The organism is Roseovarius indicus (assembly GCF_008728195.1).
In the GTDB taxonomy this organism is placed as follows: domain Bacteria; phylum Pseudomonadota; class Alphaproteobacteria; order Rhodobacterales; family Rhodobacteraceae; genus Roseovarius; species Roseovarius indicus.
Window position 1 is genome coordinate 110,899 of sequence record NZ_CP031598.1, and the last position, 111,487, is coordinate 222,385.

109 protein-coding genes, 1 tRNA gene and 1 other RNA gene (2 of these 111 running past the window's edge) are annotated in these 111,487 nt (G+C 65.0%); 65 read left to right on the forward strand and 46 right to left on the reverse strand.

Annotation, left to right across the window (positions count from 1 at the left end):
• A protein-coding gene (locus tag RIdsm_RS00540) for a trimethylamine N-oxide demethylase (RefSeq protein WP_057817384.1) crosses the window boundary here: on the forward strand, positions 1-1,103 show its end. Its footprint begins 1,270 nt before the window's first position; the window shows 1,103 of its 2,373 coding nt (coding positions 1,271-2,373); its start codon lies off the left edge, out of view; its stop codon occupies positions 1,101-1,103.
• Positions 1,104-1,247: 144 nt separating this feature from the next.
• Here RIdsm_RS00540 and RIdsm_RS00545 read toward each other — a convergent pair whose 3' ends face one another.
• The 7 genes from RIdsm_RS00545 to RIdsm_RS00575 form a co-directional block, all read right to left on the reverse strand.
• Positions 1,248-1,982, reverse strand: coding sequence for an SDR family oxidoreductase (locus tag RIdsm_RS00545; RefSeq protein ID WP_057817383.1), 735 nt, complete (start codon positions 1,980-1,982; stop codon positions 1,248-1,250).
• A complete protein-coding gene (locus RIdsm_RS00550) occupies positions 1,979-3,511 on the reverse strand; it encodes an ATP-dependent DNA helicase (RefSeq protein WP_057817381.1) in 1,533 nt (510 codons plus the stop codon). The genes RIdsm_RS00545 and RIdsm_RS00550 overlap by 4 nt, the downstream gene beginning before the upstream one ends.
• A 44-nt stretch (positions 3,512-3,555) precedes the next feature.
• Positions 3,556-4,191 carry an acyl-homoserine-lactone synthase gene (locus RIdsm_RS00555; protein WP_057817378.1) on the reverse strand — a complete coding sequence of 212 codons (636 nt, stop codon included), beginning with the start codon at positions 4,189-4,191 and terminating at the stop codon, positions 3,556-3,558.
• A gap of 87 nt (positions 4,192-4,278) precedes the next feature.
• Complete coding sequence (locus tag RIdsm_RS00560; protein ID WP_057817376.1) at positions 4,279-5,007, reverse strand: helix-turn-helix transcriptional regulator; 729 nt, start codon at positions 5,005-5,007, stop codon at positions 4,279-4,281.
• Complete coding sequence (locus tag RIdsm_RS00565) at positions 4,946-5,155, reverse strand: hypothetical protein (protein ID WP_057817374.1); 210 nt, start codon at positions 5,153-5,155, stop codon at positions 4,946-4,948. The genes RIdsm_RS00560 and RIdsm_RS00565 overlap by 62 nt, the downstream gene beginning before the upstream one ends.
• 211 nt (positions 5,156-5,366) lie before the next feature.
• Entirely contained in the window at positions 5,367-6,653 is a 1,287-nt protein-coding gene (gene ccrA, locus RIdsm_RS00570) for a crotonyl-CoA carboxylase/reductase (protein ID WP_057817373.1), read from the reverse strand.
• Between the two features lie 141 nt (positions 6,654-6,794).
• Positions 6,795-8,165, reverse strand: coding sequence for a 1-acyl-sn-glycerol-3-phosphate acyltransferase (locus RIdsm_RS00575; protein WP_057817371.1), 1,371 nt, complete (start codon positions 8,163-8,165; stop codon positions 6,795-6,797).
• 44 nt (positions 8,166-8,209) lie between these two features.
• Here RIdsm_RS00575 and RIdsm_RS00580 point away from each other — a divergent pair, with 44 nt between their 5' ends.
• Complete coding sequence (locus RIdsm_RS00580; protein ID WP_057817369.1) at positions 8,210-8,851, forward strand: GNAT family N-acetyltransferase; 642 nt, start codon at positions 8,210-8,212, stop codon at positions 8,849-8,851.
• A gap of 73 nt (positions 8,852-8,924) precedes the next feature.
• Positions 8,925-10,904 (forward strand): protein meaA, encoded by a 1,980-nt coding sequence (locus tag RIdsm_RS00585; RefSeq protein ID WP_057817366.1) that lies wholly within the window; start codon positions 8,925-8,927, stop codon positions 10,902-10,904.
• 18 nt (positions 10,905-10,922) lie between these two features.
• On the opposite strand, the gene RIdsm_RS00590 is transcribed toward RIdsm_RS00585, so the two are convergent.
• Entirely contained in the window at positions 10,923-11,390 is a 468-nt protein-coding gene (locus RIdsm_RS00590; protein ID WP_057817364.1) for a DUF4168 domain-containing protein, read from the reverse strand.
• 179 nt (positions 11,391-11,569) lie between these two features.
• On the opposite strand from RIdsm_RS00590, the gene RIdsm_RS00595 reads away from it, so the two are divergent.
• The 5 genes from RIdsm_RS00595 to RIdsm_RS00615 all read left to right on the forward strand — a co-directional run bounded on the left by RIdsm_RS00595 (position 11,570) and on the right by RIdsm_RS00615 (position 16,884).
• Complete coding sequence (locus RIdsm_RS00595; protein WP_057817362.1) at positions 11,570-12,019, forward strand: GNAT family N-acetyltransferase; 450 nt, start codon at positions 11,570-11,572, stop codon at positions 12,017-12,019.
• A gap of 11 nt (positions 12,020-12,030) precedes the next feature.
• Positions 12,031-12,738, forward strand: a complete 708-nt coding sequence (deoD, locus tag RIdsm_RS00600) for a purine-nucleoside phosphorylase (protein ID WP_057817360.1) — start codon at positions 12,031-12,033, stop codon at positions 12,736-12,738.
• A gap of 123 nt (positions 12,739-12,861) precedes the next feature.
• The gene (locus tag RIdsm_RS00605; protein ID WP_057817358.1) at positions 12,862-14,103 is read left to right on the forward strand and encodes an NAD(P)/FAD-dependent oxidoreductase; all 1,242 of its coding nucleotides are present in this window, start codon (positions 12,862-12,864) and stop codon (positions 14,101-14,103) included.
• A 113-nt stretch (positions 14,104-14,216) separates the two neighbouring features.
• Complete coding sequence (locus RIdsm_RS00610) at positions 14,217-16,028, forward strand: PHA/PHB synthase family protein (protein ID WP_074939888.1); 1,812 nt, start codon at positions 14,217-14,219, stop codon at positions 16,026-16,028.
• A gap of 292 nt (positions 16,029-16,320) precedes the next feature.
• Complete coding sequence (locus RIdsm_RS00615; protein WP_057817354.1) at positions 16,321-16,884, forward strand: hypothetical protein; 564 nt, start codon at positions 16,321-16,323, stop codon at positions 16,882-16,884.
• Positions 16,885-17,012: 128 nt separating this feature from the next.
• Here RIdsm_RS00615 and RIdsm_RS00620 read toward each other — a convergent pair whose 3' ends face one another.
• The 3 genes from RIdsm_RS00620 to acnA form a co-directional block, all read right to left on the reverse strand.
• Positions 17,013-17,717, reverse strand: a complete 705-nt coding sequence (locus tag RIdsm_RS00620) for a tetratricopeptide repeat protein (RefSeq protein ID WP_057817348.1) — start codon at positions 17,715-17,717, stop codon at positions 17,013-17,015.
• A 68-nt stretch (positions 17,718-17,785) separates the two neighbouring features.
• Positions 17,786-18,157, reverse strand: coding sequence for an Imm8 family immunity protein (locus RIdsm_RS00625; protein WP_057817346.1), 372 nt, complete (start codon positions 18,155-18,157; stop codon positions 17,786-17,788).
• Between the two features lie 209 nt (positions 18,158-18,366).
• Positions 18,367-21,144, reverse strand: coding sequence for an aconitate hydratase AcnA (acnA, locus tag RIdsm_RS00630; RefSeq protein ID WP_057817631.1), 2,778 nt, complete (start codon positions 21,142-21,144; stop codon positions 18,367-18,369).
• 220 nt (positions 21,145-21,364) lie between these two features.
• On the opposite strand from acnA, the gene RIdsm_RS00635 reads away from it, so the two are divergent.
• Positions 21,365-22,057: a DUF1223 domain-containing protein gene (locus RIdsm_RS00635; RefSeq protein ID WP_057817344.1), complete on the forward strand. Its 693-nt coding sequence runs from the start codon at positions 21,365-21,367 to the stop codon at positions 22,055-22,057.
• An 85-nt stretch (positions 22,058-22,142) separates the two neighbouring features.
• On the opposite strand, the gene RIdsm_RS00640 is transcribed toward RIdsm_RS00635, so the two are convergent.
• Entirely contained in the window at positions 22,143-22,844 is a 702-nt protein-coding gene (locus RIdsm_RS00640; RefSeq protein WP_057817342.1) for an HAD family hydrolase, read from the reverse strand.
• Between the two features lie 97 nt (positions 22,845-22,941).
• Here RIdsm_RS00640 and clpS point away from each other — a divergent pair, with 97 nt between their 5' ends.
• The 5 genes from clpS to RIdsm_RS00665 all read left to right on the forward strand — a co-directional run bounded on the left by clpS (position 22,942) and on the right by RIdsm_RS00665 (position 27,266).
• Positions 22,942-23,277 (forward strand): ATP-dependent Clp protease adapter ClpS, encoded by a 336-nt coding sequence (clpS, locus tag RIdsm_RS00645; protein WP_057817341.1) that lies wholly within the window; start codon positions 22,942-22,944, stop codon positions 23,275-23,277.
• 1 nt (position 23,278) lies between these two features.
• Positions 23,279-24,271 carry a class I SAM-dependent methyltransferase gene (locus RIdsm_RS00650; protein WP_057817339.1) on the forward strand — a complete coding sequence of 331 codons (993 nt, stop codon included), beginning with the start codon at positions 23,279-23,281 and terminating at the stop codon, positions 24,269-24,271.
• A 37-nt stretch (positions 24,272-24,308) separates the two neighbouring features.
• Positions 24,309-25,109, forward strand: a complete 801-nt coding sequence (locus RIdsm_RS00655; protein WP_057817337.1) for an SDR family NAD(P)-dependent oxidoreductase — start codon at positions 24,309-24,311, stop codon at positions 25,107-25,109.
• Between the two features lie 10 nt (positions 25,110-25,119).
• Positions 25,120-26,010: an oxygen-dependent coproporphyrinogen oxidase gene (gene hemF, locus RIdsm_RS00660; RefSeq protein ID WP_057817335.1), complete on the forward strand. Its 891-nt coding sequence runs from the start codon at positions 25,120-25,122 to the stop codon at positions 26,008-26,010.
• Between the two features lie 200 nt (positions 26,011-26,210).
• Positions 26,211-27,266, forward strand: a complete 1,056-nt coding sequence (locus RIdsm_RS00665) for a peptidoglycan-binding protein (RefSeq protein WP_057817334.1) — start codon at positions 26,211-26,213, stop codon at positions 27,264-27,266.
• Positions 27,267-27,303: 37 nt separating this feature from the next.
• Here the strand turns inward: RIdsm_RS00665 and RIdsm_RS00670 are convergent, their stop codons facing one another.
• From RIdsm_RS00670 to RIdsm_RS00695, 6 genes are all read right to left on the reverse strand, one after another.
• Complete coding sequence (locus RIdsm_RS00670) at positions 27,304-28,272, reverse strand: lysophospholipid acyltransferase family protein (protein WP_057817332.1); 969 nt, start codon at positions 28,270-28,272, stop codon at positions 27,304-27,306.
• A gap of 66 nt (positions 28,273-28,338) precedes the next feature.
• Complete coding sequence (nthA, locus tag RIdsm_RS00675; protein WP_057817330.1) at positions 28,339-28,986, reverse strand: nitrile hydratase subunit alpha; 648 nt, start codon at positions 28,984-28,986, stop codon at positions 28,339-28,341.
• A 1-nt stretch (position 28,987) separates the two neighbouring features.
• Positions 28,988-29,251 (reverse strand): SH3-like domain-containing protein, encoded by a 264-nt coding sequence (locus tag RIdsm_RS30685; protein WP_057817328.1) that lies wholly within the window; start codon positions 29,249-29,251, stop codon positions 28,988-28,990.
• Entirely contained in the window at positions 29,244-29,582 is a 339-nt protein-coding gene (locus RIdsm_RS30690; RefSeq protein WP_057817326.1) for an SH3-like domain-containing protein, read from the reverse strand. The genes RIdsm_RS30685 and RIdsm_RS30690 overlap by 8 nt, the downstream gene beginning before the upstream one ends.
• Before the next feature lie 281 nt (positions 29,583-29,863).
• Positions 29,864-30,247, reverse strand: a complete 384-nt coding sequence (locus RIdsm_RS00690; RefSeq protein WP_057817324.1) for a hypothetical protein — start codon at positions 30,245-30,247, stop codon at positions 29,864-29,866.
• A complete protein-coding gene (locus RIdsm_RS00695) occupies positions 30,223-31,998 on the reverse strand; it encodes a DNA polymerase III subunit gamma/tau (RefSeq protein WP_057817321.1) in 1,776 nt (591 codons plus the stop codon). The genes RIdsm_RS00690 and RIdsm_RS00695 overlap by 25 nt, the downstream gene beginning before the upstream one ends.
• A gap of 457 nt (positions 31,999-32,455) precedes the next feature.
• Between RIdsm_RS00695 and RIdsm_RS00700 the strand changes: the two genes are divergently transcribed.
• From RIdsm_RS00700 to RIdsm_RS00715, 4 genes are all read left to right on the forward strand, one after another.
• Positions 32,456-34,000 carry an ankyrin repeat domain-containing protein gene (locus RIdsm_RS00700; RefSeq protein WP_057817319.1) on the forward strand — a complete coding sequence of 515 codons (1,545 nt, stop codon included), beginning with the start codon at positions 32,456-32,458 and terminating at the stop codon, positions 33,998-34,000.
• A 76-nt stretch (positions 34,001-34,076) separates the two neighbouring features.
• Positions 34,077-34,913 (forward strand): KPN_02809 family neutral zinc metallopeptidase, encoded by an 837-nt coding sequence (gene ypfJ / locus RIdsm_RS00705; RefSeq protein ID WP_057817317.1) that lies wholly within the window; start codon positions 34,077-34,079, stop codon positions 34,911-34,913.
• Between the two features lie 10 nt (positions 34,914-34,923).
• The gene (locus RIdsm_RS00710; protein WP_057817629.1) at positions 34,924-35,406 is read left to right on the forward strand and encodes a protein-tyrosine phosphatase family protein; all 483 of its coding nucleotides are present in this window, start codon (positions 34,924-34,926) and stop codon (positions 35,404-35,406) included.
• Positions 35,407-35,537: 131 nt separating this feature from the next.
• The gene (locus RIdsm_RS00715; RefSeq protein ID WP_057817315.1) at positions 35,538-36,683 is read left to right on the forward strand and encodes an iron-containing alcohol dehydrogenase; all 1,146 of its coding nucleotides are present in this window, start codon (positions 35,538-35,540) and stop codon (positions 36,681-36,683) included.
• A gap of 90 nt (positions 36,684-36,773) precedes the next feature.
• On the opposite strand, the gene ffs is transcribed toward RIdsm_RS00715, so the two are convergent.
• An RNA gene (gene ffs / locus RIdsm_RS00720) (signal recognition particle sRNA small type) lies at positions 36,774-36,870 on the reverse strand.
• Positions 36,871-36,887: 17 nt separating this feature from the next.
• Positions 36,888-38,843, reverse strand: coding sequence for a bifunctional 2',3'-cyclic-nucleotide 2'-phosphodiesterase/3'-nucleotidase (locus tag RIdsm_RS00725; protein ID WP_057817313.1), 1,956 nt, complete (start codon positions 38,841-38,843; stop codon positions 36,888-36,890).
• A 285-nt stretch (positions 38,844-39,128) separates the two neighbouring features.
• Here RIdsm_RS00725 and nudC point away from each other — a divergent pair, with 285 nt between their 5' ends.
• From nudC to RIdsm_RS00740, 3 genes are all read left to right on the forward strand, one after another.
• On the forward strand, positions 39,129-40,100 hold the full coding sequence (gene nudC, locus RIdsm_RS00730) for an NAD(+) diphosphatase (RefSeq protein ID WP_057817311.1): 972 nt from the start codon (positions 39,129-39,131) through the stop codon (positions 40,098-40,100).
• An 85-nt stretch (positions 40,101-40,185) separates the two neighbouring features.
• Entirely contained in the window at positions 40,186-40,653 is a 468-nt protein-coding gene (locus RIdsm_RS00735) for an SRPBCC family protein (RefSeq protein ID WP_057817309.1), read from the forward strand.
• A 61-nt stretch (positions 40,654-40,714) separates the two neighbouring features.
• The gene (locus RIdsm_RS00740; RefSeq protein ID WP_057817306.1) at positions 40,715-41,635 is read left to right on the forward strand and encodes a PHP domain-containing protein; all 921 of its coding nucleotides are present in this window, start codon (positions 40,715-40,717) and stop codon (positions 41,633-41,635) included.
• Positions 41,636-41,689: 54 nt separating this feature from the next.
• Here the strand turns inward: RIdsm_RS00740 and RIdsm_RS00745 are convergent, their stop codons facing one another.
• Together RIdsm_RS00745 and RIdsm_RS00750 are read right to left on the reverse strand one after the other, a co-directional pair.
• Positions 41,690-42,259, reverse strand: coding sequence for a hypothetical protein (locus tag RIdsm_RS00745; protein ID WP_151175210.1), 570 nt, complete (start codon positions 42,257-42,259; stop codon positions 41,690-41,692).
• A 321-nt stretch (positions 42,260-42,580) separates the two neighbouring features.
• Positions 42,581-43,414 carry a prephenate dehydratase gene (locus RIdsm_RS00750; RefSeq protein WP_057821228.1) on the reverse strand — a complete coding sequence of 278 codons (834 nt, stop codon included), beginning with the start codon at positions 43,412-43,414 and terminating at the stop codon, positions 42,581-42,583.
• A 130-nt stretch (positions 43,415-43,544) separates the two neighbouring features.
• Between RIdsm_RS00750 and RIdsm_RS00755 the strand changes: the two genes are divergently transcribed.
• The 6 genes from RIdsm_RS00755 to RIdsm_RS00780 all read left to right on the forward strand — a co-directional run bounded on the left by RIdsm_RS00755 (position 43,545) and on the right by RIdsm_RS00780 (position 51,199).
• Positions 43,545-44,795 (forward strand): c-type cytochrome, encoded by a 1,251-nt coding sequence (locus RIdsm_RS00755; RefSeq protein WP_057821230.1) that lies wholly within the window; start codon positions 43,545-43,547, stop codon positions 44,793-44,795.
• Between the two features lie 177 nt (positions 44,796-44,972).
• Positions 44,973-46,913: an extracellular solute-binding protein gene (locus RIdsm_RS00760; protein WP_057821231.1), complete on the forward strand. Its 1,941-nt coding sequence runs from the start codon at positions 44,973-44,975 to the stop codon at positions 46,911-46,913.
• Between the two features lie 51 nt (positions 46,914-46,964).
• A complete protein-coding gene (locus RIdsm_RS00765; protein WP_057821233.1) occupies positions 46,965-48,047 on the forward strand; it encodes a microcin C ABC transporter permease YejB in 1,083 nt (360 codons plus the stop codon).
• A 118-nt stretch (positions 48,048-48,165) separates the two neighbouring features.
• Positions 48,166-49,272, forward strand: coding sequence for an ABC transporter permease (locus RIdsm_RS00770; RefSeq protein ID WP_057821234.1), 1,107 nt, complete (start codon positions 48,166-48,168; stop codon positions 49,270-49,272).
• Positions 49,269-49,595, forward strand: coding sequence for a hypothetical protein (locus RIdsm_RS00775; RefSeq protein WP_057821237.1), 327 nt, complete (start codon positions 49,269-49,271; stop codon positions 49,593-49,595). The genes RIdsm_RS00770 and RIdsm_RS00775 overlap by 4 nt, the downstream gene beginning before the upstream one ends.
• On the forward strand, positions 49,592-51,199 hold the full coding sequence (locus RIdsm_RS00780) for an ABC transporter ATP-binding protein (protein WP_057821239.1): 1,608 nt from the start codon (positions 49,592-49,594) through the stop codon (positions 51,197-51,199). Before RIdsm_RS00775 ends, RIdsm_RS00780 begins: the two co-directional genes overlap by 4 nt.
• Before the next feature lie 43 nt (positions 51,200-51,242).
• On the opposite strand, the gene hemN is transcribed toward RIdsm_RS00780, so the two are convergent.
• Positions 51,243-52,598, reverse strand: a complete 1,356-nt coding sequence (gene hemN, locus RIdsm_RS00785) for an oxygen-independent coproporphyrinogen III oxidase (protein ID WP_057821241.1) — start codon at positions 52,596-52,598, stop codon at positions 51,243-51,245.
• Between the two features lie 71 nt (positions 52,599-52,669).
• Here hemN and fnrL point away from each other — a divergent pair, with 71 nt between their 5' ends.
• Positions 52,670-53,416 carry a transcriptional regulator FnrL gene (gene fnrL, locus RIdsm_RS00790; RefSeq protein WP_057821243.1) on the forward strand — a complete coding sequence of 249 codons (747 nt, stop codon included), beginning with the start codon at positions 52,670-52,672 and terminating at the stop codon, positions 53,414-53,416.
• 94 nt (positions 53,417-53,510) lie between these two features.
• Here fnrL and RIdsm_RS00795 read toward each other — a convergent pair whose 3' ends face one another.
• Entirely contained in the window at positions 53,511-54,350 is an 840-nt protein-coding gene (locus tag RIdsm_RS00795) for a universal stress protein (protein WP_057821245.1), read from the reverse strand.
• A gap of 243 nt (positions 54,351-54,593) precedes the next feature.
• Here RIdsm_RS00795 and ccoN point away from each other — a divergent pair, with 243 nt between their 5' ends.
• From ccoN to ccoP, 4 genes are read left to right on the forward strand one after another with little or no spacing between them, the layout of a single operon-like run.
• On the forward strand, positions 54,594-56,198 hold the full coding sequence (ccoN, locus tag RIdsm_RS00800) for a cytochrome-c oxidase, cbb3-type subunit I (RefSeq protein ID WP_057821247.1): 1,605 nt from the start codon (positions 54,594-54,596) through the stop codon (positions 56,196-56,198).
• Positions 56,199-56,213: 15 nt separating this feature from the next.
• On the forward strand, positions 56,214-56,942 hold the full coding sequence (gene ccoO / locus RIdsm_RS00805; protein WP_057821249.1) for a cytochrome-c oxidase, cbb3-type subunit II: 729 nt from the start codon (positions 56,214-56,216) through the stop codon (positions 56,940-56,942).
• A gap of 12 nt (positions 56,943-56,954) precedes the next feature.
• Positions 56,955-57,149, forward strand: a complete 195-nt coding sequence (locus tag RIdsm_RS00810; RefSeq protein ID WP_057821251.1) for a CcoQ/FixQ family Cbb3-type cytochrome c oxidase assembly chaperone — start codon at positions 56,955-56,957, stop codon at positions 57,147-57,149.
• A gap of 5 nt (positions 57,150-57,154) precedes the next feature.
• Positions 57,155-58,021: a cytochrome-c oxidase, cbb3-type subunit III gene (gene ccoP / locus RIdsm_RS00815; protein ID WP_057821253.1), complete on the forward strand. Its 867-nt coding sequence runs from the start codon at positions 57,155-57,157 to the stop codon at positions 58,019-58,021.
• Positions 58,022-58,409: 388 nt separating this feature from the next.
• Here ccoP and RIdsm_RS29975 read toward each other — a convergent pair whose 3' ends face one another.
• On the reverse strand, positions 58,410-58,574 hold the full coding sequence (locus tag RIdsm_RS29975; RefSeq protein WP_160325909.1) for a hypothetical protein: 165 nt from the start codon (positions 58,572-58,574) through the stop codon (positions 58,410-58,412).
• 99 nt (positions 58,575-58,673) lie between these two features.
• On the opposite strand from RIdsm_RS29975, the gene RIdsm_RS00820 reads away from it, so the two are divergent.
• On the forward strand, positions 58,674-59,570 hold the full coding sequence (locus tag RIdsm_RS00820) for a LysR family transcriptional regulator (RefSeq protein WP_338049628.1): 897 nt from the start codon (positions 58,674-58,676) through the stop codon (positions 59,568-59,570).
• Here the strand turns inward: RIdsm_RS00820 and RIdsm_RS00825 are convergent.
• Entirely contained in the window at positions 59,567-60,244 is a 678-nt protein-coding gene (locus tag RIdsm_RS00825; RefSeq protein ID WP_057821256.1) for a DUF2270 domain-containing protein, read from the reverse strand. The genes RIdsm_RS00820 and RIdsm_RS00825 overlap by 4 nt on opposite strands.
• Positions 60,245-60,433: 189 nt before the next feature.
• Here RIdsm_RS00825 and ccoG point away from each other — a divergent pair, with 189 nt between their 5' ends.
• From ccoG to ccoS, 4 genes are read left to right on the forward strand one after another with little or no spacing between them, the layout of a single operon-like run.
• On the forward strand, positions 60,434-61,873 hold the full coding sequence (gene ccoG, locus RIdsm_RS00830; RefSeq protein ID WP_057821259.1) for a cytochrome c oxidase accessory protein CcoG: 1,440 nt from the start codon (positions 60,434-60,436) through the stop codon (positions 61,871-61,873).
• Complete coding sequence (locus RIdsm_RS00835; protein WP_057821261.1) at positions 61,870-62,328, forward strand: FixH family protein; 459 nt, start codon at positions 61,870-61,872, stop codon at positions 62,326-62,328. Before ccoG ends, RIdsm_RS00835 begins: the two co-directional genes overlap by 4 nt.
• Before the next feature lie 4 nt (positions 62,329-62,332).
• Positions 62,333-64,516 (forward strand): heavy metal translocating P-type ATPase, encoded by a 2,184-nt coding sequence (locus RIdsm_RS00840; protein WP_057821263.1) that lies wholly within the window; start codon positions 62,333-62,335, stop codon positions 64,514-64,516.
• A gap of 2 nt (positions 64,517-64,518) precedes the next feature.
• A complete protein-coding gene (ccoS, locus tag RIdsm_RS00845; protein WP_057821266.1) occupies positions 64,519-64,677 on the forward strand; it encodes a cbb3-type cytochrome oxidase assembly protein CcoS in 159 nt (52 codons plus the stop codon).
• Between the two features lie 46 nt (positions 64,678-64,723).
• Here ccoS and RIdsm_RS00850 read toward each other — a convergent pair whose 3' ends face one another.
• The 8 genes from RIdsm_RS00850 to RIdsm_RS00885 form a co-directional block, all read right to left on the reverse strand.
• Positions 64,724-65,089 (reverse strand): hypothetical protein, encoded by a 366-nt coding sequence (locus RIdsm_RS00850; protein WP_074939883.1) that lies wholly within the window; start codon positions 65,087-65,089, stop codon positions 64,724-64,726.
• A gap of 181 nt (positions 65,090-65,270) precedes the next feature.
• Complete coding sequence (locus RIdsm_RS00855) at positions 65,271-66,782, reverse strand: D-alanyl-D-alanine carboxypeptidase family protein (protein ID WP_074939881.1); 1,512 nt, start codon at positions 66,780-66,782, stop codon at positions 65,271-65,273.
• 279 nt (positions 66,783-67,061) lie between these two features.
• Positions 67,062-68,054: an ABC transporter substrate-binding protein gene (locus RIdsm_RS00860; protein WP_057821269.1), complete on the reverse strand. Its 993-nt coding sequence runs from the start codon at positions 68,052-68,054 to the stop codon at positions 67,062-67,064.
• A gap of 29 nt (positions 68,055-68,083) precedes the next feature.
• Complete coding sequence (locus RIdsm_RS00865; RefSeq protein WP_057821271.1) at positions 68,084-68,929, reverse strand: ABC transporter permease; 846 nt, start codon at positions 68,927-68,929, stop codon at positions 68,084-68,086.
• Positions 68,926-69,801, reverse strand: a complete 876-nt coding sequence (locus RIdsm_RS00870) for an ABC transporter permease (RefSeq protein WP_177228378.1) — start codon at positions 69,799-69,801, stop codon at positions 68,926-68,928. The genes RIdsm_RS00865 and RIdsm_RS00870 overlap by 4 nt, the downstream gene beginning before the upstream one ends.
• A 234-nt stretch (positions 69,802-70,035) precedes the next feature.
• The gene (locus tag RIdsm_RS00875; protein WP_057821275.1) at positions 70,036-70,821 is read right to left on the reverse strand and encodes an ABC transporter ATP-binding protein; all 786 of its coding nucleotides are present in this window, start codon (positions 70,819-70,821) and stop codon (positions 70,036-70,038) included.
• 97 nt (positions 70,822-70,918) lie between these two features.
• Positions 70,919-72,382 carry a dihydropyrimidinase gene (hydA, locus tag RIdsm_RS00880; protein ID WP_057821277.1) on the reverse strand — a complete coding sequence of 488 codons (1,464 nt, stop codon included), beginning with the start codon at positions 72,380-72,382 and terminating at the stop codon, positions 70,919-70,921.
• A gap of 83 nt (positions 72,383-72,465) precedes the next feature.
• Complete coding sequence (locus tag RIdsm_RS00885) at positions 72,466-73,716, reverse strand: Zn-dependent hydrolase (protein ID WP_057821279.1); 1,251 nt, start codon at positions 73,714-73,716, stop codon at positions 72,466-72,468.
• A gap of 221 nt (positions 73,717-73,937) precedes the next feature.
• On the opposite strand from RIdsm_RS00885, the gene RIdsm_RS00890 reads away from it, so the two are divergent.
• Together RIdsm_RS00890 and RIdsm_RS00895 are read left to right on the forward strand one after the other, a co-directional pair.
• Positions 73,938-74,564 (forward strand): TetR family transcriptional regulator C-terminal domain-containing protein, encoded by a 627-nt coding sequence (locus RIdsm_RS00890; protein ID WP_143100373.1) that lies wholly within the window; start codon positions 73,938-73,940, stop codon positions 74,562-74,564.
• Between the two features lie 63 nt (positions 74,565-74,627).
• A complete protein-coding gene (locus tag RIdsm_RS00895) occupies positions 74,628-75,086 on the forward strand; it encodes a VOC family protein (protein ID WP_143100372.1) in 459 nt (152 codons plus the stop codon).
• Between the two features lie 24 nt (positions 75,087-75,110).
• On the opposite strand, the gene RIdsm_RS00900 is transcribed toward RIdsm_RS00895, so the two are convergent.
• Positions 75,111-76,799 (reverse strand): acyl-CoA dehydrogenase family protein, encoded by a 1,689-nt coding sequence (locus tag RIdsm_RS00900; RefSeq protein ID WP_057821284.1) that lies wholly within the window; start codon positions 76,797-76,799, stop codon positions 75,111-75,113.
• A gap of 185 nt (positions 76,800-76,984) precedes the next feature.
• On the opposite strand from RIdsm_RS00900, the gene RIdsm_RS00905 reads away from it, so the two are divergent.
• The 4 genes from RIdsm_RS00905 (at position 76,985) to RIdsm_RS00920 (ending at position 81,994) form a co-directional block, all read left to right on the forward strand.
• Entirely contained in the window at positions 76,985-77,746 is a 762-nt protein-coding gene (locus tag RIdsm_RS00905) for a sulfite exporter TauE/SafE family protein (protein ID WP_057821286.1), read from the forward strand.
• A gap of 149 nt (positions 77,747-77,895) precedes the next feature.
• A complete protein-coding gene (gene pheT, locus RIdsm_RS00910) occupies positions 77,896-80,295 on the forward strand; it encodes a phenylalanine--tRNA ligase subunit beta (RefSeq protein WP_057821288.1) in 2,400 nt (799 codons plus the stop codon).
• Between the two features lie 214 nt (positions 80,296-80,509).
• Positions 80,510-81,469: a hypothetical protein gene (locus RIdsm_RS00915; RefSeq protein ID WP_057821290.1), complete on the forward strand. Its 960-nt coding sequence runs from the start codon at positions 80,510-80,512 to the stop codon at positions 81,467-81,469.
• 75 nt (positions 81,470-81,544) lie between these two features.
• Complete coding sequence (locus RIdsm_RS00920) at positions 81,545-81,994, forward strand: YtoQ family protein (RefSeq protein WP_057821292.1); 450 nt, start codon at positions 81,545-81,547, stop codon at positions 81,992-81,994.
• A 24-nt stretch (positions 81,995-82,018) separates the two neighbouring features.
• Here the strand turns inward: RIdsm_RS00920 and RIdsm_RS00925 are convergent, their stop codons facing one another.
• From RIdsm_RS00925 to RIdsm_RS00935, 3 genes are read right to left on the reverse strand one after another with little or no spacing between them, the layout of a single operon-like run.
• On the reverse strand, positions 82,019-83,011 hold the full coding sequence (locus RIdsm_RS00925; protein ID WP_057821293.1) for a GT-D fold domain-containing protein: 993 nt from the start codon (positions 83,009-83,011) through the stop codon (positions 82,019-82,021).
• A gap of 22 nt (positions 83,012-83,033) precedes the next feature.
• Positions 83,034-83,585 carry a DUF3859 domain-containing protein gene (locus RIdsm_RS00930; RefSeq protein ID WP_057821295.1) on the reverse strand — a complete coding sequence of 184 codons (552 nt, stop codon included), beginning with the start codon at positions 83,583-83,585 and terminating at the stop codon, positions 83,034-83,036.
• Between the two features lie 13 nt (positions 83,586-83,598).
• Positions 83,599-85,197, reverse strand: coding sequence for a phosphoenolpyruvate carboxykinase (locus RIdsm_RS00935; protein WP_057821296.1), 1,599 nt, complete (start codon positions 85,195-85,197; stop codon positions 83,599-83,601).
• Between the two features lie 374 nt (positions 85,198-85,571).
• Between RIdsm_RS00935 and RIdsm_RS00940 the strand changes: the two genes are divergently transcribed.
• The 7 genes from RIdsm_RS00940 to RIdsm_RS00970 are packed head-to-tail and all read left to right on the forward strand — an operon-like array spanning position 85,572 to position 91,025.
• Positions 85,572-86,273, forward strand: a complete 702-nt coding sequence (locus tag RIdsm_RS00940; RefSeq protein WP_057821298.1) for a response regulator transcription factor — start codon at positions 85,572-85,574, stop codon at positions 86,271-86,273.
• Positions 86,273-87,988, forward strand: coding sequence for a sensor histidine kinase (locus RIdsm_RS00945; protein ID WP_057821300.1), 1,716 nt, complete (start codon positions 86,273-86,275; stop codon positions 87,986-87,988). Before RIdsm_RS00940 ends, RIdsm_RS00945 begins: the two co-directional genes overlap by 1 nt.
• A gap of 3 nt (positions 87,989-87,991) precedes the next feature.
• Positions 87,992-88,453 (forward strand): HPr kinase/phosphorylase, encoded by a 462-nt coding sequence (locus RIdsm_RS00950; protein WP_057821303.1) that lies wholly within the window; start codon positions 87,992-87,994, stop codon positions 88,451-88,453.
• A gap of 13 nt (positions 88,454-88,466) precedes the next feature.
• The gene (gene rapZ, locus RIdsm_RS00955) at positions 88,467-89,402 is read left to right on the forward strand and encodes an RNase adapter RapZ (protein WP_057821305.1); all 936 of its coding nucleotides are present in this window, start codon (positions 88,467-88,469) and stop codon (positions 89,400-89,402) included.
• Complete coding sequence (locus RIdsm_RS00960; RefSeq protein WP_057821307.1) at positions 89,399-89,791, forward strand: PTS sugar transporter subunit IIA; 393 nt, start codon at positions 89,399-89,401, stop codon at positions 89,789-89,791. The genes rapZ and RIdsm_RS00960 overlap by 4 nt, the downstream gene beginning before the upstream one ends.
• A gap of 29 nt (positions 89,792-89,820) precedes the next feature.
• Positions 89,821-90,099 (forward strand): HPr family phosphocarrier protein, encoded by a 279-nt coding sequence (locus tag RIdsm_RS00965; protein ID WP_057821309.1) that lies wholly within the window; start codon positions 89,821-89,823, stop codon positions 90,097-90,099.
• 32 nt (positions 90,100-90,131) lie between these two features.
• Positions 90,132-91,025: a lysophospholipid acyltransferase family protein gene (locus RIdsm_RS00970; protein WP_057821311.1), complete on the forward strand. Its 894-nt coding sequence runs from the start codon at positions 90,132-90,134 to the stop codon at positions 91,023-91,025.
• 54 nt (positions 91,026-91,079) lie between these two features.
• Here the strand turns inward: RIdsm_RS00970 and RIdsm_RS00975 are convergent, their stop codons facing one another.
• Positions 91,080-91,955, reverse strand: coding sequence for a 3-hydroxybutyryl-CoA dehydrogenase (locus RIdsm_RS00975; RefSeq protein ID WP_057821313.1), 876 nt, complete (start codon positions 91,953-91,955; stop codon positions 91,080-91,082).
• Between the two features lie 183 nt (positions 91,956-92,138).
• Here RIdsm_RS00975 and RIdsm_RS00980 point away from each other — a divergent pair, with 183 nt between their 5' ends.
• Positions 92,139-92,969 (forward strand): DUF6473 family protein, encoded by an 831-nt coding sequence (locus RIdsm_RS00980; RefSeq protein WP_057821315.1) that lies wholly within the window; start codon positions 92,139-92,141, stop codon positions 92,967-92,969.
• A 75-nt stretch (positions 92,970-93,044) separates the two neighbouring features.
• On the opposite strand, the gene RIdsm_RS00985 is transcribed toward RIdsm_RS00980, so the two are convergent.
• The 6 genes from RIdsm_RS00985 to RIdsm_RS01010 all read right to left on the reverse strand — a co-directional run bounded on the left by RIdsm_RS00985 (position 93,045) and on the right by RIdsm_RS01010 (position 97,284).
• Positions 93,045-93,971 carry an electron transfer flavoprotein subunit alpha/FixB family protein gene (locus RIdsm_RS00985; protein WP_151175211.1) on the reverse strand — a complete coding sequence of 309 codons (927 nt, stop codon included), beginning with the start codon at positions 93,969-93,971 and terminating at the stop codon, positions 93,045-93,047.
• Positions 93,971-94,729 carry an electron transfer flavoprotein subunit beta/FixA family protein gene (locus RIdsm_RS00990; RefSeq protein WP_074940193.1) on the reverse strand — a complete coding sequence of 253 codons (759 nt, stop codon included), beginning with the start codon at positions 94,727-94,729 and terminating at the stop codon, positions 93,971-93,973. Before RIdsm_RS00990 ends, RIdsm_RS00985 begins: the two co-directional genes overlap by 1 nt.
• A 227-nt stretch (positions 94,730-94,956) precedes the next feature.
• Complete coding sequence (locus tag RIdsm_RS00995; protein ID WP_057822010.1) at positions 94,957-95,529, reverse strand: cob(I)yrinic acid a,c-diamide adenosyltransferase; 573 nt, start codon at positions 95,527-95,529, stop codon at positions 94,957-94,959.
• 1 nt (position 95,530) lies between these two features.
• Positions 95,531-95,740, reverse strand: a complete 210-nt coding sequence (locus tag RIdsm_RS01000; protein ID WP_057822008.1) for a twin transmembrane helix small protein — start codon at positions 95,738-95,740, stop codon at positions 95,531-95,533.
• A gap of 85 nt (positions 95,741-95,825) precedes the next feature.
• On the reverse strand, positions 95,826-96,653 hold the full coding sequence (locus tag RIdsm_RS01005; protein WP_057822006.1) for an SDR family NAD(P)-dependent oxidoreductase: 828 nt from the start codon (positions 96,651-96,653) through the stop codon (positions 95,826-95,828).
• Positions 96,654-96,672: 19 nt separating this feature from the next.
• On the reverse strand, positions 96,673-97,284 hold the full coding sequence (locus RIdsm_RS01010) for an SH3 domain-containing protein (RefSeq protein WP_057822004.1): 612 nt from the start codon (positions 97,282-97,284) through the stop codon (positions 96,673-96,675).
• A gap of 136 nt (positions 97,285-97,420) precedes the next feature.
• Here RIdsm_RS01010 and RIdsm_RS01015 point away from each other — a divergent pair, with 136 nt between their 5' ends.
• Positions 97,421-99,844, forward strand: a complete 2,424-nt coding sequence (locus tag RIdsm_RS01015; RefSeq protein ID WP_057822002.1) for a DNA topoisomerase IV subunit A — start codon at positions 97,421-97,423, stop codon at positions 99,842-99,844.
• A gap of 173 nt (positions 99,845-100,017) precedes the next feature.
• Here the strand turns inward: RIdsm_RS01015 and RIdsm_RS01020 are convergent, their stop codons facing one another.
• Complete coding sequence (locus RIdsm_RS01020) at positions 100,018-101,424, reverse strand: cytochrome P450 (RefSeq protein ID WP_057822000.1); 1,407 nt, start codon at positions 101,422-101,424, stop codon at positions 100,018-100,020.
• A 126-nt stretch (positions 101,425-101,550) separates the two neighbouring features.
• Between RIdsm_RS01020 and RIdsm_RS01025 the strand changes: the two genes are divergently transcribed.
• The 13 genes from RIdsm_RS01025 to rplL form a co-directional block, all read left to right on the forward strand.
• A complete protein-coding gene (locus RIdsm_RS01025) occupies positions 101,551-102,162 on the forward strand; it encodes a hypothetical protein (RefSeq protein WP_057821998.1) in 612 nt (203 codons plus the stop codon).
• 132 nt (positions 102,163-102,294) lie between these two features.
• The gene (tuf, locus tag RIdsm_RS01030) at positions 102,295-103,470 is read left to right on the forward strand and encodes an elongation factor Tu (protein ID WP_151175212.1); all 1,176 of its coding nucleotides are present in this window, start codon (positions 102,295-102,297) and stop codon (positions 103,468-103,470) included.
• Between the two features lie 191 nt (positions 103,471-103,661).
• Positions 103,662-104,321 (forward strand): CatB-related O-acetyltransferase, encoded by a 660-nt coding sequence (locus RIdsm_RS01035; RefSeq protein ID WP_057816448.1) that lies wholly within the window; start codon positions 103,662-103,664, stop codon positions 104,319-104,321.
• Positions 104,322-104,585: 264 nt separating this feature from the next.
• Positions 104,586-105,446 (forward strand): HTD2 family dehydratase, encoded by an 861-nt coding sequence (locus RIdsm_RS01040; protein ID WP_074940352.1) that lies wholly within the window; start codon positions 104,586-104,588, stop codon positions 105,444-105,446.
• On the forward strand, positions 105,443-106,681 hold the full coding sequence (locus RIdsm_RS01045; protein ID WP_057816447.1) for a CoA transferase: 1,239 nt from the start codon (positions 105,443-105,445) through the stop codon (positions 106,679-106,681). The genes RIdsm_RS01040 and RIdsm_RS01045 overlap by 4 nt, the downstream gene beginning before the upstream one ends.
• A gap of 87 nt (positions 106,682-106,768) precedes the next feature.
• Positions 106,769-106,844 (forward strand) — tRNA-Trp (locus tag RIdsm_RS01050).
• Positions 106,845-107,223: 379 nt separating this feature from the next.
• Positions 107,224-107,970, forward strand: coding sequence for a hypothetical protein (locus tag RIdsm_RS01055; protein ID WP_057816446.1), 747 nt, complete (start codon positions 107,224-107,226; stop codon positions 107,968-107,970).
• A 136-nt stretch (positions 107,971-108,106) separates the two neighbouring features.
• Entirely contained in the window at positions 108,107-108,304 is a 198-nt protein-coding gene (secE, locus tag RIdsm_RS01060; protein ID WP_057816445.1) for a preprotein translocase subunit SecE, read from the forward strand.
• Between the two features lie 189 nt (positions 108,305-108,493).
• Entirely contained in the window at positions 108,494-109,027 is a 534-nt protein-coding gene (gene nusG, locus RIdsm_RS01065) for a transcription termination/antitermination protein NusG (RefSeq protein ID WP_057816444.1), read from the forward strand.
• Positions 109,028-109,160: 133 nt separating this feature from the next.
• Positions 109,161-109,589 carry a 50S ribosomal protein L11 gene (gene rplK, locus RIdsm_RS01070; RefSeq protein WP_057816443.1) on the forward strand — a complete coding sequence of 143 codons (429 nt, stop codon included), beginning with the start codon at positions 109,161-109,163 and terminating at the stop codon, positions 109,587-109,589.
• 1 nt (position 109,590) lies between these two features.
• Positions 109,591-110,298 carry a 50S ribosomal protein L1 gene (rplA, locus tag RIdsm_RS01075; protein WP_057816442.1) on the forward strand — a complete coding sequence of 236 codons (708 nt, stop codon included), beginning with the start codon at positions 109,591-109,593 and terminating at the stop codon, positions 110,296-110,298.
• 248 nt (positions 110,299-110,546) lie between these two features.
• Entirely contained in the window at positions 110,547-111,065 is a 519-nt protein-coding gene (gene rplJ / locus RIdsm_RS01080; protein WP_057816441.1) for a 50S ribosomal protein L10, read from the forward strand.
• 78 nt (positions 111,066-111,143) lie between these two features.
• Positions 111,144-111,487 carry the 5' portion of a 50S ribosomal protein L7/L12 gene (rplL, locus tag RIdsm_RS01085; RefSeq protein WP_057816440.1) on the forward strand. It continues 37 nt past the right edge of the window, so only the first 344 of its 381 coding nucleotides appear in the window; it begins with the start codon at positions 111,144-111,146; its stop codon lies beyond the right edge, outside the window.

Below are 111,487 nucleotides of genomic sequence, written 5' to 3' on the forward strand. Positions count from 1 at the left end.
TCGTCGAATATAACGGCTACTGGTTGCCCAACAGCTTTACCAACCACGGGCCGGTTGCCGAATACTGGGCCTGCCGCGAGAAGGCCGCGATCATGGACCTCTCGCCGCTGCGCAAGTACGAGGTCACGGGGCCCGACGCCGAAGAGCTGATGCAGTATTGCGTGACCCGCAACGTCAAGAAGCTGGCGGTGGGGCAGCTGGTCTATACCGCCATCTGCTATGACCACGGCGGGATGATCGACGACGGCACGTTGTTCCGGCTGGGCGAGAACAATTTCCGCTGGGTCGGCGGGAATGACACGTCCGGTTTGTGGATTCGCGAACAGGCGGTGAAGCTGGGGCTGAACGCGTGGGTGCGCAGTTCCACCGACCAGTTGCACAACGTGGCGGTGCAGGGGCCGAAATCGCGCGATATCCTGAAAGACATTCTCTGGACTGCGCCAGACAAGCCGACGGTGGAGGAGCTGGGCATGTTCCGCTTCACCCCGGCGCGCCTGCATGATTTCGACGGCACGTCGATCGTGTTGGGGCGGGCTGGCTATTCCGGCGAACTGGGTTACGAGATCTTCTGCCACCCGAAGGATGCCGAGGAGGTGTTCGACACGATCTGGAAGGCGGGAGAGCCGCATGGGCTGACGCCCCTCGGCCTTGCCGCGCTCGACATGGTGCGGATCGAGGCGGGGCTGATCTTTGCCGGGTCCGAGTTCGACGACCAGACTGACCCGTTCGAGGCCGGGATCGGTTTCACCGTACCGCTCAAGTCGAAGAACGACGATTTCATCGGCCGCGCCGCGCTGGAGGAACGCAAGGCGCACCCGCAGCGCAAGATGGTGGGGCTGGAAATCGAGGCGGGGCTGGTGCCCTCGCCCGGCGACTGCCTGCGCATCGGCAAGGCGCAGGTGGGCGAGGTGACGAGCGCGCTGAAATCGCCGATCCTCGGCAAGGTGATCGCGCTGGCTCGGGTCGATGTGACCCATGCCGAACACGGCACCGAGATCGAGGTGGGCCAGCTTGACGGCCAGCAGAAGCGCCTGAAGGCGAAGGTCGTGCCTTATCCCCACTTCGATCCGACCAAGGAGCGGGTCAAGGGCAACTACGCCTGAATGGCGCCGCTCGCCGGCCCTTGCGGGCCGTCTCGCAGGGGGCGGGGCGGACCCGCCGATGGCGGCGCCTGTCGATGGGGCGGGACGCCTCCGGCGGGAGTATTTGGGGAACGGTGAAACTCCGGGGTCTTTCGCGTAGTTCCCTCAGCCGCGGCCGATATAGGGCATCTTCGTCGCCATCACCGTCATGAACTGCACGTTCGCCTCGGGCGGCATTTCCGCCATGTGCAGCACCGAGCGGGCGGCTTCCTCGACTTCCATCATGGGCTGCAGGTCGGCGCCGGGGTTGGCCTCCAGCGCCCGGGCGTTCAGCTCTTCCACCAGTTCCGACCGGGCATTGCCGATATCGATCTGTCCGCAGGCGATGTCGAACGGCCGCCCGTCGAGCGACAGGCTTCGCGTCAGGCCGGTGATCGCGTGTTTCGACGTGGTGTAGCAGACCGACCCCGGCCGCGGATTATGCGCCGAAAGCGAGCCGTTGTTGATGATGCGCCCGCCCTGGGGATCTTGCCGGCGCATCTGGCCGAAGGCGAGTTGCGCGGCAATGAACATGCCGCGGATGTTGACGTTCAAGACCTGCTCGAACCCGTCGAGCGGAATTTCGTCGATCGGACCCGCCGGCCCGAACATCCCGGCATTGTTGAAGAGCACGTCAAGCCGTCCGGCCTGTTTCACGAAGGTGGCCACCGCCGCTTGCATTGCGTCGGCATCGGTCACGTCGGCGGGCAGGGCGACGGCGTTGTCGTGCCAGTTCGCCATCGCTTCCAGCCGGTCGGCGCGGCGCGCGATCAGCCCCACTTTCCAGCCCGCATCCAGGAACACCTCTGCCGTGGCCTTGCCGATGCCCGAGCTGGCCCCGGTGATCACGATCGTCCTCATCCCTCCGTCTCCCCCTCCAGTGTCAGCGGTACCGGTGCGGTGCGCAGGTCGTCCACCCGGAGCGGCCCGGTCGGTTTCGACAGGCGGTTGCGCACGACCCAGTGCAGACGCTCCTCTGCCCGGGTGATGGCGACATAGGCCAGCCGCTTCCACAGCGGTTGGCCGGCCTCGTTTCGGCCCATGCGCGCAGCCGCATAGATATCGGGAGCGAACACCTGCACATCGGGCCATTGCGAGCCTTGTGCCTTGTGGATCGTGACCGCTGCCCCGTGCAGGAAGGTTGCGCCGAGGTTGGCGGCGAAGGGGATGAAGGGCTCCTCCTCGTCCGGCTTCTCGACCTTGATGATCGAGGCGGCGCTGAGCTGCGGATCTTCCGCGCCGATCACGTGCAGGCGCGAAAAGCCGGGCTTGCGGCCGAGCCCGAGATAGATCACCTGTGCGCCCTTGATCAGGCCGCGGGCCTCGAGATCCAGCCGTTTCTTGCGGTGCTTGAGCGGCAGTTCGATCCCGTCGCAGATCAACGGCTCGCCTTCCAGGAGTTCGGTCTCGGGGGCGCCATGTACCGCCCGGAAGGCGTTGATCAGGCGGATGCGGGTGGCGTTACGCCAGACCAGCACGGGCGAGCGCGCCATAAGGTCGACCTCGACCCGCTGCGCCCATTTTACCCGCTCGTCCCGTTGTGCCGTCTGCTCCACCAGCCTCTCGAAATCCTCGAACCCCACTTCGGGGTCGCCGAGGGTATGGGCAAGGTCGAGAATCGGGTTGTCGGCATCCTGCCGGTGGATGCGGTGCAGTTCGAGCTTCGACGGCGCGGCAAGGGTGTCGAAGACCATGCCGCCGCCTTCGCCCTTCACCGGCGGCAACTGTGCCGGATCGCCGAAGAGCAGGAGCGTCGGGAAGATCTCCTGCAGATCCTCGAACTGCTTGGCATCGAGCATCGAGGCCTCGTCGATGAAGCCGATATCCAGCGGCTCTTCCCGCCGTTTCCAGCCGGTGATGAAATCCGAGCCCCTCAGCCCCGCCGCGGCCAGGGCACCGGGGATCGACTTGTTGGTCTGGAAGAAGGCATGCGCCCGGTCGAGCGCTTGTTCGGTCAGCCCCTCGATCTCGGGCTTGTCGCCGTTGCCGGCCAGCCATTCGGCGATCTTCTCGTATTCCGGGTCATAGACGGGGGTGTAAAGGATGCGGTGAATGGTCGTCGCCGGCACGCCGCGCATCCGCAGCACGCTGGCGGCCTTGTTGGTGGGGGCGAGGATGGCCAGCGTGCGGCGGTCGCGCCGCCGGCGGCCTTCGTAATCGCCGGAGACGACCTCGACGCCCGCATCCTCCAGCGCGCGGTAGAGCGCGGCCAAGAGGAGCGTCTTGCCCGAGCCGGCCTTGCCGACCACCGCCATGACGCTTTGCTTGCCCTCGCGCGGCGGGGTCAGCAGCCCCTCGTCGAGGTCAACGCCGGCACTACGCAGCATGGCTGTGATGCGGTCATGGGCCTCGGCCTGATCTTCGGAATATGTCAGTGCGGTCGCGGTCATGGCGCGACCCTAACGGCGTGGCCCGGGCCATGCCAGCGAAAGCGTCAGGCGCTGCGGGCCAGGGCCGTTTCGTCGGCGCCGAAACTCTGCCGGACCCACAGGTCGGACAGGGCCGGGGGCACGCCCGCACGTTCGGCCACCCGGGCCCGGGCCGTTGCCGAGAACGTCCACAGGCCCACGCTGATCCGCTCACGGCCTTCGCCCTTGCCGCCCAGAACCTGTGGCGAGGCGCCGATCGCCCGGTAGATTCGGATCATGCGCGCATCGAACACGCCGGCGAAATGATCGACCCCCAGCCGCGTCATCACCTCGCCGCCGCCCAGCATCAGCGCGGCCGCCACCCGCGAGGCCGCGCCGCGGGACAGGCAGAACCGCGTGCATTCCCAAACGCGTGGGTCGTTCATGCGACGCCCGCCCAGCAAATGTTGGAAGTGATCGTCGATCATCGTGGGCCCCGTGGTTGGCAGAAGCCGGAGCGAGCCCTGGTGCTGCCCATCCTCGCCCTCCCAGATGACGTAGAGGGGGTTCAGATCGTCATAGGCGTCCCGCTCGTGCCCTCGGGCATCGACCGATACCTCCCAGCCCAGCCGGGTGGCGAACTGATCGGCGCGGTCGCGGAACATGGTGTCGGCGAGCCTGGGAAAGCGGCCGAGATCGTGAGCGTGAACGTAGCGCAGCATTATCCATCCTCTCTGCAAATCTTGCAGCGAGACGTGGAAAAAACCGGTTAAGGAAGGCCTGTCGGGGCGTACGTTGCGTGAAACGGACTAGACGAAGATCAGCCCACGGCTGAGCGCGCGGGCCACCGCGTGAACCGTGTTGATCGCGCCCAGTTTGAACCGGGCGCTTTCAATATAGACCCGCAGCGTATGCTCGGAAATCGACAGGGTTTCAGCGACCTGCGCCCGGCCATAGCCCAAAGCCAGGAGGGTCAGGGCATCGACCTCCCGCGGGCTGAGCGACAGGGTGTTGCCCGCCTCTGCCCGTTTGGGCTCGAATTCGAGCGCCTTGCGGTTGAAGTCGTGCGCGATCAGGATCAGTTCACGGCAATGGCTTTGGGTGAAATCGCGCCACGTATCGTCATCGCAATCGTGGTTGGCGGTGAAGAGCGCGAACTGTCCGTTCGGCCCCCGAAGCGGCACGGAAAAGCCCTGGGCCCCGATACCATGGGCGCGTGCATCCTCGGCAAAGGCACGCACCGCCTTGCCGGACCAATCGAGCCGTTTCCATTCGACCGGGTGAAACCGCTGGTAACAGCCAAGGACCACCGGGTCGATGCGCAGATAGTCCTTCTGCAGATAGCGGCTTACCCATTCCGGTGGATAGGTGCCGCATCCGTATTGGTCGCCATCGGCGCTGACCCAGTGATAGACGAGATGATCGATGCGGAAATGGCCGCGCAGTTCGACGATGACAGACTGCAGGTCGCCGGGGTCAGACGCCCGCTCCAAGCAGTTCAAGATCCTTTCCAGTCTCGTCGGCGGTGCCACGTTCATGACCGGGCGGTCCTTCCGCAGTCGATGCAATCTCGACCGCCGCCAGCAGGCATGTTTCGTCAATCTGCTCCGCCAGGGCCGGAAGGCCGTTCTGGTGGGCGAAAGTCCTGAGGTCGGCGAGTACGTCGAGTATCCATTCGGTTTCCATGCCGAGCCTCCACGATGAGCCTTAAAGAACGATTAACCATACCGTAGCAGCAGGAAGCTTCTGGTCATACTCACCGCTTCATACTCCCCCGAAATAGCGAGGCAGGCTCTGGCAACTCCTTGATTCCGGGAGGGGGGCTCGTTTCGAACGCAAGACGCCCGCGAACCGGTTCACCGATTCGCGGGCGTCTGCCTTTACGGGAACGGGCCGCTTACTTGCCCGCTTCCAGCACGTCCTCGACCGTGCGCAGGCCGGTCTTCGGCGCCTGCACCAGCACGGCCATGTTGCCCGGTTTGTGCTCGTTGCGCTTCATCTTCATGTGCGCCTGGGGGATTTCATCCCACGGGAACACTTCGGACATGCACGGATCAAGCCGGCGCTCGATCATCAGACGGTTGGCCGAGGCGGCCTGTTTCAGGTGGGCGAAGTGGCTGCCCTGCAGGCGCTTCTGGTGCATCCACATGTAGCGCACGTCGAACGTGGTGTTGAAGCCGCTGGTCCCGGCACAGATCACCACCATGCCGCCCTTCTTCACCACCAGCGTCGACACCGGGAAGGTCGCCTCGCCGGGGTGTTCGAAGACCATGTCGACGTTCACGCCTTTGCCGGTAATGTCCCAGATCGCCTTGCCGAACTTGCGCGCCTCTTTCAGCCAAGCGCCGTATTCCGGGCTGTTGACGATGGGAAGCTGACCCCAGCAATCGAAATCCTTGCGGTTGATGACGCCCTTGGCGCCCATCGACATGACAAACTCGCGCTTGTCCTCGTCGGAGATCACGCCGATCGCGTTGGCGCCTGCCGTGTTGGCCAGCTGGATCGCGTAGGAGCCGAGGCCCCCCGAGGCGCCCCAGACCAGCACGTTCTGACCCGGCTTCAGCTCATGCGGGTGGTGGCCGAAGAGCATCCGGTAGGCGGTGGCCAGCGTCAGCGTGTAGCAGGCGCTTTCCTCCCATGTCAGGTGCTTTGGCCGCGGCATAAGCTGCTGCGCCTGCACCTTGGTGAACTGCGCGAAAGAGCCGTCACCGGTCTCGTAGCCCCAGATTCGCTGGGTGGGCGAGAGCATCGGGTCGCCGCCGTTGCAATCCTCGTCGTCGCCGTCGTCCTGGTTGCAGTGGATCACGACCTCGTCGCCCACTTTCCAGTTCTTCACCTTGTCGCCGACCTTCCAGACGATGCCAGAGGCGTCGGAGCCGGCGATGTGGTAGTCTTGGCCGTGCACGTCGAACGGGCTGATCGGCTGGCCGAGACCCGCCCAGACCCCGTTGTAGTTGACGCCAGCGGCCATCACCAGAACCAGCACCTCGTGGCTGTCGATTTCCCAGGTATCGACGACTTCAACCTGGAACGACTTGTCCGGCTCGCCGTGGCGCTCGCGCCGGATGGCCCATGCGTACATCTGCTTGGGCACGTAACCCAGCGGGGGCATTTCGCCCACTTCATAGAGATCCTTCTCGGGCGCGTCGTAGGGCGCGATGCCGGTCTCGGTGTCCAGAGCCATCCTCAGCCTCCTTGAGTCAAGAATTCGCCGCGATGCAGAATCACGGCCTTTGAGGGTGGATATAATCCTCCGCGCAACAATGCAATGCCTGGAACGTGTTTCCGGTAATTTTATAACCTCGCAACCGCAGAAAGTTGCGCGTCAGTCGCTGCGGGTGCAAAGAAGATGCGCGATAGACTTCGCGTAATAGGCCACAACGGGGCGGTCATCCTCGTTCACCGTAATGCCCTGGTCGTCTTCCACCAGCATGCCCCGCTTTCGCAGGTTGCGCAGGCCCACCTCGACCGCGTAGGCGGTATCGTCTCGGGGCAATTGCATCCGTGTTCCGGGCAAGACCTCGACCATCGCGGCAATCTGCCGTTCGATCTCGTGCCGCGTCACTGGCCCGTCGGCCGCTATCAGAACATGCGCGACCGCCGGCACGGGCAGAACCGGAACCTCCTCCCCGATCCGCTTCATCAGGCGGCGGCCGAGGTCTTCCACCGTCGCACCGGGCGTCTCGGCCTCGAACTGCTCCAGCGACAGCGGGGCGCCGAAGCTGGCGGCGGCATAGCCATGACGGTGATATCGGCCGGTCAGCCGAAGCCAGAACTGCTTGACGATGAATTTCGCCACCACGCTGATCCGGGCCTGAAAGCGCCGTTCGCCCTTCTGTCCGGCGGCCACGAGGATCCGGTCTTCGAAGACCCGGTCGTAATTCACCGCCACGGGAACGAAGACGACGTCGCGCCCGCCGCTTTCGTGTTCTTCGACGATGTATTTCAGCAAGCCCAGCCGCGGGCGGGCCAGAGCCCCATCAAGCGACAGGCCGCCTTCGGGAAAGATCGCCTGGGTCACGCCGCCTTCGGTCGCCATGCCGACGTAACGGGCCAGAACCCTGCGGTAGAGGTCGTTGCGCGGGCGTCGGCGGATGAAATAGGCCCCCATCGCCTTGATCAGCCGGCTCAGCGGCCAGACCCGCGCCCATTCGCCCACCGCGTAGGTCAGCGCCGTGCGCTCGGCGGCCAGCCAGGTGACCAGCACGTAATCCATGTTCGAGCGGTGGTTCATCACGAAGACCACCGTCGCCTCGCGGTCGACATGGCGGAACTCTTCCTCGTCGTAATGGCCCAGCCGCACGCGATAGAGCGACTGGCTCAGCCATCGCGCCGCCTTGATGGCTATGCCGAAATAGGCCGTGGCGGAAAAGCTCGGCACGATCTCGCGCGCGTAGCGGCGGGCCTGTTCGAAAGCGACGTTCTCGGGGATGCCCTCTTCCCTGGCATGATCGGCCACGGCACGGGCTACCTCGGGGTCATAGATCAGCCGTTGGATCATGTCGTAGCGCCGGGCCAGCTTGAACGGCTCGATCGGCCGCGCCAGCCGTTCGTTCAGCCGCGCCACCACACGCTCCATCCGCCGGCGGAAGAACCAGCGCACCGAGGGAAACAGGAAATGCGAGGCGAAGGTGACCGCGGCAAACAGCACGATCAGGACAAACAGCCAGAGGGGCAGCTCGACGGTCGATGTCATGCCTGATCCTTGCACATCACTTGGGAATTAGCTTTATCAGGGCCATGTCAAATGGGCCAGACACCGTGACGCCGATCCTGTCCCCCGGTTTCGACCGGGGGGAGCGCGACCACGCCGCGCGGCTGTTCTGGCAGGCGTTCCGCGACAAGCTCGGCCCGGTGCTGGCGCCCGAGGAGAAGGCGCTCAGTTTTCTTTCCGGCGCGCTGCACCCAGACTTCGCCATTTCCGCCCGCGATTCCGAAGGCCGCCTGCTCGGCCTCGCAGGTCTCAAGACGGCACGCGGCGGGCTGGTGGGCGGCGGCTGGCGCGATCTGGCCCGCGTCTATGGCTGGCCCGGAGCGCTTTGGCGCGGCGGGGCGTTGTCGTTACTCGAGCGGCGGGTCGCGCCCGGCACGCTGCTTATGGACGGGATTTTCGTGGACGAGGCAGCCCGCAGCCGCGGTATCGGCTCGGCCCTGCTGCACGCCGTCAAGGCCCGCGCGGCGGCCGACGGCATGTCGTCCATCCGCCTCGACGTGGTCGACAGCAACGCCCGCGCCCGCGCGCTTTACGAACGGCACGGCTTCGTTGCGGGGGAGGTCACCCATATCGGCCCGCTGCATCATCTGTTCGGTTTCCGCAGCAGTACCGAAATGCGCTGCGCTGTCGGCGCCCCGGTCGCCGATTGCCGCAACGCAGCGAATTGACACGCTCATAATATTCCATGTATCTAGTGCCGAACGTAACAAAATTACGTATTCCGATTCACGAGGCCGCCACATGTCGCAGACGCAGCAAGCCCCCGAAAGAGACCGCCCCTGGCTGATTCGCACCTATGCCGGGCACTCCACCGCCGAGGCCTCGAACGCGCTCTATCGATCCAACCTCGCGCGCGGGCAGACTGGCCTTTCCGTGGCCTTCGACCTGCCCACCCAAACGGGCTATGACAGCGATCACGTGCTGGCCAAGGGCGAGGTCGGCAAGGTCGGCGTGCCGGTCTGCCACCTGGGCGACATGCGCACGCTGTTCGACCAGATCCCGCTCGAGGAGATGAACACCTCGATGACGATCAACGCCACCGCGCCGTGGCTTCTGTCGCTCTATATCGCGGTGGCCGAGGAGCAGGGGGCGGATATCTCGAAGCTTACCGGCACGGTGCAGAACGACCTGATCAAGGAATACCTCTCGCGCGGCACCTATATCTGCCCGCCGAAACCGTCGCTGAAGATGATCGGCGACGTGGCCGAGTATTGCTACAAGGCCGTCCCCAAGTGGAACCCGATGAACGTCTGCTCCTACCACCTGCAGGAGGCCGGCGCGACGCCGGAGCAGGAGCTTGCCTACGCACTGGGCACCGCCATTGCCGTGCTCGACGAGCTGAAGCCGCGCGTCCCGGCCGAGGACTTCCCGGTGCTCGCCGGTCGCATCTCGTTCTTCGTGAACGCGGGCATCCGCTTCGTCACCGAAATGTGCAAGATGCGCGCCTTCGTCGACCTCTGGGACGAGATCCTCGAAACCCGCTACGGCGTCGACAACCCCAAGTTCCGCCGGTTCCGCTACGGCGTGCAGGTCAACTCCCTCGGCCTCACAGAGCAGCAGCCGGAAAACAACGTCTACCGCATCCTTATCGAGATGCTGGCGGTTACGCTGTCGAAGAAAGCCCGCGCCCGCGCCGTGCAACTTCCGGCATGGAACGAGGCGCTGGGCCTGCCCCGCCCGTGGGATCAGCAATGGTCGATGCGGATGCAGCAGATCCTCGCCTACGAGACCGACCTTCTGGAATTCGACGATCTCTTCGAGAACAACCCGGCGGTCGACGCCAAGGTCGAGGCGCTGAAGGATGGCGCCCGCCACGAGCTGGCCAATCTCGACAGCATGGGCGGTGCGATCAACTCGATCGAGTACATGAAATCCCGCCTCGTGGACAGCAACGCCGAACGTCTCAACAAGATCGAGCGGAACGAGACCGTGGTCGTCGGCGTCAACAAGTGGACCGAGGGCGAACCATCGCCTCTGCAATCGGAGGATGGCGGCATTCTCGTGGTCGATCCGGGCGTCGAGGCCGACCAGATCGAACGTCTGAACGCGTGGCGTGCCGAGCGAGATGACGCAGCGGTGAAAGCCGCCCTGACCGCCCTGCGCGAGGCCGCGGCGATGGGGCAGAACATCATGCCCGCCTCCATCGAGGCGGCGAAGGCCGGGGTTACGACTGGCGAATGGGCTGAACAGATGCGCGCCGTGCATGGCGAATACCGAGGGCCGACCGGCGTGTCGGGCAGCCCGTCGAACAAGACCGAAGGCCTGGAAGAACTGCGCGACGCGGTCGACGCTGTGTCAGACCGGCTTGGTCGCCGCCTCTCTTTCCTGGTCGGCAAGCCAGGCCTCGACGGGCATTCCAACGGCGCCGAACAGATCGCCTTCCGCGCCCGCGATTGCGGGATGGCCATCAACTACGAGGGCATTCGCCTGACGCCCGAGGAAATCGTCAAGGCCGCGCAGGAGCAGGAGGCCCATGTCGTCGGCCTCTCGATCCTGTCGGGCTCGCATATTCCGCTGGTGGAAGACCTGATGACCCGGATGAAAGAGGCAGGCCTTGGTGACATTCCCGTCATCGTCGGCGGCATCATTCCCGAGGAAGATGCCAGGCGCCTTCGGGAAATGGGCGTCGCGCGGGTCTACACGCCCAAGGATTTCGAGCTGAACACCATCATGATGGATATTGTCACGCTCGCCGACCCGCAGGCGGTGGCGGCGGAATAATCCGCCGCCGGCCGTAAATCATTCGGTGGCCGTTTCACCGTCAGTGGTGCTCTCGCCGTCCTCCTGAACGCCGGGCTGCTGAAGCGTCTGCCGCTTCTGCTGCTTCTGGCGCAACTCGACGATCCGCGTGGTGATCTTGTCGGCCAGTTCCTTGTTCTCGTTCGCCGCACGGCCGATCGCGATGTATTCCTCGGGCGAGATGCCCTTGGTTTCGGTCACGGCAGCCTTGGCGGCTTCGTCGGCCTCGGCGGCGAGCTTCTGGCGCTCTTCCGTGTCCTCGGTGGCCTGAATCTGCGGCTGGTATTCCGCCCGGATGCGCTCGAGCGCGATCATGGCGTTGACAAAGCTCGCGATCTGACCCGAGGTCACGTCCTCGGCTGCGATCTCCGGCACTTCCATGCTGGCCTGTTGCTGCGCCAGCGCCGGCCCGGTCAGGGCGATGCTCGCGGTGGCGATCACCATTGTCAGCGTCGATCGGAATTTCATGGGTGTCTCCCTTTCTGCCTCGTGGGTCAGGGCCTCTCCCCGAACCGCTCAGGAGCACATGGCGATGATACATCCCGCACGCAAACCCCTCGGCGAAAAAATGCCTTCTGACGGGCCTATTCGGTGTGGCCGACTTCGTCTACAACCGGTCCGACACCATTTCGTGAAGGCCGTGCTCCATGTCCCAGACCGTCACCATTCGCCCCGTCGAACCCGCCGACAAGGCCCATTGGGCCACGCTCTGGAAAGCTTATCTCGATTTCTACGAAACGTCGGTGGCTCAGGAGGTCTATGACACAACCTTCGAGCGGCTCTGTTCCTCCGATCATCCCGATCAGAACGGGCTGATCGCGCTGGTCGACGGGACACCGGTCGGCCTTGTCCACTACATCTACCATCCCCACAACTGGCGCATCGAGGAGGTCTGCTACCTGCAGGATCTCTACGCCGACCCGGCGGTGCGCGGCACCGGTGTCGGCCGCAAGCTGATCGAAGCCGTCTATGCCGCCGCCGACGCGGCCGGGCGCCCGGCGGTGTACTGGCTGACGCAGGATTTCAACGCCACCGCCCGCCAGCTTTACGATCGGATCGGCGTTCTGACGCCCTTCATCAAGTACAATCGCAAGTAAGGGGCGGGGCCATGTCCATCCATATCGGCGCCTCCGAAGGCGATATCGCCGAATGCGTCCTGATGCCGGGCGACCCGTTGCGTGCAAAATGGGCGGCCGAAACCTTCCTGTCTGACCTGCGGCAGGTCAACTCCACCCGCGGCATGCTGGGCTTCACCGGCACGTGGAACGGTCACCCCGTCACCATCCAGGGCTCGGGCATGGGCATGCCGAGCCTGTCGATCTATGCCAACGAGCTGATCCGTGATTACGGCGCCAAGCGGCTGATCCGCATCGGCTCCTGCGGGGCCATGCAGGCGCATGTGACCCTCAACGACGTCATCATTGCCATGACCGCCACAAGCACCACGACGCCGTCGTCGACCATGATGCGCGAAGTCAACTTCGCCCCATGCGCCGATTTTGCCCTCCTCCGCGCAGCCGTGGCTGCCGCAGAGGCGAAGGGCACGAGAACCCATGTCGGTAACATATATTCCTCCGACACCTTCTACGACGAACGTCCCGACCTGACCGAGCAGATGACCCGACATGGCATCCTCGCGGTCGAGATGGAGGCAGCCGAGCTCTACAGCGTCGCCGCCCGCCACGGCGCCGCCGCGCTGGCCGTCTGCACCGTCTCCGACCACCTCCAGACGGGTGAGGCGCTTTCGGCCGAGGCGCGCGAGCAAAGCTTCTCCGACATGGTCGAGATCGCCCTCACCGCCGCCTTTCCGGGCTGACGCCCCGCTTTCATCTTTCCAGAAATACTCAAATCGCCACAGCAGCCACAGTCGTATTGTCTGAGGCCCTTGCCCCCACCGAGCCCTTGCGCTTAGCTGCGGCAACTCAAGGGAATACGGGACATGTCCAAACCGCTCGACATCATCGTTATCGGCGCCGGCATCTGCGGCCTCAGCACCGCGATCTGGCTGCGCCGTGCCGGTCATGGCGTTACGCTGATCGACAAGGATTACCCGGGTGCGGGCGCTTCCTACGGCAATGCCGGGTTGCTTGCGCAATGGGCCATCGTGCCGATGAACACGCCGGACCTGCGGAAAACCGCGTTCAACTACCTCACCAGTGCCGACTCGCCGCTTTTCATGCAGTGGAGCGCGCTGCCCACGCTCATGCCGTGGCTCTGGCAGTTCTTCCGCAACGCCACGCCCGCGGGCAACGCCCATATGACCGGGGCGCTCACCCATATCCTGACCGACAGCGTGGCGCAGCATCGCGCGCTGACCAAGGGCACGCGGGCGGAAGACTGGATTGCCGACAGCGCCTTTTCCTATGCCTATGCCGACCGAAAGGCGTTCGAGGCCGACGCCGCCGGGTGGGAGGTCAAGCGTCGCGCCGGGTTCGTCCCCGAGATCGTCGAGGGCCCAGCCGTGCAGGAAATTGAGCCGATCCTGGGGCCGGAGACCAAATGCCTCGCAGTTTTGAAAGATCACGGCCATATCCTCAATCCCGGCGCCTACATGGAGGCGCTGGCCCGGGTGCTGGAGGACGAGGGCGGAATCTATCGCCAGGCCGAGGCGCAGGATATCGAGCTGACTGGCGGCAAGGTTACGGCCGTCCTTACCGATCAGGGCCGCCTAACCTGCGATCGCGCGGTGCTGGCCGCCGGGATCTGGTCGAAACCCCTCATGCGCAAGCTGGGTCTGAAGGTGCCGCTGGTGGCCGAGCGCGGCTATCACCTGCATTTCACCGGCCCTTCGCAGATGCCCAACAACCCGATGATGATGACGCAGGGCAAGTTCGCGGTGAACCCCATGGCCTCGGGCCTGCGCTGTGCCGGCACGGTCGAGCTGGGCGATACCACCAAGGGCCCCTCGCGCGGGCCGCGCGACCTGATCGCGCGCAATGTCAAACGCCTCTTCCCGGCGTTGGAGTATGAGGATGTCGAGGAATGGATGGGCTTCCGTCCCTCCACGCCCGACAGCCTGCCGCTGATCGGCGAGATCAATGGCACCGGCGTGCACGCCGCCTTCGGGCATCAGCATATCGGCCTCACCGCCGGGCCCAAGACCGGTCGGATCGTTGCCGCGCTGATCGGCGGCCAGCCGCCCAATATCGACCTCGCGCCTTACGACGCCAACCGCTTCTGACCAGAGTCCCGGCCGGGCAGTTGTCATCAAACTGTCACCGGCAGTTTGCGCTATGTCAGTGCGGGCCACACCCGAGTCGCGCGATGGTTCCGCCACAGCACGAGGAGGTCCCCATGCCCGCAGACCCTGTACGCCTTCACGCACCCGAACCCGAAGACCGGGTAGAAGCCCCGCCTTGCCCGGCCCCGGCACCGGCCGAGGACCACCCCCACCGCAACATCGACCGGGCGATGCGCGCAGGCATGGCACGTGCTACCAGCGGCGCCTCGCCCTTCGCGGTGGCGCAGGCCGTCACCGATTGGGCCATGCATCTCTCCCGAGCGCCGGGGCGGCAATTGGAGCTGGCCGAACGCGCCGCGCGCAATGCCACACGGCTCGGGGCCTATGCCTTCGAGCATTTCAAGCAGGATGGCACCGCCCCCACGCCACCTTTCTCTCCCGACCAGAACGATCACCGCTTCGCCCATGCCGGCTGGGCCACGCTGCCCTTTGCCATGTGGCAGCAGGGCTACCTTGCCACCCGCGACTGGTGGGATGCCGCGACCTCCGGCATGCCCGGTGTGCAGTCGCGCAATGCCGACCGGGTCAATTTCATGACCCGGCTGTTGCTCGACGCCGTCTCGCCCTCGAACTTTCCGCTGACGAACCCGGAAGTGATCGAGGCCACGCGCGACACGGGGGGCGCCAACCTTGCCCGCGGCCTGCAGTATTTCGTCGAAGACCTGATCGAACACGCCGCCGACATGCCGCCTGCGCCGCATAATGGTTTCAGGATCGGCGAAACGCTAGCCTGCACGCCGGGCAAGGTGGTCTATCGCAACGATATCTTCGAGCTGATCCAGTATAGCCCGCAGACCGAGACCGTCCGCCCCGAGCCGGTTCTGATCGTCCCGGCCTGGATCATGAAGTACTACATCCTCGACCTCAGCCCGCAGAACTCGCTCATCAACTGGCTGGTGGGGCAGGGGCATACCGTCTTCGCGATCTCGTGGTGCAACCCGACCGCCGCCCAGGCCGATCTCTCGCTTGAGGACTACCGCCAGCGCGGTGTGATGGCCGCGCTCGATGCCGTCACCACCATCGTGCCTGACCAAAAGGTGCATGCCTGCGGATACTGCCTCGGCGGTACCATCCTGTCGATCGCGGCGGCCACCATGGCCCGCGATGGCGATGATCGGTTTGCCTCGATCACGCTGCTTGCGGCCCAGACCGATTTCGTCGAGGCGGGCGAGCTGCTGCTTTTCCTGGATGAAAGCCAGGTCGCCTTTCTCGAAGACATGATGTGGGATCAGGGCTTTCTCGACCGCGACCAGATGGCGAGTGCCTTCCGGCTTCTGCGCGACGAAGACCTCGTGTGGGGCCGCGCCACCCGCCGCTACCTGATGGGGCAGGAAGACAAGCAGACCGATATGGGCACGTGGAACGCCGATTCCACGCGCATGCCGGCCCGGATGCATAGCGAATACCTGCGCGGGCTGTTCCTTGAAAACCGGCTGACGGCGGGGCGCTTCGCGGTCGATGGCCGGGTCATCGCGCTCAAGGATATCAAGGCGCCGCTTTTCGTCGTCGGCACAGAGAAAGATCACATTGCGCCATGGCGCTCGGTCTACAAGACCAAGCTCTTCACGGATTGCGATCTCGATTTCCTATTGACCAGCAGCGGCCATAATGGCGGCATCGTCTCTGAACCGGGCCACCCCCACCGGCATTACCGCACCGGTCACCGCAAGGCCGGGGCGCTCTACATGGATCCGGACACGTGGCTCGCCAACCACGAGGTGCAGGACGGGTCGTGGTGGCCCGTCTGGGGCGACTGGCTTGCCAGCCATTCAGGAGCGCCGGTGGCGCCGCCGAGGATGGGCGCGCCCGCAAAGGGCTTCCCAACGCTGTGCGCGGCACCGGGAACCTACGTGCAACAAACCTGAAGGAAGCCCCTGCGGGCAGACCATCGATGCGCCCGCAGCGCCGCCAGGATGACCCGGTTGATTTGCCGAAACCTGCGCGGCGCTGCTGTGCTCAAGATGGCCGGCAGGTTCAACGCCGGTCTGCTCGCCGCATCGGCGTATCTCATTCTTCGGAGCGGATACCCGCTCTTCCGGGTGTTCGCCTGTTGACAGCCGGTCCCGCCGGCCCACCATTGCGCAAGGCGTCACGCACCCCCCGGGGACGTGACTGTGATGACCGCCCTTGTAGCCGCCCAGCCCGGAGACCGCCCGCATGTATCAGATCAGACGGAGCCGGGCGCGCGCCCCATGGCTTGCCCTTGTCGCGAGCCTCGGGGCAGGCTCTCTGGCCGCCCCTGCACTGGCCGAGTGTGACGAGGTCGCGACGACGCTGACCGGTTCGGCATCGCTCGACGAGGTGAAAGACTGGGTCCGTGCGGAAGGGGCCGACCGCATTGAGGGCACGCCGACAGGTACCTACGAGTATTTCGACGAGGGGGTCGCGCTCTGGCTCGCCCTGAGCGAAGCACCGGACGGACGTATCTGCGGACGGTATGGCGGGCGGTACTTCGACCCGGAGCGCACGTTCCAGTCGCATGTCGTACTGGGCGGGCAATTGTCGAACGGGGCTTGGGAGGTCACGCTTGCCGACAGGACCGGTACCGTGAAGACAGGCTACGGCGCGATGCTGCTGTTCGATAGCGAGGACCTTGTGCTGGCGGACGGGGCGGTGATCTACGCGGATGGCCAACGTTTTGCTCTGATGCGGCCGGTTTCGGCGCTGGAGGCATCGGAGGGCAGCGACTCGCAGAGTGCCGGATCGGGCGCGACCGAATAGCAAATCTTGCCACGTGGTGTGTGATAGCTGCCTTCGATACGCATCTGGCGTAAAAAGGGTTGCGATTACTAAACATACGAGGCCGTATGTCAGTTGAGCTATGTCCTGTGAGGTGACACGGCCTAGGGTCAGTCGGTCTGGCGCAGGTAGTCGAGGAGCTCGGGGTCGCCGGGGGTTTCGGCAAGCCGGTCCCTGACCAGTTCGCGCCCGCCCGACGTGTCGCCGGTGAGGTGCATCGCCCAGGCAAGTTCGACCAAGTGGCGGGTTTTCTCCGGGTCAAGGGAGGTGGCCTTGCGGGCCAGCGGCAGGGCGCGGTGGCCCTGGCCCAGTATGTTGTGGGCGCGGGCGGCGAAGTAGAGCGCATCGGTATTGTCAGGGTCACGCAGCACGGCCTGTTCGCAATCGCCGACCGCCTGTTCGAACTTCTCGAGATCCTGCCGGACGACGCAGCGGGAGAGCCAGCTCTGCCAGTGGTCGTCGGTTTCGAGGATTTGCGTATAGATGGCTTCGGCCTCTTCTTGGCGGCGCATGGTGCGGTAGGTCCAGGCGAGCATCCGCATGTGGGGCGCGGCCGGGTCGATGCGGATGGCGGTCTCTAGGTCGTCCGCGCTTTGTGCGAATTGGTCGAGTTCGCGGTGGGCGACGCCGCGGTTGGCATAGGCCCCGGCCAGCCACGCGCCTTCGAGCGTGCCCGAGGCGATGGCCGCGGTACAGGCCGGAATGGCAATGTCGGGATCGGTATTCGGGTCGGATTCGAAACAGGTGAGGGGGCCTTGGGCCAGGGCGGCCAGCGGGAGCAATGCGAGGAGGAGCAGGAGGAGGGGGCGCGGCATTGAAGGGGGCACTTCGGGTTTGAGGGCAAGATGGGCGAACACGGGTGGGTTCGCCCAAATGCTAAGGATCACGGGACGACGGGTTCTCCCATGTATACGTTATAGTCTTCGTATTCCCAGAGAAGGTAGCGGCTCAGACGCTCGGTGAAGTCGGTCCAGCTGTGTGAGCGCCGGAACTGGTAGACGAGTGCCTCAAGCGTTTTCTGGATGTGGCCTGGAGTTATGGTCTCGACGATCAGCATGCCGCGCTGCCAGAGGCCCGAGCCGTTGGGCACCTGGGAGGCGATCCAGGCGGAGTTGCAGACGATGAGTTGGAAATTGTCCGCAGCGTCATTACCACGCTCCCCTATGGACGCGGTCACGGGCAGGACCGCGGGACTGCCATCGTTGGGCGGGAACGCATCAACCCAGTCGATTGACTTCACTTCCGGGTCGAGCATGGGGTGACGTTCCTCTTCCGTGGGTTGGGCGACGGTACCACGGGAGGGGAGAGAGGCAATGGTTGGTTTGCCTTCGTTCGGATGGCGCGTACGGTGGGTTTCACCCACCCTACGGACTCGTATGGATTTGGGTTCTTGCGCGGAGACCGGGGTCCAAAAGAAAAGGGCGGGGAAACCCCCGCCCTTCGCATGTCTGTATACCGCCTGTCTTACGCCGACTTGGCGAGGTTGCGGAGCACGTAGTGCAGCACGCCGCCGTGTTCGACATATTCGATCTCGATCGCCGTATCGATCCGGCTTTTCAGCGTGATCTCTTTCGTCGAGCCGTCGGCATAGGTGATGGTGCAGGGCACCTCGGCCTGGGGTTTGATGTCGCCTTCGAGACCGGTGATGTCGAAGGTTTCCTCGCCCGTCAGCTTGAGCGAGGAGCGGGTGTCGCCGCCGGTGAACTCGAATGGGATGACGCCCATGCCAACGAGGTTCGAGCGGTGGATGCGCTCGAAGCTTTCGGCGATCACGGCCTTGACGCCCAAGAGGTTGGTGCCCTTGGCCGCCCAGTCGCGCGAGGAGCCGGCGCCGTATTGCTCGCCGCCCACGACGACAAGGGGCGTGCCTTGGTCCTGGTAGGCCATCGCTGCCTCGAAGATCGAGGTCTGTTCGCCGTCGGGGCCCTTGGTGTAGCCGCCCTCGACGCCATCGAGCATCTCGTTCTTGATGCGGATGTTGGCGAAGGTGCCGCGCATCATCACCTCGTGGTTGCCGCGGCGCGAGCCGTAGGAGTTGAACTCGCGCACGGGCACCTGGCGTTCGACGAGGTACTGACCGGCGGGCGTGCTTTCCTTGAAGGAGCCGGCGGGCGAGATGTGGTCGGTGGTGACCATGTCGCCCAGCAGCGCCAGCATCCGCGCGCCCTTGATGTCGGAGATGGTGCCGGGGTCCTTGGACATGCCCTGGAAGTAGGGCGGGTTCTGAACATAGGTCGATTGCGGCGGCCAGTCATAGGTTTCGCCTTCGGAGGTCTCGACCTCCTGCCACTTCTCGTCGCCCTCGAAGACCTCGCCGTATTTCTCGATGAACGACTCGCGCTTCACGGTCTTCTGCACGAGATCGGCGATTTCCTTCTGCGACGGCCAGATGTCTTTCAGGTAGACGTCGTTGCCGTCCTTGTCCTTGCCCAGGGGCTCGGTGGTGATGTCGACATTCATGTCGCCCACCAGCGAATAGGCCACCACCAGGGGCGGCGAGGCCAGGTAGTTGGCGCGGACGTCGGGGCTGATGCGGCCCTCGAAATTGCGGTTGCCCGAGAGGACCGACACGCCGATCAGGTCGTTGTCGTTGATGCATTTCGAGATTTCCGGCGCCAGCGGGCCGGAGTTGCCGATGCAGGTGGTGCAGCCATAGCCGACGAGGTTAAAGCCGATGGCATCGAGATCGTCCTGCAGCTCGGCCGCCTCGAGATACTCGGTCACGACCTTTGAGCCGGGCGCGAGCGAGGTCTTGACCCAGGGCTTGCGGTTCAGGCCCAGTTCGCGCGCCTTGCGGGCGACGAGGCCGGCGCCGATCATCACGTAGGGGTTCGAGGTGTTGGTGCAGGAGGTGATCGAGGCGATCACGATCGAGCCGTCGTGCATCTGGTACTTGCTGTCCTCGGTCGAGACGAAGCCGCGGGCGTGGTGGCCCTGGTCGCCGGGGATGTCGACGGGCTCGGGGGCGCCGCCTTCGGCTTCCCAGCGGGCTTCCGACTTGCCGTTGATGTCGCGGCCCTCGCGGAAGTTCTTGACGTAGGCGTGGAATTCCTTGGCCGCGGCGTCGAGGTTGATGTGGTCCTGCGGGCGTTTGGGGCCCGAGATGGCCGGCACGACGGTGCCCATGTCGAGCTTGAGCGTGTCGGTATAGACTGGGTCGTAATCGGGCCCGCGCCAGAAGCCGTTCTCCTTGGCGTAGGCTTCGACCAGCGCGATGCGGTCCTTGTCGCGGCCGGTGAGTTCGAGATAGCGCAGGGTCTCGTCGTCGATCGGGAAGAAACCGCAGGTGGCGCCGTATTCGGGGGCCATGTTGGCGATGGTCGCCCGGTCGGCCAGCGGCAGGTGGTCGAGGCCGGAGCCGTAGAATTCGACGAACTTGCCCACCACGCCCTTCTCGCGCAGCATCTCGACCACTTTCAGCACGAGGTCGGTGCCGGTGGTGCCCTCGACCATCTTGCCGGTCAGCTCGAAGCCGACGACCTCGGGGATGAGCATCGAGATCGGCTGGCCGAGCATGGCGGCTTCGGCCTCGATCCCGCCGACGCCCCAGCCGAGGACGGCCACGCCGTTGATCATGGTGGTGTGGCTGTCGGTGCCGACCAGCGTGTCGGGATAGGCGACCATCTCGCCGTTCTGGTCTTCATCGGTCCAGACGGTCTGGGCCAGGTATTCGAGGTTCACCTGGTGGCAGATGCCGGTGCCCGGGGGCACGACGCGGAAGTTGTTGAAGGCGCCCTGGCCCCATTTGAGGAACTGGTAGCGTTCCATGTTCCGCTCGTATTCGCGGTCGACGTTCATCTGGAAGGCGCGGGGGTTGCCGAATTCGTCGATCATGACCGAGTGGTCGATGACGAGGTCGACGGGGTTCAGCGGGTTGATCTGCTGGGCGTCGCCGCCGAGCGCGACGATGCCGTCACGCATGGCCGCGAGGTCGACCACGGCGGGCACGCCGGTGAAATCCTGCATAAGCACGCGGGCCGGGCGGTAGGCCAGTTCGCGGTTGGCCTTGCCGCCATTGTCGGCCCATTCCGAGAAGGCCTTGATGTCGTCGGTGGTGACGGTTTTGCCGTCCTCGAACCGCAGCATGTTCTCGAGCACCACCTTCAGCGCGGCGGGGAGGCGCGAGAAATCGCCAAGGCCGGCTTTCTCGGCGGCAGCGATGGAGTAGTAGGAAACGGTTTGTCCGGCGACGGTAAGGGATTTCCGTGTCTTGGCGGTATCCTGGCCAACGGTAATGGGCATGCGGGCATCCTTTCGCATTGGGGGGCTGGCAATTCCGGCCTGCTTCTGACCCATTTGAGCGTGGCAATCAAGGGGGCAGGGCGGTTTTGTATACTATTGCACACAATTGAGCGAGTCGCAAGTCTCACCGCGCTCTCGCGAAACCTTGATTGGTCATGTTAGAAGGGGGCGGATAAATCTCGTCAGACCACGAACACGCACAGCTCTCGGACCTTACCCCATGCTCAGACTCGGCGCCCTGCTGACCGCTTTCCTGATCACGCTTGCCGCGCCACTGAGAGCGCAGGACCGGCCCGTTCTGGTCGAATTGTTCACGTCGCAGGGGTGCTCGTCGTGCCCGCCGGCGGATGCGTTCCTGCACGAGCTGGCCAAGCGCGACGATGTGATCGCGCTGGCGCTGCACGTGGATTACTGGGATTACATCGGCTGGAAGGACAGCTTCGCCAAACCGGAATACACCGCCCGTCAGCGGGCTTATGCCAAGGTGTCGAACCGGCGCATGGTCTATACGCCGCAGATGATCATCAACGGCACCGATCATGTGGTCGGTACCCGGCCGATGGACGTGAAAGACCTCATCAAGAAGCACCGGGGCGACGTCGCGCAGGTAACCCTGACGGCGCAGGAGCATCAGGGCAAGCTGAAGATCAGCGCCTCTGCCGCCGCCGGTGGCAAGGCCACCGTCCGGCTGTTCCGCTACCGGCCTGAGGAGACGGTCGCCATCAAGCGGGGCGAGAATGCGGGCCGCTCGATCAGCTATTCCCACATCGTGACAAGCGTGACCGTGGTTGCCGACTGGGATATGCGCCAGCCGCTCGACATCGAGGTCCCGCTGAATGGTGATCTGCCCGCCGTGGTCGTGATCCAGCGCAACAGCTTCGGCCCTGTCGAGGCGGTGGCCCGGGTCGACTGATCCCCTGCTTCTTCTGGCCCGAAATATCCTGGGGGAATCGCCGGGCCTAAAGGGAACAGCGGCGGTGGCAACGCCCCCTGTCCCCCTAGCCGATTTCGTTCACAAGTGAGGCCAGTGCGCCGAGGTCGTCGATCGCCCGGTAACGGGGGGCGTTCTCGGGCGGCTCGTCATGCTCGACTTCCCATGTCAGGTGGTGAGGCACGTGAACGCCCCAGCCGCCCGCCTCGATCGCCGGTTTCACGTCGGAGCGCAGGGAATTGCCGACCATCATCGCCTCGGCCGCGCCGTTGCCGTGGCGGGTGAAGATATCCTCGTAGACCGTGCGGGTCTTGGCGCTGACGATCTCGACCCCGTCGAAGAGGTCGCCGAGCCCGGATTGCGCCAGTTTGCGCTCCTGGTCGAGCAGGTCGCCCTTGGTGATGAGCAGCACGCGGTGGCTTGCCGCGATCTCTTCCACCGCCTCGCGGGCATGAGGGAGAAGCTCGATGGGGTGTTGAAGCATCTCCTGCCCGGCCGCGATCAGTTCGGAGATGACGCTGGCGGGTACTTGTTGGTCGGTCACCTCGATGGCGGTTTCGATCATCGACAGGGTGAAACCCTTGATGCCGAATCCGTAATGGCCGAGGTTGCGCCGTTCCGCAGCCAGCAGCCGGTCGTGCAGGTGGTCGCCGTCGGCATAGTCTTTCAGAAGCGCCGCGAATCTCTCCTGCGTCAGGCGGAAGAAGCGTTCGTTCTGCCAGAGCGTATCGTCCGCATCGAAGCCGATTGTGGTCAGATTCCGTGCCATGAGACCCCGTCTTGAGGGTTCCCCCTCTTTTCACATATATCCCAGAGGCTATATAGATGGTTCACGATCGGCCATGCCAAATTCAACCGGGCAGGATATGACGCACCCAATCTTCCTCATGTCGGGAAACGATGATGACGACGACTCGTCGGTCATTGTCGAGACGCGCACCAAGACCAAGCGGCCGCCGCTGTACAAGGTGCTGCTGCTGAACGACGACTACACGCCGATGGAATTCGTCGTGGCCGTTCTGGAACGGTTCTTTGGCATGTCCCATGCGCAGGCGTTCGAGATCATGCTGACGGTGCACAAGAAGGGTGTTGCGGTCGTGGGCGTGTTCAGCCACGAGATTGCCGAGACCAAGGTGGCGCAGGTGATGGATTTCGCCCGCCGCCATCAGCATCCGCTGCAATGCACGATGGAAAAGGAATAATTTGAGCGCTTCGTCACGCCTGTCATTGGCGCTGGACTCGGGTGATGTGACGCTGCCCGAGGCCGGGCGCATTGCCGTTTTCGCGCCGCGCGAGGGGATGGACCTGTCGGCGCTGCCGGCCGATCTGTGCCATGTCATCACCACCTTCAAACCCGACAGGGACCATTTCGCGGGGCAGGGATTCGCCTGCGGGAAGGAACCTGACGGGCGCTATGCGGCTGCGGTCGTTTGCCTGCCGCGGGCCAAGGCGCTGGGCCAGGCGCTGGTGGCCGAGGCCGCGTCGGTGACAGACGGGCCGGTGATCGTGGATGGCGCCAAGACCGACGGGGTCGAATCGATCCTGAAGGGCTGTCGCAAGCGGGCCGAGGTCTCGCCGGCGTTGTCGAAGGCACATGGAAAGCTGTTTCATTTCACCGCCCAAACGGGGTTCGAGGATTGGGCACGGGGTGCGCCGAAGGAGATCGGGGGCGGGTTCGTAACCGTGCCGGGCATCTTCTCGGCCGACGGGATCGACCCCGCCTCGGCCCTGTTGGCTGACAATCTGCCCGAGAAGCTGGGTGCGCGGGTGGCCGACCTTGGCGGCGGCTGGGGGTATCTTTCGGCCCGGGCGCTGGAACGGGAGAGCATCAGGGAGCTGCACCTCGTCGAGGCGGATTTCGCCGCGCTGGACTGTGCCCGGCAGAACATTCTCGACCCGCGGGCGCACCTGCATTGGGAAGACGCCACCCGCTGGCGGCCCGACGAGCCCATGGATACCGTCATCACCAACCCGCCGTTTCACACGGGACGGGCGCCCGACCCGAGCCTCGGGCTCGACTTCATCCGCGCTGCCGCGCGCGTGCTTTCCCCTCGCGGACAGCTTTTTCTGGTTGCGAACCGCCATCTCCCGTATGAGTCGGAGATGGCGCGACAGTTCGGAGAGGTCAGGGAGGTCGGCGGCGACAACCGGTTCAAACTACTGCACGGGCAACGCCCGGTGCGCAGACCAGGCTGAACTGCGGGCGCATTCCCACACGTACAAAGGGTAGACCATGTCATTTTCCATTTCCGGAAAGACCGCCATCGTGACCGGGGGGGCGAACGGCATCGGCCTCGCCATCGGGCGGCATTTCGTCGACAAGGGCGCGAACGTCATGTTCGCGGATATCGACGAGAAGCAGCTGATCAAGCAGGTGGGCGAAAACGAGGACGGCAGCAACAAGCGCTATTTCGCGGGCGACCTCCGAGAGAAGCTGACACTGGCGAATCTGTTGTCGGCCACGATCGACGCATTCGACCAGGTGGATATCCTGGTGAACGCGTCGCGGCAGATGCTGGTCTCGGACCCGCTGAACCCCGATGATGACGCGGTGGAGCAGCTTCTGAGTCAAAACCTGATGACCTCGCTCCGGACAAGCCAGCTTGTGGCCAAGCGGATGATCAAGCAGTCGGAAGAGCGCGAGGGCGGCCCGGCGGGCACGATCGTGAACCTGTCGTCGATTGCCGCCCGGCGGACGCATCCCGATCTGCTGGCGTTCTCGGTATCGTCGGCGGCGCTGGACCAGATGACGCGGAGCCTGGCCGTGGCGCTGGCGCCGCACCGGATAAGGGTGAACGCGGTGGCGTTCGGTTCGGTGATGAGTGCCTCGCTGCAGGGGACGCTGCGGGAGAACCGGGATTTCCGCTCGGATATCGAGGATCACACGCCGCTGGGGCGGATCGCCTCGGCGACCGAGCTGGCCGAGGCGGTGCAGTACCTGGCCTGCGACAGTTCGGGTTTCATGACCGGGCAGATCATGACGGTGGATGGCGGCCGCACGCTGCTTGATCCGGTGGCGGCGCCGGCGCACTAGGGAGGGTACGATGTCGGAGGAGATGACGGCGGAGAAGGCGCGCGCGGCGGCGTGGTTCCGGCAACTGCGTGACGACATCGTCGCGGCGTTCGAGGGGCTGGAGGACAGCCACGCCGAGGGCCCGTTCGCCGAGGCCGAGCCGGGGCGGTTCGAGGTCACCACGACGAAGCGGACGAGCGAGGACGGTTCGGATGCCGGCGGAGGCCTTATGAGCGTGATGCGCGGCGGCCGGGTGTTCGAGAAGGTCGGCGTGAACGTCTCGGAAGTCTATGGCGTTCTGGGCGAGGCGGCGCAGAGCTCGATGGCGGCGCGGGGCGTGCCGGGGATCGAGGAAGACCCGCGGTTCTGGGCGAGCGGCATCAGCCTCGTGGCGCATATGCAGAACCCCCACGTGCCGGCCGTTCACATGAACACGCGGATGTTCTGGACGCCGAATGCGTGGTGGTTCGGCGGAGGATCGGACCTGAATCCGTGCCTTGAGTACGAGGAGGATACCGGCCATTTCCACGCGACCCAGAAGGCGCATCTCGACCCACATGGGGAAGGGGAATATCCGCGGCTGAAGGCCTGGGCGGACGAGTATTTCTATATCCCCCACCGCCACCGGGCGCGAGGCGTGGGGGGTATCTTCATGGATGACCAGAACTCCGGCAGTTGGGAGGCGGATTTCGCGTTGACGCAGGATATCGGGCGAGCCTTCCTGCCGGCCTTCGTGCCTCTGGTGGAGAAACGGCGCGGGATGGATTTCGGTGAGGCCGAGAAGGATGCACAACTGGTGCATCGCGGGCTCTACGCGGAGTATAACCTCGTCTATGATCGGGGCACCAAGTTCGGGCTGGCGACGGGGCATGACGCGAACGCGGTGCTGATGAGCTTGCCGCCAATGGCGAAGTGGGTCTAGCGCCGGGTAATTTCTGAAGGTGGATTGCGCCGGGTGCGGCGTGTCGGACTCTTTAAAAGAGTCCGATCCGATTTCTTTTGAAGAAATCGGCGGCCGCGGCGGCCGCGGCCGGGTTTTTGTGGCTTTGTGCGAGACTGCCGCTACTGTTGATCGTGCGGCGCCCGGGAGGGTGTGCCCGCGCATTGGGAGGACGGCATTTGATGAAGGTATTTTTTGGGGCGTCGCTTGTCGCGGCACTCGGGCTGGCCACGTTGGTGGCGGCGCAGACCGAGGGGCTGAACAACAGTTCGAAGAGGTTCACCGATCCGGCGCAGGTCGGCATCGACGACATGGACGACCCGGCGCAGATCAGGCGCACCTGGGATGCGGCGATCGTGATGGTGCCGGACGGGCCGGGGCGTTCGAAGCAGACCAGCCTGGCCGATCTGGACGCCGCATATGGGGAGGGGCAGAGGCGCTTTCCCACGGCGATCTATATGCATGGCTGTGCCGGGCTCTGGTCGGGAAGCCTGCTGCGGATGAAGTTTCTCGCCGATAACGGGTTCCTGGTGATCGGGCCAGCGAGCATGGCTCGGACTGTCTATGCCCGGTCCTGTGATGCCGCCACCCACGAGAGTGGAATGTTTCGGCCGACGCTGAGCATGCGGCAGCTCGATGCCGGTTACGCTATCGAGACGGCGAAGGGGCTGCCCTTCGTCGATGCCGACAACATGCTGCTGATCGGGCTGAGTGAAGGTGGCGTCATCGCCGCCACCTTCAAGCCATTGTCGGACAGCCAGCGCGTGGCCGCGCGGGTCGTCGAGGGCTGGACCTGCAAGGCAGGCTGGTATGAGTATGCCGGGCTGAACGCGCCCGAGGACGAGCCGGTGCTGTCGCTGGTGGGGGCGAAGGACCCCTGGTACCGGAACGAATGGAATGTCGGACATTGCGGGGAATTCATGGACGGGCGGACCGACAGCAAGTCGGTCGTCTACGAGTCCGGGCAGCTGGCGGCGCGGCACGAATTGCTGGAGTTCCGCGCCGTGCAGGAGGAGACGATGGCCTTCCTGCGCCAGCATATCGACCTGCCGTTGTCGGTGCGGCAGGTGCAGCAGCTATTGACGGACCTGGGCTATGACCCGGGGCCGGTCGACGGGGCGTGGGGCGCGAAGACACTGGCGGCGCTGAACGCGCTCAGGGCGGCGCACGGGTTGCCGGAGGTGGGCGCGCTGGACGAGAGCAGCCTTGAATTACTGGCACAGTTGCGGAAAGGGTAGGGACGGATTCTTGAAAAGAATCCGGAACGATTTCTTTTCAAGAAATCGGAGCCTTGGGGTTTTCCGCGAGCTTCGCTTCGAGGGCTTCGAGTTCTTTCGCGCGCATCTCGCCCACCGCGTTGGCGCCGTCTTTCCAGCGGCGGTGAATCCAGAACCACTGATCCATGTTCTCGCGCACCACCGCTTCGAGCCGGCGGTTGAATTCGCGGGTCATGGTCAGCGGGTCGGAATGGGGAATGGGCTCTTCGAAAGTCATGCGGAAATCAAGCCCGTTGGGGTCGCGCAGCGCCCAGAGGGGGACGAGGGGCGCGTCGTATTTCAGGGCAAGCTCGGCAGCCGAGAGCGAGGTCAGGGCCGGGTGCCCGAAGAACTCGAGCGGCAGCCCGTCATGGGTGTTGAGATCGTTCATGATCGACACCACCCCGCCCTTGCGCAGGTGCCGGACCATCTGCACCAGCCCCTGGCGGCTTTGCTCGATCACCGGCTGGCTGATCCGTTCCATCGCCTCGGCGTAATGGGCGTTGAAGGGGCGGTTGGACATCGGGCGGTAGAAGCTGGCGCTTTCGATCCCGTTGGCGGCAATCCCGGTGCGGGCGGCGTTGAAGCTGCCGATATGCGCCGAGATGATGATGCCGGGGCGGCCTTCGTCGCGGGCATCCTGCAGCACTTTCAGGCCGGGGCCGGTGATGGGCATGCGTTCGCGGACGCGGGGGGCGAATTCGGGCGAGTAGAGCTCGACCATGTTGCGCCCGGCATTGTCGGTGACGCCGCGGGTGATGCGTTCGACCTCCGGCTTGGAGAGCTCGGGGAAGGTGAGCGCGAGGTTGTCGCGGACTCTTTGGGAGTAGCCTGCTAGCGGCGCGAGGATGCGGGAGACGAACCAGCCTGCGAAGGGCACCCGCCAGCGATAAGGCAACAGTCGCGACAACCGTACCGGCAGGAACAGCAGATGGCCGGTCAGCCGTTCGGAAAACGGGATTGTGTCCTTTGGGGCTGTGTCGCTCATCCGGGTGGTCTTTGTCTTGCTTGGGTGCGCGTCACATACGCCGGGGGCCGGCTTTGGGCAAGCCCGTCAGGGGGTGCGCGGCAGGCCGGTGCCGATCATCGAATCGCGGGTGACGAGGGCCGCGAGCTGTTCCTCGGTCATGTCGTCGGTGCCGGCGGGGCGGGCGGGCAGCACGATGTAGCGCATGTCGGCGGTGCTGTCATGGACGCGCACGGAGATGTCGTCGGGCAGATCGAGGCCGAATTCGCGGAGCACCGCGCGCGGCTCGATCACCGCGCGGGAGCGGTAGGCGCGGGACTTGTACCAGTCGGGCGGCAGGCCCAGCAGGTTGCGCGGGTAGCAGGAGCAGAGCGTGCAGACGATGAGGTTGTGGGTGGTGTCGGTGTTCTCGACCGCAATCAGGTGCAGGGGGCCGATGTCGAAGCCCATCTCGCGGCTGGCGGCGGAGGCGTCTTTCAGCAGGCGTTGCTTGAACGCCGGATCGGTCCAGGCGCGAGCGACGACCGCCGCGCCGTTGGCGGGCGAGCGGGCATCCATCGCGTCGATCTGACGGGCGATTTCCTCGGACGTGACGAGGCCTTTTTCAACGAGAAGTTCGCGGACGGCGATTTCCATCCGCTGCCAGTAGGTCAGCGCGGTGTCGTTGTCTTCGCGGTAGGGGTGGCCGGAGGGGCTCATCCCTTCGTGGGAATGGGAGGGGTGGTCGTGGGGCATGTCAGAGCCTTTCGAGCCAGTGGCCGTAGATCTCGGCGTCGACCGTGTCGGTGGGGTGCTCGGCCTGATCGCCCCAGATTTCGGCCATGGTGAAGCGGACGCGGTAGAGGGGATGTTTCTGGGCCTCGAGGCCGTAGGCGAGCTGTTCGGGGTTGGCGAAGCTGCCCAGTTCGCGTTCGATCTCGCCGGTCTTGCCGCGCAGGTAGGCGGGGGCGCGGACGTGGCCCGGGGGCATCATGGATTTGACGCGAACGCGGTCAGCCATTTTGCGCCTCGCCATAGGTGGGGCCGCGGCGGGCGACCTCTTCCATTTTCTCGCCGAGTTCCTGCAGGGTGTAGGCGCCGGCTTCGATCAGGTTCTGGTTGGAGGCGGCGATCCAGCGTTCGTAGTAAGTCATTGTTTCGAAGGCGTCTTCGCCCATGTCCTCGAGGGCGCGGCGAAGGCCGTCGACCGTGAAGAGGCCCTTCTGGCCGCATAGAACCATCAGCGCGTCGACGCGCTTTTCCCAGAGGGCGAAATCGTGCTGGTCGAAGGAAAGGGGGCCCGCCTCTTTCCCGCCCATGTCGTGCCAGCGGCGTCCGTCGGTGTTGCTCATGTGGGGGAGGGTAAGGGGGTTAGTTGGGCGTGTCCATCGGGTTTGAGCGGGGCGGTTCGAGCGGCCCGAGGGAAGTGCCCGTTTCGGGGAAATGCAACGTCGGTATTTTGTCGGTATTACGTCGGTATCGCGTCGGTGTTGAAGAGCGGAGGGGTGGTTGCCGCGGTACGGGGTGGCTTGGCACTCGCGCCATGATTATTGCGTCCCGCGTCAGGGCCGGGACGGGTAGGATGTGGTGGGGAAGCGGGGCGGCGTACGCCCTGCGCGGGCCATCGTGGTGCCTAATCTTCCGTCTTCGCCGGCACGCCGATGTAGAGGACCATGGCGACACAAAGGGCGGCGGCGGCGAGGATGAAGATCATGGGCGAGCCGATGCAGCCCTCGGCCATGGCGTCGGTGCGGCCGCCGTCCCAGAAGGCGAAGACGGAGACCAGCGCGCTCCAGCCGACGCAGGCGGCGAGGGTTCCCCACTGGCTTTTGTAGCGGACGGCGATCAGGCTGCCCGCCAGAAGGATCAGGGCGGCGGGGGAGGTGAAGAGCGACAGGGCCTCGGACCACGCCGAGACCGGCGTGCCGTCCCATCCCGGGCGGAGCTCCTCGCAGACCTGCGCCCAGGCGGGCGCGGGCAGGAGGGCGAGGATCAGTCCTCTTCGAAGGGATCCCATTCTTCGTCCACTTCGGGGAGGGCTTCGGCCTGGGCCTCGGCCTGTTGTTCTTCGGGCGTGCGGATTCCGGTGATCTTGGCGCCCGGGAAGGCGGAGAAGACGGCCTGGACCAACGGGTGTGTCTTGGCCTCGTCCTCGAGCGCGATGCGCTCGGCGTCGCGCAGGGCGGCGATGGTGGGCTTGCCGCCTTCGCTGACCACCGAGACGCCCCAGCGGTTGCCTGTCCAGCGTTGCAGGGCCGCGCCGAGGCGCGCGGCAAGGTCGGCGGGGGCGTCGTCGGTGGGGCAGAATTCGATCCGGCCGGGGCGGTAGGCGGCGAGCTGGACGCAGGTTTCGACCTCGACCAGCAGCTTGACGTCGCGATGGGCGCGGATGAGTTCCACCACGTGGTCGAAGGTGGGGTAATGGGCGAGCGCGGTGTCGGATTGGGCAGCGACGGCAGTGGTCTGGCCCGAGGGGCCGGAGGCGCCGGGCTGGGCGGAGACGCCGGAGCTGTAGGCAGAAGTATGGCCGGTGGGGGCGGGGGCATTGCCGCCGCCGGGGCCGCCGGGGGCCGGGCCGCCGGCGGGCGGCTGGGGCGGCGGGCCGTCCTGCAGCCGGCGCACGAGGTCTTCGGGCGCGGGCAGCTCGGCAACATGGGTCATGCGGATGACGGCCATTTCGGCGGCCATCATCGAATTGGGGGCCTGCGAGACCTCTTCCAGCGCCTTCAGGAGCATCTGCCACATGCGGGTGAGCACGCGCATCGGCAAGGCCTCGGCCATGGTGCGGCCGCGGTCGCGTTCGTCGGGGCCGATGGTGGGGTCTTCGGCGGCCTCGGGGGTGATCTTCACGACGCTGACCCAGTGGGCGATCTCGGCGAGGTCGCGGAGGACCGCCATCGGGTCGGCGCCCTCGGCGTATTGGCCGGAGAGCTCGCCCAAAGCGCCGGCGGCATCGCCCTTCATGATCAGGTCGAAGAGGTCGAGCACGCGGCCGCGGTCGGCCAGCCCCAGCATGGCGCGGACCTGTTCGGCGGTGGTTTCGCCCGCGCCGTGGGAGATGGCCTGATCGAGCAGCGAGGTGGCGTCGCGGGCCGAGCCTTCTGCGGCGCGGGTGATCAGGGCGAGGGCATCGTCGGCGATCTCGGCCTTCTCGGCGTCGGCGATGCGGCGGAGCATGGCGATCATCTGTTCGGGGTCAATGCGGCGCAGATCGAAGCGCTGGCAGCGCGAGAGCACGGTGACCGGGACCTTGCGGATCTCGGTCGTGGCGAAGATGAACTTCACGTGGGCGGGCGGTTCCTCGAGCGTCTTGAGCAGCGCGTTGAAGGCGCTGGTCGAGAGCATGTGAACCTCGTCGATGATGTAGATCTTATAGCGGGCCGAGGCCGCGCGATAGGCGACGCTGTCGATGATCTCGCGGATGTCGCCGACGCCGGTGCGCGAGGCCGCGTCCATTTCCAGCACGTCGACATGGCGGCCTTCCATGATCGCCTTGCAATGCTCGCAGACGCCGCAGGGGTCGGTCGTCGGGCCGCCCTGGCCATCCGGGCCGATGCAGTTCATGCCCTTGGCGATGATCCGGGCGGTGGTGGTTTTGCCCGTGCCGCGGATGCCGGTCATGATGAAGGCCTGGGCGATGCGGTCGGCCTTGAAGGCGTTCTTGAGGGTGCGGACCATCGCATCCTGGCCGACGAGATCGGCGAAGGTTTCGGGCCGGTATTTGCGGGCCAGAACCTGGTAGGCGGCTTGGGTGTCGGCGTCGGTCATGGGGGTCCTGTGCTGGGGTTCGTCTGGCAAGGTAAGGGGAGTTGCGCCCGGCGTCCACCGGGGGATTGGTCGAGCCGTGTCCTGCCTTGCCGGGGCTCCCGCCCGCCCTCCCCGCCCCGGCAAGGCAGGACGGGGATGACTTGCGGGGGGTGGTGCGTGGGGCGGCGCTGGGGATTCGAGTATTTTTGGCAAGATGAAGGGTGGGGGCGTGCCGCCTCGGATGTTGGTGGTCGGCGTCGGGTTTGGGTATTTGGGACCGGAACGGCGCATGGGGGCGGGAGAGTGGCTGGCGGTGGGGGAGCGGGTGGTGTAGGCTTTGGGCGAGGCCCGTTGCAGGGGGCCGCCCGATCCGCGGAAAGCGAGCGCACCTGCCTTTGACGGACGACCGGTACATATTTCGGTTTTCTCTTGCCCGAGCTGGCGGATCGCGGGCCCCTGATCGAGAGGAACCCGGATCATGGATGATCTTTCCCTAAACGGGCTGCGATTCGCGGCCAAACGTATGCAGCGCGCCCATCGGGCGGGCGAGGCCTGGGCCGTGGAGCGGCTGAAGCAGTACGGGCCGGGCAAGCCGGCGGAGGCGCTGGTGCGCGCCGATTTCCTGCATGCGGTGGCACGGGAGGCGGGGTTCGAGAGCTGGCCCCGGCTGAAGCTGGCCGCCGAGGCGATGGGGATGGACCGGGCGGCGGCGTTGCAGGGGCTGAAACAGGCGCTGTTTCGCGGGCAGACTGCGCGGGTCGAGGCCTTGCTGGCGCGGTTTCCGGACCTGGCGGACGGCGTGTTCGGGCTGGAATGTGCGCTGTACCGGCGGGGCGCGGTGGAGGCGGCGCTGGCAAGGGAGCCCGGGCTGGCGGTTGCGAAGCTGGGGCCGCGGACGCCGATCCTGCACCTGGCGTTTTCGCGGTGGATCCATGCGCGGCCCGGGCTGGAGGCGGATATGCTGGCGGTGGCGGAGTTGTTGCTGGCGCATGGGGCGGATGTGAATGACGGGTACGTGGAGGCGCCGGGGAGCGGGCATGCCCTGTCGGCGCTTTATGGGGCGATCGGCCATGCGGACAACATGGTGCTGGCGCAGTGGCTGCTGGACAAGGGGGCGGATCCGGATGATGGCGAGTCGCTCTATCATTCCACGGAGCTGGGGCATCACCGGGCGTTGAGGATGCTGCTGGAGGCGGGGGCGGAGCCGAAAGGGACGAACGCGCTGTTCCGGGCGATGGATTTTCACGATCACGCGGCGGTGGAGATGTTGCTGGCGCATGGGGCCCGGGCGGAAGAGTTCAGCCCCGACGAGGTGGGGGGAGAGGCGCCGTCGGTCATTCCGGCGCTGCACCAGGCGGCGCGGCGGATGAGCGATGCGCGGATGGTGGGCCTGTTGCTGGAGGCGGGGGCCGGGACGGCGCGCCGCTGGATGGGGGTCACGGCTTACGCAATGGCGCGGGTGTACGGGAACCGGGCGTTGGCCCGCGCGCTGGAGGCCAGGGGCGCCGATACGGGATTGAGCCGGGAGGAGGGGTTGCTGGCTGCCGCGGCGGAGGGGCGGGAGAGCCCGGGGCAGTTCATCGACCCGGAGAAGTTGCCCGGGGCGTTTCGGGGTCTGCTGAGGGAGCTGGTGCATCTGCCGGATCGGCTGGAGCACATGCGGCGGCTGGTGGCGCTGGGGGTGCCGTATGACGAGCCGGGCGGCCCGGAACGGATCACGCCGACGCATGTGGCGGGCTGGGAGGGGAAGCCGGAGGTGCTGGCGTGGTTCCTGTCGCTGCGGCCCGACCTCGGGTTCGTGAACGGGTTTGGCGGGACCCTGCTGTCGACCATCCTGCACGGGGCGGAGAAGAATCCGGCGCGGGCGGAGCGGGATCACATCGGTTGCGCGCGGCTGGCGCTGGAACAGGGCGTGGCCCTGCCGCGTGCGGTGATCGAGGGCTGCGGGCATGAGGACATGGCGGCGTTCCTGCGGGCCTGGGCCGAGGCGCGGCCCGGGCAGGTTGCGGACGGGCCGGCCTAGCCCGCGACGCAACAGGCTTTTCCGCTTGTGGCAAAGGTGCTTATAGTGGTCTGCGCGTTCCTTTTGGGGGGAGACCATGCGGCTGAAGGGTATCCGGCGGAGCCGGAATGTCGAGGACCGGCGCCGGTCGGGCAAGGCGGGCGCCGGGATTGGCGGCGTAGGCCTGCTGGTGGTGGTCGTGATCGCCTATTTCGCCGGGGTCGACATCACGCCGCTGTTGCAGGGGCAGGATCCGTTTGCCCAGGGCGAGACGCAGCGGGAGCTGTCGCCAGAGGAGGAGCGGGCCGCGGCGTTCGCCTCGCGTGTGCTGGCGACAACCGAGGCGGTCTGGGGGCAGGTCTTTCCCGAGCAGCTGGGGCGCGAGTATGACCCGCCGGTTCTGGTGCTGTTTTCCGGCGTGACGCAGAGCCCGTGCGGCGGGGCGTCGGGCGCGACGGGCCCCTTCTACTGCCCGGCAGACAGGAAGGCCTACCTGGACACGGCGTTTTTCGAAACGCTGAGCCGGCAGCTTGGCGCGAAGGGGGATTTCGCCGCGGCTTACGTGATCGCCCACGAGGTGGCGCATCACGTGCAGAACGAGCTGGGCATCCTGCCGGAGGTGAACCGGATGCGACAGGCCTCGGACAAGGTGCAGGCCAATGCGTTGACCGTCAGGCTGGAGTTGCAGGCGGATTGCCTGTCAGGTGTCTGGGCGCGGAACGTGGACGGGCTGCTGGAGCCGGGTGACGTGGAAGAGGCGCTGAACGCCGCGCGGCGGATTGGCGACGATTACCTGCAGGAGCGCGCCGGTCGGGTGCCGCAGCCGCACACCTTTACGCATGGGACCTCGAAGCAGCGGGCGGGCTGGTTCGCGACGGGCTACGAGAGCGGCGAACCGGGGGCCTGTGATACGTTCGCGGCGGACGGGATCTGAGGTGGAGACGATGTCGGGATTCGTGATCTTCGGCCTTCCGGTGGCGCGTGGCATCCTTGCCATTGCACCGATGCCGGGGCGCGGGGGGCACTATGCCGAGGATATCGCCCACATGAAGGACTGGAAGCCTGCGCTGGTGATCTCGATGGTGACCGAGGTCGAGATGGTGGCGGCGGGGGCCGGCGATCTCGGGGCGGAATTGCTCAATTCCGGGGCGCGGTGGCACCACATCCCCTGCCACGATTTTGGCGTGCCCACGGGCGAAAGCGAGCAGCTATGGGAGGCCGCGAGCGAGCGGGCCTGTGCGGCGCTGAAGGGCGGCGGGCGTGTGCTTATCCATTGCATGGGCGGGTGTGGGCGGTCGGGGACCGCTGCGCTCAAGCTGATGGTGGCCTGTGGCGAGAAGCCGGGGCCGGCGCTGGAGCGGCTGCGGGCGGTTCGGCCTTGTGCGGTGGAGACGGCGGCCCAGTACGACTGGGCGAGGAAGAAGTAACCCCCCGTTGCATGTGGAAATGGCGGCGATAGAGTGGCGGGCGGCGGCGCCCGTGGCGGCGTCGGGATTTGAGTATTTTTGGCAAGATGAAGCCGGGGGCGGCGAGCCCCTGCTGGGATAAGGGGACAGGCATGAACCTTGTGGGCAACTGGTCGTATCCGACGGCGGTGAAATTCGGGGCCGGGCGGATCGCGGAGCTGGGCGAGGCCTGTGCGGCGGCGGGGATCAAGCGGCCGTTGCTGGTGACAGATCGCGGGCTGGCGGGGCTGCCGGTGACGCAGGGCGTGCTGGAGAGGATGGAGGCGGCCGGACTGGGCCGGGCGATGTTCTCGGAGGTGGACCCGAACCCCAACGAGGTGAACCTGGCCGCCGGGGTGGCGGCGTTCAACGAGGGCGGGCATGACGGCGTGATCGCGCTGGGCGGCGGTTCCGGCCTCGACCTTGGCAAGCTGGTGGCCTTCATGGCCGGGCAGACGCGGCCGGTGTGGGATTTCGAGGATATCGGCGACTGGTGGACTCGGGCCGATGCCGACGCGATCGTGCCGATCGTGGCGGTGCCGACGACCGCCGGGACGGGGTCGGAAGTGGGGCGGGCCGGGGTGCTGACCAATTCCGAGACACATGTGAAGAAGATCATCTTCCATCCGAAGGTGCTGCCGGCGGTGGTGATCTGTGATCCGGAGCTGACGGTGGGGATGCCGAAGGCGATCACCGCCGGAACCGGCCTCGATGCGTTCGCGCATTGCGTGGAGGCCTTTTCGAGCCCGCATTATCACCCGATGAGCCAGGGCATCGCGCTGGAGGGGATGCGGCTGGTGATCGAGAACCTGCCGAAAGCCTATGAGAATGGCGAGGATCTGGAGGCGCGGGCGCATATGATGAGCGCGGCGGCGATGGGCGCGGTGGGCTTTCAGAAGGGCCTGGGGGCAATTCATGCGCTGAGCCATCCGGTGGGGGCGCATTTCGGCACCCATCACGGGACGACCAATGCCGTCTGCATGCCGGCGGTGCTGGAATTCAACGCCCCGATGATTGCCGAGCGGTTCGACCGGGCGGCGCCGTATCTTGGGATCAACGGCGGGTTTGCCGGGTTCAAGGCATTCGTGGCCGAGTTCAACGACCGGCTGGGCATTCCGCAGGGGCTGAAGGCGCTGGGCGTCACCGAGGAGAGCATTCCGGCGCTGGTGAAGGATGCGGTGACGGACCCGAGCTGTGGCGGGAACCCGGTGGAGCTGAACGAGGAAAACCTTGCCGACTTGTACCGGGCGGCGATGTGAGATGCGTGCCACGGGGTGGGTTGGCACCCACCCTGCGGCGGACGGACCCCGCCCGCGGCTCGGTTCTACCTGGCATCGGAGCGGGGAAAGGGTGAGAGGCTGGACAACGACCCAAGCGGGGCTCGTTACGGCTGCTTCCTTCCGGACCTGACCGGGTTGGCGAGGCGCTTGCCCGCGCCAACCTCTCAAGGCGTTACATAGGGGTTACACGGCGGATTCGCAAGCGGGCGTATCGAGGGGCATGCGCAGGCGAAGGAAGCCCTGGTGCGACAGGCCGAGATCGGTCAGGCCGTGAAGGGCAAAGTCTGACGGGTGAGCGCGCAAGCCCGGACCGGACCAGATCATAACCGAGGTGTCGGGCTGCGGCACGAAGGACCACGCCGGCGACAGGGATACCCGGCGGTGGCCGCCATCGCGGATGAACCGGGCGAGGACATCGCGCACCGGGGTGCGGCTGGCATGAACGAGCCGGGATTCGGGCAGCGCCGGGTAGGGCCCGCCACCGAACGCGCGGTAATTGTTGACGGCCATGACGAATTCCTGGTCATCGCCGACCGGCTGTCCGGCATGGGCAAGGTCTCGGATGCGGCCTCGGGGCGTCCCTGCGCCCCGGGACCCCGCGAGGCGCTGGCCGTGCGCGTCGTAGAGCGGGGCGGCCGTGACGTCGATGCGGTAGGTGAGGCCGACGATGGTGTCGGCGGCATGGCCCGGGAAGCTGTTGTTCCAGAGCGGTTGGTCGGGCCAGCCGGCCGTGATTCTGTGAAAGCAGGAGGATGCGCGTTCGAGCCAGTCGCGCAGTTCCGCCCCGGTTACCCGGAGGGCGCAGAGCGTGTTCGGAAATGGCTGCAGGTCGGCGGCGTTTCGCAGGGTCAGGGGGCCGGCCGGAATGTCGGAATAGGCGCGCGGTCCGGCGCGGCCGCCGGTATGGAACGGCGCGGTGGCGGCGAGCAAGGGCAGGTCGGCGAGTGCGGTGCCGGCGAAGACATCGCTGAGGGCTTGCCGCTTTGCCTCGGCCACCAGCAGGACCGGCAGGTCGGAGCGGTAGAGGGAGAGGTAGCTGTGGATCGGGCGGTCGATCCGGCCGAGGGGGGCGCGCATACGGGCGAGCGTGGCTTCGTGGCCGTGGCGAACGGTCTTGACGATGGCCGGATGGGCCGGGGTCTGTGTGGTGGCTGCGCCGGCCTTGACAGGGTGAAGTCGGGCGCTGTGCCCGGTGACAGCCCAGCCGTCGGGCCCGTGTGAAAGGTGAAGATCGATCTGCCCGAGATGCGACCCCCGGTAGCCCGGCAGCACGGCGGGGATGCCGGCGAAGGTGCCTGCCGCGTGGTCGACCCCGCTGCTGGCGGCCGGGCGTTCAGGGTCGGGGAAGACTTCGTGACTGTGGCCCGCAACGATGGCATCGACGCCGGGCAGGCGCGCCAGAGACAGGGCCGCATTCTCGAGTTCAGCCCCGGCGGGGCCGGTGTCGATGCCGGTATGCGCCAGCAGGATGACGATATCTGCGCCTTTTGCGCGCAGGGCCGGCACGCGGGCGGTGGCGGCTTCGACCATGTCGCGCGACGTGACTTCGCCGCCCAGGTGAAACCTGTCCCAAAGGATGATCTGGGGCGGCAGCAAGCCGATGAGGCCGACTTTGAGGCTGCGCGTCTCGCCGGCCGGGTTGGCGCAGGTGCATGTCACGATCGTATCGGGGCGCAGGAGGGTTTCGTCGTCGGCGACGGAGGCGCCCCTGCGTGTGAGGGTATTGGCGCTGATCACCGGGAAGCTGGCCTGTTCCACGGCCGCACGAAGTGCTGGCAGGCCGAAGTTGAACTCGTGATTGCCGAGATTGGCAACGTCGTATCCGAGCCGGTTCATCGCCGCGATGACAGGGTGGGATGTGCCGGCATTGACCGGGTCGTGGAGGTCACTGAGCGGGGTACCCTGCAGGAAGTCGCCGTTATCGACTAGCAGGCAGGCTCCGGGCGCTTCGGAGCGCGCGGTTTCGACGAGGCTTGCGACGCAGGCGAGGCCGTAGCCGGAGCTCGGCGCATCGGCGGAATAATCGTAGGGCAGGATGGCGGCGTGGATGTCGGAGGTGGCGAGCAGGCGTAGCGTGTACTGGTCGGACGGCGCGGGGGCCGGCGAGGGAGAAAGCCGGGTATCGGCGGGCTCTTTCATCCGGATTCCGCCGTTTCGGTATTCAACATCGGCACTGACACTTGCGTCACCTTGCAACAAATCACGGCCTGCCCGCTGGCCCCATGCACCGGATTGGCCGTGAAAATCATAGTTAGAACGGCACTTATAGGTTGTAAAGAACTGCCTGACAATATGTGTACATTGTACGATATGTCGCATTTCCGCCCGATCTTGCGGGGAAGATCGGGAACGGCGGCCCGGGGTTGCCGCGCTCTCTTGCCGGGGCGGCCGGAACGTGGCACCTCCGAGAAAAGGAGGTGCGGCATGAAGCACGCCGAAACGGTGACATTCGGAGGATCGGCGCTTGATCGGGCGGCCGAGCTGCGCGGCGATGCCGAGGCGGTGGCCGCGCGGGTTGCCGAGGGCGCTGTAGAGGTGATCCTGTTGTGGCGCGGCAAGCTGCTGGTGCATGCCCCGGAACTCGAGCGGCTCGTGCGGCTGCCGGCCGATCATCCGGTTCTGGCGGACGCGACGATGCCCCCGGTTCTGTTGGGCCGCGACGAAAGCGGCCGTCTCCTGATGGCGCAGGACATTTCGGGCTGGGTGCCGGAGGCGCTCGACGAGGCCGAGATCAACCGGTTCCTTGATACCAGCCTACAGCAGCATCCCGGCCTTCCCGACGATACCGCCTTTGCCGAATTGCGGCGTATCATGACCCGGCTGTCGGCACGGGACGCGGAACTGGGCGCGACGGCCAAGGCGATCGCTGGCTGGCATGTGAGCCACCGGTTCTGTGCCCGTTGCGGGGCCGAAAGCCGGATGATCATGTCGGGCTGGCAGCGGTCGTGCGATGCCTGTGGCGGGCAGCATTTCCCGCGAACCGACCCGGTTGTCATCATGCTGATCACGAGGGGAAATCGCACGCTCCTGGGACGGTCGCCGGGCTGGCCGGAGGGGATGTATTCCTGCCTTGCCGGTTTCGTGGAGCCGGGCGAGACGATCGAGGCGGCGGTCAGGCGCGAGGTTTTCGAGGAGGCCGGAATTCATGTCGGGCAGGTGGACTATGTCGCCAGTCAGCCCTGGGCGTTTCCCAGCTCGCTGATGTTCGGCTGCCGGGGCGAGGCGCTGGACGAGGACATCCGGATCGACCCCGAGGAGATCGACGATGCGATCTGGGTCAGCAAGGAAGACGTGATGGCCGCCTTCGCGGGCCAGAACCCCGGAATATTGCCCGCGCGCAAGGGGGCGATTGCGCATTTCCTGCTGAGAAACTGGCTTGCGGACACGATGGATTGACGCGACAAGCAGAGATTGGCGGCGCGTCTGGAATAGTGTTAAATGCGTAGGCGACGCGCAACGTTGCAGGGATGAAGGCACAGGCATGAACTTAGGCACCAAGGAAGATATCGAAGCCCCGATCGAATTCGTTTTCGAACAGATGACGGACTTCAAGGCCATCGAGCGCGCGGCCATGCGACGCGGCGCCGAGGTGCAGCGGGTCGACAAGATGTCGGGCAAGGGTGAAGGCATGATGTGGGACGCCGCGTTCGAACTGCGTGGCAAGACCCGCGAGATCGAGATGGAACTGACCGAGTATGACCCGCCGAACGGTCTTGTGATGTCGTCACGGTCGACCGGGCTTGGCGGCAAGCTGGTGGTGGAGCTGGTGGCCCTGTCGAAGACCCGCACGCGGGTGACGCTGAACCTCGACCTCGAGCCGAAGAACCTGGCGGCGAAGCTTCTGGTGCAGTCGCTGAAGCTGGCGCGCAAGAGCATCATGAGCCGGATGAACGAACGCATGATCGCCTATTCGAACGAGATCGAACGGCGCTACAAGCAGACGGCCTGAGCCGGTCTGAAAACCGTTACAAACGGGATGTACGCCCGAGCGCGGTGAACGGAGGCCGGACATGACCACAGCCTTTACCGCGCCGGGGCGGTTCTTCCGCGGCAACCTGCACACGCATTCCACCCTGTCCGACGGGCGGTTGGAGCCTGAAGAGGTGTGCCGCCGCTACCGGGCCGAGGGGTATGACTTCATCGCGCTGACAGACCATTTTGTCGGGCTTTATGGCTATCCGGTGGCCGATACGGTGGCGTTTCGGGGCGAGGGCTTCACCACCATCCTGGGCGCCGAATTGCATTCCGGCGCGATGAGGAACGGTGAAATCTGGCATATCCTGGCCGTGGGATTGCCGGCGGATTTCGCCCAGGCCGATGCGCCGCATTTCGGCCCTGTCGAGGGGCAGGAAAGCGGGCCGGAGATTGCCCGCCGGGCGAGGGAGGCCGGGGCGTTCGTGACCGTGGCGCACCCGCAATGGGGCGGGCTTATACCCGAGGATGCGCTGTCGATCGAGGCGGCGCATGCGGTCGAGATCTACAATCACGGCTGCGCGGTCGAGGCCGGGCGTGGTGATGGGTGGCACATGGCCGACCTGATGCTGTCGGCGGGCCGGCGGCTGACCGCGATTGCCACGGATGACGCGCATTTTGCCTCGCCCGACGCGTTCGGCGGCTGGGTTATGGTGAAGGCCGAGAAGAATGAGCCCGACGCGCTGGTGGAGGCGCTGAAGGCGGGGCATTTCTATGCCACGCAGGGCCCCGAGCTGCGAGACGTTCGGATCGAGGGCAAGGAAATCGTGGTGGAATGCTCTGCCGTGGAACGGGTGATCGTTCAGGGCCATGCCAGCGCGGCGCTGTGCGAGACGGGCAGGTCGCTGACCGGGGCGCGGGTGAAGCTGGCGAAATTCGCCGGGAGCCCCTGGGTGCGGGTGACCGTGCTGGATGCCGCCGGTCGGGCGGCGTGGTCGAACCCCGTCTGGCGGGATTGATCCGATAGATTGCGGCCCCGGCCGCTAAGGCCGGGGCCGATCAGGCGTACTGCCTTATGCGATGCCGGGTTTGCGCTCTTCTTCGCTCAGTTCGGCGATGTCGGTTTCGCGTTCCCGTTCGCTGAGTTCCGCGATGTCGGTATCGCGTTCCCGTTCGCTGAGTTCCGCGATGTCGGTTTCGCGTTCCCGCTCGCTGAGTTCTGCGATGTCGGTTTCGCGTTCGCGTTCGCTGAGTTCGGCGATGTCGGTTTCGCGTTCCCGCTCGCTGAGTTCTGCGATGTCGGTTTCGCGTTCGCGCTCGCTGAGTTCTGCGATGTCGGTTTCGCGTTCGCGCTCGCTGAGTTCGGCGATATCTGTTTCACGCTCGCGCTCGCTGAGTTCCGCGATGTCGGTTTCACGTTCCCGCTCGCTCAGTTCGGCGGTGTCGGTGCCGCGCTCACGCTCGCTGAGTTCTGCAATGTCGGTGCCGCGCTCACGCTCGCTGAGTTCGACAAGGTCGAGGTTCTCTGTTTGAGCGGTTTTGATGACGAGGCCGTGCAGCGGTGCCGGGCCGGTTGCGGAATAGGCGGCAAGGGCGGGCAATGCTGCGGCGGTCGCGACGGCGATCAGATTGAAGGTTTTCATAACGTCCTCCTTTCGAGGTTTTCTCTCTAGTCACCCAGCGGCGGGGTGTTCCGTCGTTGGTTGAGACAGGAGGTAGTCTGCGCGTCCGTGTTGTGAAAGGCTCATGCCGCGGAGGTTACTGTGCACATCCGCAGAGACAAATCGGCGTGAGGAGGGTTGTGAGCGCCGCATTCGTGCTTAGCGGACAAATGGGGTCAATCCATTGTAGTAAATGGATTTTCTCGGATTTATGCCAAATCGGGAACGACCGTCGCGCCGTGAGGTTCCACGGCGGGACGATAATCCGGGTCGTCCCGGGCAGACCGGAACGTGCGTTCGTGGCTAGTATCGCTTCGGATCGGCGGGGTACACGCCCAGCATGGTGATCTCTGACGTGAAGTAATCGAGCTCTTCCAGCGCAAGCTTCACGGCCGGATCCTCGGGGTGGCCCTCGATATCGGCATAGAATTGGGTGGCGAAGAAGGTGCCGCCAAGCTGGTAGCTTTCCAGTTTCGTCATGTTAACGCCGTTCGTGGCAAACCCGCCCATGGCCTTGTAGAGCGCGGCGGGGATGTTGCGCACCTGGAAGACGAAGGTGGTCATCATTCCGTCGTCGCCCCGGCGCGTCCAGTCGGGTTCGCGGGACATGACAAGGAAGCGGGTCGTGTTGTTGCCCTCGTCCTCGATATCGCGGGCCAGCACGTCGAGCCCGTAGATTTCACCGGCCAGTTCGCTGGCCAGCGCGGCGGTCTTCGGGTCACCGTCCTCGGCGACCTGCCGGGCCGATCCGGCGGTATCGGCTCCGGTGACGCGGTGAATGTTGTGTTCACCAAGGAACCCGCGGCATTGCCCCAGAAGCATGGTGTGGCTCATGGCGTGCGTGATTTCCGACAGCGGTGTGCCGGGCAGCGCGAGCAGGTTGATGCGCACGCGTACGAAGGCTTCCGCCACGATGAAAAGGCCGGATTCCGGCAGCAGGTGGTGAATGTCGGCCACGCGCCCGAAAGTGGAGTTTTCAACCGGCAGCATTGCGAGGTCGGCTTCGCCGGACCGCACGGCCTCGATAGCGTCTTCGAAGGTGCGGAAGGGCAGGGCCTCCATTTCGGGGTAGGTTTCGCGGCAGGCCTGATGCGAATAGGCACCCGGCTCGCCCTGAAAGGCAATGCGTTTGGTCATTCAGTGTCCGTTTCTGTCCCTCACCGCGGCCTGATCGAGGTGCGGTCGTTTGGTCGCGCAAACTACACCTTGCGCCGACGTAGTGGAAGCGGATAGATACCGCCCGAGAGATTCAAGGGAAACCGTGCATATGTTCGATACGATGACATTCACCAAGATCGTCGGCGGTCTCTGTGGCGCGCTGCTGATTTTCCTTATGGGCAAATGGGCGGCCGAGCTGATCTACCACGGTGCCGGCGGCCATGGCGAAGACCACGCCCAGGGTTATGTAATCGAAACCGGTGACGATGGCAGCGAGGGCGACTCGGAAGCGGATTCCGGGCCGAGCTTTGCCCAGCTTTTCGTCGAGGCCGATACCGGCAAGGGCGAGCGCGTTTTCAACAAATGCAAGGCGTGCCACTCGCTGGAAGAGGGCGACAACGGCACCGGGCCGTACCTGCACGGTGTTGTCGGGCGCGATGTCGGCTCGGTTGACGGGTTCTCGTACTCGGGCAGCCTTGTGGCCGTGGCCGATGTCTGGACGCCGGAAAACCTGAGCCACTTCCTGGAAAATCCGGCCGGGTATGCGCCGGGCACGGCGATGGGCTTTTCCGGTCTGGGTAGCATCGAGGACCGGGCGAACCTGATCGCCTTCCTCGACCAGACCGATGGCGATACCTACGAGATGGAAGTGCCCGAGGAAGCGTCTTCGGAAGATGGCGGCGACGAGGCCGCTGCCGAGGAAGCCTCGGCCGAGGGTGATGAGCAATCCGCCGATGAAGGTAGCTCGGAAGAGCAGGCGTCGGAAGAGGGGTCTTCTGACGAGGGCGCTGCCGAGGAGCAGGCCGCGGAAGAGGGGTCTTCGGACGAGGGTGCTGCTGAGGAGCAGGCTTCGGAAGAGGGGTCTTCGGATGAGGGTGCTGCTGAAGAGCAGGCCGCGGAAGAAGGGTCTTCGGATGAGGGTGCTGCCGAGGAGCAGGCTTCGGAAGAAGGGGCTTCGGATGAGGGTGCCGCTGAAGAGGAAGCTTCGGAGGAACAATCTTCGGACGAAGGGTCTTCGGAAGAGCAAAGCGGGTTCGCCTCGATGGTCGCTTCTGCCGACCCGGCCGATGGCGAGAAGGTCTTCCGCAAGTGCAAGGCCTGCCACGTTGCCGACAGCGAGCAGAACCGCGTCGGGCCGCACCTTGTTGGCCTGGTCGGCCGTGACGTCGCCAGCGTCGAGGGCTTCCGCTACTCGAGCGCTCTGGAGGAGTTCGGCGGCCAGTGGACCGAAGACCGCCTGAACCAGTGGCTGGAGAACTCCAACGACCTGGTGCCGGGCAACAAGATGTCGTTCGCCGGTCTGAAAAGCGAGGACGACCGCGCCGCCGTGGTCGCCTATATCGAGAGCCTCGCGAACTGAACGCGGCAGAAACATGCGTTAAAGGCCATCGACCCGGGCGGGACGGTGGCCTTTCTCATTTGTGACCCCATATTGGGGCGAAACGCGTGTATCAGCGCTTGAATGTCGGCGACGGGCTCAATTAGCCTTGCGCCAGTGACAGGCGCCAGATCAAAGATCGGCAGGAGGAACGAACGAATGATCCGACACGACAGCCGGACCCGGGCGGTGCGCTTTGCCCCGCGAATGATGGCGGCGGCCCTGACCGGGCTTTGTATCGCGGCCCTTGCGGCCCAGATGGCGCTGGCCCAGGACGACAGCGACCAGAAGATCATCAAGAGCCACGGCTATTCGTTCTTCGGTGACCTGAAATATCCCGAGGATTACGAGCATTTCGACTACGTCAATCCGGACGCGCCCAAGGGCGGCGAGATTTCCATCGCGCTGGCGGGCAGCTTTGATTCGATGAACCCCTACACCCGGAAGGGTCGCGCCGCGGCGTTGTCGACGGTGATGTATGAAAGCCTGCTGGGCCAGGTCCTGGCGGGTAGCGGTGCGCTTCCGGCGGATGATTTCGACGAGATGTACGGGCTTCTGGCGCACACGATCGAGTATCCCGAGGACAAGTCGTGGGTGATCTTCCACATGCGCCCCGAGGCGGAGTTTTCCGACGGTACGCCGGTGACTGCCCATGATGTGCTGTTCAGTCATAACCTGCTGCTGGACGAGGGGCTGAAATCCTATGCCGAGGCGGTGCGCAAGCGCATTCCCAAGGCCGAGGTGATCGACGATCACACCATCAAGTTCTACTTCGCCGACGGCATTTCGCGCCGGTCGCTGATCGACCAGGTGGGCAGCGTGCCGGTGTGGTCGAAGAAATGGTACGAGGAAAGCGGTGCGAAGCTCGATGAGAGCCGGCTGGAGACTTCGCCGGGCTCGGGGCCTTACGTGATCGAGGATCTGGACGTGAACCGCCGGGTGATCTTCAAGCGCAACCCGGATTACTGGGGCTGGGACCTGCCGATCAACCAGGGCCGGCACAATTTCGATACGATCCGGCTGGAGTATTTCGCCGACAGCACCGCCGCCTTCGAGGCGTTCAAGGCGGGCGAGGTGACCTTCCGGACGGAAGCGGACCCGAAGAACTGGGCCAGCGCCTATGACTTTCCGGCGCTCAACCGCGGTGACGTGGTGCGGGAGGAACTGCCCGACGGGATGCCGCCGGACATGAGCGGGATCGTCTTCAACCTGGGTTCCGAGCCGCTGAAGGACAAGAAGGTGCGCGAAGCGGTGGCGCTGGCGCTGAACTTCGAATGGACGAACAAGTCGCTGCTCTACGGGCTTTACGCACAGCAGCGGTCCTACTCCGATGGAACACGGCTGGAAGCAAAGGGTCTGCCCGAAGGTGAGGAACTGGCGTTCCTTGAATCGCTGGGTGACGTGGTGCCCGAAGAGATCTTCACCGAGGAGCCGTGGACACCGCACGAGTCGGACCCCGACCGCCTGACGTCGCGCAAGAACCTGCGCCAGGCGCTGAAGCTGTTCGAGGAAGCGGGCTGGTCGGTCGGTGACGGCGGCAAGCTGCGCAACGCCGATGGCCAGACGATGAAGCTGAACTTCCTGTTCAACGCGTCCGGCTCGCCGACAGACCGTGCAATCGCCGAGAACTTCGTGGTGAACCTCAAGGCGATGGGCGTCGACGCGACGTTTGAATCGGTCGACTCGTCGCAGTATTCGAAGCGCGAGCGTGACCGGGATTACGACCTTGTCTTCGACGGGTATCCGGCCCTTCTGGGCACCGGGACCGGACTGGCGCAAAGGTTGGGCTCGGAAGCGGCAGAGTATAGCCTCTTCAACCCCGCCGGGCTGGCCAGCCCGCTGGTGGACAAGATCATCGAGGAATCGCTGATGACCGAGAGCCAGGAAGAGGAAGACGTGACGATCCGCGCGCTCGACCGGGCGCTTCGGCACGAGTTCATCGTCATTCCCGACGGGTACAAGCCCGATCACTGGGTCGCCTTCTGGGACATGTACGAGCACCCCGAGGAAATTCCGCCCTATGCGCTGGGCACGCTGGATTTCTGGTGGGTCAACGAAGAGAAGGCCGAGGAGCTTAAGGCGTCGGGGGCGCTGAAATGACCCCACGCCCATTCGCGGCCAAACTGACCCCGCGCCGGAGGGCCTGCTGACGTGGGTGCCTATATTCTTCGCAGGCTGCTGCTGATCATCCCGACGCTGCTCGGCATCATGGTCATCAACTTCGTGCTGGTGCAGTTCGTGCCCGGCGGGCCGGTCGAGCAGATCATCGCCGAGATGCAGGGGGAAGGCGACGTGTTCGGCGCCTTTGCCGGAGGGGCCGAGGATTCCACCCTGCAACAGAGCCAGGGCGAGGGCTATATGGGGGCCCGGGGTCTGCCGCAGGAGTTCATCGACGAGCTGAACGCGCAGTACGGGCTGGACAAGCCGCCGCTGGAACGGTTCATCAACATGATGTGGAACTACATGCGGTTCGACTTCGGCGAGAGCTATTTCCGGTCGATCAGCGTGACGGACCTGGTGCTCGAGAAAATGCCGGTGAGTATCACGCTTGGCCTGTGGTCGACGCTGATCGCCTACCTGGTGTCGATCCCGCTGGGCATCCGCAAGGCGGTGCGCGATGGCAGCCGGTTCGACAGCTGGACCAGCGGTATCATCATTGCCGCCTATGCCATTCCAGGCTTCCTGTTCGCCGTGATGCTGGTGGTGCTGTTCGCCGGCGGCAGTTACTGGCAGATCTTCCCGCTGCGGGGGCTGACCTCGGACAATTTTGCCGACCTGAGCCTCTTCGGCAAGATTGTAGATTACCTGTGGCACATCACCCTGCCGGTGCTGGCCACGACCATCGCGTCTTTCGCCACGCTGACGCTGCTGACGAAGAACTCGTTCCTCGACGAGATCAAGAAGCATTACGTGATGACCGCGCGGGCCAAGGGGCTTTCCGAGCGGAAGGTTCTGTACGGTCACGTCTTCCGCAACGCCATGCTGATCGTGATCGCGGGCTTCCCTGCGGTTTTCATCGGGGTGTTTTTCGGCAGCAGCCTTCTGATCGAGACGATCTTCTCGCTCGACGGGCTGGGGCGGCTTGGCTTCGAGGCGGCGCTGAGCCGGGATTACCCGGTGATGTTCGGCACGCTCTTCCTGCTCGGGCTGGTGGGGCTGCTGGTGAACATCGTGAGTGACCTGTGTTACGTGCTGGTCGACCCGCGGATCGATTTCGAGACGCGGGAGGGGTGATGCGGACCATGTGTGCTTCGCGGTGTGAAGAGGGGCGCTGCCCCACGTTGAATGCCTTGCAGGCCGTCAACGCTCCCCGGGATATTTCCGGCCAGAAGAAGCAGCGGGGTGGCGCAGGATGAAGCTGTCGCCGCTCAACCGACGCCGCTGGCGCAATTTCAAGCGCAACAAGCGGGCGCTGTGGTCGCTGATCATCTTCTCGGTGCTGATGGTGATCACCCTGCCGGCCGAGTTCGTGGCCAATGACCGGCCGATCCTGGTGCAGTATGATGGCGGGTATTACGCGCCGATCTTCAAGTTCTACCCGGAGACCGCGTTCGGCGGCGATTTCGCGACCGAGGCGATCTATGCCGATCCGGAGGTGGAATGCCTGATTGTGTCGGGCGGGCTGGAGACCTGTTTCGACGACCCCGAGGGGGTGATCGCTGACGCGCAGGACGGCGTCGTGGACGGCGAGGAGATCAGCAAGGGCTGGACCCTGTGGCCGCCGATTCCCTACAGCTATGACACGCCGGTGGACCGCCCCGGTGCCGCGCCACTGCCGCCCAACGAGCAGAACTGGCTGGGCACGGACGGAACCAAGCGCGATGTGCTGGCACGGGTGATCTACGGGTTCCGGCTGTCGGTGCTGTTCACCCTGATCGTGACCTTCCTGTGCAGCGTGATCGGCATTTTCGCCGGCGCCGTGCAGGGGTTTTTCGGCGGGCTGACCGACCTGATTTTCCAGCGGATCATCGAGATCTGGTCGTCGACGCCGCAGCTTTACGTAATCATCATCCTGTTCGCGATCCTGCCACGAAGTTTCTGGCTGCTGGTGGCGATCATGGTGTTCTTCGGCTGGATGGCGCTGGTGGGCGTGGTCAGGGCCGAATTCCTCAGGGCGCGGAACCTTGAATATGTGCGCGCCGCCAAGGCGCTGGGGGTGGGGAACCTGACGATCATGTTCCGCCACATGCTGCCCAACGCGATGGTGGCGACGCTGACGCTGCTGCCGTTCATCGTGACGGGCACGATCGGCACGCTGGCGGCGCTCGATTTCCTTGGTTTCGGGCTGCCCTCGTCGGCGCCGAGCCTGGGCGAGATGACCCTGCAGGCCAAGCAGAACCTGCAGGCGCCGTGGCTGGCCTTTACCGCGTTTTTCGCCTTCGCGATCATGCTGTCGCTGCTGGTTTTCATCTTCGAGGGCGTGCGCGATGCGTTCGACCCGAGGAAGACCTTCGAATGAGCCCGGCTGTCGCCTCACCCTGGCTGGGCCGGGCATTCGTGCTGGCGCTGGTGGCGCATGGCGCGATTGTCGCGGTGATGCTGACGGCGGCGGTTTGGTTGGCCGGGGTTCGGGTGGGCGCGGATTCGGCGCCTGACGGTGTCGGGTTCTCGCTGTTGATGGCCGTGCCGGTGCTGCTGGCCGCGACCCCTTCGGGCGTGGCGCTTCTGTCGGCGTGGATGTGCCGCCGCAAGGGCTGGCAGGCGTCGCCCACGCATATGGCGCTGACCACGGGGTCTGCCGCCTTGTTCCTGATCCTTTTTTTCGGGGCGTATTTTACATGACCGATGCCGTTCTCGATGTTCGCGACCTGACGGTCAGCTTTTCCCAGGATGGCAAGACCATCCAGGCCGTGAAGGGCGTTTCGTTCTCGGTGGGCCGGGGCGAGACCGTGGCGCTGGTGGGCGAAAGCGGATCGGGCAAGTCGGTGACCGCCCTGTCGACCGTGTCGCTGTTGGGCGCCTCGGCCCGGGTTGGGGGCAGTGTCACCTATGACGGGCAGGAGATGATCGGCGCGTCGGACAAGCGGCTGCGGGATGTGCGGGGCAACGATATCAGCTTCATCTTCCAGGAGCCGATGACCAGCCTCAACCCGCTGCACACGCTGGAAAAGCAGATCCGGGAAAGCCTTGAGCTGCACCAGGCGGTCGTCGGAGAGGCGGCGCGCGACCGGATCATCGAACTGCTGGGCATGGTTGGTATCCGCAATCCGGAAAGCCGGCTGAAGGACTATCCGCACCAGCTGTCCGGCGGGCAGCGACAGCGGGTGATGATTGCCATGGCGTTGGCCAACAAGCCCGACATCCTGATTGCCGACGAGCCGACCACGGCGCTGGACGTAACGATCCAGGCGCAGATCCTGGAACTTCTGGCCAGGATCAAGCGGGACGAGGGGATGGGCCTGTTGTTCATTACCCACGACCTTCAGATCGTTGAGCGGATCGCCGACAAGGTCTGTGTCATGAAGGATGGCGAGATCGTGGAAGCGGGGCCGACGAAGGAAATCTTCGCCAATCCGCAGCATGCCTATACGCAGAAGCTTCTTGGTGCGCGGGCGACGGGCGGGCCTGTGCCGGTGCCGGAAGGCGCGCGGACCATGATCGAGACAGAGGGCCTTCGCGTTTGGTTTCCCATTCAGCGGGGGTTCCTGCGGCGGACGACGGGCCACATCAAGGCCGTGAACGACGCCACCATCAAGGTGCGCGCGGGCGAGACGCTGGGTATCGTCGGCGAAAGCGGGTCGGGCAAGACGACGCTGGCAATGGCGGTGATGCGGCTGGCCTCGTCCGAGGGCCGGATCACCTTCGACGGCGAGGATGTGCGCGGCTGGTCGACAAAGCAGCTGCGCAAGCATCGGGCGGATATGCAGATCGTGTTCCAGGACCCGTTCGGAAGCCTGAGCCCGCGGATGACCTGCGAGCAGATCATCTGCGAAGGGCTGGGTGTGCATGGCAACCCCGATGGCCGCTCGCCGCGCGAGCTGGTGGCCGAGGTGATGGAGGAGGTCGACCTCAACCCCGCCACGATGGACCGGTACCCGCACGAGTTTTCCGGCGGGCAGAGGCAGCGGATCGCCATTGCCAGGGCGATGATCCTGCGGCCGAAGATGGTGGTGCTGGACGAGCCGACAAGTGCGCTCGACATGACGGTGCAGGTGCAGATCGTCGACCTGTTGCGGCGGCTGCAGGAGAAATACGGGCTGGCCTACCTCTTCATCAGCCATGACCTGAACGTGGTGCGCGCCATGAGCCACGAGGTGGCGGTGATGAAGGACGGTGATATCGTCGAATACGGGCCGGCGCAGGAGATTTTCGACAATCCGAAGACGGCCTATGCCAAGACGCTGCTGCATGCGGCGCTGGACCTCAAGGCGTCGGTGCCGGCCTGAGGGAAGAGGCCCCGGGTGAGGCCCGGGGCGTATGGATCAAGCTTCAGATGGCGGAGCTGTGGCCAGCCTTGTCGAGCTCGTAGGCGTCGAGGTTGCGGGCGACCATCCGGGTGAGCGGGCGGGCCTCCATCGGAATCGACATCCCGTTGGGGCCGACGTCGAGCAGGTTGTCGAAATCGCGGTTGATCTGCTGCAGCATCGAGGAGAGCGCCGTGGCCGAGATGCCGAAGCGATCACGGATTTCGGCGGCGTCGATGCGGAATTCGCACATCAGCTGTTCGATCATCCGGCCGCGCATCAGGTCGTCGGAAGTGAAGACGTGGCCGCGCGCCGTGGAAAAGCGCCCGTCGCGGATGGCGGCGGTATGCGCGCCGGTGGCCGGGGCGTTCTGGGCGTAGCCTTGCGGGAAGCGCGAGATCGACGAGGCCCCGACGCCGATCAGCACGTCGGCCGTGTCGTCGGTGTAGCCCTGGAAGTTGCGGCGCAGGCGGCCGGTTTTCCTGGCGATCGACAACCCGTCATCCTTGGTGGCGAAGTGGTCGATGCCGATTTCGTCGTAGTGATCCCACAGGAAGAGGCGGCGGGCCGTGTCGAAAAGCTCCAACCGTTCCTGCGGTGTCGGCAGGGCGTCTGACGGGATCATCTGTTGGCGCTTTGCCATCCACGGCACGTGGGCATAGCCGTAGAGCGCTACGCGGTCGGGGTTGAGCGACAGGAGCTTCTGGACGCTCTCGGTGATCCGGGCCTTCGACTGGTGCGGCAGGCCGTAGAGGATATCGGCGTTGAGCGAGGCCACGCCGCGTGCCCGGATTTCGTCGACTGCGTCGCGGGTGATGTCATAGCTTTGCATGCGGCCGATGGTGGCCTGGATGTTGGGGTCGAAATCCTGCACGCCGATCGAGGCGCGGTTCATGCCGGCGCGGGCGAGCGCGTCGAGCCTTGCGGGGTCGATCTCGTTCGGGTCGATCTCGACCGAGAACTCGGTCTCGTCGGAGAAGGGGGCGACATCCTTGATGGCGCCGGCGAGGTCTTCCATCATCTGGGGAGACAGCAGCGTAGGCGTTCCGCCGCCCCAATGCAGGCGTGAAAGCTGCACACCCTCGGGCAGGTGATCGGCGAGCAGGCGAAGCTCGGCCTGCAGCGTTTCGAGATAGGCCGCGACGGGCTTGTCCGTCTGTGTGCCCTGTGTGCGGCAGGCGCAGAACCAGCAGAGCCGCCGGCAGAAGGGCACGTGGACGTAGAGCGAAATCTTCGCTCCCGGCGCGATGTCGCCGATCCAGTTCGCGAACTGATCCGACCCGACGTCGCGCCCGAAATGGGGTGCCGTCGGGTAACTTGTGTAGCGCGGCACTTTGGCGTCAAAAAGACCCAGTTTGCCCAGTTGTGATTTCGTAGCCATGCAATTACCCTTAGGCGCAGTCAGAGAACTCATCTTTGACGCAGATCAACCTTTGTTGAGTGTGAGCGCCCATGCTTAATGAAACCGCCAAAGTGATCCCCAGAGATTGCGGGGATTGCCCTATTCGCCACCGTGCCGTGTGCGCACGGTGCGAGTCGGAGGAATTGGATCGGCTCGACAAGATCAAGTATTACCGCAGCTTCGAGGCCGGCCAGACGGTGATCTGGGCCGGCGACAAGATGGATTTCGTGGGCTCGGTGGTCTCGGGAATCGCGACGCTGACGCAGACGATGGAAGATGGGCGCACGCAGATGGTGGGCCTTCTGCTGCCAAGCGATTTCGTCGGTCGGCCCGGGCGCGAAACGGCGACCTATGACGTGGTGGCGACCTCGGAGATGGTGATGTGTTGTTTCCGCCGGAAGCCGTTCGAGGAAATGATGGTGGTCACGCCGCACATCGCGCAGAGACTGCTTGAGATGACGCTCGACGAGCTGGATGCCGCGCGCGAATGGATGCTGGTGCTGGGCCGGAAGACGGCGCGGGAGAAGATTGCCTCGCTGCTGTCGATCATCGCGCGGCGGGATGCCTCGCTGACCTTCGGCAAGACGGCCGGACCCATGGTGTTCGACCTGCCGCTGACGCGGGAGGCGATGGCGGATTACCTTGGCCTGACACTGGAGACGGTGAGCCGCCAGATCTCGGCGCTGCGCAAGGACGGGGTGATCGTGCTGGAAGGCAAGCGGCACGTGACGGTGCCGGATTTCAACCGCCTGATGGAAGAGGCGGGCGACGACAGCGACGGCGGGCTGCTGGCCTGAGCCGGGCTGCCGACCGGAATTCCTGAAAATCGAGTGTGTCGAACGAAGTCTGCCCCGGCGGGTGCCGGGGCAGGGGTTTTTGCGTGTCGGGCCGTCAGTGGGCCATAAGCACCGGGATGGTCGCGTGTTCGAGCATCGAGCGGGTCGCGCCGCCGAAGATCGCCTCGCGGAAGCGGGAATGGCCGTAGGCGCCCATCACCATCAGGTCGGCATCCATGTCCTCGGCATGGCGCATCAGGATGTCGGAGACCCGGGGCAGGGTCTTCGACAGCACGTCGATTTCGACCTTCACGCCGTGGCGGGCGAGGTATTGCGACAGCATCCCGCCCGGATCGGAGCGGGTCGGCCCGTGGGTGGGCGGATCGATGATGGCGACATGCACCTCGTCTGCGGCCGTCAGTATCGGCAGTGCCGCACGCACGGCCGACAGGGCCTCGACGCTTTCGTTCCAGGCCACGAGCACCCGCTTGGGCGCGGCGTTGGGTTTGCCGCCTGCCGGCACGATCAGCGCGGGGGTCTTGCCGTCGAAGAGCGCCGACTCGGTGGCGGGCTCGAGCTCTGCCCCGCGGTTTTCGCCATAGGGCTGCGGCAGAATCGCCAGGTCGGAGAATCGCGCCCGAAGCGCCACGTGACGCCCCATGTCGGCAAGCTGGCAGACGCCTTTTTCACTTGCCCAGAGGATGTCCTCGTTTCCGAGCCGGTGGCGCACCTTGGCGTCGATCGCATCGGCGTCTTCCTGCGCGCGGGTTATGGTTTCCTGAAGGACCACGGCACTTGCGCCCGCATAGTAATAGCCGGTCTGGCTGCGGTCGACGCCAAGGCAGAGCACGTCGAGATGCGCGTTATGCGCCGCGGCCATGGCGATGGCATGATCGAGCGTCTCATCGACCAGTGCCGCATCCGTCAGAACGGTGAACAGGCAGTTGTAGGACATTTCGCCTCCCAAAAAAGAGCATTTCGCGAGTCACGTTAGAATCTGCAACGGTGGTCCGCCTTGATGCGTGTCAAATTGAAGCGTGTCCAAATGGACAGCTTGTCACGAAAATCGCAAGGAAATGGGTTCATTGATGCAGATCAAGGCGGCACGTTTGCCGTCGCAGCATTACCGCATCAGTCAAACGCGCCCGCGCGCGATGATTCCATTGCGATGCGGACTGAGACGAAGGGACGAAGAATTATGGCGAACTACGTAAAGCTGGTCGTGCTTGGCGTCATCGTGCTTCTGGCACTGATGGCCGCCAACTTTGCGCGCGACCTGGCCTACATGGTCAATGCGCTCACCGTGGCGCTTGCGGCCGGCGGGCTGTTTATCTGGGTTTTGCGCAATACCGACGAGCCGGTGGTGCGTCTGGACCTTTCCGGGGAATACATGGATGGCGTGATCCGTTACGGGGTGATCGCGACGGCGCTTTGGGGGGTTGTCGGGTTCCTGGTCGGCACGTTCATCGCGTTCCAGCTGGCCTTTCCGCAGCTCAACTTCGAGTGGGCGCAGGGCTATCTCAACTTTGGCAGGCTCCGGCCGCTGCACACCAGCGCCGTGATCTTCGCCTTTGGCGGCAACGCGCTGATCTGTACGTCGTTCTATGTCGTTCAGCGCACCTGTGCCGCGCGGCTCTGGGGCGGCAACCTCGCGTGGTTCGTCTTCTGGGGCTACCAGCTTGTCATCGTGCTCGCCGCGACCGGCTACCTGCTGGGCGCCACGCAGAGCAAGGAATACGCCGAGCCGGAATGGTATGTCGACCTGTGGCTGACCATCGTTTGGGTGGCCTACCTGCTGGTCTTTGCCGGCACGCTGATGAAACGGAAAGAGCCGCATATCTACGTGGCCAACTGGTTCTACCTGTCGTTCATCCTGACCGTCGCCATGCTTCACATCGTCAACAACCTGTCGATTCCGGTCTCGATCTTCGGGTCGAAATCGGTGCAGGTCTTCTCGGGTGTGCAGGACGCGATGACGCAGTGGTGGTACGGCCACAACGCCGTGGGCTTCTTCCTGACCGCCGGCTTCCTCGGCATGATGTACTATTTCGTGCCGAAACAGGCCGAGCGGCCCGTCTTCAGCTACAAGCTGTCGATCGTGCACTTCTGGGCGCTGATCTTCATCTACATCTGGGCCGGTCCGCACCACCTGCACTATACGGCGCTGCCTGACTGGGCCTCGACGCTGGGCATGGTGTTCTCGGTCATCCTGTGGATGCCGTCCTGGGGTGGCATGATCAACGGCCTGATGACGCTTTCGGGCGCCTGGGACAAGCTGCGCACCGACCCGGTGATCCGGATGATGGTGATCTCGATCGGCTTCTACGGCATGTCGACCTTCGAAGGCCCGATGATGTCGATCCGCGCGGTCAACTCGCTGTCGCACTACACCGACTGGACGATCGGGCACGTGCACTCGGGCGCGCTTGGCTGGAACGGCATGATCACCTTTGGCGCGCTGTACTTCCTGGTTCCGAAACTGTGGAACAAGGAGCGGCTCTACAGCCTGAGCATGGTCAGCTGGCACTTCTGGCTCGCCACCATCGGCATCATCCTCTACGCCGCCGCCATGTGGGTGACCGGCATCATGGAAGGCCTGATGTGGCGTGAAGTGGATGCCAACGGCTTCCTGGTGAACTCGTTCGCCGACACCGTTGCCGCCAAGTTCCCCATGTACGTCGTGCGTGGCCTGGGCGGGGTGCTCTACATCAGCGGCGCAATCATCATGTGCTACAACCTCTTCATGACCATCCGGCGGAGTCCGGCCGTGCAGGCCGACAACTCGCTGGTCCCGGCCGAGTAAGAGGAGGGATTGGAAATGGGAATTCTCGACAAACACACGATCCTTGAGAAGAACGTCACGCTGCTGGCCATCTTCTCGCTGCTGGTGGTCACGATCGGCGGCATCGTCCAGATCGCACCGCTGTTCTGGCTGGAAAACACGATCGAGGATGTAGAGGGCATGCGCCCCTACACCCCGCTCGAAATGGCCGGGCGCAACATCTACATCCGCGAAGGGTGCTATGTATGCCACAGCCAGATGATCCGGCCGATGCGGGACGAGGTAGAGCGCTACGGGCACTACAGCCTTGCGGCTGAAAGCCAGTACGACCACCCGTTCCAGTGGGGCTCGAAGCGGACGGGGCCTGACCTCGCCCGCGTCGGCGGCCGCTACTCGGACGCCTGGCATGTCGACCACCTGCGCGACCCGCAATCGGTGGTGCCGGAATCGGTGATGCCCAAATACGGCTATCTCGAAGACCGGTTGATCGACGGCGAGTATATCGGCGACGTTCTGGCCACCAACGCCTTTGTCGGCGTGCCCTACACCGAAGAGATGATCGAGAACGCGCAGGCTGACTTTGCCGTGCAGATCGACCCTTACGGTGATTATGACGGGCTGCTGGAGCGGTATGGCGAGAACGTGAACGTGCGCAACTTCGACGGGGCGCCGGGCATCTCGGAAGCGGACGCGCTGATCGCCTATCTGCAAATGCTGGGCACGCTGGTCGACTTCTCGACCTTCACGCCCGTGGCCAGCCGGTAAAGGGAGGATACAATGGAAACCTATTCCCTTCTCCGCCAGTTCGCCGATAGCTGGATGTTGTTGTTCCTCTTCGCTTTCTTCGTCGGCGTCGTGTTCTGGGTCTTCCGGCCCGGCGCTTCGAAGAAATACGAGGACACGGCCAACATCCCCTTCCGGTACGAAGACAAGCCCGCGCCTGACCGCGCGGAGAGCGCCAAGGAGGCGTGAGGACAATGGCTAAAGAACCGCAAAAGCAAAACACGGATCCGGATACCACCGGCCACGAGTGGGACGGCATCCAGGAGTTCAACAACCCGTTGCCGCGCTGGTGGGTCTGGGTGTTCTACCTCACGATCATCTGGGGCATCTGGTACTCTGTCGCCTACCCGGCCTGGCCCGGCATCAAGGATGCCACCGCCGGCTACATGGGCTGGTCGACCCGTGCCAACGTGGCCGAGGCGATCTCGGAAGCCGAAGCCGCCAATGCCGGGATCAACGAAAAGCTCGCCTCGGTCGAGCTGACCGCGATCCAGGGGGACGACGAGCTTCAGGGTTATGCCACCTCGGCCGGGGCCGCCGTGTTTAAGACGTGGTGCGCCCAGTGCCACGGCTCTGGCGCGGCCGGCAGCAAGGGCTACCCGAACCTGCAGGACGACGCATGGCTCTGGGGCGGCACGATGGAAGATATCCACACAACCGTCAGCCACGGCATCCGGAACGAGGACGACCCCGACGCCCGGTATTCGGAAATGCCCGCCTTCGGCGAAATCCTCGAGAACGAGCAGATCGACCAGGTGGCCAACTATGTCATGACCCTGTCGGGCCGTGAGCCGCAAGACGCGGAAGCCGCCACGGCCGGTGAAGAGGTGTTCCTGGACAACTGTGCCGCCTGTCACATGGATGACGGCACCGGCGACCGCTTCCAGGGGGCGCCGAACCTGACCGACGCGATCTGGCTCTATGGCGGGGACTACGACACCATCAAGGAAACCGTGACCTACAGCCGCTATGGCGTGATGCCGCCGTGGAGCGAGCGCCTCTCCGAGGCCGAGATCCGCGCCGTCACGACCTATGTCCACCAGTTGGGTGGCGGCGAGTAGATCGCTTAAGAGAAACTCGCGGGCGGAGTGAGTGCTGCCCGCGAGCCCTGGCACCGGCCGTTCCGTCCTGTTCGCGCGTTTCCTGGAACGGTCGGTGCCTTCTTTTACCAGATTTCCTGCATCCCGAAAGGGCATGTCGCACGGGCCTGCCACCTGCGTGGCGGGCCCGCCTGCATTTGCGGCATTTCCGGGAGCTGGCCACAAAAAAAGCCCGTGGCGCGGAACGATCAGCCGCGGCCACGGGCCAGTCAGGGGAGATACAGGGGCGGTCAGCGAACGCCCAGGTCGCGATCTCGGGCCGTATGCGGCCAGCGTCGCCCGCGCCACGGCCAGCGTTGGGTCTGGCGCTCGCGGGCGGCAAGGTCGGGGTGGAAAATCAGCGGATCCATCAGAAACGCCGCCCGACAAGGTGGGCCTCGATCTCGGCGTTGCGGCGGGTGTCGAAACGTTCGCCGCGCGCCCAGTGCGAGGGGGCATCCCAGGAATCCCGGGGTGGGGTGCGGGTTTCGTTGCGGGTGGCGGTTCTGAAAGTTTTTGCGAAGATGTTGAACATGGCGTGTCCTTTCCTGTGGCTGGTCTATGCCTTGGAATATGGAGCAAATGCGGGCACCATGCGACTCAGGAAAAATTGGCTATTGTAAGGTGGAGTTACATGATTGATTGGATTGCCCTGCCGCCGCTGTCAGCCCTTCGCGCTTTTGCGGCATTGGCCGAAAGCCGTTCGGTGACCAAGGCCGGCGAGCAGCTGAACGTCAGCCATGCCGCCGTCAGCCAGCAGATCCGCACGCTCGAGACGCATCTGGGCCTGTCTCTGGTCGACCGCTCCGGCCGTCAGCTCGAACTGACACCCGAAGGCTGCCAGTTGGCCGAGGCCCTCACCGAGGGGTTCGGCACGATCTTTCGCACCATCCAGATGCTGACCGGGGCGGATGCGGCGCGGCCGCTGCAGATCTCGACGACTCAGCTTTTCGCAAGCACGTGGCTGATGCCCCGGCTGCTGGATTTCCAGACGAAGCATCCCGGCATCGACCTGATGGTGAACCCGACCGCAAAGATCAGCGACCCGGCGCCCGGCGGGGTCGACCTGTGCCTGCGGTTCGGCGACGGCAACTGGCCGGGGCTCGAGGCCGAGATGCTGGTGCCGGCCGATATTGTCATCACCGCCGCGCCGTCGCTGGTGGGGGAATGCGGCGAGATAGAGCCCGCCGACCTGTTGCAGTTCCCGTGGCTGCAGGAGCTGGGGACGAACGAGTCGATGGACTGGCTGCGCTCGCACGGGGTGACGGAAGGCTGTGTGAAAAGCCTGACCCACGTGCCGGGCAACCTGATGCTGGAAGGGGCAAGGGCCGGGCAGGGCGTGATCAGCACGGCGATGTCGTCGGTCGAGGCGGATGTGAAGGCGGGGCGGCTGCGGGTGCTGTTCCGCGATGCGGGCGAGACCGGCTATCACATCGTGACGCGCCCCGGCATCCTGCGCCCACCGGCGAAGGCTTTCCTTCAATGGCTGCGGCGGCAGGGCAAGGAGGCCGCGGCGCTGGCCGAGGCCTAGCCCATCGAGCTGTCGCGCGGGCGGTGGGCGGCCTTGCGCGCGTCGGAGCGCTGACTCCAGACCGAGAACAACGCCCATGTCAGGCAATAGAGTACGCCCGCCGCCAGCACAGGCGCTCCCGGCACCGGGCCGATGGCCGCGCGGTCGACAAGGTCGGCGACCGAGGTCAGCGGCGCGGGGTGCACCATCAGCTTGCCCACATAGGCGACCGACTGGATCAGCAGAATCCAGAAGTAGTTGCGCCGGATGCGCCGGCCCATCGCCGTGGCCATGCCGACGTGATAGCGCGGGTGCCAGTAATCCTCGGCCAACGTGCGTTGCCAGCCGTCTTCGAGGTGAAGGTCGCCCTCGTGCAGCATGGGAGCGAAGAAATGCGTTTCCATCCAGCGACAGCGCGCGCGCCACACGTTGAAGTAGCGATAGCGCCGCGCCTCGAGCATCAGGAAGAAGATGATCAGGATACCGACAAGGATCAGCGGAATGGGCGACGCCTCGGGCGAGGAAAACGAGATCGAGAGGGCGATGCCCAGCGTGACGACGGCCCAGTTCGTGGTGGTGTCGAGCCGGGTGCGCCACGTGGTCGAGCGGTAGACTTCGCCGCGATAGAGATGCGCGATGGCGCCGATTTCGGCCGGGCTCAGCTCTTTTCTCGTGTCGCCCTGCGTTGCGTCCATGCGTCCTCTCCCCAGGGCGACTATGGCACAGGCCCCCGGTGTTTCAAAGCCATGCGGCATCGCCCCGCATTCCGGTCGCCGGGCGAATAGATCAATTTCAGAATCAGAATTTGATGCAGGTCAAAGCCCCGCTTCGGCCGACCTGAGAGAAGGTCGGATAACCAGCCACAATCAGTGGAGTGATTCCCGTTGGCAGAGTCTCAGCCAAGCGCCCCGCCCAGCCTTTATGCCGCGCGCGAGCCCGTCTTTCCGAAAAAGGTCTACGGCAACTTCCGAAACCTCAAATGGGTGATCATGATCGTCACCCTCGGTATTTATTACCTGACCCCGTGGATTCGTTGGGACCGCGGGCCGGAGCTGCCTGACCAGGCGGTTCTGGTCGACCTCGCCCATCGCCGGTTCTTCTTCTTCTGGATCGAGATCTGGCCGCACGAGTTCTATTTCGTGGCCGGCCTGCTGGTGATGGCGGGGCTTGGCCTGTTCCTCTTCACCTCGGCCCTTGGCCGGGTCTGGTGCGGCTATGCCTGCCCCCAGACGGTGTGGACCGACCTTTTCATCCTTGTCGAACGCTGGATCGAAGGCGACCGAAACGCCCGCCTGCGGCTGCATCGCCAGAAGAAGCTGGATGCGCGCAAGGCGCGGCTGCGGCTGACCAAGTGGGCTGTCTGGCTGCTGATCGCCGTGGCAACCGGCGGGGCGTGGGTGTTCTACTTCACCGACGCGCCGACGCTGCTGGTCGATCTGTTCACCCTTCAGGCGCACCCTGTCGCCTATACCACCATCGCCATCCTGACAGGCACGACCTTCTTCTTCGGTGGCTTCGCGCGCGAACAGATCTGCATCTACGCCTGCCCCTGGCCGCGGATCCAGGCCGCGATGATGGACGAGGACACGCTGACCGTGGGCTACCGCGAATGGCGGGGCGAGCCGCGCAAGCACTCGGAGGCCGTGAAGGCGGGCGAGCCGCAGGGCGACTGCATCGACTGCATGGCCTGTGTGAACGTCTGCCCGGTGGGGATCGACATTCGCGACGGGCAGCAGCTCGAATGCATCACCTGCGCGCTGTGCATCGATGCCTGCGACGACATCATGGCCAAGATCGGTAAGCCGCGCGGCCTGATCGATTACATGGCGCTGACCGACGAACAGCGCGAGCGTCAGGGCCAGCCGCCGAAGCCGATCATCAAGCACATCCTGCGGCCGCGCACGATTCTCTATACCTCGCTGTGGTCCCTGGTGGGCGTGGCGCTGGTCTTTGCGCTCTTCATCCGGTCGGATATCGACATGACCGTCGCACCGGTGCGCAACCCGACCTTCGTGACCCTGTCGGACGGGTCCGTCCGGAACACATACGAGGTGCGGCTGCGCAACAAGCACGGCGAGACGCGGCCATTCCGCCTGTCCGTCAAGGGCGACGAGACTGTCCGCCTGCAGCTTGAAGGCACCCCCTATTCCACAGTAAACGTGGATGCGAACGCCCAGAAACTGCAGCGTGTCTACCTTGTCGCGCCTGCCGGATCCGACCCCGCCAATGCCGAACGCACCGATGTGCGGCTGTGGGTCGAGGACGTCACGAACGGCGACCGCGCCTACAAGGACACAATCTTCAACGGAAAGGCGAACCAATGATGGCCGTGAAAGAGATTACAGGAAAGCACGTGCTGATCGGCTTCGTCCTGGCCTTCGGGTTGATCATCGGTGTCAACATCCTGTTGGCGGTGTCGGCGGTGAAGACCTTCCCGGGGCTCGAGGTGAAGAACTCCTACATCGCCAGCCAGACCTTCGACGAGCGCAAGGCGGCGCAGGAGGCCCTTGGCTGGACGATCGGCGCGCATCATCACGACGGTATCCTGACCCTGTCGATCACCGACGAAGCCGGAGAGCCCGTGCGTGTGGCCAAGCTGGATGCCACGGTGGGCCGCGCGACGAACGTGGCGCAGGACGTGACGCCTGACTTCCGCTTCGACGGCAACGCCTATGTCGCACCGGTCGAGCTGGGCGGCGGCAACTGGAACATCCGGATGGAAGCGATTGCGGGCGACGGCACGAATTTTCGCCAGCGTGTCGTGCTGATCAAGGATTAGGGACATGACCGCCACGATGCGCCCCTCTGCTTCGGCCTGTCCGGCCTGTTCGGCGGCCCCGGCCGCCGAAGCGCTGGCCGGGGCGGCGGCTCGAGATGCACAGATTGCGCTGAGCCTGCCGACGATCCACTGCTCGGCCTGCATCACGAAGATCGAGAAGGCGCTGAATGCCGACCCGCGGGTACATTCGGCGCGGGTGAACCTGACGCTGAAGCGGGCCAGCATCGAAGCCGATGACGATGTCACCGCGCAGGACATGAAGTCGCTGGTCGAGGGGCTGGGCTACGAGGCGCATGAGCTCGACCCCGGCACGCTCAACGCCACGGCCAATGACAAGGCAGGGCGGAACCTGCTGATGCGGCTGGCTGTGGCCGGGTTTGCGTCGATGAACGTGATGCTGCTGTCGGTGTCGGTCTGGTCCGGCGCCGAGGATGCGACGCGGGACATGTTCCACTGGATCTCGGCCGCCATCGCGCTGCCGACCATCGCGTTTTCGGGGCAGCCCTTCTTCGCCAATGCCTGGGCGGCGCTGAAGAACCGGCAGTTGAATATGGACGTGCCGATCACGCTGGCGATCCTGCTGGCGGTGGTGACCTCGCTTTGGGAGACGTCGCTGTCGGGCGAACACGCCTATTTCGATGCGGCGCTGGCGCTGACCTTCTTCCTGCTGGCGGGACGGTACCTCGATCACCGCACAAGGGCGGTCGCCCGCTCGGCAGCACAGGAGCTGACCGCGCTGGAGGTGCCGCGTGCGGTGCTGTTGCGGGACGGGCAGGAGCAGACCGTCGCCGTGGCCGAGCTGGCGGTGGGCGACATGGTGCTTGTACGCCCCGGCGGGCGTATGCCGGTCGATGGCGAGATCGTCGAGGGCACGTCGGAGATCGACCGGTCGCTGCTGACGGGCGAGACGGTGCCGGTGTTTGCCGGCGTCGGGCAGGCCGTGTCGGCCGGCGAGGTGAACCTCACCGGGCCGCTGACTGTAAGTGCGACGGCGGTGGGCGCCGATACCTCGCTGCACCAGATGGCCGACCTTGTGGCGATCGCCGAGTCGGGCCGGTCACGCTATACCTCGCTCGCCGACAAGGCGGCGAAGCTTTATGCGCCGGGGGTGCATATCCTGTCGGCCTTGGCCTTCGTTGGCTGGTATCTCTACACCTTCGACGTGCGCACCGCGCTCAACATCGCGGCGGCGGTGCTGATCATCACGTGCCCCTGTGCGCTGGGTTTGGCCGTGCCGGCGGTGACCACGGCGGCGAGCGGGCGGTTGTTCCGAAAGGGGATGCTCATCAAGCATGAGACGGCGCTGGAGCGGCTGGCCGAGGTTGACGCGGTGGTCTTCGACAAGACCGGCACGCTGACCGAGGGCACACCGGAACTGACCAATCTTGGCGATCTGAAGCGGGCCGATGTCGAGCTGGCGCTTGCGCTGGCGCAGGGCTCGTCGCATCCGCTGTCGCAGGCCATCACCAAGGCGGCACGGGCGGCGGGATTTGCTCCGGCCAGGGTGAGCGACGTGACCGAGGTGCCGGGCTACGGCACCAAGGGCACGATCCGCGGGCAGGAGGTGCGCCTCGGCCGGGCAAGCTGGACCGGGGCCGAAGGTATGTCTGTGACCGCGAGCTTCCTGCAGCGGGGCGGTGCGGCGCCGGTGGCGTTCGTCTTCGCCGACCGGCTGCGCGCCGGGGCAGAGGAGGCCGTGGCCGAGCTGAAGACGGCGGGCAAGCAGGTCTACCTGATGTCGGGCGACACCACGGCGGCGGTCGAGGCGCTGGCACAGAGGCTGGGGATCGAGCGCTGGATGGCCGAAGCCCTGCCGGCGGACAAGGCCGCGCGGGTGCGGGCCATGACCGACGAGGGCCGCAAGGTTCTGATGGTTGGCGATGGGCTCAACGATACGGCGGCGCTGACGGCGGCGCATGTGTCGATCTCGCCCGCCTCGGCGCTGGATGCCGCCCGGGTGGCCAGCGATATCGTCCTTCTGGGCGGTGACTTGTCGCCCATCCCGGCGGCCTGCGGCACCGCGAAGTCGGCGACCCGCCGCATCAGGGAAAACTTCCGCATCGCCACGGTCTACAACATCATCGCCGTGCCGCTGGCGGTGGCGGGGCTGTGTTCGCCCTTGATCGCGGCCTTGGCCATGTCGGCCTCGTCCATTACCGTGTCCTTGAACGCATTGCGCCTGAGGTAGCCATGACCATTCTCGCCTATCTCATTCCGATTTCGCTGATCATGGGGGGCATGGGGCTGGCCTTCTTCATCTGGACGGTCAAGACGAACCAGTATGACGACCCTGAGGGCGATGCCCGGCGCATTCTGTCGGACGAGTACGACGACAAGCCGAAGCAGTAGCGCTTGGCTATCGGCGGGCATGCTCGGCGTCACGATGGGGCAGGGGTCACTCTGCTTTCGCATCCTTGCAAGCGCTGATCGCCTCTTTGTGGGCCTTGCCCGCGGCGTTCATCCGCTCGAGAAGTTCCGTCTGGTCCATCTCGCTTTGCATGGCGACCGTTTCGATCGCCGCGTCCCAGGCGTCGCCCATCTCCTGACCGTTGGCCTTGCCGTCGAGATAGAGCACGCTCACCGCGTTATAGAGTTCGGCGTCATCCTCGCCGATATCCTCCTTCAGCTCTTTCGTCGCGCAGGTGCACTGCGCTTCACCGGTGCCGCTCTGGTCGAGGCACATGGTCGTGGTGTCAGCCGCGGCGACGGGGCCGGTGGCGGTAAATATCAGGACAAGAGCGAGTGGAGCAAATTTCGGCATGGCGACCTCCCAAGCGGCATACAGGTACAAGGTAGAACGCCGGGGGAGAAAGCAAAGTTCCCGGACGCGGCGGTGGGGGCCGCGTCCGGGAGGTGCGCATCCCCGGTTAGGGGAGTACGTGTCGTCTTCCCCGCCTTCGGTGCCCTTTCGGAGCACCGTGGCGGATGTGGCCGACGGGGCGTTACCCCGTCGGTTCGATCATGAAACAGGTGATCTTCTTGGCCTGAAGCCGACGGCAGGCCAGCTCGGCGGTCTCGCGGGTCATGCCCATGAAGTTGGCGTCGTAGCCGCCGGTGCGCTTGAGCACCTTGCGCAGGCTGCCATCCAGTGTCGACATCTCGTTGAGCGCGATCTGCAAGAGCACCTTGCGGGCCTTGTACTGGCTCGGGTAGCGGCCGACCGTGATGCCCCAGTGGCGCCCGCCCGAGGTCGAGACACGTTCGACGATCTCCTGCTCGGGGTCACCATTCGGCTCGCCGATCTCGCGCGAGGCCAGGATGATGCTCTCGGGGCGAATCTCGGGCGTCACCTCGGGGTTCACGTCAAGCGCGGCTGTAAGCACTTCGCTGTCGGCCTCGGGGGCCAGTTCGGCCTCTTCCGCTTCCGTACCGCTGGAAGACCCGGCCTCTGGCTCCGTTTCCGCCAGTGCCACCTCCTGCGCGGCAAGCACGGCGTTCTCGATATCATCCTTGTCGGCCACCAGGATTGGCGCCGGTTCCTCTGTGGCGGGCCGCAGCTTTGGCCGAAGGCTGCTCTTGACCGCGGCCGCACCGGCCAACCGAACCTTCTTGCCGTAGCCGCCGGGCGTATCGTCGCCGTTGATCCGGCCCATGTAGGGCGGTTTCGCCGGCTTGTGCAGCGCCACACGCGTCTTGGAGCGGCGGAAGCCTAGGTCGAGCAGTTCCGCCACCTTGGCGTTGCGCGACGCGGTCGAGCGGCCGCCAAACACCGTGGCGATGATGCGCTTGCCGTCCCGCTCGGCGCTGGCCACGAGGTTGAAACCGGCGGCACGGGTATAGCCCGTCTTGATGCCGTCGGCGCCCTTGTAGCTGCGCAGAAGCTTGCGGTTGGTATGGTAGACCTTGCGCACGCCCGCATCGGCGGTGATGCGCGAGAAGAGGTTGTAGTATTCCGGGTAGTCGTAGAACACGTGCCGCCCGAGGATCGACATGTCGCGCGCCGTCGACAGGTGACCGGATTCGGTCAGGCCGTGCGCGTTCTTGAACGTGGTGTTCTTCATGCCGAGGGCCTTGGCCGTGCGGTTCATCCGCTGGGCAAAGCGCGCTTCCGAGCCCTCGATCGCCTCGCCAAGCGCCGTGGCCGCGTCATTGGCCGATTTCACGGCCGCGGCGCGGATCAGGTAGCGCAGGCGAATGCTCTGCCCAGCGCGCAGGCCCAGCTTGCTGGGCGGCTCGCTGGCGGCATGGCTGGAAATCTTGACCCGGTCATCAAGCCCGATCTCGCCGTTCTCGACGGCTTCGAACACGATGTAGAGGGTCATCATCTTTGTAAGGGACGCGGGGTGCAACGGCGTGTCTGCATTCCTCGAATGCAGCACCTCGCCCGACCGGGCGTCCATCACGAGGGCGGCATAGGGGGCCGCCGCGGCGCTTAGGGGTACTATGACCAACATCCAGAGGGCGGCCAACGCCACCAGCCCCCACCGGATCGGCTGTCTGCTCCGGGCTCTCATGAACCTGCTCTTTTCTGCCTCGTCCCGCACTTTTGGCGGGTTTTTATATTTACTAACTAAACGCTAGCATAAGCAAAGTGGCGGATAAAGTATTCATTTGAAAGAGTTACAGGCGCGCGGGATGGCGCCATCACAATATATGGTGTTGTGGGATCGTCTTCACTCAACCCGTGCCAATGTGGCGGGAATGTGGCCGCGGGGCGTAGCACAAAAAATGGGCCCGGAACCTGTTCGGCCCGGGCCCACGACGGTGAAATCTGAATCACCTTTCGGTTGAGCTTAGTCGAGCGCCTCGTCGGTGATCTCGTGCGTCCAGGCGGCTTCGCCCGGGTGCTCGGTGATCACCGGGGCCGACCCGCCCGACAGCAGCGACTCGACGGTCCGCTCGAAATCTTCCGGATCAAGCGCGCCGTTCGAACCCGCGGTCAGCTTGGCGACCTCGCCCATCATCCGCTTCTGGTGCTCTTCGGTCTGGGCACCGGTTGCGTCGTTGTCGAGGACGATCATCGCTGCCTCGTCGGGGTTCTCCTCGGCCCACTTCCAGCCTTTCATCGAGGCCCGGACAAAGCGTACCATCTTGTCCTTGAACTCCTCGTCCTCGAGGTTCTCCTCAAGCACGTACAGCCCGTCTTCCAGCGTGGCGACGCCCTGGTCCTCGTACTTGAAGACGATCAGGTCGTCGGGCGTCAGGCCCGCGTCGATCACCTGCCAGTACTCGTTGTAGGTCATGGTCGAAATGCACGCCGCCTGACCCTGAAGAAGCGGATCGACGTTGAAACCCTGCTTGAGCACGGTCACGCCGTCATCGCCGCCCTCGGTCGGGATGCCCAACTGGCTCATCCAGCTGAGGAACGGATACTCGTTGCCGAAGAACCAGACGCCCAGCGTCTTGCCCTTGAAGTCTTCCGGGCCTTCGACACCGGTATCCTTGCGGCAGGTCAGCATCATGCCCGAGCTCTTGAAGGGCTGGGCGATGTTGACGAGCCCAAGCCCCTTCTCGCGGCTGGCCAGCGCCGAGGGCATCCAGTCGACGATCACGTCGGCACCGCCGCCCGCGATCACCTGCGCCGGCGCGATGTCGGGGCCGCCCGGTTTGATCGTGACGTCGAGGTCTTCCTCTTCGTAAAAGCCCTGGTCCTGGGCCACGTAATAGCCTGCGAACTGGGCCTGGGTCACCCATTTGAGCTGGATCGTGACCTCGTCGGCGGCCTGCGCCATGCCGGCGAAGAGCCCCGCGGCCGCTAGGCCGATGGTCGTGGCGAGTTTGTTCATCTTTGTCGTCTCCCTTGTTGTGGTTCCGGTTATGCCCGGCCCCTTTGTGATGGGTGCCAGAATGTCATTGCCTTCTCGATCAGCGCAACCCCGCCGTAGAAGCCCGAGCCCGCCAGCGCCGCGACCACGATCTCGGCCCAGACAAGGTCCATCGAGAGCTGCCCGACCGAGGTCGAGATGCGAAAGCCCATGCCCTTGATCGGCGAGCCGAAGAACTCGGCCACGATGGCGCCGATGAGGGCCAGCGTGGTGGCGATCTTGAGGCCGTTGAAGATGAACGGCATGGCGGCGGGCAGGCGTAGCTTGAAGAGCGTCTGCCAGTAGCTTGCGGCATAGGTGCGCATCAGGTCGCGCTGCATCGCATCGGTGTCCTGCAGGCCCTGCACGGTGTTCACCAGCATCGGGAAGAACACCATGACCACGACCACGGCCGCCTTCGACTGCCAGTCGAAGCCGAACCACATCACCAGGATGGGCGCGGTGCCGACGATGGGCAGGGCGGCCACGAAATTGCCCACCGGCAGCAGGCCGCGCTTGAGGAAGGGCGAGCGGTCGATCGCCACGGCCAGCAGCACGGCGGCGCCACAGCCCAGGATGTAGCCGGTCAGCGCGCCCTTGATGGCGGTCTGCACGAAATCCTGCCACAGGATGCCGGTGGAGGCGGCGAAGCGCACGGCAATCTGCGTCGGCGCGGGCAACAGCACGGTCGGGATGTCGAACCCCCGCACGATGCATTCCCACACCACGATGACCGTCAGCCCGAAGATCACCGGCACGGCCAGCCGGGTGAACCGGTTGGCCGGACGGTGCGACAGCACGTGATTGAGCCACCACCCGAGCGCCCATGCGGCGAGGCCTGCGATCACCCACATCATTCCGCCATCCCCATCCGCTTGAGCGTGATCCGCTGCATGAGGCCGATGAGCCCTACCAGCACGGCGGCCAGCGTCGCGGCCATGATCAGCGCGCTCCAGATCTGGATGGTCTGGCCGTAATAGCTGCCCGTCAGCAGCCGCGCGCCGAGCCCCGCCACGGCGCCGGTGGGCAATTCGCCCACGATGGCCCCGACAAGGCTCGCCGCCATGGCGATCTTCAGCGAGGTGAACAGGTACGGCATCGACGAGGGCAGGCGCAGCTTCCAGAAGGTCTGCGAGGAGGAGGCGTTCCAGGTGCGCATCTGGTCAAGCTGCATCGGTCCGGGGCTGCGCAGGCCCTTCACCATGCCGACCACGACCGGGAAGAAGCTGAGATACATCGAGATCATCGCCTTGGGCAGCAGCCCGGAAATGCCCACCGCGTTCAAGACCACGATGATCATCGGCGCGATGGCGAGAATGGGAATGGTCTGGCTGGCGATCACCCAGGGCATCACGCTCATGTCCATCGTGCGATTGTAGACAATTCCCACCGCCAGCGCGATCCCGAGCACCGTGCCAAGTACGAAGCCCAGCATGGTCGAGGAGAAGGTGACCCACGCATGATAAATCAGCGACCGCTTGGAAAAGGCCCGCCCGTTCTGAACCATCTCGCCGGTGGTGTTCCAGATCTCGACCGCAACCTGGTGCGGTGCGGGCAGCTTGGGCTTGTCCTGGCTCCACGTGTCGGCCACCAGTTCGGAAAACCCAAGCGTCACGTCCGCCCGCTTGGCCTTGTCATAGGCCCAGGGGGCGTTCAGCACGACCGCCGCCCCGTACCACAGGGCGAAGATCACGGCGACCACGGTCAGGACGGGCACGGCATTCCGCATCAGGTTGCCCCCGCCGGTTGTTTCACTGTTCCGAAAATACTCAGCCGACAGCGCGGATCGAGAGCAGGTTTCTTGAGTATTTTAAGAACAATGAAAGGATTGGGTGCTGTCCTGAAGCCACGGTACAGGCTGGAGAGCCGATAACCGTGAACAGTGAAAGTCCCCCGCTCTTCAACCGGAGCGGGGGCACCCCTGCAAATGGCGACGCCGCCCGCAAGGGCGGAGGAGCGGGCCTTAGTCGTCATAGCTGTGCCCCGCCCGCAGGCCATCGCGCACGCGATGGGCGATTTCGAGGAATTCAGGCGTGTCGCGGATATCGAGCGGGCGCTCCTTCGGCAGCGGGCTTTCGATCACGTCGGTAATCCGGCCCGGACGCGGCGACATGACCACGATGCGCGTCGAAAGGTAGACCGCCTCTGGAATCGAGTGCGTGACGAAGCAGATCGTCTTTTCCGTCCGGTCCCATAGCTGCAGAAGCTGCTCGTTGAGGTGGTCGCGCACGATTTCGTCCAGCGCGCCGAAGGGCTCGTCCATCAACAGGATATCGGCATCGAAGGCCAGCGCCCGCGCGATCGAGGCGCGCTGCTGCATCCCGCCCGACAATTGCCAAGGGTATTTCTTTTCGAACCCCGCAAGGTCGACCAGTTCCAGCACCTCTTTCACGCGCCGATCCTGCTCGGACTTGCCATAACCCATGATCTCGAGCGGCAGACGGATATTGCCGCCGATGGTGCGCCAGGGGTAAAGGCCCGCCGCCTGGAAGACATAGCCATAGGCCCGTGCCATCCGCGCCTCGGCCGCGCTCACGCCATTGACGGTGATCGAGCCGCCGGTGGGATGTTCCAGGTCGGCCATGCAGCGCAGGAAGGTCGTCTTCCCACAGCCCGAAGGCCCGATGAAGGAAACGAAGTCGCCCTTCTGCACGTCCAGCGTCACATCCTTGAGCGCGTGAACCGGCCCGTCATTCGTCTCGAAGGTCAGCGAGAGGTCGTTCGCGCTGATGACCGAATTTCCCGTCAAGTTTTGTCCCCCGCTTGCATCGGGCGAATTGCACCCATGCTGGCCCGGTGTTGTCAATGGGCCGCCCCCGCCAACCGACGGGAGAGACCGGTAAATCTCAGATCCCCGCCGGAATATTCATCGGGTCCCGGTGGATCTGTTTCGGCGCCGTCAGTTCCTTCCATTTCGACAGCGCGGCATGCGCCGAGGGGAAGGCAGGGCGGGGCACGAAACGGCCGCGGCCGGGCTGCGGCTGCGAGTTCTGGCCCCAGGCCCAGATCACCTCGCCGCGCGAGATGGTGTAGCGGGCGTTGGCCGTCACCTCGAACCCCTCGAAGACGTTGTAATCAAGGATCGAATGGTGATTGGCCGCCGAGATCGTCTTGGAAATCTTCGGGTCCCAGACCACGATATCGGCATCCGCCCCTTCCACGATCGCCCCCTTCTTGGGGTAGATGTTGAGGATCTTGGCCACGTTGGTGGAGGTCGCCGCCACGAATTCCTGCGGCGTCAGGCGGCCGGTTTCCACGCCCTTGGTCCAAAGCACCGACAGCCGCTCCTCCAGCCCGTTCGAGCCATTCGGGATCTTGGTGAAATCGTCGACACCCATCCGCTTCTGCTCGGTCGAGAAGGCGGCGTGGTCGGTCGCGACCACCTGCAGCGAACCGGCCGCGAGACCGTTCCACAGGCCGTCCTGGTTTTGCTTGTCGCGGAAGGGGGGCGACATGACGCGGCGGGCGGCATGATCCCAGTCCTTGTTGAAATACTCGCTCTCGTCCAGCGTCAGGAACTGGATCAGCGGCTCCCCATAGACCCGCATCCCCTTCTGCCGAGCGCGGCGGATGGCTTCATGCGCCTGCTCGCAGCTCACATGCACGATATAGAGCGGCACGCCCGCCGCATCGGCGATCATGATCGCCCGGTTGGCGGCCTCGCCCTCCACTTCCGGCGGCCGCGAGTAGGCGTGGCCCTCGGGCCCGGTGATGCCCTGTTCCAGCATCTGCTGCTGCAGGTCGGCGACGATATCGCCGTTCTCGGCATGCACCATCGGCAGCGCTCCCAGCTCGCGGCAGCGCTTGAACGAGGCGAACATCTCGTCATCCTCGATCATCAGCGCGCCCTTGTAGGCCATGAAGTGCTTGAACGAGTTGACGCCCATTTCCACGGCGTCCTTCATCTCGTTGAAGATGGTCTCGTTCCAGCCGGTCACGGCGATGTGGTAGCCGATATCGCTGCAAATCTGCGGCCCCGACTTGCGGTGCCACTCGTTGATCGCGTTCTTGAGCGAGCCGTCGGCGCCCGGCAGGCAGAAATCGACCAGCATGGTCGTCCCGCCACAGGCCGCGGCCCAGGTGCCCGTCTCGAAGGTTTCGGCGGCGGTGGTGCCCATGAAGGGCATCTCGAGGTGCGTATGCGGGTCGATACCGCCGGGGATGACATAGGCGCCCTCGGCGTCGATATACTCGTCGCCAGACAGGTCTTCGCCGATCTGCTTGATGGTCTCGCCCTCGATCAGGACGTCGGCTTTCCACAACCGGTCCGCCGTGCAGACGGTGCCGTTCTTGATGACTTTGGTGGTCATTGTCTAACTCCCTGGTTTGTCCCGCAGAGTATCTGCCTTCTTCTTGGGCAAAATATCCCGGGGGTTTGGGGGCTGGCCCCCAATTATTCCACGATCTCCGCGGTCTCCACGACCGCATGCATCAGCACATCCGCCCCCGCAGTGGCCCATTCCTTCGATATCTCCTCGGCCTCGTTATGCGACAGCCCGTCGACACAGGGGCACATCACCATGGCGGTGGGCGCCACGCGGTTGATCCAGCAGGCGTCGTGACCGGCGCCCGAGACGAGGTTGCGGTGGGAATAGCCCAGCCGTTCGGCGGCGTTGCGGATGGCGGTCACGCAGGTTTCGTCGAATTCCACCGGGTCGAACCCGCCGGCTTTCTCGAATTCCACCTCGCAGCCCATGTCGGCGCAAATCTTCTTGGCGCCCTCCTTCATCCGGGCCACCATGTCCTCGATCACATCAAGCTGAGGCGAGCGGAAATCGACGGTGAAGACCGCCTTGCCGGGGATCACGTTGCGCGAGTTGGGGTAGATGTCGATATGGCCCGCCGCGCCCACGGCGTCGGGCGCGTGCGACAGGGCGATCTCCTCGACCAGTTCCAGCACGCGGGCCATCGCCAACCCGGCATTCTTCCGCATCGGCATCGGGGTCGAACCGGTATGGGCATCCTTGCCGGTGATCGTCACCTGCGTCCAGCTGAGGCCCTGGCCGTGGGTGACGACGCCGATATCCTTCTCCTCGGCCTCGAGGATCGGGCCCTGTTCGATATGCAGCTCGAAGAAGGCGTGCATCTTGCGATCACCGACCTTTTCCTCGCCCTTCCAGCCGATCCGTTCCAGTTCTTCGCCAAAGGTTTTCCCCTCGGCATCGACCCTGCCATAGGCCCAGTCCTGCTCGTGCATGCCGGCAAACACCCCCGAAGAAAGCATCGCCGGCGCAAACCGCGTGCCTTCCTCGTTGGTCCAGTTGGTCACCACGATCGGGTGCTTCGTCTTGATGTCGAGGTCGTTCAGGCTGCGCACCAGTTCCAGCCCGGCCAGCACGCCCAGCACGCCATCATACTTGCCGCCCGTCGGCTGCGTGTCGAGGTGCGAGCCCACGTAGACCGGCAGCGCGTCGGGGTCGGTGCCCTCGCGCCGGGCAAACATGTTGCCCATCTCGTCGAGCCCCATGGAACAGCCCGCCTCTTCACACCATTTCTGAAACAACGCGCGGCCCTCGGCGTCTTCGTCGGTCAGGGTCTGGCGATTGTTCCCGCCGGCCACGCCCGGCCCGATTTTGGCCATCTCCATCAGGCTGTCCCACAGCCGGTCGCCGTTGATCTTCAGGTTCTCGCCCGGTGCCGACATGGCATCATCCCTCTTGCTGTTGACCCGTCCAAGGTGCCCGAGTCGCGCGGATAGCGCAAATTTCTGCCGGGCTCTTGCGGTTCTGGCTTTTTTACCATTTGGTCAAGTTACGATTGCGGAGCAGGCTATTCCTGTCAAGGCACGAGTGCGACGCCCCGCCGATCTGGCCAGTAACGCCCCAATGATGCTAGAGATTTGAGCAGAGGAAAGAAGGACGTTCGATGCAGGACATGCCCGCCGCCGAGGACACCCCGAAACCGAGCCGCATCCAGCGCCGGAACCGCAAGCGAATCCTCGATGCGGCGCTCGAGGTGTTTTCGCAATACGGCTTCCGCGGCGCGACGCTCGACCAGATCGCGTCGGAGGCCGGGCTGTCGAAGCCGAACATCCTTTACTACTTCTCCGGCAAGGAGGAGATCCACGTCACGCTGCTCAACGCGCTGATGGATACCTGGCTCGACCCGCTGCGAGAGATCGACCCCGAGGGCGACCCGCTGGAAGAGCTTCTTCAATATGTCCACCGCAAGCTCGATATGAGCCGTGAGTTCCCCCGCGAAAGCCGGCTTTTTGCCAACGAGATCATCCACGGCGCCCCCCGCATGGGGCCCGATCTCGAAACCGTGCTGAAGCCGCTGCTGGAACACTCCGCCGCGATGATCGATGGCTGGGTCGCCGAGGGGCGGCTGGCCCCGGTCGACCCGCGCCACCTGATTTTTTCGATCTGGGCGACGACCCAACATTACGCCGATTTCGACGCCCAGCTGCAGGTGCTGATGGAAGGCAAAGACGTGCATGACGGGGCCAGCGCCTATCTCGACACGCTTTACCGGCGGCTGCTGACGCCCTGACGCCGTGGACAGGGCAGGTGGCCGCGCTATCTGTCTGTCGTCTGTATGAACGGAGTTGCCGCCATGCCAGCCACCCGCCCCAAGCTCGTCGGCATCAACCATGTCGCCCTCGAAGTCGGTAACATCGAAGAGGCGCTCGAGTTCTACGGCACCTGGTTCGACTTCGAGTTGCGCGGACGCGGCGAGGGCTCGGCCTTCCTCGACATGGGCGACCAGTTCCTTGCGCTGATGGAGGTGGACGAGATCACCACCGACAACCACCGTCATTTCGGCCTCGTGGTCGATGACCGTGAGGGGCTTCGCGCCCGGATGGAAGAGGCAGGCATCACCTTCGTGTCGGACAAGCGGTTCGATTTTCTCGATCCGTGGGGCAACCGGGTCGAGGTGGTGGCCTACCCCGATATCCAGTTTCTCAAGACCCGCGAAGTGCTCGATGCCTCGGGGCACGAGGGGCTGCGCAAATCCAATGACGCATTGGCCGAACTCAAAGAAAAAGGCATCACCCCGCCGGATGATGCCTGATCCTGGTTCACCGAGAGTGCGGGCCTAGCCCAGCAACCGCCGCGCGATCACCTGTGCCTGGATTTCCGCAGCCCCTTCGAAGATGTTCAGGATCCGCGCGTCGCACAGGACCCGGCTGATCGAATATTCCAGTGCAAAGCCGTTGCCGCCGTGGATCTGCAGCCCGTTATCGGCCGCAGCCCACGCGACCCGCGCGCCCAGCAGCTTGGCCATCCCGGCCTCGAGGTCGCAGCGGTGGCCGTTATCCTTCTCCCACGCGCTGTAATAGGTCAGCTGGCGGGCGACCATGATCTCGACCGCCATCATCGCCAGCTTGCCCGAAACGCGCGGAAATTCGATCAGCGACTTGCCGAACTGCTTGCGGTCGATGGCATAGCGCATGGCGATATCCAGCGCCGACTGCGCCACGCCCACGGCGCGGGCGGCGGTCTGGATGCGGGCGCTCTCGAAGGTCTCCATGAGCTGCTTGAAGCCCTTCCCTTCTTCGCCGCCCAGAAGGTTCTCGCCCTTGACCTTGAAGTTGTCGAAGCCGAGCTCGTATTCCTTCATGCCGCGATAGCCCAGCACCTCGATCTCGCCGCCGGTCATGCCCTCGGTGGGGAAGGGGGCCTCGTCGGTGCCCGGCGTCTTCTCGGCCAGGAACATCGACAGGCCCTTGTAATCGGTCGTCGACGGATCCGTGCGCGCCAGAAGCGTCATCACATGGGTGCGCGCGGCGTGGGTGATCCAGGTCTTGTTGCCGGTCACGGTGTAATCGCCGTTCTCGTCCTTGACCGCCCGGGTGCGCAGGCTGCCGAGGTCGGAGCCGGTGTTGGGCTCGGTAAACACGGCGGTCGGCAGGATTTCCCCGCTGGCGATCTTCGGCAGCCAATGCGATTTCTGATCGTCCGTGCCCCCGGCCAGGATCAGCTCGGCCGCGATCTCCGACCGCGTGCCCAGCGAACCGACACCGATATACCCGCGCGACAGCTCTTCCGAGACCACCACCATCGAGGCCTTCGACAGGCCCAGCCCGCCGAGGTTCTCGGGGATGGTCAGCCCGAACACGCCCATTTCGGCCAGCTCCTCGATGATCTCCATCGGGATCAGCTCGTCCTTCAGGTGCCACTCGTGCGCGTAAGGCTCCACCTTGTCGAGCGCGAAGCGGCGGAACTGTTCGCGGATCATCTCCAGCTCTTCGTCGAGCCCGGTGGCGCCCACGGTGGTTTCGGCGCTGCGCTCCTGCATCAGCTCGACAAGCCGGGTGCGCGCGGACTGGGTGTTGCCGCGGGCCATCAGGGTCTGCACTTCGCTGCACTGGAAGCCCGACAGCGCATCCCAGCCAAGGCCCATCTCCTGCAGGCGCACGACCTCGCCCTGGTTCATCGGGATGCCGCCGGCGATCTGGTGCAGGTATTCGCCGAACGCGATCTGGTGGATCAGCTGTTCGACCTCGCCGAACTTGCCGGCTTCCTTCAGCCCCTCGGCCCATTTCTGCATCTGCCGCAGCGCTTCCACGTAGGTGGCAAGCCATGCCAGCCCGTGCGACGCGCTCTGATGCGCTTCCACGGCGCGCGACGACACGCGGCCATCGACCACGACCATCTCGCGGATGCTGTCTTTCGCCGCGTCCAGCACGGCTGCGGCGGGCGCCACGGCGGCGCCGGTGAGGGTCAGAAGATCGTCCAGTATGACCGGCGCTGCGGTCACGGTGTCCTGTCCGTCGTGAGCCATGAATCAGTTCCCCTTTTCGAAGTCGCCCTGTCCTAGCTACTTTGCAGGTGCAGCGCAACTATTATGCCAAATCCCCTTGGGTTTTGTTCTAATCTTGCGCCATCATGCCGCGGGCGCAGCACCGCTGCTGGCGTTCGACCTCAAATAGCCCGTGCGGCCGCCGGGGAAAGTGCTAGGAGGGGGCCATGGATGTGCTCTCTTTCGGTCTCTTGGTGTTCGGCTGCGCCGTGGCAGTCCTGGCCGGCCTCATCAAGGGCATGGTCGGCTTCGGCATGCCGATGATCCTGATTTCCGGCCTGAGTTCCGTTCTCCCCCCCGATGTGGCGCTGGGCTGGCTGATCCTGCCGACGCTGGTCACCAACGGCTGGCAGGCGCTCCGTCAGGGGGTCCGCGCAGCTTGGGAGTCGATCCGCCGCTTCCGCCTGTTCCTGGTCGCGGGTTTCGTGGTGATGATCCTCTCGGCACAGCTTGTGGCCATCGTGCCCGCCAAGGCGATGCTCTGGGCGATCGGCCTGCCGATCACGCTCTACGCCGGTGCCACGCTTCTGGGCCGCCCCCTGCGCCTGCCCCATCCCCCGGGTCGAAAGATCGAAGCCGGCGTCGGCGCCGTGGCGGGTTTCTTCGGCGGCATCTCGGGCGTCTGGGGCCCGCCCACCGTGGCCCTGCTGACCGCGCTCGACACCGAGAAAACCGAGCAGATCCGCGTGCAGGGCGTGATCTACGGCGCCGGCGCCGTGGTGCTGATGGGCGCGCATCTCACCTCGGGCGTGCTCAACTCGGACACCATGCCGGCCTCGGGCCTGCTTGTCCTCCCCGCGCTTCTCGGCATGTGGATCGGCTTCCGCATCCACGACCGCATCGAACAGGCCGCCTTCCGCAAGCTTACCCTCATCGTCCTGCTGATCGCCGGCCTCAACCTCATCCGCCGCGCCGTCTTCTCCGTCTGAAACCGACCCTCGCTTCTTCTGGCCGAAAATATCCCGGGGGAGACGTTGAAACCCGCGGGGTTTCAACGTTGGGGGCAGCGCCCCCTTCCAACACCCCGCCTTATCCGCTAAAGCCCGCGTGAGTTCGAAAAACCGGCGGAAGACGCACGATGAAATTCACCCTGTCCTGGCTCAAAGACCACCTTGAAACGACCGCCTCCGTCGACGAGATCGCAGAGGCGCTGACCGATCTCGGGCTCGAGGTCGAGGAAATCTCGAACCCCGCCGCCCGCCTGTCGGAGTTTACCATCGGCAAGGTCGTGAAGGCCGAGAAGCACCCCGACGCCGACCGGCTGCGGGTCTGCCAGGTGGAGACCGGCGAGGGCGAAAAACAGATCATCTGCGGCGCCCCCAATGCCCGCGAGGGGATCACGGTCGTGATCGCCAAGCCCGGCGTCTATGTGCCTGGAATCGACACCACCATCGGCGTCGGTAAGATCCGTGGCATCGAAAGCTTCGGCATGATGTGTTCCGAGCGCGAGATGGAGCTTTCCGAGGAGCATGACGGCATCATCGAGCTGCCCTCGGGCGAGGTGGGGCAAAGCTTCGCCGACTGGCTGGCTGCCAATGACCCGGCCAAGGTCGACCCGGTGATCGAGATCGCCATCACCCCCAACCGGCCTGACGCGCTGGGCGTGCGCGGCATCGCGCTCGACCTTGCGGCACGCGGCATCGGCACGATGAAGCCGGCGCCCGAGGCCCATGTAGAGGGACAGTTCCCGTGCCCGATCGATGTCACCATCGACGAGGACACGCGTGAGAACGGCTGCCATGTCTTCGCCGGCCGCCTGATCCGGAACGTCAAGAACGGCCCCAGCCCCGAATGGCTGCAGGACCGTCTGCGCGCCATCGGCTTGCGCCCGATCTCGGCGCTGGTCGATATCACGAACTTCTTCACCCATGACCGCAACCGCCCCCTGCACGTGTTCGACGCCGACAAGGTGAAGGGCAACCTGCGCGTTCACCGCGCCAAGGGCGGCGAGACGCTGGAAGGGCTCGACGAGAAAACCTACACCTTCTCCGAAGGGCAGGTGGTGATCTCCGACGACGCAGGCATCGAAAGCATCGCCGGCATCATGGGGGGGCTTGCCACCGGCTGCACCCAGGAGACGACCAATGTCTTCCTCGAGGCCGCCGTCTGGGATCATATCCAGATCGCCCATACCGGCCGCGCGCTCAAGATCAACTCCGACGCCCGCTACCGCAACGAGCGCGGGATCGACCCGGAATTCAACATGCAAGGCCACGAGCTGGCCACGCAGATGATCCTCGATCTCTGCGGCGGTGAGCCCTCCGAGGTGGTCGTCGCCGGCGAAGTGCCCGACGTCAGCCGCGCCTACCGGCTCGACCCCGCGCGCGTGCAGTCCCTGGTCGGTATGGACATCCCCGAAAGCGACCAGCGCCAGACGCTCACCCGCCTCGGTTTCCGGCTCGAAGGCAACATGGCCCACGTGCCCAGCTGGCGCCCCGACGTGATGGGCGAGGCCGACCTGGTGGAAGAGGTGGCCCGTGTCGCCTCGCTCACCAAGCTGGAAGGCAAACCGATGCGCCGCATGTCGGCCGGCGTGCCCAAGCCGATCCTCAGCCCGATCCAGAAGCGCGAACAGATCGCGCGGCGCACCTGTGCGGCGCTGGGCTATAACGAGTGCGTCACCTACAGCTTCATCGACAAACCCGCGGCCGAGCTGTTCGGCGGCGGCACCGATGCCGAGATGCTCGCGAACCCGATCAGCTCGGAAATGAGCCACATGCGCCCGGCGCTGCTGCCCGGCCTGTTGCAGGCCGCCGCCCGCAACCAGGCGCGCGGCATCATGGACATGGCGCTTTTCGAGGTGGGGCAGGCCTTCCACGGTGGCGAGCCGGATGAACAGCACCTGCTGGCCACCGGCATCCTTGTCGGTCGCACCGGGCCCAAGGAAGTGCACGGCCAGTCGCGTGCCGTCGACCTTTACGATGCCAAGGCCGACGCCGAGGCCGTGCTGTCGGCCATCGGCGCCCCCGCCAAGGTGCAGATTTTGCGCGGCGCCCGCGAATGGTGGCACCCGGGCCGGCATGGCAAGATCTGCCTCGGCCCCAAGAAGGTTCTCGGCATCTTCGGCGAGCTGCACCCCAAGGTGCTGCGCGAGATGGATGTCAAAGGCCCGGTCGTCGGCTTCACCATCTGGCCCGCCGAGGTGCCGCTGCCCCGCAAGGCCGGCGCCAACCGCGGCGCGCTCGAGGTGAGCGGCCTTCAGGCGGTCGAGCGTGACTTCGCCTTCGTGGTCGACGCGCAGGTCGAGGCGCTCAACCTCGTGAACGCCGCCGCCGGCGCCGACAAGGCGCTGATCGAGGATGTCCGCGTGTTCGACGAGTTCATCGGCGGCAGCCTCGGCGAGGGCAAGAAAAGCCTGGCCATCACCGTGCGGCTGCAACCGACCGACAGCACGCTGAAGGATGCCGATATCGAGGCGGTGTCGCAGAAGATCGTCGAGAAGGTCGAGAAGGCCACCGGCGGGGTGCTGCGGAAGTGACGTGACCCGCCGGTCACAGTTTCACGCGTGAGATTCGGAAGGGCTTGAGGCGACTCGGGCCCTTCTTCTATTCAGGCGCCTTACGCAACGACTCCCGACTTCAGGAGAGAGACATGTCTGCACAAAGCTGGCGGCAAGGACCGCCCGAAAAGACCCTCTAGTTGCCCGCGGCCTGACCTGCGGGCGCAATGGCGCTTACCACAGGATCAGACCGATGACCCCCGACGAGATCATCCGGCTGCGGCAGGACCTGCCGTGCACGATGCCGTTCAACTACTACACAGACCGCGAAAGCGCGTGGCTCTTGCAGGCCTTGTTGCCCGAGGCCGCGCCCGTGCGCGCGCTGCGACAGGGGCGGCTTGCCAAGCTGCTCGACCGGCCGCTGGTGAAGCCGCTTACCGCCGCGGGTGACGGGATGATCCGGCGCGCCGATCTTCAGGTGCTGGCGCAGGCCGATGGCACTGTCCGCTACGACAGCCTCAACTCCGCCACGTTGACCGCGCTGGAGCGGGCCTTCGACCTGCCTTGGCTCGGCTTCGAGCTCAGCTTCAGCGTCTGGGGCAACAGCAACTGGCATTGGGCCCAGACCAGCCGCCCGGGGCGGAACCTCGTTGTGCAACTCAACTTCCCTGGCGATCACGCTGCCCTGCTGGAACGCACGGTAGGCCTGCAGGATCGTGGCAAGTTCGAATGCCCCCAACACCCGGTGCGCAGAACCGGGCGGCCGACGCTGGCCTGGGCGCGGCTCGATATCGACCGTAACAACGGCGTGGCGCTGATCGAGGAAATCCAGTCCGACTGGCTGCGCTTCGTCCGGTACGAGCTCGACGACCTGCGTGATCAGCGCCCCCGCTCGCGCGCCCTGCGCGACACGCAGGCTTACGAGGCGGCGCTGACGGCGAGGTATGAAAAGGTATGGCCCCGCGCCATGCTGTTGGCGGCGCTGATGCTGCTGCGCGACCGGCTGGGGATTGCCGAGGTCTACTACCACCAGCCGGGGCCCGGCGCGGTGCTGAAACACTGCCGCCCGCCGGTGTCGCTCTACTCGGCGGTGCCCAAGGCGTTCTGCTTCGAGCCCACGCGCGACGTGCCGCCCTTCCTGCGACCCAAGCGGCGCAAACACCTGTCGCGGCTGCCGAAAGACAAGCCGCTCTTCTGGAAGATGGCGTTCTGATGGGGCAGGCGGGGGGTTGCCCCTGCCTGTCCCGGCGCTATCCCTTTGCCCGAACATGAAAGGGAGACAGAAGCCATGAGTTTGAGAGTATACCTGTCCGGAGAAATTCACACGGACTGGCGCCAGCAGATCGTCGACGGGGCGCACGGGCTCGACGTCTGGTTCAACGCCCCGGTGACCGATCACGCGGCCTCTGACGATTGCGGGGTGGCCATCCTCGGGGCCGAGGACAACAAGTTCTGGCACGACCGCAAGGGTGCGCTGGTCAATTCCATCCGCACCCGCAAGGGGATCGAGGAAGCCGACGTCGTCGTCGTCCGCTTCGGCGACAAGTACAAGCAGTGGAACGCCGCCTTCGACGCGGGCATGGCCAGTGCGCTGGGCAAGTCGCTGATCATCCTTCAGCCGCCCGAACATGACCACGCCCTGAAAGAGGTCGACGCCGCTGCCATGGCCGTGGCGCGCGAGCCGAAAGAGGTTGTCGATATCCTGCGCTACGTGCTGGAAGGCACCCTGCCGGGCTAGAGCATGCCGTAGGCGGCGCGCGACTCAGCTATCGGTCAGGATATCCTCGATCGTCAGGCCGCGGGTCTCGAGAAACCGCCGGTGCATCTTGCGCGACGCCCGGCCATCCAGAAGATCGAACCCGCTGCCGAGGTCGACGGCGACGGCCCCCCGCGCCTTTGCCCATGTGCAGTAGGTTTCGGCCCAGATCCCGGCGCCGATCAGCACCAGCTTGCCGCTCAGGTCGGCGGGCAGCCGCGCCTCGACCTCCTGCAGAAATTCGGGGGCGTCGGGCAGATCGGTGACCGGCCGCTTCTCGGCGTTCAGCTCTATCCGGTCGATCCGGCACGCGGGAAACCGCGCCTGCAGCTTCGCAACGGCGCCCGGCCGATTGGTCAGACAAAGCGTGCCCTCGGCGGCGTTCACCAGCGACGAGACTTTCCCGACGAGGTGCAGGTAGTTATGCGCCGAGCAGATGAACTTGCCACCGAGCTCACCGCCCTCGGCCATCGCCAGCATGCGGCGTATGGATCGCCAGTGGCCAGAGCGTCCGCGAATGTCCTTGTAGACCTGCGTCGCAAGATCTTCCGCGAACACGTCCTCGGCCACCGGCTGCGCCCGCCACATGCCGACCACGCCCACCGCATCGGCCGCGGCGACAGCCGCAGCCATGTCCGACTGCACCTGGCGCAGGCCGGTCTCGTTGACGCGAAAGCGATCGGGGCAGTCCATGACCGTCCGCTCAAGCGCGAACCGGTCCAGCGTGGGGGTTTCAGGCTCCTGCCCGAGGGCAAGCGCCCCGATCTCGCCGTCGCCGATCCGGATAAGGGAATAGGGGCGCCGCTCGGCAAGCGCCTGTGTCAGCCGTTCCACGATGGTATTCGAAAACGGGTCGGGGTCGACCTCGAGCCCTGTCGCGCGGTACCGCGCGATCACCTTTTCCTCGTTCAACAGGCCGGGCTCCTGCCGGATCTGCGCGGCCACGTGATCGATCTCGCGGTCCGGCACCGTGCTGTAGACGTAGCTCTCGGCCGTCATCGCGCGCGTCCCGACGGGGCGGTCAAGACACCAGCGCCGGCCCGTCGCAGCCCAGGTCGTCGAGCGGCGAGCCCATCGGTGCAACCACGTCGAACGTGACCGCATAGATCAACTGCCCGTTCGACATGGCGGACAGCGTCCACTCCCCGGGGGTCAACTCGTATTGCTTCTCGAAGCTGAACCCGGCGAAGCTCATTTCGCTGGCGGAGAGGAAGGCAGACCAGCTTTCGCGGGTCACGCCCGCGGCCCCCTGTGGCGGGTGCTCCACCTGGAAGGTGACGGGCCCTTCGTACTCCGGCAGCACCCGCGCCAGGATGCCGAATTCGATCCCGATCTGCGCCGGCACCGTGGTGCCGAGCCGCTGGAATTCAGGCGAGCCGATGATGTTGGAAATCGTGCCCGCGATGGTGTCTTCGGCGATCACGTCCTCGCTCGATTCCAACTGGCACATGTAACCGAATTCGATTTCCGCAACGCCCGGTGCTACCGGGTTGGCAAGTGCCGCGGGCGCGGAAAGAAAAAGGGCCACGCACACGCCCGCAGATGCGAAACCGGTGTGCATGGCCCTCGTCATGGGTTCGATCCCCTTACCCGATCGCCGCCGCTTTCACGTCGTCGTCGATATAGGGCTGATATTGTTCGAAATTGTCCGCGAACATCTTCACCAGCTTGTCGGCCTGTTCGTCGTAACCGTCCGGGTTGCCCCAGGTGCGGCGCGGGTCGAGCAGAACTTCCGGAACGCCGGGCACCTTGATCGGCACTTCGAAACCGAAATTCGGATCTTTGCGGAAATCGACCTTGGATAGCGAGCCGTCGAGCGCTGCCGTCAGCAGGGCGCGGGTGGCCTTGATCGGCATCCGGCTGCCGGTGCCATAGGCGCCGCCCGTCCAGCCGGTGTTGACCAGCCAGCAGGTCGCGCCGTGCTTGGCGATCTTCTCGCGCAGCAGGTTGCCATAGGCTTCCGGCCGGCGCGGCATGAAGGGTGCGCCGAAGCAGGTCGAGAAGGTGGGCTCGGGCTCGGTCACGCCGCGCTCGGTGCCCGCGACCTTCGAGGTGAAGCCCGACAGGAAGTGATACATCGCCTGCGCCGGGGTCAGCCGCGCGATGGGCGGCAGCACGCCGAAGGCGTCGCAGGTCAGCATGATGATATTCTTGGGATGCCCGCCAAGCGCGTTCGACGAGGCGTTCGAGATGTACTCGAGCGGGTAGGCGCAACGCATGTTCGCCGTCAGCGAGTCGTCGGCGAAGTCGAGGTCGAGCGTGTCCTCGTCATAGACCATGTTCTCGATCACGGTGCCGAACTTCGACGTCGTGGCGTAGATCTCGGGCTCCGCCTCGGGGTCGAGGTTGATCGTCTTGGCATAGCAGCCGCCTTCGAAGTTGAAGGTGCCGCGATCCGACCAGCCGTGCTCGTCGTCGCCGATCAGGATCCGCTCGGGGTCGGCCGACAGGGTGGTCTTGCCGGTTCCTGACAGGCCGAAGAAGATCGCCGTGTCGACCGGGTTGCCGGCGGCATGGTTGGCCGAGCAGTGCATCGGCATGATGCCTTTTTCCGGCAGCAGATAGTTCAGCAGAGTGAAGACCGATTTCTTGTTCTCGCCTGCGTACTCGGTGCCGCCGATCAGGATGATCTTGCGGTCGAAGTTCATCGCGATCACGGTTTCCGACCGGCAGTTGTGCTTGGCCGGGTCCGCCTGGAAGCTGGGGCAGTTGATGACCGTGAAGTCGGCGACGAACCGGTCGAGCGCCTCGCGCTCGGGGCGCCGCAGCATGTGCCGGATGAAGAGGCCGTGCCAGGCCAGCTCGGTCACCATGCGCACGTTGATCGAATGCGCCGGGTCGGCACCGCCGACAAGGTCCTGCACGTAATAGGTGCCTCCCTTCATGTGGGCCAGCATGTCTTCGTAGAGCTTGTCGAACCCTTCAGGGCTCATCTCGGCATTGTTTTCCCACCAGATGCTGTCGGCGACGCTCTCGGTCTTGACGACATGCTTGTCCTTGGGGGACCGGCCGGTGAATTTGCCGGTGGAAACGAGGAAGGTGCCCCCGCGCCCCAGTCGCCCCTCGCCGTTGCGCAGCGCCGCTTCGATCAGGGCCGGCTCGATGAGGTTGTAATAGACATTGTCCAGCCCGGTGATGCCTTGATCTTCCAGCTGGAATTGCGGGTTTACCCGTCCGAATGCCATGTTCTGCAAACTCCTTGGTCGCGGTGGCCGTGCCGACGCCGGCCCAATAATTGTCGCCACCGGGCCATTGCCGGTGTGGCGTTGCAAATCGCCTCGCGAGTTGGCTCATAACATGACGCTTTCTTGAATGAACAGGACGCTTTAACGCAGTTAGCGCAACCACGGTCAAGTTAGCGCAACCACGGCGGCTCACCGCCAAATCGGCCCTGTCCCCCGCGATACGAGTGAGTCAATTTAGCCATTCCTAAGTATTTTTCGCCACATTTGATGACGCGACGGCGGCTGATTCGCACTTTGGGATTGATTAAAAAGGCCAAAAAGGCGCATACTAAGAAAAAAATACAGGCAACCTGAGCAGGTAAAGGGACCACATCATGTCAAGAATCGCCCTCGTGGACGATGACAGGAATATTCTGACATCGGTATCCATGACTCTCGAGGCCGAAGGGTTCGAGGTCGACACATACAACGACGGTCAGCAGGCATTCGACGCGTTCAGCAAGAAACTGCCCGACATGGCCGTGCTCGACGTCAAGATGCCCCGGATGGACGGGATGGACCTGTTGCAGCGGCTACGCCAGAAAACGTCGATGCCGGTCATCTTCCTGACCTCCAAGGATGACGAGATCGACGAGGTGCTCGGCCTGCGCATGGGGGCCGATGATTACGTCAAGAAGCCTTTTTCGCAACGTCTCCTGGTCGAACGCATCCGCGCGCTCCTGCGCCGGCAGGAAGCGAACGCCGGCGAGATCGTCGCCGATACCGAAGATACCAAGGTGATCGAACGCGGCGAGCTGCGGATGGATCCGCTGCGTCACGCCGTGACCTGGAAGGGCCAGGACGTTTCGCTGACCGTCACCGAATTCCTTCTGCTTCAGGCGCTGGCTCAGCGCCCCGGCTTCGTCAAGAGCCGTGATCAGCTGATGGACGTGGCTTACGACGATCAGGTCTATGTCGACGACCGGACCATCGACAGCCACATCAAGCGCCTCCGCAAGAAGATGCGGATGGTGGACTCCGAGTTTTCCGCCATTGAGACGCTGTACGGGATCGGATACCGTTACAACGAAGAATAATGGCGCTGGCCGAAGGGATAAACGTGCGCGATCAGTCGCTCTCGGACGACGATGGCGTCGTCCTCGGAGATGATTTCGTAGCCCCGGAGAACGTGGTCGAAGACGAGGTTCGTATTCGCCGCGAGAAACGGGGCTATTTTTCGCGTGGCGGCGCCTCACTGACCCGCAAGATCATCACCTTCAACCTCATCGCCCTCAACGTGCTCGTTGCGGGCATCCTCTATCTCAACTCGTCGCGCGACGGGTTGGCGCAACAGCGCGCCGACAGCCTCGCCGGCGAGACAGAGCTGATTGCCGATGTCTTCGAGGCCCAGCTGCCCTCGACCGCGCCCGTGAACCTCGTTACCGGCGACGGGGTCGACGTGGCCGCCACCCTGAACGGAATCGACCTGCGCCCGGGCATCGAGGTCTTCGTCTTCGACCCCGAAGGCCGGCTCGCCGGCCATGTCGAAAGCGGAACCGACGGCTATGAAATGCCATCGGCCCGCCACCCGACCTACATCACCGACGCGATTTCCTGGGTCTGGGACAAGGTCTCGGCACCCTTCTCGCCCGAATCCGAACGCCGCCCGCCGCCCAGCGTCGAGGAACAGGTGCGCGCGCTGGTCGCGCCGACCATCGAGAAAGGCACAAGTGTCGGCCGGGGCCAGAACGTGCACAGCTCTGTCTTCTCCGTCGCCTCTCCGATCGTCCGCGGCGATACGCCCGTCGGTGTGGTTGCCGTGGCCAACACCACCGGCGAGATCGATCAGCTTGTCCGGGTCGAGCGCGAGCGCGTGCTGCAGATGTTCCTGGTGGCGACGCTGGTCTCGGTCGGGCTCAGCCTGATCCTCGCCTCGACCATCGCCAACCCGCTGGCCGAACTGGCCGCCGCCGCCGAAGTGGGCGGCGCGCGCAACCGCAACAAGGGCGCCAAGGGCGGTCGCATCCGCATCCCCGACCTGACCGCACGCCCCGACGAGATCGGCCGCCTCTCCGGCGCGCTCCGCGGTATGGTCGCGGCGCTCTATCACCGGATCGACGGCAACGAACAATTCGCGGCCGACGTCGCGCACGAGATCAAGAACCCGCTCGCCTCCCTGCGCTCCGCCGTGGGCACCATGCGGCTCGCCAAGCGCGAGGATCAGCGCTCGAAACTGCTCGACGTGATCGAGCATGACGTGCGCCGCCTCGACCGTCTGGTCAGCGACATCTCGAATGCCTCGCGCCTCGATAGCGAACTGGTCAAGGAAGAGCAGGAATCCTTCGACCTGATCGGCATGCTGACCAACCTGTCGCAATACCTCGGCGAAGAGGCCGAGAAGAAGGGCGTCGAGTTCATCACCGACTTCCCGAAAGAGCCGATCATCATCACCGGGCTCGAAGGGCGGCTGGCACAGGTCTTCGTCAACCTGATCACAAACGCCATCAGCTTCTGCGAGGATGGCGACGCCATTCGCCTCTGGGCCCGCAAGCGCGAGAACCGCGTCGTCGTCGTGGTCGAGGATACCGGCCCCGGCATCCCCGACCAGGCCCTTACCAAGATCTTCCAGCGCTTCTACTCGCAGCGCTCCGAGAAGGACTTCGGCAACAATTCGGGCCTTGGCCTGTCGATCTCGAAACAGATCGTCGAGGCGCATGACGGCGTGATCTGGGCCGAGAACATCCGCCCGACCGATGCCGACATCACGTCAGACCCGCTGGGCGCGCGCTTCGTCGTGGGCCTGCCGGTCTGACCGATGCCACGCGGCGAGACCGACACTTCCGACCCGAACACATCCACCGACGAAACCATCGTGCACGCCTCGTGCGTCGCCCGAAACGGGCGCGCGGTGCTGATCCGCGGCACCTCGGGCAGCGGCAAGTCCGGGCTGGCGCTGCAACTGATGGCCCTGGGCGCCGTGCTTGTCTCCGACGACCGCACCCGCCTCTGGCGTGCCGGCGCAGGCCTGATGGCCGACGCCCCGCCAACGATCCGCGGCCGGATCGAGGCGCGCGAGGTCGGAATCCTTTCCGCACCCCCCGCCGGCCCGACCCCGGTGGCACTTGTCGTGGACATGGATGAACGCGAATCCGACCGCCTGCCGGAATACCGAACGGTCACAATGTTGGGAGCAGACATACCGCTTGCCAGAAAATCCGAACTGGCGCATTTTCCGGCGGCGATCCTGACATATCTATGCGGGACACGGGACGCATGACGAAAGGCGCGCCATGGCACAGGATGCCGTGACAAATCGGGTCATTCTGGTCACCGGGCCGTCGGGCGCGGGCCGTACGACCGCGATCCGTGCCCTTGAGGATCTCGGGTACGAGGCGATCGACAACCTGCCGCTCTCCTTCCTGCCGCGTCTTCTCGACGGGCCGGCGCCCGACAAGCCGCTGGCGCTTGGCGTAGACGTGCGCAACCGCGATTTTTCAGCCTTCGGCCTGATCGAGGCCATCGACCGCGAGGGCAGCAACGGCCCGGTCGGCATCCAGGTTCTCTATCTCGACTGCAGCACCGACGTCTTGCTGCGCCGCTTCTCGGAAACGCGCCGCCGTCACCCCCTTGCCCCGGCCGAAAGCCCCGAGGAAGGCATTCAGCGCGAATCCGACCTGCTCGGCCCGATCAAGGCGCGCGCCGACATGCTGCTCGACACCTCGGAGATGACGCCGCATGACCTTCGGGCCGAACTGGCCCGCTGGTTCGCGCCCGAGGGCAAGACCCGGCTCGCCGTCACCGTCCAGTCTTTCTCCTACAAGCGCGGGTTGCCACGCGGGCTCGACATGGTGCTCGACTGCCGCTTCCTGCGGAACCCGTACTGGGATGCATCGCTGCGCGCGCGTGACGGGCGTGATGCGGCTGTCGCGGCCTATGTCGCCGCCGACCCGCGCTTCGACGCCTTCAGCGAGAAGGTTGCAGATCTCGCCGAACTGCTCCTCCCCGCCTACGAGGCCGAGGGGAAGGCCTATCTCTCCATCGGCTTTGGCTGCACCGGCGGGCAGCACCGAAGCGTCGCCATGGCCGAAACCCTTGCCAAGACCCTTGCAGAAAGCGGCTGGCAGGTGTCTATAAGGCACCGCGAGCTAGAGCGGCACGCGCCCGCGGGGTCGGCCCCCCGCCCCGCGCAGAATGCCAGCGAAATGAAGGGAGGCGAGCAGCTTTGATCGGGATCGTGATCGTCGCGCATGGCGGTTTGGCCCACGAATACGTGAAGGCGATAGAGCACGTCGTCGGCGCCCAGGCGGGGCTGCGCGGTATCACCATCGAGAACGATTGCGACCGCGCCGACAAGCAGGCCGAGATCTGCGCCGCCGCCGACGAGGTCGATACCGGCGACGGTGTCGTCATCGTGACCGACATGTTCGGCGGCTCGCCCTCGAACCTGTCGCTCAAGGCCTGCCAGCCGGATGACCGCCGTATTCTCTATGGTGCGAACCTGCCAATGCTGATCAAACTGGCCAAAAGCCGCCACCTCGATGTTGCAGAGGCCGCCCGGGCCGCTATGGATGCCGGGCGCAAATACATTGACAGCCACAACGTGACAGCCGAGTGAGCTGGAATTCAGGAAAAGACAAAGACCCCATGAGCCAAGCTATTGTACGGCAATTGAAGATCGTGAACGAGAAAGGCCTGCACGCCCGCGCGGCCGCCAAGCTCGTCGAAGTTGCCGAAGGGTTCGACGCCTCGGCCGAGGTCAGCCTCGACGGCCAATCCAGCGGCGCCGACAGCATCATGGGGCTTTTGATGTTGGCAGCGTCGAAAGGAAAGACTATTGACGTGCGCGCGTGGGGCCCGGACGCGGAAGCCCTGGCCGACGCGGTCGAGGCGCTTGTCGCCGACCGCTTTGGCGAGGCGATGTGAGACGCCCCGCGGGAAAGCGGCACAGGACGGGAATGAACCAGGTGGCGGACGCAAAGGATCAGGCCCAGGAACAGCCCGGCGAAACGGTGAATTTCACCAAGTACGACCGGCGCAGCCTGACCTATGCCAATTCCTTCGATTCGCCCGGCACCGCCTTCACCATCCGCGCGATCGAATGGTTCACCGGCAAGCTGACCATCATCAAGATGATCCGCGAGTTCGAGAAGCGCGGCGCCCCCACCGGCCAGCCCTTCTGGCGCGCGGCGCTCGATACGATGGGCATCCCCCTCGAAACCCCGCAGGAAGAAATCGACAACATCCCGCCCGACGGCCCCGTTGTCGTGGTCGCCAACCACCCCCACGGGCTGGTCGACGGCATGATCCTCGCCGACCTGATCGGCCGCCGCCGCACCGATTACAAGATCCTTACCCGTGCCCTGCTGACCGGCATCGACGAGGTTGCGGCCTCCTACATGATCCCGGTACCCTTCCCGCATGAACCCGACGCACAGCGCAAATCGGTCGAGATGCGCGCCAACGCCATGGCCCACCTCAAGGAAGGCGGGCTGATCTCGGTCTTCCCTTCAGGCGTGGTGGCGTCATCCGACAGCATGTTCGGCCCGGTGATCGAGCGGGAGTGGAACGTCTTCACCGCCCAGATGATCCGCCGGTCGGGCGCCACCGTGGTGCCGATCTTCTTCCCCGGCTCCAACTCCCGCGTCTACCAGGCCGCCAACCGCATCTCGGCCACCCTGCGGCAAAGCTTCCTGCTGCACGAAGTGGTCAAGAGCTGCAACCACCCGCAACGCCCGGTGGTGGGCAAGCCCATCGACGCCGAACAGATGAAGATGCTGCAATCCGACCCGCGCGGCTTCATGGCCTGGCTGCGCGAGCACACGCTGAAGCTGGGCGAAGGCCAGGACTAGGCCCACTGCCAGCTTTCATCTTGCCGAAAATACTCAATTTCCCGCCGCGTGCGGTCAGCGCGTCGGCACCGGCGTCTCGCCCCGGTAGTCATAGAACCCGCGCCCGGTCTTCCGGCCCAGCCACCCGGCCTCGACATACTTCGTCAGAAGCGGGCAGGGCCGGTACTTGGTATCCGCCAACCCGTCATGCAGCACGTTCATGATCGCAAGGCACGTATCCAGCCCGATGAAATCCGCCAGTTCCAGCGGCCCCATCGGGTGATTGGTTCCCAGCTTCATCGAGGTGTCAATGGACGTCACGCTGCCGACGCCCTCGTACAGCGTGTAGACCGCCTCGTTGATCATCGGCATCAGGATCCGGTTGACGATGAAAGCGGGAAAATCCTCGGCGCTCGCGGCGGTCTTGCCAAGCTTCTCGACAACCTCGTAACAGGCGTCGAAGGTCTCCTTGTCGGTGGCGATCCCCCGGATCAGCTCGACCAGCTGCATCACCGGCACCGGGTTCATGAAGTGGAACCCCATGAACTTTTCCGGCCGGTCGGTCCGGCTCGCCAGGCGGGTGATCGAGATCGACGAGGTGTTCGACGTCAGAATCGTGTGCGGCTGAAGATGCGGCACCAGGTCCTCGAAGATCGCCTGCTTCACCGTCTCCCGTTCGGTCGCGGATTCGATCACCAGGTCGGTCTGGCCCAGGTCCTTCAGGGTCAGCGTCGTGGTGATCCGCGACAGGGCCGCGTCCATGTCCGCCTGCTCCATCTTCCCGCGGCCCACCTGCCGTTCCATGTTCTTGCGGATATTGCCGACGCCCTTGTCGAGAGCCTCCTGCGTGATGTCGTTCAGCAGAACGTCATACCCCGCCTGCACCAGCACATGCGCAATCCCGTTGCCCATCTGACCTGCGCCTACGACACCTACTTTCCGGATACTCATCGGCTCGCCTCTGTGTTGCGGTTTGGCGCCACCATAGGCGCGGGGGGCGCGGTGCTGCAAGAGGTCGTGATGGGGCGCCCGGCCGATCCGTTCGGTAAAACTCGCGTCGATTTCGCACTTTAGCGGTTTTTCAACGCGGATCGGCGATTCTCCCCGGCGGGAAAACGAACCGTGGTGGGTAAGATGTATTATGAAAAAACGGGGCATTCGCCCTTGGGTGTCGAGCAGTGCCGATATGATGGGTCGCGGCTGCTCTTTCGCGGGCCGCGCCGCACGCTGGAGGGCGATTTCGTCGCCTGTCTCGGCGGCACGGAAACCTTCGGAAAATTCGTCTCGCAGCCCTATCCGGACCTGCTGGAAGGGATGACAGGCATGCCCTGCGTCAACTTCGGCTGGCCCAATGCCGGGGTGGATGTGTTCGCAAAGGACAGGGCCCTCCTCGATTGCGCAGGGCGGGCACGGCTCTGCGTGTTGCAGGTGCCCGGCGCGCTCAACATGTCGAACATGTTCTACCGCGTCCATTCGCGCCGGAATGACCGGTTCCTGCAGGCGACCGACGCGCTGCGCGCCCTGTTCCCCGAGGTCGACTTCACCGAGTTCAGCTTCACGCGGCACATGATGGGCCGCCTGCAAGAGGTCTCGGCCGATCGGCTCTCTCATGTCCGGCAGGAGCTCGCCCGTGTCTGGACGGCGGGGATGTCCTCGCTTCTGCGCGAGATCGGTTCTCCCGTGGTGCTGCTGTGGCTGTCCGACCGGTCGCCCGACGCGGATCCTGAAACGCCCGACATATGGGAGGATCCTGCGCTCGTCACACGCGAGATGCTCGAGGCGCTGCGCTGCGATGCGCACCGGATCGTCGAATTGAAACTGACACCGTCCGACCGGGGCACCGAAGCCGCCCGCCTGCGTTCGCCGCAGGACCGGCGTGCGGCCCGGGCCATGCTGGGCCGGAATGCCCACCAACATGCCGCCGAGACGTTGATGCCGGTCCTGTCCGAAATGTTCGAACCCTGAGACGAAAAAAAGGCCCGCCGAACCGGCGGGCCTTCTCAATTCCGTAGGGTGCGCTTTAGCGAATCGCCGTTCCGCTCACAGCTTCTCGGTGAGTTCCGGCACGACGGTGAAGAGGTCGCCCACGAGGCCGTAATCGGCCACCTGGAAGATCGGCGCCTCTTCGTCCTTGTTGATCGCGACGATGATCTTGGAGTCCTTCATCCCGGCAAGGTGCTGGATGGCCCCCGAGATGCCGACCGCGACATAGAGGTCCGGCGCCACGACCTTGCCGGTCTGACCGACCTGCCAGTCGTTTGGCGCGAAGCCCGAGTCGACGGCCGCGCGCGACGCGCCGACGGCAGCGCCCAGCTTGTCGGCCAGCTTCTCGATGATCGCGAAGTCTTCCTGGGAGCCAACGCCGCGGCCGCCCGAGACGACGATCCCCGCGCTGGTCAGTTCCGGACGATCGCTCTCGGCCACCTTGTCCTCGACCCATTCCGACAGGCCGGGGTTCTCGGCCGCCGAGGTGGTCTCGATCGGGGCGGCCGATTGCTCGCCCGCGGCGTCGAAATTGGCGGTCCGGATCGAGACGACCTTCTTGGCGTCCTTCGATTTCACCGTCTGGATGGCGTTGCCCGCGTAGATCGGGCGCTCGAACGTGTCGGCGTCGACGACGCCCGAGACATCCGAGATCACCATCACGTCGAGAAGCGCGGCCACCCGGGGCAGCACGTTCTTGGCGTCGGTGGTGGCGGGCGCGACGATGTGGTCGTAATCGCCAGCCAGCGACACGATCAGCGCGGCGGTGGACTCGGCCAGCCGGTGCCCCAGCGAGTCGTCCTCGGCCACCAGCACCTTCGAGACGCCCTCGATCTTGGCGGCCGCTTCGCCCGCGGCGGCGGCGGAGCCCCCGGCGCAGAGCGCGGTCACGTCACCGAGGTTGGCACAGGCGGCCACGGCCTTGGCGGTGGCGTCCAGCGCCAGTTCGCCGGAATTCACTTCGGCAAGAAGAAGAACAGCCATTACACGACTCCCTTTTCTTTGAGTTTGGCAACCAGCGTATCCACGTCCGGCACGATCTCACCGGCCTGGCGCGCTTCCGGCTCGTCGGTCTTGACCACCTCGAGGCGCGGGGAAACGTCGACGCCGTAATCCTCGGCGGTCTTCTCGTCGAGCGGCTTCTTCTTCGCCTTCATGATATTCGGCAGCGACGCGTAGCGCGGCTCGTTGAGGCGCAGGTCGACCGTCACGATGGTCGGCATCTTCACCTTGATGGTCTGCAGACCGCCATCCACCTCGCGGGTGATCTTGGCGTGATCGCCCTCGATGTCGAGCTCGGACGCAAATGTGCCCTGGCTCCAGCCCAGCAGCGCCGACAGCATCTGCCCGGTGGCGTTCATGTCGTTGTCGATCGCCTGTTTCCCGGCGATCACCAGGCCCGGCTGCTCTTCCTCGACCACTTTCGCGAGGATCTTGGCCACCGAGAGCGGCTCGATATCGGTATGGACGTCATCGGCAGCCACGACCAGGATCGCCCGGTCCGCGCCCATCGCCAGCGCCGTGCGCAGCGTCTCCTGCGCCTGCTTCACGCCGATCGAAACGGCCACGACCTCGTCGGCCTTGCCCGCTTCCTTCAGACGGATCGCCTCTTCCACGGCAATCTCGTCGAACGGGTTCATCGACATCTTGACGTTGGCGAGATCGACACCCGATCCATCCGCTTTCACGCGGACCTTCACGTTGTAGTCGATCACGCGCTTGACAGGTACCAATACCTTCATCGCGTTCTTCTCCTTAAAGTGGTTGAAGAGCCGCAAAGCGGCCCCTCATCAAACGGTCTCCCGCGCGTTGATATAGGTTTGTTCAGGCGGGAAACAGGGGAAAATCGTCACGTTTGCGGCCGCAGACGTCGCGTTTTCGCAGTTTCCCGCTGAAAACGGACACGAAGCTTTTGAAAACCGGCAGGCGGGTGCGGGAAAGATTCTTTCCCGCCGTTTCGTCCCTTTGACTAGCGGTTCTGCCCCGGCACCCAGAGGATGTCGGCCTTGCCCCCGTCATTGGCGATTCGCGCCGCGACGAAGAACCAGTCGCTCAGCCGGTTGAGGTATTTCACCGCCGCCGGGTTCACCTCTTCCTCGACCGCCAGCTCGGTCGCATGCCGCTCGGCCCGGCGCGACACGGTCCGGCACAGGTGCAGATAGGCCGCCAGCTCCGATCCGCCGGGCAGGATGAAACTGCGCAGCGGCTCCAGCTCGCCGTTCATCGCGTCGATCTCGGCCTCGAGCCGGGCCACCTGGCTGTCGGACACGCGCAGCGGCGTATACTCCGCCTCCTTGTCCTTCTCCATGTCTGGCCGGCACAGGTCGGCGCCCAGGTCGAACAGGTCGTTCTGGATCCGCGCCAGCGCCGCGTCGCTTTCATCGCGTGCCCGCATCCGGGCAAGGCCCACCGTGGCGTTCACCTCGTCCACGGTGCCATAGGCCACCACCCGCGCCGAGTGCTTGGCGACCCGTTCACCGTTGCCCAGCGCGGTATCCCCGGCGTCGCCGGTCTTGGTGTAAATCTTGTTAAGAACGACCATGTCACTGCCCTCCCTGGCGGCGAATGAAGACGAAAAGCAGGATCAGGGCGACGGCCACCGCCTGTGCGATGATCCGCCAGCGCATGAACTTGTTCGCGCGCTTGCTGTTCTCGATCCCTTCCCTGCCGAAATTGCTGATCCCGATCAGCAGGATCACGGCGACGACGCCACAGGCCAGCGCCACGAGGATGAAAAGCGGGTCGTTGAGCATGGTCTCTGCCTCCGTTCGGGTCTCGTGCGCACATGTAGAGCGGTTGCACCGGCGGGCGAAAGGGAAAAACTGACGGGCGCCGCCCTCAGCCCTTCGAGATCAGCCAGTCCAGCGCCCGCGTCGGCAGCACCCGCTTCAGCGCCCCCATCAGGTAGGTGGGCGTCGTCACGTAATAGCGCGGTTTCGGCCGGGGCGATTCAAGCGCATGCACCAGCTTCTTCGTCACCGCCGAGGCCGGCAGCTCGAACGTGTCGCGCCCACGGTCCTCGTAGAGCCGGTGCAGAAGCCCCTCGTACTGCTCTTTCCGGGCCGAGCCTTTCCAGTCGATCCAGCGCTCGAAATGCGGGATGGAATTGACCCGGATCTTCGAGGTCACCGGCCCCGGCTCGATCAGGATGACGTGGATGCCGGTGCCGCGCATCTCGATCCGAAGCGTGTCGGTCAGCCCCTCCAGCGCCCATTTCGAGCTTACATAGGCCCCGCGCCACTGCGCCACCACGAAGCCCAGGATCGACGAATTCTGCACGATCCGCCCGTGCCCCTGCTTGCGCATCACCGGAATCACCTGCCGCGTCAGCTCGTGCCAGCCGAAGAAATTCGCCTCGAACACCTCGCGCAGCCCGTCGGTCGGCAGATCCTCCACCGCCCCGGGGCACGCAAAGGCGCCGTTGTTGAACACCGCATCGAGCGTGCCGCCTGTGGCCTCCAGAACCTCGTTCAGCCCGGAGGCGATCGTCGCGCTGTCCTCATAGTCGATGCGCGGGCTCTCGAACCCCTCGTCGCGCATCCGGGCGCAATCTGCTTCCTTCCGACAAGAGGCGAACACCCGCCAGCCGCGCGCCCGCATGCCATGCGCCGCATCCAGCCCGATACCCGAGGAGCACCCGGTGATGAGAACCGATCTGCCCGCCATCAGTGCCGACAGGCTTTCGTCATTCCGGCTCGGTCACCAGCCATTCGGCCAGCCATCCCGTTTCGTAAGAATCGACGATCCGCACGTTGAGCCAGCCATGGCCCGGGTCTTCAAGCACGGCGACTTCGGTGCCCTTGGTGATCTGCGCCACGCGGTCGAAGGTCAGGCCGGGGCCCGACCGCAGATCGACCATGCCCTCCTTGACCCAGCGCAGTTGCGACGGGTCGATGCTTGGCTCGCCCAGTGCCGAGGCCACGGCGGCATCGATCGATTCCTGGCTCTCGAAGGACCGGTCGGAAATGTTCATCGTCAGAAGCTCGGCCTTGGGGCGCCTGGCCTCTGCCTCGATGATGCCCGGGCCGTCGGTGCGGGTGGCGGCCAGGGTGACCGACAGTTCCTCGGTCTTCGCCTCGGTCTCCTCCATCCCGTTCATGACCGCCTCGACCTGCGCCAGCGTCTGCAGTTGCCGGTTCATGGTCTCCTGCCGCGTCTCTGACGGGGCGGGGTCGGGCCGTTCGATCTGCGATTGAACCTGGATGGAATTCTCGACCGGTTCATAATCGGCGCCGCCGCTCAGAACGTAGAACGACCAGCCCAAAGCCACGAATGATACCAGTACGAAACGCCACATGGCGTACGATTCTCCCCAAGTGTTCAGGCAACAAACGTCAACCTACATGATTCGGTTGCATCCATCACAGGAAAAGGCGCCGCAAGGGGCCGCTTGACGCTTTACGACCGTTTCCCGCGAAGCTATCACAGCATCTATGAGTGATTTGCTCGACGACCCCAATATAGACCCAGAAGCTGTGGCAGAACCGCTACGCCGTGCGATCGGCGAGCGCTACCTGACCTATGCGTTGTCGACGATCATGCACCGCGCGCTGCCCGATGCGCGCGACGGGCTGAAACCCGTGCACCGCCGCATCCTCTTCGCCATGCGCGAGCTGCGGCTGTCCTCCACCGGCGGCTTCCGCAAGTCGGCCAAGATCTCGGGCGACGTGATGGGCAACTACCATCCCCACGGCGACGCCGCGATCTATGACGCGATGGCGCGTCTGGCGCAGGATTTCGCGGTCCGCTACCCGCTGGTCGACGGGCAGGGGAATTTCGGCAATATCGACGGCGACAACCCCGCCGCCAGCCGCTACACCGAAGCGCGTATGACAGCCGTCGCCGAGGCGATGCTCGAAGGGCTGAACGAAAACGCGGTCGACTTCCGAGACAATTACGATGGCACCCTGCGCGAGCCCGTGGTGCTGCCCGCCTCCTTCCCGAACCTGCTGGCCAACGGCTCCAGCGGCATTGCGGTCGGCATGGCCACCAACATCCCGCCGCACAATATCGGCGAGCTGGTCGATGCCTGCCTGCACATGATCGCCACGCCCGACTGCCGTGACGACACGCTCATGAATTTCGTCAAGGGCCCCGACTTCCCCACCGGCGGGGTCGTCGTCGAGCCGCACGAGAACATGGCCCAGGCCTATCGCACCGGCCGCGGCGCCTTCCGCCTGCGCTGCCTCTGGCACACCGAAGACCTCGGCCGCGGGCAGTGGCAGGTCGTCGTCACCGAGATTCCCTACCAGGTTCAGAAATCCAAGCTGATCGAGAAGCTGGCCGAGGTCATCCAGACCAAGAAGGTGCCGATCCTCGCCGACGTGCGGGATGAAAGCGCCGATGACGTGCGCATCGTTCTCGAACCGCGCTCGAAGAACGTCGAGCCCGACGTTCTGATGAACATGCTCTACCGCAACTCCGACCTCGAAGTGCGGTTTTCGCTGAACATGAACGTGCTGATCGACGGGGTGACCCCCAAGGTCTGCTCGATGAAGGAAGTGCTGCGCGCCTTCCTCGACTTCCGGCGCGAAGTGCTAATCCGCCGCTCGCGGCACCGCCTGCAGAAGATCGACCACCGGCTCGAAGTGCTGCAGGGCCTGATCACGGCCTTTTTGAACCTCGACCGGGTGATCGAGATCATCCGCTACGACGACGACCCCAAGGCTGCGCTGATGTACGAGGACTGGAGCAAACCGCACCAGGCCTCGCTCACCCGCGCCATGGACGAAAGCCAGTACCGCTCGCCGCTCGCCGGCGTTGATATCGCGGCGCTGACGCTCGTCTCGGAAGCTGATGCTGCGGCCACCGGCATCCTCGCTGAAACCGCCCCCGAACGGGAAATGCCGCAAATGTACGAGGGCCGCGAGAACGGCCTGTCGGACGTACAGGCCGAAGCCATCCTCAACATGCGCCTGCGCAGTCTGCGCCGGCTCGAGGAAGAGGCGCTGGTCAAGGAACGCGACGACCTGATGGCCGAACGCGCCGAGATCGAGGACCTGCTCGAAGACGAGACCGTGCAGTGGAATGCAATCGCCAGCCAGCTGAAAGAGGTCAAGAAAACCTTCGGCAAGGACTACGAGGGCGCCGCCCGCCGCACCCGCATCGAAGAGGCAGGCGAGGTCGAAGAGGTGCCGCTCGAGGCGATGATCGACCGCGAGCCGATCACCGTGGTCTGCTCCAAGATGGGCTGGATCCGCGCCATGACCGGCCATATCGACCTCAACCGCGAGCTGAAGTTCAAGGATGGCGACGGGCCCCGCTTCATCTTCCATGCCGAGACGACCGATCGCCTGCTCGTCTTCGGCTCGAACGGGCGCTTCTACACGCTCAGCGCCGCCAACCTGCCCGGCGGGCGCGGCATGGGCGAACCGCTGCGCCTGATGGTCGACCTGCCCAACGAGGCCGAAATCGTCTCGCTCTTCATCCATCGCCCGGGCCGCAAACTGCTGGTGGCCTCCACGGCGGGCGATGGCTTCCTCGTGGGCGAGGACGACGTCGTGGCCCAGACCCGCAGCGGCAAACAGGTGCTGAACGTGCGCGGCGATGTCCGCGCATTGGTCTGCAAGCCGGCCACCGGGGATCACGTCGCCTGCGTCGGCGAGAACCGCAAGGTGCTGGTCTTCCCGGCCGACGAACTGCCCGAAATGGGCCGCGGCAAGGGCGTCCGCCTGCAGCGCTACAAGGATGGCGGCCTCTCCGACGCCACCACCTTCAACCTCTCCGAAGGCCTCAGCTGGCTTGACCCGGCCGGCCGCACCCGCACCGAGACGAACCTCGAAGAATGGCTCGGCAAACGCGCCGGCGCCGGCCGCATGGCGCCCCGCGGCTTCCCCCGTGACAACACCTTCACCTGAGGCCCGCTCCCCCGCCCTTACAGGCGGTGTCGCGACTGATGCCTCCGGCGGGGATATTTGACGCCAGAAGAAGCCCCCATGCGTCCCTGCTTCTTCTGGCCGGAAATATCCCGGGGAGTTTGAGGGGCTGGCCCCTCAATCCTTCATCCGCCTTGCGCGCAACGCCTGTAGTCTCAGGCCGCCTCCTCGCGAGACGGGCTGTGAGGCCCGGCGAGCGGCTCGGCCTCCAGCCAGACCCCGCCATCCGGTCTCAGCGTCAAGATCATCACCGGCTTCGGCTCCCGTCCCGCCACCGGCGTGAACCGGAACCGCGACAAGAGCGTCCCGAGGATGATCACCGCCTCCTGGATCGCGAAGGACGCGCCGATGCAGATACGCGGCCCGTCCCCGAACGGCAGGTAACCATAACGCGGGATCGCCTTGCGGTCGCCGAACCGCTCCGGCCGGAACGTGTCGGGATCCTCCCACAGCATGTGGTGCCGGTGCAGCGCGTAGATCGGGATCATCACCGTATCCCCGGGCCGCACCTCCCGCCCGCACAGGATGTCGTTCGCCACCGCCGTGCGCGAGACCATCCCCGCCGGTGGGTAAAGCCTCAGCGCCTCGTCCACGATCATCCGGATGAAGGGCAGGTTCGCCACGTCCTCGCCCGTCACCGTCGTCCGCTCGCCCAACACGTCGGCCAACTCGGCCCGCGCCTTTTCCTGCACGCGCGGATCGAAGGCACACAGGTACAGCGCCCACGAGAGCGTCAGCGCCGTCGTCTCGTGCCCCGCCACGATGAAGGTCAGCAGGTTGTCGCGCAGTTCGGCCGTGTTCATCTGCCGCTTCGTTTTTGGGTCTTCCCCCTGCAACAGCAGATCGAGCAAATCCGGCACGCCATCCGCGCCCCGCGCCCGCCGCGCCTCGATCGCCTCGTCGGCGATCCGGTGCATGTCGCGCACCGGCCCCCGCGAATGGATCAGCCGCCCGGGTCGCGGCACCCAGTCGGGCGCGCCCAGCACGTCGAGCAGGGATATCTTCCCCGCCTCGGCGATATAGGCGTCGATCCCCTGGTGCACGCCCTCGGCATCGAACATCCCGTCGCCCGAAAAGGTCACGTCGGCGATCACGTCGAAGGTGGTGCGCACCATGTCCTGTGCCACGTCCACCGCCCGCGGGCCGGCCTCGCCGATCCGCGCCGCGCTCCGTTCGGCGGCGGCGCTCATCACCGGCGCCAGGTTCATCACGTTGCGATGCGAAAACACCGGCGCCGCCGTCCGCCGCTGCCAGCGCCAGTGCGCGCCCTCGGCGATGAACAGCGACTCGCCGATCGCCGGCTTCAGCAGGTTCTTCGTCACCAGCGATTTCGGATAGCTGTCGAGGTTCTCCAGCAGCATCCGCTTGATCGCGTCCGGGTCCATCACCATGTGCCAGCGCTTGGCCGTGCGCCCCGACACCATCGGCTGTCGCGTGGCGATCTCGGGGATGATCGACAGGATGTTGCTCCGCGCCGCGTTCAGGCTGCCCAGGATGCCCAGGGGCTGCGTGACCAGCGGCACCTTCACCGGCGTCGCGTTGCGGGTGTCTTGCGGGCTCATGACATGTCTCCCTTTTCCGCTCTTCCAGATATAGGGGCGGGTCAGGGCGCGGCAAACGCCCCGGCGTTGCGATGCCGCGCCGGCTGGTCTATCGAGGAAGGGGTATATTTCCGGAAGGGGCCGCGGATGCCGCGACTGATCGTGTTCTGTCTTGTCATGCTGGGCCTGTCCGCCTGTACGAATGCCAACGATCTCGACAGCGCGCCCGCCGACCTTGGCGATTTTCATCTAGGCCACAACGTCGTCGTGGCCCCCAAGCTGGTCAAAGGCCCGCTGTCGCGCACCGCCTCGAAAACGGAATGGATCGCGGTGATGGAAACCGCCATCGACGAGCGCTTCGGCCGGTACGAGGGCACCCGCCTTTATCACCTCGGCATCAGCGTCGACGGCTACGTGCTGGCCCAGCCCGGCATTCCCGTGGTGGCAGCGCCCAAATCGCTGCTGGTTCTCAACGTGTCGGTCTGGGATGACGCCGCCGGCGCCAAGCTCAACCCAAGGCCCGAACGGATCACGGTCGCCGAAAGCTTTACCGCCGACACGGTCGTGGGCTCGGGCCTGACGCTGACCCGCGAAGAGCAGATGCAGAACCTCGCCCGCAACGCCGCCAAGCAGATCCAGACGTGGTTGCAGAAAGAGAAGCGGGCGAAAGGCTGGTTCGAGGGAGCGCCAGGGGCAAAGCCCGTCAAACCGCCCGCCGCCGCCCCCGGCGATAGCGCCGAAACCGCCGACGCGGCCTGATCCCCGGCCCGCCCATACCCCGACGGAATGAGACAGGAAGCGCTTGATTTCCCCCGCGCAACCCAATAAATGCGCGCGGAGTATCAATTCGGGCCGTCATGGCCCCCCAACAGCATGAGAGCGCCCCGAGATATGGCAAAGGAAAAGTTTGACCGTTCGAAACCGCACGTGAACATCGGCACGATTGGGCACGTTGACCACGGCAAGACGACGCTGACCGCGGCGATCACGAAGCAATACGGCGAGTTCCGCGCGTACGACCAGATCGACGCGGCGCCGGAAGAGAAAGCCCGCGGGATCACCATCTCGACGGCGCACGTGGAGTACGAGACCGAGGCGCGCCACTACGCCCACGTCGACTGCCCCGGCCACGCCGACTACGTGAAGAACATGATCACCGGTGCCGCCCAGATGGACGGCGCGATCCTGGTGGTGAACGCCGCTGACGGCCCGATGCCGCAGACCCGCGAGCACATCCTGCTGGCCCGCCAGGTCGGCGTGCCCGCGCTGGTGGTGTTCCTCAACAAGGTCGACCAGGTCGACGACGAGGAGCTGCTCGAGCTGGTGGAAATGGAAGTGCGCGAACTGCTCAGCGAGTACGACTTCCCGGGCGACGACATTCCGATCGTGGCAGGCTCGGCTCTGGCCGCGCTGGAAGACCGCGACGACAACATCGGCAAGGACAAGATCGCCGAGCTGATGGCCGCCGTCGACGAGTACATCCCCACCCCCGAGCGTGCCGTCGACCAGCCGTTCCTGATGCCGATCGAGGACGTGTTCTCGATTTCCGGCCGCGGGACGGTTGTGACCGGCCGTGTCGAGCGTGGCGTGATCAACGTCGGTGACGAGATCGAGATCGTCGGCATCAAGGACACCAAGAAGACGACCTGCACGGGCGTCGAGATGTTCCGCAAGCTGCTCGACCGCGGTGAGGCCGGCGACAACATCGGCGCGCTGCTGCGCGGTGTCGACCGTGACGATATCCAGCGCGGCCAGGTGCTGTGCAAGCCGAAATCGGTCACGCCGCACACCAAGTTCGAGTGCGAGGTCTACATCCTGACGAAGGATGAAGGCGGCCGTCACACGCCGTTCTTCGCCAACTACCGCCCGCAGTTCTACTTCCGGACGACGGACGTGACCGGCACCGTGACCCTTCCCGAGGGCACCGAGATGGTCATGCCCGGCGACAACCTGAAGTTCTCGGTCGAGCTGATCGCGCCGATCGCCATGGAAGACGGTCTCCGCTTCGCCATCCGCGAAGGCGGCCGCACCGTCGGCTCCGGCGTCGTCTCGAAAATCATCGAGTAACTTGCGGATGCCCCGTCCCGGGCCTGACCCGGCACCTCTCACAGGTTAAAGGAAGGGCCGCTCCTACGGGGCGGCCCTTTTCTTTCTTGCGCCCGTCGGGTATCTCAAAACCACAACCGATGGAGGGAAAGATGGACAAAGCCGCCTGATCGCAGAACCCAATCCTGAAACGATCAGATGCGAGGCTTGCCATGCACCGCCCCTTTCCCGGCGCCGATATGCGCCATCCGCTGACCCTTCCCGACGGCACCGTTCATACCGGCACGGTCTTCCTGAAAAACGCCATCGATCACCCGCGCATCGACGTGGGCGATTACACCTATGCCAGCGCCCATACCCCGCCCGAGGACTGGGCGGCGCGTCTGGCGCCCTATCTCTATCCGGGCTCGCCCGAACGGCTGTCGATCGGCCGTTTCTGCCAGATCGCCGACGGGGTCACCTTCATCACCGCCTCGGCCAATCACCGGCGCGACGGGTTTTCGACCTTCCCCTTCGCCGTGTTCGACGGTGGCTTCGAGGAGGGCCGCCCGTCTTTGCCGCAAACGACCGACCCCGACACGGTGATCGGCCACGATGTCTGGCTGGGGCAGGGGGTGCGCATCCTGCCCGGCGCGCGGCTTGGCCACGGCGTCATCGCCGGCGCGGGTGCCGTGGTGGCGGGCGAGGTTCCGCCCTACACGCTCGTCGCCGGCAATCCCGCGCGGCCCGTGCGCCCCCGGTTCGACGAGGCGACCATCGCCCGCCTGCTCAACATCGCCTGGTGGGACTGGCCGATCGACCGAATCCTCGACCACGAGGCGGCGGTCTGCGGCGCCGATCTGGCCGCGCTCGAGGCGGCTGCACAGGTTTGACCGGACCTGATTGCGCAAACATTCACAAAGCTGGGTCAATCTGCCGCGCCTTCTGCATCTGCACACAGGTGTCGGAAACGCCCGGCAAGGCGCCGTTTTCGCGCCTTGCCGACTGCGCCTAGCGCGATGATTAACAACGACATTCCACACGTTTCTGCACCTGCGAAAAGCTTATTGCATACCGTGGTATCCATCTAACTCATTGAAATATTGACTTTTTTCCGGAACGCCCCACCCTTGAAGACAACCAAGAGGAGGGCGCAGATGGACATGCTCAACACAAAGGCCTGGGAGGGCCGCAGCCAGACCGAAGAGGGCGGCATCACCCAAGCCGAAGCCGCCCGCATCCACGCCACGCTGGGCGACCCCCGCGACAAGGCACCCCGTAACGGAGACCCTTTGCCGCCCCTCTGGCACTGGTTCGCCTTCCCGCCGACCACGCCCATGTCCGAGCTTGCCCGCGACGGCCACCCGATGCTGGGCGACTTTCTTCCGCCCCTGCGCCTCAAACGCCGCATGTGGGCCTCGGGCAAGCTCACCCTCGGCGCGCCCCTCCGTGTGGGCGATCCGCTGAAACTCCGCTCCACCATCGCCCGCGTCATCGAGAAGGAAACCCGCACCGGCCCCATGACGATCGTCTCCGTCGACCACACGGTCATCTCCCCCCGCGGCCCCGCCATCGAGGAACGGCAGGATATCGTTTATCTCGACATCCCCGACAGCTTCCGCCCGCCAAAGAAACAGCCCATGCCCGAAGCCCCGGTGCTTCACACAACCCATACCATCTCCGAACCGCTGCTCTTCCGCTACTCGGCGCTCACCTTCAACGCCCATCGCATCCATTACGACCTCCCCTATGCACAACAGGTCGAACACTACCCCGGCCTCGTCATTCACGGGCCGCTTCAGGCCACGCTCCTGATGCAGGCCGCCTGCGCCCATCGCGGCACCCGGCCCACCTATTTCGATTTCCGCGGCGTGCATCCGATGCTTCTGGTGCCCGGAGACTCCCCCGAACTCGACATCCTGGCGACCGAGGACGATTGCACCTCCCTGTCGCTTTTCACCGGGCAGGCAGGCCATCAGGGCATGCAGGCCACCGCCATGTGGGAGGGCACGCAATGAACGGAATTCTCAAGGGCATGCGGGTGGTCGAAGGATCGGCTTTCGTCGCAGTGCCGCTCGCCGGCATGACACTGGCCCAGATGGGCGCCGAGGTGATCCGCTTCGATCGCATCGAGGGCGGGCTCGACGCCGGGCGCTGGCCGCTCGCCCCCTCCGGCAACAGCCTCTTCTGGGCCGGCCTCAACAAGGGCAAGAAATCCATCGCTGTGAACATGAAATCACCCGAGGGCCAGGAGCTCGTCACCCGCATCATCACCGCCCCGGGCGAGGATGCCGGGCTTTTCCTCACCAACCTCCGCGTCCGCGGCTGGATGGATTACGAAACGCTCAGCCAATACCGCAAGGATCTCGTCATGGTCACCCTCATGGGCGACCGTCACGGCAACCCGCAGGTCGATTACACCGTGAACCCCGCCCTCGGTATCCCCCAGATGACCGGGCCCGAGGGGCTCAAGGCCCCCGTCGCCAGCGCCCTCCCGGCCTGGGATCTGATCGCCGGCAACCTGATCGTCTCGTCGCTCCTCGCCGCCGAGCGCCACCGCCTGCGCAAGGGGCAGGGGCAGGACGTGGAACTGACGCTGAAAGACGTCGCCGCCGCCACCATCGGCCACCTGGGCCTCATCGGCGACGCCGCCGTGAACCGCGAAGAACGCGGCAAATGCGGCAACTCGCTCTACGGTGCCTATGGGCAGGATTTCATCTGCGCCGATGGCCGCCGTGTCATGGTGATCGGCCTGACCGCGCGCCAATGGCGCGGGCTGGTCGAGATGACCGGCACCGCCGAGGAGATTGCCGCGCTCGAATCGAAAACCGGCCTCGACCTGCGCGACGAGGGCAACCGCTGGAAACTCCGCCACGCCATCACCGGCCTCCTCGGCGAGTGGTTCGCCATGCGCCGGGTCGAGGACTTCGCGGAAGACTTCAACGCCAAGGGCCTCACCTGGTCGGTCTTCCGCACCGTGAAAGAGGCGCTGGCCGAAGACCCCGACCTCACCGACGACAACCCGATGTTCTCGACGATGACCCAGCCGGGCCTTGGCACCTTCCCCGTGCCCGGCAGCCCGGTCACCTTCTCGGCCACCGAGCGCCAGCCTCCCGTGCCGGCCCCGGCGCTCGGCGCCCATACCGAGGAGATCCTCGGCGACGTGGCCCGCCTCGACGACACCGAGATCGCGCAGCTGTTCGACAAGGGCATCGTGCAAAGCCCCGGCTTCGTGGCGCGGCCGGCCGCCTGACCCGCCGCGCCGAATTCTCTGGCGTCACAGGCCGAAATCGGGCTTGAACTTTTGCAGGTGTTGCCGTATCCGGGGCATCGCTTGTGAAGGGGTATAGCTCAGTTGGTAGAGCGACGGTCTCCAAAACCGTAGGTCGCGGGTTCAAGCCCTGCTGCCCCTGCCACTCCCTCCGACATCGCCGATCCGTGCCGGTGGTCCGCAAGGGCCGCCCGAAGTGCCCTGTCGCGGCGTCGAAGGGCAGGCGGCCCAGGCGACACGGGCAAGAACCACCTGTCCCGAATCTCCTGCCGCGCGCGCTTTTCGCCCCAATTGCGAACAGGCCTGCACCGCGCTTTGGAAACAATGGTTTCCGAGGTTTTTCAGTGTTTCCATAATTGCGGCTGAAACGGGGCCGAAATGAGGCGCGCCACATTTGAGGCCCTTTTCCGCCACATTTGAGCCACAATTGAACCACAGAAAAACCTCGTTCCCGGCACCGCCCAGACAGGGCATCGGAACCGGGGCAGGCGTGGGGGCGTCAGACATGTTGAACGAGTGCTGCCATGACCAAGTTTGTTGTCCTTTCAAAGACCAACCCACACCTGCCCCACGATTCCGTCGAGCTGCAGAGCCCGCCGCCTGAGGACGCGCTCAACGACGACGTCGCCCAGAGAAACGCCGAGCGCTACATCAGCCAGCTTATCCGCGGCGAAGACCGCAGCCAGGCCGATAAGCCTGTCGAGACCCGGCAAAACCCGCGCCTCGAAGGCACCACGCCGAAAAAACCCGCCGCCGCCCACCCCGAGGTGAAGGCCGCGCCGAAGCAGGCGCCGCAGCCCAAGGGCGTTCAGGCCCTGCCGCCGCTCGAGCCGCAGGAAGAGATCGACGAGGAAACCCGCCTCCGCGCTGCCTTCTCCGCCGAAGACGAGCCCGAGGTCGAAGAGCCCCGCAAGGGCCTCTTCTCCCGCCTGCGGGCCCGCCACGTCACGACGGCAGGCCTCGTGATGGTCGCCTTTTTCTGGCCCGTCTATCTCGGCGCGGCCTTCCTCGTGCTGGCGTGGTTTGCCGTTCTGGCCATCCACACGCTGCGCTACCTCGTGACCGCCGGTCACTGGTACCGCTTCGCGCGCAAGCATCCGATGACGGCCGAACGCGTGCGCCGCGTGGCCGACCGCGCGGCCCTGAAGCTTGACGTCGTGCTCGACTTCCTGCCCGACAGCCTTGCCGACAGCCTCGCACTGCCCGACATGTCGCAGCCCGTCGCCAAGGCACGGCAGGCGCCCCGCCACGGCGGCATGCGCACCTCCTGATCCCTCCCGTCGGCATGCCTCTCCATGCCACACCCGCCCGGTTTCCCGGGCGGGTTTCGTGTCGGCCCTTGAATTCGCGCGGGGCTGGGCGTATGTCCGCCCGCAACGCCCACAAAAGCTACAGGCTAGACCGCTCATGGCAATGACCAACCCGCTTCAGTTCATCCAGCAAGTCCGTTCGGAGGTCGCTAAGGTCGTGTGGCCCACCCGGCGCGAGGTGTTCCTGACGACGGTCATGGTTTTCATCATGGCGACGTTGACCGCGATTTTCTTTGCCCTGGTCGATCTTCTGATCCGCACCGGCCTGACGGGCGTTCTGGGCTTCTTCGGCTGAGCGCCGAAAAAAGCGCCGTCCTTGCCCTTGATTTCAAGGGGATTTGGGGATAGGCCAGCCAACACTCCGATACATGGCGCGCGGCGATTCGTGTTGCGCGCCGCTTTTTGTTTCGGGGCACTCGGGCCAACGGCCTGAAAATGCGAAGATATCCGGCGCAGGCCGGGCTTGACAGGATTTGGTTGAACGATGGCAAAGCGGTGGTACTCGGTGAGCGTTCTCTCGAATTTCGAGAAGAAGATTGCCGAGCAGATCAGACAATCGGTCGCCGAGCAGAGCCTCGAAGAAGAGATCGACGAGGTTCTTGTTCCGACCGAGGAAGTGATCGAGGTGCGCCGCGGCAAGAAGGTGACGGCCGAGCGCCGGTTCATGCCGGGCTACGTGCTGGTCCACATGGAAATGTCGGACAAGGGCTATCACCTGATCAACTCGATCAACCGGGTCACCGGGTTCCTTGGTCCGCAGGGCCGCCCGATGCCGATGCGCGACGCCGAGGTGAACGCCATCCTCAACCGCGTCCAGGAAGGCGAGGAAGCCCCGCGCACCCTCATCTCCTTCGAGGTGGGCGAGAAGGTGAAAGTGAACGACGGCCCGTTCGAGGATTTCGACGGGATGGTCGAGGAAGTCGACGACGACAACCAGCGCCTCAAGGTGATGGTGTCGATCTTCGGCCGGGAAACCCCGGTCGAGCTGGAATACACGCAGGTCACCAAACAAGGCTGACCGCGCCCGAAATGCCCGGGGCTCCCGGGATGCCGAAGTGGAAGGCGCGCGCATCGCGATGCGCAGACCGGACCACACAACAAAAATCCCGCAGGGGCGCGCCCCGGGGAGTTGGAAGTAAAGGAGAGGCCTTATGGCCAAGAAACTCGCAGGCAAGATGAAGCTGCAAGTGCCCGCAGGTCAGGCGAACCCGTCCCCGCCCGTGGGTCCGGCGCTGGGTCAGCGCGGCATCAACATCATGGAATTCTGTAAGGCGTTCAACGCCAAGACGCAGGAAATGGAACCGGGCGCACCGTGCCCGACCGTCATCACCTATTATCAGGACAAGTCCTTTGAAATGGACATCAAGACGCCGCCGGCGTCGTACTACCTGAAGAAGGCCGCCAAGCTGAAATCCGGCTCCAAGACGCCGGGCCGCGGTGACACCGTTGCAACCGTGTCGCCCAAGCAGCTGCGCGAAATCGCCGAGGCCAAGTGGAAGGACCTCAACGCAAACGACGTCGACGCCGCGATGAAGATCATTGCCGGCTCCGCACGGTCCATGGGCATCGAGGTGAAGTAAGATGGCAAAGATCGGTAAACGCACCCGCGCCGCCCGCGAAGCCTTCGAAGGCAAGATGAACGTGACCGTCGAAGAGGCCGTCGCGCTGGTCAAGTCGAACGCCAAGGCGAAATTCGACGAAACCGTCGAGATCGCGCTGAACCTCGGCGTCGACACCCGCCACGCCGACCAGATGGTCCGCGGCGTCGTCGGCCTGCCCAACGGCACCGGCAAGGACGTTCGCGTCGCCGTTTTCGCCCGTGGCCCCAAGGCTGAGGAAGCCGAAGCCGCAGGCGCAGACGTCGTCGGCGCAGAGGACCTGATGGAAACCGTCCAGTCGGGCAAGATCGACTTCGACCGTTGCATCGCAACCCCCGACATGATGCCGATCGTCGGCCGTCTCGGTAAGATCCTCGGCCCGCGCAACCTGATGCCGAACCCCAAGGTCGGCACGGTGACGATGGACGTGGCTGACGCCGTCAAGGCCGCCAAGGGTGGCGAAGTGCAGTTCAAGGCCGTCAAGGGCGGTATCGTGCACGCCGGCATCGGCAAGGCCTCCTTCGACGAGGCGAAGCTGGTCGAGAACGTGCGCGCCTTCGTGACCGCGGTGAACAAGGCCAAACCGGCCGGCGCCAAGGGCACCTACATGAAGAAGATCTCGCTCACCTCGACCATGGGGCCGGGCGTTTCGATCGACGTGGGCGACGCGGCCACTCTGGCCGACGCCTGAGAATTTGCATCCGGTCCCTCGGGGCCGGGGCGAATGGCGGGGCCGCCACGGTGGCCTCGTCCTGTCCGAGATGGAGGGTTGGGCATCCGCCCAATAATTCCTTCCTGAGATGGGGAACGAGTTGAGATTCCAAGCGAAGGCCCAGCCTTCGGGTGATCTTGGTCTCGGGACCCTGAAATTGGACCCGAACGGCGGGGCAACCCGCCACAACTGAGCCGGGGGGAAACCCCCAAATTTGGAGTGAAACTGTGGATAGAGCCCAGAAAGAGAAAGTGGTCGAGGAACTCGGCCAGATCTTCGAAAGCTCTGGCGTCGTAGTGGTGGCCCACTACGCGGGTCTGACAGTTGCAGAAATGCAGGATCTTCGTGCGCGCGCCCGCGCGGCCGAAGCATCCGTTCGCGTTGCCAAGAACAGGCTCGCCAAGATCGCCCTTGAGGGCAAGCCGTGCGAAAGCATTGCCGATTACCTCACGGGCATGACCGTGCTCACCTTCTCGGAAGACCCCGTGGCAGCAGCCAAGGTCGCCGAGGACTTCGCCAAGGACAACAAGAACTACGAGATCCTTGGCGGGGCAATGGGTACGGATCCCCTGGACCGGGCCGGTGTGGAAGCCGTGTCGAAGATGCCCTCGCGCGACGAGCTTATCGCTCAGATCGCAAGCTGCATCGGCGCACCCGCTTCGAACATCGCCGGGGCCATTGGCGCACCTGCCTCGAACATCGCGAGCATCCTTTCGACCATCGAAGAGAAGGCCGAAGCTGCATAAGCGCAACTGGAACATCCCGCGTGTGGGGCAATTGCCCGACGTTGGAACACAAACTTGGAAAACGGAAAGAGCTGTAAAATGGCTGATCTGAAAAAACTGGCTGAAGAGATCGTTGGTCTGACGCTTCTCGAAGCACAAGAACTGAAAACCATCCTGAAAGACGAGTACGGCATCGAGCCCGCCGCTGGCGGCGCAGTCATGATGGCCGGCCCGGCAGACGGTGGCGGCGGCGAAGCTGCCGAAGAGCAAACCGAATTTGACGTGATCCTGAAGTCCGCTGGCGCTTCGAAGATCAACGTCATCAAAGAGGTGCGCGCAATCACCGGTCTCGGCCTCAAAGAAGCCAAAGAACTGGTCGAAGCAGGCGGCAAGGCTGTCAAAGAGCAGGTTTCCAAAGAGGAAGCCGAAGAGCTCAAAGGCAA

Coding starts and splice junctions, on each gene's coding strand:
- RIdsm_RS00715 (WP_057817315.1), top strand. CDS start 35,538: ATGAACCTTGTGGGCAACTGGTCGTATCCGACGGCGGTGAAATTCGGG.
- rapZ (WP_057821305.1), top strand. CDS start 88,467: ATGGCACAGGATGCCGTGACAAATCGGGTCATTCTGGTCACCGGGCCG.
- RIdsm_RS00810 (WP_057821251.1), top strand. CDS start 56,955: ATGGAAACCTATTCCCTTCTCCGCCAGTTCGCCGATAGCTGGATGTTG.
- RIdsm_RS00770 (WP_057821234.1), top strand. CDS start 48,166: ATGAAGCTGTCGCCGCTCAACCGACGCCGCTGGCGCAATTTCAAGCGC.
- RIdsm_RS00665 (WP_057817334.1), top strand. CDS start 26,211: ATGAAGGTATTTTTTGGGGCGTCGCTTGTCGCGGCACTCGGGCTGGCC.
- RIdsm_RS00825 (WP_057821256.1), bottom strand. CDS start 60,244: ATGGACGCAACGCAGGGCGACACGAGAAAAGAGCTGAGCCCGGCCGAA.
- deoD (WP_057817360.1), top strand. CDS start 12,031: ATGTCCATCCATATCGGCGCCTCCGAAGGCGATATCGCCGAATGCGTC.
- RIdsm_RS00975 (WP_057821313.1), bottom strand. CDS start 91,955: ATGAGTATCCGGAAAGTAGGTGTCGTAGGCGCAGGTCAGATGGGCAAC.
- rplK (WP_057816443.1), top strand. CDS start 109,161: ATGGCCAAGAAACTCGCAGGCAAGATGAAGCTGCAAGTGCCCGCAGGT.
- RIdsm_RS00560 (WP_057817376.1), bottom strand. CDS start 5,007: ATGAACGTGGCACCGCCGACGAGACTGGAAAGGATCTTGAACTGCTTG.
- RIdsm_RS00945 (WP_057821300.1), top strand. CDS start 86,273: ATGGCGCTGGCCGAAGGGATAAACGTGCGCGATCAGTCGCTCTCGGAC.
- RIdsm_RS30690 (WP_057817326.1), bottom strand. CDS start 29,582: ATGAGCAACACCGACGGACGCCGCTGGCACGACATGGGCGGGAAAGAG.
- RIdsm_RS00605 (WP_057817358.1), top strand. CDS start 12,862: ATGTCCAAACCGCTCGACATCATCGTTATCGGCGCCGGCATCTGCGGC.
- RIdsm_RS00640 (WP_057817342.1), bottom strand. CDS start 22,844: ATGGCACGGAATCTGACCACAATCGGCTTCGATGCGGACGATACGCTC.
- RIdsm_RS00655 (WP_057817337.1), top strand. CDS start 24,309: ATGTCATTTTCCATTTCCGGAAAGACCGCCATCGTGACCGGGGGGGCG.
- RIdsm_RS00750 (WP_057821228.1), bottom strand. CDS start 43,414: ATGACCAAACGCATTGCCTTTCAGGGCGAGCCGGGTGCCTATTCGCAT.
- RIdsm_RS00620 (WP_057817348.1), bottom strand. CDS start 17,717: ATGCCGCGCCCCCTCCTCCTGCTCCTCCTCGCATTGCTCCCGCTGGCC.
- RIdsm_RS00595 (WP_057817362.1), top strand. CDS start 11,570: ATGTCCCAGACCGTCACCATTCGCCCCGTCGAACCCGCCGACAAGGCC.
- RIdsm_RS00555 (WP_057817378.1), bottom strand. CDS start 4,191: ATGCTGCGCTACGTTCACGCTCACGATCTCGGCCGCTTTCCCAGGCTC.
- RIdsm_RS00690 (WP_057817324.1), bottom strand. CDS start 30,247: ATGGGATCCCTTCGAAGAGGACTGATCCTCGCCCTCCTGCCCGCGCCC.
- RIdsm_RS00795 (WP_057821245.1), bottom strand. CDS start 54,350: ATGTCCTACAACTGCCTGTTCACCGTTCTGACGGATGCGGCACTGGTC.
- RIdsm_RS00695 (WP_057817321.1), bottom strand. CDS start 31,998: ATGACCGACGCCGACACCCAAGCCGCCTACCAGGTTCTGGCCCGCAAA.
- ccrA (WP_057817373.1), bottom strand. CDS start 6,653: ATGGCTCTGGACACCGAGACCGGCATCGCGCCCTACGACGCGCCCGAG.
- RIdsm_RS00985 (WP_151175211.1), bottom strand. CDS start 93,971: ATGGCTGTTCTTCTTCTTGCCGAAGTGAATTCCGGCGAACTGGCGCTG.
- fnrL (WP_057821243.1), top strand. CDS start 52,670: ATGCTTAATGAAACCGCCAAAGTGATCCCCAGAGATTGCGGGGATTGC.
- RIdsm_RS00885 (WP_057821279.1), bottom strand. CDS start 73,716: ATGTCGGCACCGGGCGAGAACCTGAAGATCAACGGCGACCGGCTGTGG.
- RIdsm_RS00580 (WP_057817369.1), top strand. CDS start 8,210: ATGTCAAATGGGCCAGACACCGTGACGCCGATCCTGTCCCCCGGTTTC.
- RIdsm_RS00860 (WP_057821269.1), bottom strand. CDS start 68,054: ATGAACAAACTCGCCACGACCATCGGCCTAGCGGCCGCGGGGCTCTTC.
- nusG (WP_057816444.1), top strand. CDS start 108,494: ATGGCAAAGCGGTGGTACTCGGTGAGCGTTCTCTCGAATTTCGAGAAG.
- RIdsm_RS00575 (WP_057817371.1), bottom strand. CDS start 8,165: ATGACATCGACCGTCGAGCTGCCCCTCTGGCTGTTTGTCCTGATCGTG.
- RIdsm_RS00610 (WP_074939888.1), top strand. CDS start 14,217: ATGCCCGCAGACCCTGTACGCCTTCACGCACCCGAACCCGAAGACCGG.
- RIdsm_RS00990 (WP_074940193.1), bottom strand. CDS start 94,729: ATGAAGGTATTGGTACCTGTCAAGCGCGTGATCGACTACAACGTGAAG.
- RIdsm_RS00565 (WP_057817374.1), bottom strand. CDS start 5,155: ATGGAAACCGAATGGATACTCGACGTACTCGCCGACCTCAGGACTTTC.
- RIdsm_RS00835 (WP_057821261.1), top strand. CDS start 61,870: ATGATGGCCGTGAAAGAGATTACAGGAAAGCACGTGCTGATCGGCTTC.
- RIdsm_RS00925 (WP_057821293.1), bottom strand. CDS start 83,011: ATGACGGCCGAGAGCTACGTCTACAGCACGGTGCCGGACCGCGAGATC.
- RIdsm_RS00820 (WP_338049628.1), top strand. CDS start 58,674: ATGATTGATTGGATTGCCCTGCCGCCGCTGTCAGCCCTTCGCGCTTTT.
- RIdsm_RS00735 (WP_057817309.1), top strand. CDS start 40,186: ATGAACTTAGGCACCAAGGAAGATATCGAAGCCCCGATCGAATTCGTT.
- RIdsm_RS01055 (WP_057816446.1), top strand. CDS start 107,224: ATGACCAAGTTTGTTGTCCTTTCAAAGACCAACCCACACCTGCCCCAC.
- RIdsm_RS00670 (WP_057817332.1), bottom strand. CDS start 28,272: ATGAGCGACACAGCCCCAAAGGACACAATCCCGTTTTCCGAACGGCTG.
- RIdsm_RS00840 (WP_057821263.1), top strand. CDS start 62,333: ATGACCGCCACGATGCGCCCCTCTGCTTCGGCCTGTCCGGCCTGTTCG.
- RIdsm_RS29975 (WP_160325909.1), bottom strand. CDS start 58,574: ATGTTCAACATCTTCGCAAAAACTTTCAGAACCGCCACCCGCAACGAA.
- RIdsm_RS01040 (WP_074940352.1), top strand. CDS start 104,586: ATGGACATGCTCAACACAAAGGCCTGGGAGGGCCGCAGCCAGACCGAA.
- secE (WP_057816445.1), top strand. CDS start 108,107: ATGGCAATGACCAACCCGCTTCAGTTCATCCAGCAAGTCCGTTCGGAG.
- RIdsm_RS01025 (WP_057821998.1), top strand. CDS start 101,551: ATGCCGCGACTGATCGTGTTCTGTCTTGTCATGCTGGGCCTGTCCGCC.
- RIdsm_RS01045 (WP_057816447.1), top strand. CDS start 105,443: ATGAACGGAATTCTCAAGGGCATGCGGGTGGTCGAAGGATCGGCTTTC.
- RIdsm_RS00995 (WP_057822010.1), bottom strand. CDS start 95,529: ATGGTCGTTCTTAACAAGATTTACACCAAGACCGGCGACGCCGGGGAT.
- nudC (WP_057817311.1), top strand. CDS start 39,129: ATGAAGCACGCCGAAACGGTGACATTCGGAGGATCGGCGCTTGATCGG.
- RIdsm_RS00775 (WP_057821237.1), top strand. CDS start 49,269: ATGAGCCCGGCTGTCGCCTCACCCTGGCTGGGCCGGGCATTCGTGCTG.
- rplA (WP_057816442.1), top strand. CDS start 109,591: ATGGCAAAGATCGGTAAACGCACCCGCGCCGCCCGCGAAGCCTTCGAA.
- RIdsm_RS00855 (WP_074939881.1), bottom strand. CDS start 66,782: ATGAGAGCCCGGAGCAGACAGCCGATCCGGTGGGGGCTGGTGGCGTTG.
- tuf (WP_151175212.1), top strand. CDS start 102,295: ATGGCAAAGGAAAAGTTTGACCGTTCGAAACCGCACGTGAACATCGGC.
- RIdsm_RS00905 (WP_057821286.1), top strand. CDS start 76,985: ATGGATGTGCTCTCTTTCGGTCTCTTGGTGTTCGGCTGCGCCGTGGCA.
- RIdsm_RS00545 (WP_057817383.1), bottom strand. CDS start 1,982: ATGAGGACGATCGTGATCACCGGGGCCAGCTCGGGCATCGGCAAGGCC.
- RIdsm_RS00915 (WP_057821290.1), top strand. CDS start 80,510: ATGACCCCCGACGAGATCATCCGGCTGCGGCAGGACCTGCCGTGCACG.
- hydA (WP_057821277.1), bottom strand. CDS start 72,382: ATGACCACCAAAGTCATCAAGAACGGCACCGTCTGCACGGCGGACCGG.
- hemN (WP_057821241.1), bottom strand. CDS start 52,598: ATGGCTACGAAATCACAACTGGGCAAACTGGGTCTTTTTGACGCCAAA.
- RIdsm_RS00850 (WP_074939883.1), bottom strand. CDS start 65,089: ATGCCGAAATTTGCTCCACTCGCTCTTGTCCTGATATTTACCGCCACC.
- RIdsm_RS00780 (WP_057821239.1), top strand. CDS start 49,592: ATGACCGATGCCGTTCTCGATGTTCGCGACCTGACGGTCAGCTTTTCC.
- RIdsm_RS00900 (WP_057821284.1), bottom strand. CDS start 76,799: ATGGCTCACGACGGACAGGACACCGTGACCGCAGCGCCGGTCATACTG.
- RIdsm_RS00940 (WP_057821298.1), top strand. CDS start 85,572: ATGTCAAGAATCGCCCTCGTGGACGATGACAGGAATATTCTGACATCG.
- clpS (WP_057817341.1), top strand. CDS start 22,942: ATGACGCACCCAATCTTCCTCATGTCGGGAAACGATGATGACGACGAC.
- RIdsm_RS00870 (WP_177228378.1), bottom strand. CDS start 69,801: ATGCGGAATGCCGTGCCCGTCCTGACCGTGGTCGCCGTGATCTTCGCC.
- RIdsm_RS00615 (WP_057817354.1), top strand. CDS start 16,321: ATGTATCAGATCAGACGGAGCCGGGCGCGCGCCCCATGGCTTGCCCTT.
- ccoN (WP_057821247.1), top strand. CDS start 54,594: ATGGCGAACTACGTAAAGCTGGTCGTGCTTGGCGTCATCGTGCTTCTG.
- RIdsm_RS00890 (WP_143100373.1), top strand. CDS start 73,938: ATGCAGGACATGCCCGCCGCCGAGGACACCCCGAAACCGAGCCGCATC.
- RIdsm_RS00550 (WP_057817381.1), bottom strand. CDS start 3,511: ATGACCGCGACCGCACTGACATATTCCGAAGATCAGGCCGAGGCCCAT.
- RIdsm_RS00725 (WP_057817313.1), bottom strand. CDS start 38,843: ATGAAAGAGCCCGCCGATACCCGGCTTTCTCCCTCGCCGGCCCCCGCG.
- RIdsm_RS00740 (WP_057817306.1), top strand. CDS start 40,715: ATGACCACAGCCTTTACCGCGCCGGGGCGGTTCTTCCGCGGCAACCTG.
- RIdsm_RS00980 (WP_057821315.1), top strand. CDS start 92,139: ATGTATTATGAAAAAACGGGGCATTCGCCCTTGGGTGTCGAGCAGTGC.
- ccoS (WP_057821266.1), top strand. CDS start 64,519: ATGACCATTCTCGCCTATCTCATTCCGATTTCGCTGATCATGGGGGGC.
- RIdsm_RS01010 (WP_057822004.1), bottom strand. CDS start 97,284: ATGTGGCGTTTCGTACTGGTATCATTCGTGGCTTTGGGCTGGTCGTTC.
- acnA (WP_057817631.1), bottom strand. CDS start 21,144: ATGCCCATTACCGTTGGCCAGGATACCGCCAAGACACGGAAATCCCTT.
- RIdsm_RS00865 (WP_057821271.1), bottom strand. CDS start 68,929: ATGATGTGGGTGATCGCAGGCCTCGCCGCATGGGCGCTCGGGTGGTGG.
- RIdsm_RS00710 (WP_057817629.1), top strand. CDS start 34,924: ATGTCGGGATTCGTGATCTTCGGCCTTCCGGTGGCGCGTGGCATCCTT.
- RIdsm_RS00950 (WP_057821303.1), top strand. CDS start 87,992: ATGCCACGCGGCGAGACCGACACTTCCGACCCGAACACATCCACCGAC.
- RIdsm_RS01000 (WP_057822008.1), bottom strand. CDS start 95,740: ATGCTCAACGACCCGCTTTTCATCCTCGTGGCGCTGGCCTGTGGCGTC.
- RIdsm_RS00700 (WP_057817319.1), top strand. CDS start 32,456: ATGGATGATCTTTCCCTAAACGGGCTGCGATTCGCGGCCAAACGTATG.
- ypfJ (WP_057817317.1), top strand. CDS start 34,077: ATGCGGCTGAAGGGTATCCGGCGGAGCCGGAATGTCGAGGACCGGCGC.
- RIdsm_RS00585 (WP_057817366.1), top strand. CDS start 8,925: ATGTCGCAGACGCAGCAAGCCCCCGAAAGAGACCGCCCCTGGCTGATT.
- RIdsm_RS00760 (WP_057821231.1), top strand. CDS start 44,973: ATGATCCGACACGACAGCCGGACCCGGGCGGTGCGCTTTGCCCCGCGA.
- ccoO (WP_057821249.1), top strand. CDS start 56,214: ATGGGAATTCTCGACAAACACACGATCCTTGAGAAGAACGTCACGCTG.
- ccoP (WP_057821253.1), top strand. CDS start 57,155: ATGGCTAAAGAACCGCAAAAGCAAAACACGGATCCGGATACCACCGGC.
- RIdsm_RS00625 (WP_057817346.1), bottom strand. CDS start 18,157: ATGCTCGACCCGGAAGTGAAGTCAATCGACTGGGTTGATGCGTTCCCG.
- RIdsm_RS00935 (WP_057821296.1), bottom strand. CDS start 85,197: ATGGCATTCGGACGGGTAAACCCGCAATTCCAGCTGGAAGATCAAGGC.
- RIdsm_RS00755 (WP_057821230.1), top strand. CDS start 43,545: ATGTTCGATACGATGACATTCACCAAGATCGTCGGCGGTCTCTGTGGC.
- RIdsm_RS00920 (WP_057821292.1), top strand. CDS start 81,545: ATGAGTTTGAGAGTATACCTGTCCGGAGAAATTCACACGGACTGGCGC.
- RIdsm_RS00590 (WP_057817364.1), bottom strand. CDS start 11,390: ATGAAATTCCGATCGACGCTGACAATGGTGATCGCCACCGCGAGCATC.
- RIdsm_RS00965 (WP_057821309.1), top strand. CDS start 89,821: ATGAGCCAAGCTATTGTACGGCAATTGAAGATCGTGAACGAGAAAGGC.
- nthA (WP_057817330.1), bottom strand. CDS start 28,986: ATGCCCCACGACCACCCCTCCCATTCCCACGAAGGGATGAGCCCCTCC.
- RIdsm_RS01015 (WP_057822002.1), top strand. CDS start 97,421: ATGAGTGATTTGCTCGACGACCCCAATATAGACCCAGAAGCTGTGGCA.
- hemF (WP_057817335.1), top strand. CDS start 25,120: ATGTCGGAGGAGATGACGGCGGAGAAGGCGCGCGCGGCGGCGTGGTTC.
- pheT (WP_057821288.1), top strand. CDS start 77,896: ATGAAATTCACCCTGTCCTGGCTCAAAGACCACCTTGAAACGACCGCC.
- RIdsm_RS01005 (WP_057822006.1), bottom strand. CDS start 96,653: ATGGCGGGCAGATCGGTTCTCATCACCGGGTGCTCCTCGGGTATCGGG.
- RIdsm_RS01020 (WP_057822000.1), bottom strand. CDS start 101,424: ATGAGCCCGCAAGACACCCGCAACGCGACGCCGGTGAAGGTGCCGCTG.
- RIdsm_RS01035 (WP_057816448.1), top strand. CDS start 103,662: ATGCACCGCCCCTTTCCCGGCGCCGATATGCGCCATCCGCTGACCCTT.
- RIdsm_RS00930 (WP_057821295.1), bottom strand. CDS start 83,585: ATGACGAGGGCCATGCACACCGGTTTCGCATCTGCGGGCGTGTGCGTG.
- RIdsm_RS00745 (WP_151175210.1), bottom strand. CDS start 42,259: ATGAAAACCTTCAATCTGATCGCCGTCGCGACCGCCGCAGCATTGCCC.
- RIdsm_RS00970 (WP_057821311.1), top strand. CDS start 90,132: ATGAACCAGGTGGCGGACGCAAAGGATCAGGCCCAGGAACAGCCCGGC.
- RIdsm_RS00635 (WP_057817344.1), top strand. CDS start 21,365: ATGCTCAGACTCGGCGCCCTGCTGACCGCTTTCCTGATCACGCTTGCC.
- RIdsm_RS00895 (WP_143100372.1), top strand. CDS start 74,628: ATGCCAGCCACCCGCCCCAAGCTCGTCGGCATCAACCATGTCGCCCTC.
- RIdsm_RS30685 (WP_057817328.1), bottom strand. CDS start 29,251: ATGGCTGACCGCGTTCGCGTCAAATCCATGATGCCCCCGGGCCACGTC.